The organism is Kitasatospora sp. NPDC051914 (assembly GCF_040680995.1).
In the GTDB taxonomy this organism is placed as follows: Bacteria; Actinomycetota; Actinomycetes; order Streptomycetales; family Streptomycetaceae; genus Kitasatospora.
In genome coordinates, this window is record NZ_JBFAXX010000039.1 from 1 (window position 1) to 81427 (window position 81427).

The 81427-nt window shown below is 74.4% G+C and carries 80 protein-coding genes; 43 read left to right on the forward strand and 37 right to left on the reverse strand.

Annotated elements, in window-relative coordinates; genetic code table 11:
- The 5 genes from AB0M03_RS24585 to AB0M03_RS24605 all read left to right on the forward strand — a co-directional run.
- On the forward strand, window positions 1–1611 hold a 1611-nt coding region (locus AB0M03_RS24585), incomplete at its 5' end, for an amino acid transporter (protein ID WP_363494316.1).
- A gap of 205 nt (window positions 1612–1816) precedes the next feature.
- Window positions 1817–2329: a hypothetical protein gene (locus tag AB0M03_RS24590; protein ID WP_363494318.1), complete on the forward strand. Its 513-nt coding sequence runs from the start codon at window positions 1817–1819 to the stop codon at window positions 2327–2329.
- A gap of 221 nt (window positions 2330–2550) precedes the next feature.
- Window positions 2551–4740 carry a SpoIIE family protein phosphatase gene (locus AB0M03_RS24595; protein WP_363494320.1) on the forward strand — a complete coding sequence of 730 codons (2190 nt, stop codon included), beginning with the start codon at window positions 2551–2553 and terminating at the stop codon, window positions 4738–4740.
- A 31-nt stretch (window positions 4741–4771) separates the two neighbouring features.
- The gene (locus AB0M03_RS24600) at window positions 4772–5290 is read left to right on the forward strand and encodes a hypothetical protein (RefSeq protein ID WP_363494322.1); all 519 of its coding nucleotides are present in this window, start codon (window positions 4772–4774) and stop codon (window positions 5288–5290) included.
- Between the two features lie 59 nt (window positions 5291–5349).
- Window positions 5350–5652: a hypothetical protein gene (locus tag AB0M03_RS24605; RefSeq protein ID WP_363494324.1), complete on the forward strand. Its 303-nt coding sequence runs from the start codon at window positions 5350–5352 to the stop codon at window positions 5650–5652.
- A 70-nt stretch (window positions 5653–5722) separates the two neighbouring features.
- On the opposite strand, the gene AB0M03_RS24610 is transcribed toward AB0M03_RS24605, so the two are convergent.
- Entirely contained in the window at window positions 5723–6043 is a 321-nt protein-coding gene (locus tag AB0M03_RS24610) for a hypothetical protein (protein WP_363494326.1), read from the reverse strand.
- A 196-nt stretch (window positions 6044–6239) separates the two neighbouring features.
- Here AB0M03_RS24610 and AB0M03_RS24615 point away from each other — a divergent pair, with 196 nt between their 5' ends.
- The 4 genes from AB0M03_RS24615 (at window position 6240) to AB0M03_RS24630 (ending at window position 9125) form a co-directional block, all read left to right on the forward strand.
- Window positions 6240–6902 carry a fasciclin domain-containing protein gene (locus tag AB0M03_RS24615; RefSeq protein ID WP_363494328.1) on the forward strand — a complete coding sequence of 221 codons (663 nt, stop codon included), beginning with the start codon at window positions 6240–6242 and terminating at the stop codon, window positions 6900–6902.
- 269 nt (window positions 6903–7171) lie between these two features.
- Window positions 7172–7342 (forward strand): hypothetical protein, encoded by a 171-nt coding sequence (locus tag AB0M03_RS24620; RefSeq protein WP_363494330.1) that lies wholly within the window; start codon window positions 7172–7174, stop codon window positions 7340–7342.
- Window positions 7339–7956, forward strand: coding sequence for an ATP-binding protein (locus tag AB0M03_RS24625; RefSeq protein ID WP_363494332.1), 618 nt, complete (start codon window positions 7339–7341; stop codon window positions 7954–7956). The genes AB0M03_RS24620 and AB0M03_RS24625 overlap by 4 nt, the downstream gene beginning before the upstream one ends.
- Before the next feature lie 401 nt (window positions 7957–8357).
- Window positions 8358–9125: a hypothetical protein gene (locus AB0M03_RS24630; RefSeq protein ID WP_363494334.1), complete on the forward strand. Its 768-nt coding sequence runs from the start codon at window positions 8358–8360 to the stop codon at window positions 9123–9125.
- 85 nt (window positions 9126–9210) lie between these two features.
- Here AB0M03_RS24630 and AB0M03_RS24635 read toward each other — a convergent pair whose 3' ends face one another.
- Complete coding sequence (locus AB0M03_RS24635) at window positions 9211–9660, reverse strand: MarR family transcriptional regulator (protein ID WP_363494336.1); 450 nt, start codon at window positions 9658–9660, stop codon at window positions 9211–9213.
- A 105-nt stretch (window positions 9661–9765) separates the two neighbouring features.
- Between AB0M03_RS24635 and AB0M03_RS24640 the strand changes: the two genes are divergently transcribed.
- The 3 genes from AB0M03_RS24640 to AB0M03_RS24650 all read left to right on the forward strand — a co-directional run bounded on the left by AB0M03_RS24640 (window position 9766) and on the right by AB0M03_RS24650 (window position 11320).
- On the forward strand, window positions 9766–10068 hold the full coding sequence (locus tag AB0M03_RS24640; protein WP_363494338.1) for a hypothetical protein: 303 nt from the start codon (window positions 9766–9768) through the stop codon (window positions 10066–10068).
- Window positions 10065–10538 carry an SgcJ/EcaC family oxidoreductase gene (locus AB0M03_RS24645; protein ID WP_363494340.1) on the forward strand — a complete coding sequence of 158 codons (474 nt, stop codon included), beginning with the start codon at window positions 10065–10067 and terminating at the stop codon, window positions 10536–10538. Before AB0M03_RS24640 ends, AB0M03_RS24645 begins: the two co-directional genes overlap by 4 nt.
- 71 nt (window positions 10539–10609) lie before the next feature.
- Window positions 10610–11320: an SDR family NAD(P)-dependent oxidoreductase gene (locus AB0M03_RS24650; RefSeq protein WP_363494342.1), complete on the forward strand. Its 711-nt coding sequence runs from the start codon at window positions 10610–10612 to the stop codon at window positions 11318–11320.
- A gap of 74 nt (window positions 11321–11394) precedes the next feature.
- Here AB0M03_RS24650 and AB0M03_RS24655 read toward each other — a convergent pair whose 3' ends face one another.
- Complete coding sequence (locus AB0M03_RS24655) at window positions 11395–13875, reverse strand: RICIN domain-containing protein (protein WP_363494344.1); 2481 nt, start codon at window positions 13873–13875, stop codon at window positions 11395–11397.
- Window positions 13876–14169: 294 nt separating this feature from the next.
- Window positions 14170–14934, reverse strand: coding sequence for a maleylpyruvate isomerase family mycothiol-dependent enzyme (locus AB0M03_RS24660; RefSeq protein WP_363494346.1), 765 nt, complete (start codon window positions 14932–14934; stop codon window positions 14170–14172).
- 281 nt (window positions 14935–15215) lie between these two features.
- Here AB0M03_RS24660 and AB0M03_RS24665 point away from each other — a divergent pair, with 281 nt between their 5' ends.
- Window positions 15216–15740 carry an NUDIX domain-containing protein gene (locus AB0M03_RS24665; RefSeq protein WP_363494348.1) on the forward strand — a complete coding sequence of 175 codons (525 nt, stop codon included), beginning with the start codon at window positions 15216–15218 and terminating at the stop codon, window positions 15738–15740.
- A gap of 159 nt (window positions 15741–15899) precedes the next feature.
- Here the strand turns inward: AB0M03_RS24665 and AB0M03_RS24670 are convergent, their stop codons facing one another.
- Window positions 15900–16445, reverse strand: a complete 546-nt coding sequence (locus AB0M03_RS24670) for a hypothetical protein (RefSeq protein ID WP_363494350.1) — start codon at window positions 16443–16445, stop codon at window positions 15900–15902.
- Window positions 16446–16729: 284 nt separating this feature from the next.
- Here AB0M03_RS24670 and AB0M03_RS24675 point away from each other — a divergent pair, with 284 nt between their 5' ends.
- Together AB0M03_RS24675 and AB0M03_RS24680 are read left to right on the forward strand one after the other, a co-directional pair.
- Complete coding sequence (locus AB0M03_RS24675; protein ID WP_363494352.1) at window positions 16730–17050, forward strand: hypothetical protein; 321 nt, start codon at window positions 16730–16732, stop codon at window positions 17048–17050.
- A 387-nt stretch (window positions 17051–17437) separates the two neighbouring features.
- Window positions 17438–18898 (forward strand): alpha-amylase family protein, encoded by a 1461-nt coding sequence (locus AB0M03_RS24680; protein WP_363494354.1) that lies wholly within the window; start codon window positions 17438–17440, stop codon window positions 18896–18898.
- 45 nt (window positions 18899–18943) lie between these two features.
- On the opposite strand, the gene AB0M03_RS24685 is transcribed toward AB0M03_RS24680, so the two are convergent.
- Complete coding sequence (locus AB0M03_RS24685) at window positions 18944–19960, reverse strand: winged helix-turn-helix domain-containing protein (RefSeq protein WP_363494460.1); 1017 nt, start codon at window positions 19958–19960, stop codon at window positions 18944–18946.
- Between the two features lie 69 nt (window positions 19961–20029).
- Here AB0M03_RS24685 and AB0M03_RS24690 point away from each other — a divergent pair, with 69 nt between their 5' ends.
- Together AB0M03_RS24690 and AB0M03_RS24695 are read left to right on the forward strand one after the other, a co-directional pair.
- Complete coding sequence (locus tag AB0M03_RS24690) at window positions 20030–20959, forward strand: aldo/keto reductase (protein ID WP_363494356.1); 930 nt, start codon at window positions 20030–20032, stop codon at window positions 20957–20959.
- Between the two features lie 65 nt (window positions 20960–21024).
- Entirely contained in the window at window positions 21025–21519 is a 495-nt protein-coding gene (locus tag AB0M03_RS24695) for a nucleoside 2-deoxyribosyltransferase domain-containing protein (protein WP_363494358.1), read from the forward strand.
- 72 nt (window positions 21520–21591) lie between these two features.
- On the opposite strand, the gene AB0M03_RS24700 is transcribed toward AB0M03_RS24695, so the two are convergent.
- Complete coding sequence (locus tag AB0M03_RS24700; RefSeq protein ID WP_363494359.1) at window positions 21592–22593, reverse strand: NUDIX domain-containing protein; 1002 nt, start codon at window positions 22591–22593, stop codon at window positions 21592–21594.
- Between the two features lie 367 nt (window positions 22594–22960).
- Between AB0M03_RS24700 and AB0M03_RS24705 the strand changes: the two genes are divergently transcribed.
- Window positions 22961–24376: a glycosyltransferase gene (locus AB0M03_RS24705; RefSeq protein WP_363494361.1), complete on the forward strand. Its 1416-nt coding sequence runs from the start codon at window positions 22961–22963 to the stop codon at window positions 24374–24376.
- A 580-nt stretch (window positions 24377–24956) separates the two neighbouring features.
- On the opposite strand, the gene AB0M03_RS24710 is transcribed toward AB0M03_RS24705, so the two are convergent.
- Window positions 24957–25883 (reverse strand): GNAT family N-acetyltransferase, encoded by a 927-nt coding sequence (locus AB0M03_RS24710; RefSeq protein WP_363494363.1) that lies wholly within the window; start codon window positions 25881–25883, stop codon window positions 24957–24959.
- Window positions 25884–26336: 453 nt separating this feature from the next.
- Here AB0M03_RS24710 and AB0M03_RS24715 point away from each other — a divergent pair, with 453 nt between their 5' ends.
- Window positions 26337–27020 (forward strand): 2-phosphosulfolactate phosphatase, encoded by a 684-nt coding sequence (locus AB0M03_RS24715; RefSeq protein WP_363494365.1) that lies wholly within the window; start codon window positions 26337–26339, stop codon window positions 27018–27020.
- Window positions 27021–27053: 33 nt separating this feature from the next.
- On the opposite strand, the gene AB0M03_RS24720 is transcribed toward AB0M03_RS24715, so the two are convergent.
- Both AB0M03_RS24720 and AB0M03_RS24725 read right to left on the reverse strand, forming a co-directional pair.
- The gene (locus AB0M03_RS24720; protein ID WP_363494367.1) at window positions 27054–27545 is read right to left on the reverse strand and encodes an SRPBCC family protein; all 492 of its coding nucleotides are present in this window, start codon (window positions 27543–27545) and stop codon (window positions 27054–27056) included.
- Window positions 27542–28294 carry an alpha/beta hydrolase gene (locus tag AB0M03_RS24725; RefSeq protein WP_363494369.1) on the reverse strand — a complete coding sequence of 251 codons (753 nt, stop codon included), beginning with the start codon at window positions 28292–28294 and terminating at the stop codon, window positions 27542–27544. Before AB0M03_RS24725 ends, AB0M03_RS24720 begins: the two co-directional genes overlap by 4 nt.
- Before the next feature lie 61 nt (window positions 28295–28355).
- On the opposite strand from AB0M03_RS24725, the gene AB0M03_RS24730 reads away from it, so the two are divergent.
- The gene (locus AB0M03_RS24730; protein ID WP_363494371.1) at window positions 28356–28961 is read left to right on the forward strand and encodes a TetR/AcrR family transcriptional regulator; all 606 of its coding nucleotides are present in this window, start codon (window positions 28356–28358) and stop codon (window positions 28959–28961) included.
- Window positions 28962–29071: 110 nt separating this feature from the next.
- Here the strand turns inward: AB0M03_RS24730 and AB0M03_RS24735 are convergent, their stop codons facing one another.
- Window positions 29072–29362: a YciI family protein gene (locus tag AB0M03_RS24735; protein WP_363494373.1), complete on the reverse strand. Its 291-nt coding sequence runs from the start codon at window positions 29360–29362 to the stop codon at window positions 29072–29074.
- 341 nt (window positions 29363–29703) lie between these two features.
- On the opposite strand from AB0M03_RS24735, the gene AB0M03_RS24740 reads away from it, so the two are divergent.
- Window positions 29704–31095, forward strand: a complete 1392-nt coding sequence (locus AB0M03_RS24740; protein ID WP_363494375.1) for a M1 family metallopeptidase — start codon at window positions 29704–29706, stop codon at window positions 31093–31095.
- An 87-nt stretch (window positions 31096–31182) separates the two neighbouring features.
- Here the strand turns inward: AB0M03_RS24740 and AB0M03_RS24745 are convergent, their stop codons facing one another.
- Window positions 31183–32550, reverse strand: a complete 1368-nt coding sequence (locus tag AB0M03_RS24745; RefSeq protein WP_363494377.1) for an FAD-dependent oxidoreductase — start codon at window positions 32548–32550, stop codon at window positions 31183–31185.
- A gap of 317 nt (window positions 32551–32867) precedes the next feature.
- Here AB0M03_RS24745 and AB0M03_RS24750 point away from each other — a divergent pair, with 317 nt between their 5' ends.
- From AB0M03_RS24750 to AB0M03_RS24765, 4 genes are all read left to right on the forward strand, one after another.
- On the forward strand, window positions 32868–33080 hold the full coding sequence (locus AB0M03_RS24750; protein WP_363494379.1) for a respiratory nitrate reductase subunit gamma: 213 nt from the start codon (window positions 32868–32870) through the stop codon (window positions 33078–33080).
- A 103-nt stretch (window positions 33081–33183) separates the two neighbouring features.
- Complete coding sequence (locus tag AB0M03_RS24755; RefSeq protein WP_363494462.1) at window positions 33184–33381, forward strand: respiratory nitrate reductase subunit gamma; 198 nt, start codon at window positions 33184–33186, stop codon at window positions 33379–33381.
- A 323-nt stretch (window positions 33382–33704) separates the two neighbouring features.
- Window positions 33705–34103 carry a hypothetical protein gene (locus tag AB0M03_RS24760; protein WP_363494381.1) on the forward strand — a complete coding sequence of 133 codons (399 nt, stop codon included), beginning with the start codon at window positions 33705–33707 and terminating at the stop codon, window positions 34101–34103.
- A gap of 91 nt (window positions 34104–34194) precedes the next feature.
- Window positions 34195–34983, forward strand: a complete 789-nt coding sequence (locus tag AB0M03_RS24765) for a polysaccharide deacetylase family protein (RefSeq protein ID WP_363494383.1) — start codon at window positions 34195–34197, stop codon at window positions 34981–34983.
- A gap of 31 nt (window positions 34984–35014) precedes the next feature.
- On the opposite strand, the gene AB0M03_RS24770 is transcribed toward AB0M03_RS24765, so the two are convergent.
- The 3 genes from AB0M03_RS24770 to AB0M03_RS24780 all read right to left on the reverse strand — a co-directional run bounded on the left by AB0M03_RS24770 (window position 35015) and on the right by AB0M03_RS24780 (window position 37234).
- Window positions 35015–36235, reverse strand: a complete 1221-nt coding sequence (locus tag AB0M03_RS24770; RefSeq protein ID WP_363494385.1) for a cytochrome P450 — start codon at window positions 36233–36235, stop codon at window positions 35015–35017.
- A gap of 71 nt (window positions 36236–36306) precedes the next feature.
- Complete coding sequence (locus AB0M03_RS24775; RefSeq protein WP_363494387.1) at window positions 36307–36504, reverse strand: ferredoxin; 198 nt, start codon at window positions 36502–36504, stop codon at window positions 36307–36309.
- A gap of 205 nt (window positions 36505–36709) precedes the next feature.
- Window positions 36710–37234, reverse strand: coding sequence for a DUF3995 domain-containing protein (locus AB0M03_RS24780; protein ID WP_363494389.1), 525 nt, complete (start codon window positions 37232–37234; stop codon window positions 36710–36712).
- Between the two features lie 89 nt (window positions 37235–37323).
- Between AB0M03_RS24780 and AB0M03_RS24785 the strand changes: the two genes are divergently transcribed.
- Window positions 37324–37935, forward strand: coding sequence for a helix-turn-helix domain-containing protein (locus tag AB0M03_RS24785; RefSeq protein WP_363494391.1), 612 nt, complete (start codon window positions 37324–37326; stop codon window positions 37933–37935).
- A gap of 38 nt (window positions 37936–37973) precedes the next feature.
- Here AB0M03_RS24785 and AB0M03_RS24790 read toward each other — a convergent pair whose 3' ends face one another.
- From AB0M03_RS24790 to AB0M03_RS24800, 3 genes are all read right to left on the reverse strand, one after another.
- Entirely contained in the window at window positions 37974–39098 is a 1125-nt protein-coding gene (locus AB0M03_RS24790; RefSeq protein ID WP_363494393.1) for an ABC transporter substrate-binding protein, read from the reverse strand.
- 417 nt (window positions 39099–39515) lie between these two features.
- Window positions 39516–40859, reverse strand: a complete 1344-nt coding sequence (locus AB0M03_RS24795; RefSeq protein ID WP_363494395.1) for a M48 family metallopeptidase — start codon at window positions 40857–40859, stop codon at window positions 39516–39518.
- A 132-nt stretch (window positions 40860–40991) separates the two neighbouring features.
- A complete protein-coding gene (locus AB0M03_RS24800) occupies window positions 40992–42350 on the reverse strand; it encodes a diaminopimelate decarboxylase (protein WP_363494397.1) in 1359 nt (452 codons plus the stop codon).
- Between the two features lie 307 nt (window positions 42351–42657).
- Here AB0M03_RS24800 and AB0M03_RS24805 point away from each other — a divergent pair, with 307 nt between their 5' ends.
- The 5 genes from AB0M03_RS24805 (at window position 42658) to AB0M03_RS24825 (ending at window position 48779) form a co-directional block, all read left to right on the forward strand.
- Window positions 42658–43326: a GAP family protein gene (locus AB0M03_RS24805; RefSeq protein WP_363494399.1), complete on the forward strand. Its 669-nt coding sequence runs from the start codon at window positions 42658–42660 to the stop codon at window positions 43324–43326.
- A 130-nt stretch (window positions 43327–43456) separates the two neighbouring features.
- Complete coding sequence (locus AB0M03_RS24810) at window positions 43457–43813, forward strand: DUF6204 family protein (protein WP_363494401.1); 357 nt, start codon at window positions 43457–43459, stop codon at window positions 43811–43813.
- A 365-nt stretch (window positions 43814–44178) separates the two neighbouring features.
- Window positions 44179–45174 carry an aldo/keto reductase gene (locus AB0M03_RS24815; protein ID WP_363494403.1) on the forward strand — a complete coding sequence of 332 codons (996 nt, stop codon included), beginning with the start codon at window positions 44179–44181 and terminating at the stop codon, window positions 45172–45174.
- 456 nt (window positions 45175–45630) lie between these two features.
- Entirely contained in the window at window positions 45631–48030 is a 2400-nt protein-coding gene (locus tag AB0M03_RS24820) for a glycoside hydrolase family 2 protein (RefSeq protein WP_363494405.1), read from the forward strand.
- Window positions 48031–48191: 161 nt separating this feature from the next.
- Window positions 48192–48779 (forward strand): hypothetical protein, encoded by a 588-nt coding sequence (locus tag AB0M03_RS24825; protein WP_363494407.1) that lies wholly within the window; start codon window positions 48192–48194, stop codon window positions 48777–48779.
- 125 nt (window positions 48780–48904) lie between these two features.
- Here the strand turns inward: AB0M03_RS24825 and AB0M03_RS24830 are convergent, their stop codons facing one another.
- Window positions 48905–49864, reverse strand: a complete 960-nt coding sequence (locus AB0M03_RS24830) for a helix-turn-helix domain-containing protein (RefSeq protein ID WP_363494409.1) — start codon at window positions 49862–49864, stop codon at window positions 48905–48907.
- 125 nt (window positions 49865–49989) lie between these two features.
- Between AB0M03_RS24830 and AB0M03_RS24835 the strand changes: the two genes are divergently transcribed.
- Window positions 49990–51018: a saccharopine dehydrogenase NADP-binding domain-containing protein gene (locus AB0M03_RS24835; RefSeq protein WP_363494411.1), complete on the forward strand. Its 1029-nt coding sequence runs from the start codon at window positions 49990–49992 to the stop codon at window positions 51016–51018.
- 122 nt (window positions 51019–51140) lie between these two features.
- Here the strand turns inward: AB0M03_RS24835 and AB0M03_RS24840 are convergent, their stop codons facing one another.
- A complete protein-coding gene (locus AB0M03_RS24840) occupies window positions 51141–51548 on the reverse strand; it encodes a hypothetical protein (RefSeq protein WP_363494413.1) in 408 nt (135 codons plus the stop codon).
- A gap of 43 nt (window positions 51549–51591) precedes the next feature.
- Between AB0M03_RS24840 and AB0M03_RS24845 the strand changes: the two genes are divergently transcribed.
- Window positions 51592–52248: a glycoside hydrolase domain-containing protein gene (locus AB0M03_RS24845; protein WP_363494464.1), complete on the forward strand. Its 657-nt coding sequence runs from the start codon at window positions 51592–51594 to the stop codon at window positions 52246–52248.
- A gap of 39 nt (window positions 52249–52287) precedes the next feature.
- Here AB0M03_RS24845 and AB0M03_RS24850 read toward each other — a convergent pair whose 3' ends face one another.
- Window positions 52288–52779, reverse strand: a complete 492-nt coding sequence (locus AB0M03_RS24850) for a DUF1269 domain-containing protein (RefSeq protein WP_363494415.1) — start codon at window positions 52777–52779, stop codon at window positions 52288–52290.
- A gap of 368 nt (window positions 52780–53147) precedes the next feature.
- Here AB0M03_RS24850 and AB0M03_RS24855 point away from each other — a divergent pair, with 368 nt between their 5' ends.
- Window positions 53148–54290, forward strand: a complete 1143-nt coding sequence (locus AB0M03_RS24855; protein ID WP_363494417.1) for an MFS transporter — start codon at window positions 53148–53150, stop codon at window positions 54288–54290.
- A gap of 103 nt (window positions 54291–54393) precedes the next feature.
- Here AB0M03_RS24855 and AB0M03_RS24860 read toward each other — a convergent pair whose 3' ends face one another.
- Entirely contained in the window at window positions 54394–55233 is an 840-nt protein-coding gene (locus AB0M03_RS24860) for an SDR family NAD(P)-dependent oxidoreductase (RefSeq protein WP_363494419.1), read from the reverse strand.
- 110 nt (window positions 55234–55343) lie between these two features.
- On the opposite strand from AB0M03_RS24860, the gene AB0M03_RS24865 reads away from it, so the two are divergent.
- Window positions 55344–55805: a MarR family transcriptional regulator gene (locus AB0M03_RS24865; protein WP_363494421.1), complete on the forward strand. Its 462-nt coding sequence runs from the start codon at window positions 55344–55346 to the stop codon at window positions 55803–55805.
- A 68-nt stretch (window positions 55806–55873) separates the two neighbouring features.
- Here AB0M03_RS24865 and paaK read toward each other — a convergent pair whose 3' ends face one another.
- Window positions 55874–57223: a phenylacetate--CoA ligase PaaK gene (paaK, locus tag AB0M03_RS24870; protein WP_363494423.1), complete on the reverse strand. Its 1350-nt coding sequence runs from the start codon at window positions 57221–57223 to the stop codon at window positions 55874–55876.
- Between the two features lie 268 nt (window positions 57224–57491).
- Between paaK and AB0M03_RS24875 the strand changes: the two genes are divergently transcribed.
- Window positions 57492–57959 carry a hypothetical protein gene (locus AB0M03_RS24875; protein ID WP_363494425.1) on the forward strand — a complete coding sequence of 156 codons (468 nt, stop codon included), beginning with the start codon at window positions 57492–57494 and terminating at the stop codon, window positions 57957–57959.
- A 43-nt stretch (window positions 57960–58002) separates the two neighbouring features.
- On the opposite strand, the gene AB0M03_RS24880 is transcribed toward AB0M03_RS24875, so the two are convergent.
- Window positions 58003–58824 carry a Mut7-C RNAse domain-containing protein gene (locus tag AB0M03_RS24880; RefSeq protein WP_363494427.1) on the reverse strand — a complete coding sequence of 274 codons (822 nt, stop codon included), beginning with the start codon at window positions 58822–58824 and terminating at the stop codon, window positions 58003–58005.
- A gap of 235 nt (window positions 58825–59059) precedes the next feature.
- Here AB0M03_RS24880 and AB0M03_RS24885 point away from each other — a divergent pair, with 235 nt between their 5' ends.
- The gene (locus AB0M03_RS24885) at window positions 59060–60568 is read left to right on the forward strand and encodes an alpha/beta hydrolase (protein ID WP_363494428.1); all 1509 of its coding nucleotides are present in this window, start codon (window positions 59060–59062) and stop codon (window positions 60566–60568) included.
- Window positions 60569–60660: 92 nt separating this feature from the next.
- On the opposite strand, the gene AB0M03_RS24890 is transcribed toward AB0M03_RS24885, so the two are convergent.
- The 3 genes from AB0M03_RS24890 to AB0M03_RS24900 all read right to left on the reverse strand — a co-directional run bounded on the left by AB0M03_RS24890 (window position 60661) and on the right by AB0M03_RS24900 (window position 63664).
- Window positions 60661–61626: an MBL fold metallo-hydrolase gene (locus AB0M03_RS24890; protein ID WP_363494430.1), complete on the reverse strand. Its 966-nt coding sequence runs from the start codon at window positions 61624–61626 to the stop codon at window positions 60661–60663.
- 108 nt (window positions 61627–61734) lie between these two features.
- A complete protein-coding gene (locus AB0M03_RS24895) occupies window positions 61735–62814 on the reverse strand; it encodes a protein kinase family protein (protein WP_363494432.1) in 1080 nt (359 codons plus the stop codon).
- A 58-nt stretch (window positions 62815–62872) separates the two neighbouring features.
- A complete protein-coding gene (locus tag AB0M03_RS24900) occupies window positions 62873–63664 on the reverse strand; it encodes a hypothetical protein (protein ID WP_363494434.1) in 792 nt (263 codons plus the stop codon).
- A 368-nt stretch (window positions 63665–64032) separates the two neighbouring features.
- Between AB0M03_RS24900 and AB0M03_RS24905 the strand changes: the two genes are divergently transcribed.
- On the forward strand, window positions 64033–64845 hold the full coding sequence (locus AB0M03_RS24905) for a class I SAM-dependent methyltransferase (RefSeq protein ID WP_363494436.1): 813 nt from the start codon (window positions 64033–64035) through the stop codon (window positions 64843–64845).
- A 440-nt stretch (window positions 64846–65285) separates the two neighbouring features.
- Here AB0M03_RS24905 and AB0M03_RS24910 read toward each other — a convergent pair whose 3' ends face one another.
- Together AB0M03_RS24910 and AB0M03_RS24915 are read right to left on the reverse strand one after the other, a co-directional pair.
- A complete protein-coding gene (locus AB0M03_RS24910; RefSeq protein ID WP_363494438.1) occupies window positions 65286–65702 on the reverse strand; it encodes a hypothetical protein in 417 nt (138 codons plus the stop codon).
- A gap of 619 nt (window positions 65703–66321) precedes the next feature.
- Window positions 66322–67056: a MerR family transcriptional regulator gene (locus AB0M03_RS24915; protein WP_363494466.1), complete on the reverse strand. Its 735-nt coding sequence runs from the start codon at window positions 67054–67056 to the stop codon at window positions 66322–66324.
- A gap of 146 nt (window positions 67057–67202) precedes the next feature.
- On the opposite strand from AB0M03_RS24915, the gene AB0M03_RS24920 reads away from it, so the two are divergent.
- A complete protein-coding gene (locus tag AB0M03_RS24920) occupies window positions 67203–67727 on the forward strand; it encodes a DUF6194 family protein (RefSeq protein WP_363494440.1) in 525 nt (174 codons plus the stop codon).
- Between the two features lie 107 nt (window positions 67728–67834).
- A complete protein-coding gene (locus AB0M03_RS24925) occupies window positions 67835–68077 on the forward strand; it encodes a hypothetical protein (RefSeq protein WP_363494442.1) in 243 nt (80 codons plus the stop codon).
- A 252-nt stretch (window positions 68078–68329) separates the two neighbouring features.
- On the opposite strand, the gene AB0M03_RS24930 is transcribed toward AB0M03_RS24925, so the two are convergent.
- From AB0M03_RS24930 to AB0M03_RS24945, 4 genes are all read right to left on the reverse strand, one after another.
- Window positions 68330–68737: a septum formation family protein gene (locus AB0M03_RS24930; RefSeq protein WP_363494468.1), complete on the reverse strand. Its 408-nt coding sequence runs from the start codon at window positions 68735–68737 to the stop codon at window positions 68330–68332.
- 71 nt (window positions 68738–68808) lie between these two features.
- Window positions 68809–69321 (reverse strand): hypothetical protein, encoded by a 513-nt coding sequence (locus tag AB0M03_RS24935; RefSeq protein ID WP_363494444.1) that lies wholly within the window; start codon window positions 69319–69321, stop codon window positions 68809–68811.
- Window positions 69322–69431: 110 nt separating this feature from the next.
- The gene (locus tag AB0M03_RS24940) at window positions 69432–70811 is read right to left on the reverse strand and encodes a M1 family metallopeptidase (protein WP_363494446.1); all 1380 of its coding nucleotides are present in this window, start codon (window positions 70809–70811) and stop codon (window positions 69432–69434) included.
- The gene (locus AB0M03_RS24945; RefSeq protein WP_363494470.1) at window positions 70808–74647 is read right to left on the reverse strand and encodes a Pls/PosA family non-ribosomal peptide synthetase; all 3840 of its coding nucleotides are present in this window, start codon (window positions 74645–74647) and stop codon (window positions 70808–70810) included. Before AB0M03_RS24945 ends, AB0M03_RS24940 begins: the two co-directional genes overlap by 4 nt.
- Window positions 74648–75052: 405 nt before the next feature.
- Between AB0M03_RS24945 and AB0M03_RS24950 the strand changes: the two genes are divergently transcribed.
- Window positions 75053–75484, forward strand: a complete 432-nt coding sequence (locus AB0M03_RS24950) for a hypothetical protein (RefSeq protein ID WP_363494448.1) — start codon at window positions 75053–75055, stop codon at window positions 75482–75484.
- A 36-nt stretch (window positions 75485–75520) separates the two neighbouring features.
- On the opposite strand, the gene AB0M03_RS24955 is transcribed toward AB0M03_RS24950, so the two are convergent.
- The 3 genes from AB0M03_RS24955 to AB0M03_RS24965 all read right to left on the reverse strand — a co-directional run bounded on the left by AB0M03_RS24955 (window position 75521) and on the right by AB0M03_RS24965 (window position 77922).
- On the reverse strand, window positions 75521–76159 hold the full coding sequence (locus tag AB0M03_RS24955; protein WP_363494450.1) for a TMEM175 family protein: 639 nt from the start codon (window positions 76157–76159) through the stop codon (window positions 75521–75523).
- A 100-nt stretch (window positions 76160–76259) separates the two neighbouring features.
- A complete protein-coding gene (locus AB0M03_RS24960) occupies window positions 76260–76955 on the reverse strand; it encodes an alpha/beta fold hydrolase (protein WP_363494452.1) in 696 nt (231 codons plus the stop codon).
- A gap of 46 nt (window positions 76956–77001) precedes the next feature.
- Window positions 77002–77922 (reverse strand): MerR family transcriptional regulator, encoded by a 921-nt coding sequence (locus AB0M03_RS24965; RefSeq protein WP_363494454.1) that lies wholly within the window; start codon window positions 77920–77922, stop codon window positions 77002–77004.
- Window positions 77923–78018: 96 nt separating this feature from the next.
- Between AB0M03_RS24965 and AB0M03_RS24970 the strand changes: the two genes are divergently transcribed.
- A complete protein-coding gene (locus AB0M03_RS24970) occupies window positions 78019–79533 on the forward strand; it encodes an alpha/beta fold hydrolase (protein WP_363494472.1) in 1515 nt (504 codons plus the stop codon).
- A 203-nt stretch (window positions 79534–79736) separates the two neighbouring features.
- Here the strand turns inward: AB0M03_RS24970 and AB0M03_RS24975 are convergent, their stop codons facing one another.
- Window positions 79737–80597 (reverse strand): LysR family transcriptional regulator, encoded by an 861-nt coding sequence (locus AB0M03_RS24975; RefSeq protein ID WP_363494456.1) that lies wholly within the window; start codon window positions 80595–80597, stop codon window positions 79737–79739.
- Between the two features lie 68 nt (window positions 80598–80665).
- Between AB0M03_RS24975 and AB0M03_RS24980 the strand changes: the two genes are divergently transcribed.
- On the forward strand, window positions 80666–81427 hold a 762-nt coding region (locus AB0M03_RS24980; protein WP_363494458.1), incomplete at its 3' end, for an EamA family transporter.

The window sequence follows — 81427 nt, forward strand, 5'->3', positions numbered from 1 at the left end:
AGCTTCTGGCAGGGCAAGCTCTTCGTCCTCGTCCTGCTGGGCTTCGCGGCGACCGACTTCCTGATCACCATCACGCTGTCGGCGGCCGACGCCACTGCGCACCTGGTGGAGAACCCGCACCTGGCGGAGGCGCTGCACGGCCGGCAGGTGCTGATCACCCTCTTCCTGATCGCGCTGCTCGGCGCGGTCTTCCTGAAGGGCTTCAGCGAGGCGATAGGCCTGGCCGTGGGCCTGGTCGGCGTCTACCTGGCGCTGAACGTCGTGGTGGTCGCGGTCGGCCTCTGGCACGTGCTCACCGCCCCGCACGTCATCACCGACTGGTCCCACGCGCTCACCGCGGACCACGGCAGCATCATCGCCATGATCGGTGTGTCCCTGGTGGTCTTCCCGAAGCTGGCGCTCGGCCTGTCCGGCTTCGAGACCGGCGTCGCCGTCATGCCGCACATCGAGGGCGCGCCCGGGGACACCGAGGAGAGGCCGACCGGCCGCATCCGCGGCACCCACCGGCTGCTGACCACCGCCGCCGTGATCATGAGCGTCTTCCTGATCACCACCAGCTTCATCACCACGCTGCTCATCCCCGCCGACCAGTTCCAGCCCGGCGGCGAGGCCAACGGCCGGGCCCTCGCCTTCCTGGCGCACGAGTACCTGGGCAGTGCCTTCGGCACCGTGTACGACGTCTCCACCATCGCCATCCTGTGGTTCGCCGGTGCCTCCGCCATGGCGGGCATGCTGAACCTGCTGCCCCGCTACCTGCCGCGCTACGGCATGGCACCGCACTGGGCGCGCGCCGTGCGGCCGACCGTCCTGGTGCTCACCGCGGTGGCCTTCCTGGTCACCTGGATCTTCGACGCCGACGTGGACAAGCAGGGCGGCGCCTACGCGACCGGTGTGCTCGTCCTGATCAGCTCGGCCGCCATCGCGGTGACCATCGCCGCCCGCCGGGCCCGCCAGCGCGGCTGGACGGCCGCCTTCGCCGTGATCGCCGCGGTCTTCCTCTACACCACCGGCCTCAACATCGCCGAACGCCCGGACGGCGTGAAGATCGGCGCCTGCTTCATCGCCGGCATCATCCTGATCTCGCTCGCCTCCCGGCTGGCCCGCTCCTTCGAACTGCGGGTCACCGACGTCGTCCTCGACCCGGTGGCGGAGCGGTTCGTCAACGACTGCGCGCACCGCTCGATCCGGCTGGTCGCCAACGAGCCGAGCGGCCGCGACCTCGCGGAGTACCGCGACAAGGTGAACCAGATCCGCGCCGACAACGGCATCCCGCCGGAGGACGACGTGGTCTTCGTGGAGGTCACCGTCCGCGACCCGTCCGACTTCGAGACCGAGCTGAAGGTGCGCGGCGAGGTCCTGCACGACCGCTACCGCATCCTCAGCCTGGAGCACTCCTCCATCCCGAACGCCCTGGCGGCCCTGCTCCTGCACATCCGGGACGCCACCGGCCGGCAGCCCCACATGTACTTCGAGTGGACCGAGGGCAACCCCTTCGCGCAGCTGCTGCGGTTCTTCCTGTTCGGCCAGGGCGAGGTCGCCCCGGTCACCCGCGAGGTGCTGCGCGAGGCCGAACCCGACCGGTCGCGCCGCCCGCGCGTCCACGTCGGCTGACGCAGCCGGCGCACACCGCGACACCGCCCGCACCGCCGCGTCCGGCGGCCCCGCTCCCGGGGCCGCCGGACGCGGTGTTTCCGGCTCCGCGGCCGTCGCCCCGATCCGGGACGGCCGCACCGCCCGGTGCGGCGACCGGCCGGGGCGGCCTCCCTCGCCGACACTGTCGCCATCGGGCACCGCGTACGAGGAGGAGCAGCCGGCCGTGGCAGAGGACGGGGCGACCGCCCCCGGGAACGACCTGGAAACGCGCACCGAACAGCTGAAGGAGCGCATCTACGCCACCATCACGATGGTCGCCGTGGTGGTCGGCCTGTCCGCCGTCGACCACCTGGGGACCTGGAAGGCCGCGGTCGCCGTCCTGGCGACGGCGCTCGGCCTCTGGCTCGCCACGCTCGTCGCGGACCAGCAGGCCTACCGGATCGTGCACCGCCGGGTCGCCTCGGGGCGCGAGCTGAGGAGGATGCTCTTCGTCAGCAGCCCGCTGCTGCTCTCCGCGGTCGGCCCGCTGCTGCTGATCGCCGCCGCGGGGATCGGTCTGATGTCCCTGCACAGCGCACTGCTCGCCGCGGCGGGGCTCAGCGTCGCGGCGCTGTTCGTCTGGGGCTGCGTGAGCGGCCTCCGGATGGGCAGCGGCCTGCCCGCAGCCCTGGTGGCCGGCGCCGTGGACGCCGCCATCGGCCTCGCCGTCGTCGCCGTCAAGCTCGCCGGACACTGACGGCCCGGGCCGGTGGCGCGTCCGGCGGGCCGACCCCGGGACGCGGGCGTACGGTCCGGGTATGGGCGCTGCGCGGTGTGCCTGGTGCGCGGCTCCGCTGCCCGTCGGGCCGGTGGCGGAGGGCCGTCCGTGCGGCGCGTCCGCGGCCGGCACGCCCACCGATCCGGTGCTGCGCCCGTCCGGCGGGCGTGAGCGGCCCGGACGCGTGCAGGGGGCGTCGGATGGCCGAGGCCGGTGAGGTGCCGGGCGTCCCGCCCCCGCCGTTCGCCGGCGGGCCGGGGCCGGACGCGGCGCTCGACGAGGTGCTGGCCGGCACCGTGCGCCGGACCGGGGCCTCGGTGGTCGGGCTGTTCCTGCTCGAGGCGGACGAGCCGCTGGTGCACCTGGTGTCGATGTGGGGCGTGCCGCTCGACTTCGTCGCGCCGTGGCAGCGGCTGCCGCTGAGCGCGCCCACGCCGGTCACCGACGCGGTGCGCGAGGAGCGGCTGGTCCGGATCGGCGACCAGGAGGACATGGCCCGCGCCTATCCGCGGGTGGCCGCCGCCCTGCCGTACCGGTTCGCGCTGGCCGCGACCCCGATCCTCGGCGCCGACCGCTGCTGGGGCGGCCTGCAGCTGATGTGGCCCGCCGGACACCCGCCGTCCGCCTCGCGCCGCGAACGCAGCCGGATCACCGCGAGCGCCCGGCGGATCGCCCGCATCCTCGACCGCGCCGACAGCCCGCCGGACTTCCCCGAACTGCCGCGCGTCCTCCCCGACGAACTGGTGCACCCGCGGCCGGTGCAGCGCGGACAGGCCGCCGCCGACTGGGCCGAGCGCCTGCCCGAAGGTGCGATCGCCCTCGACCTGGACGGGCGGATCACCTTCCTCACCGCGACCGCGGCCCGCCTGCTCGGCCGCACCGAGGAGGAACTGCTGGGAGCCCTGCCCTGGCAGGCGCTGCCCTGGCTGGACGACCCCGTCCTCGAGGCGCCCTACCGCACCGCCGTCATCAGCCGCGAGCCCACCGCCTTCACGGCGCTGCGCCCGCCCGACCACTGGCTGGACTTCCAGCTGTTCCCCGACACGAGCGGGATCAGCGTCCGGATCGCGCCCGGCACCACCGCCCGGCCCGACGGGGCCGCGGCCGACGCCGCGCACCCCGAGGCGCCGGACCGGGAGGCGCACCTGCCGGCGGACGTCTCCACGATCAGCCGCCTGCACCAGCTGATGCACCTGTCGGCGGCGCTGACCGAGGCCGTCGGGGTGCGGGACGTGGTCGGCATGGTGGCGGACCAGGTGATGCCGGCCTTCGGCGCGGACGGGCTCGTCCTGTGTGCCGCGGACGCCGGCCGGCTGAAGATCATCGGCCACCGCGGCTACCCCGCCGAGACGGTCGAGCGCCTGGACGGCCTGCCGCTGGACACCGACCTCACCCCGGCCGGCCGGGCCCTCACCCTCGGCACACCGTCCTTCTTCGCCCACCCGGAGGAGCTCGCCCGGAGCTACCCGGAGGCGCCCCGGATCAGCGGCAGACAGGCCTGGGCGTACCTCCCGCTGATCGTCTCCGGCCGCGCGGTCGGCATCTGCATCCTGTCCCACAGCCGCCCGCACGCCTTCACCGCCGACGAGCGCGCCGTCCTCACCTCCCTCGCCGGACTGATCGCCCAGGCCCTCGACCGCGCCCGCCTGTACGACGCCAAGCACGACCTCGCACACGGCCTGCAGGCCGCCCTGCTGCCGCGCACCCTGCCCCGCATCGACGGGCTCGACTTCGCCGCCCGCTACCTGCCCGCGGGCTTCGGCCAGGACATCGGCGGCGACTTCTACGACCTCATCCGCCTCGACGGCCGGACGGCCGCCGCGGTCATCGGCGACGTCCAGGGCCACAACGTCGCCGCCGCCGCCCTGATGGGCCAGGTCCGCACCGCCGTCCACGCGTACGTCAGCGCCGGCGCCGCCCCCGACCAGGTGCTCGCCCGCACCAACCGGCTGCTGACCGACATGGAGCCGGACCTCCTGGTCTCCTGCCTCTACGTCCACCTGGACCTCGTCCGCCGCCAGGCCACCCTGGCCAGCGCGGGCCACCCGCCCCCGCTGCTGCGCCGCCCGGGCCGCCGCGCCCACGTCCTGGACGTCGAACCGGGGCCGCTGCTGGGCGTCCAGCCCGGGTCCGCCTACCCGCTGACCACCCTGCCCCTGCCGCCGGGCACCGTCCTCGCCCTCTACACGGACGGCCTGGTGGAAGCCCCCGGCACCGACCCGGCCCGGGCCGCCGCCGACCTGGCCGACCACCTCGCGCAGACCGGGGCCGCCTCGCTCGACGGGATCATCGACGGCCTGGTGCACCACCGCTGGCCCACCGGGCAGCACCGGGACGACATCGCCCTCCTGCTGCTGGCCGCCACCGGCGGATCCGGCCCGGGGCCTTGATCCGGGTCGCCTGCAGAGTAATGATGATTACATGATTACGTCAGAGCAGGAGGTCCTCCGCGGGTGGTTCACCGGCCGCCTCCCCGAGGGCCTGTACACCGAACTGGTCGAGATCGCGGTGGACCGCGAGGAGATCACCGTGGTCGGCCGCATCCCCGCGCCCGACCTGGCCGCCGACGTCTCCGACACCGAACGCGAGGCGGCCGTCGAAGGCCGCATCGCCGAATTCCGCGAGCGGACCCGCGACGCCAGGATGGCCGTCGCACGCGAAGCCGAGCGGCGCTACGGCCGCAAGGTGTCCTGGGGCGCCGAGTGCGACGGCGTCCGCGGACTGTTCACCACCGTCTCCGCCCCCGTCATGACCCGCCTGCGCCAGCCCGAACGACAGGTGCTCGACACCCTCGTCGAAGCCGGCGTGGCACGCAGCCGCAGCGACGCGCTGGCCTGGTGCGTCCGCCTGGTGCAGCGCCACTCCGACAGCTGGCTCACCGAACTCCGCGAATCCCTCGAACACGTCCGCCGCCTGCGCGCCCAGGGCCCCGACGCCTGACCCGCCGATCGCCGCCCCCGGACACGGCCGCTGCCGGCCGCACTGCCAGAATGACGCGCGTGACCTGCGCAGCAGCCGTGTGCCGCCTCCCCGTCGTGGCCCTGTCCTCCTGGTGGGGACGCGCCTACGTGGCGCTGTCCGTCGCCGCGATCGCCCTGGCGCCGACCGTGCCCGCAGCCGAACAGGCGGCCCGGGTGCTGTCCGCACCGACCCAGCTGGCCGGCCTGGTGGCATGGCCCCTCCTCCTCGCCGTGCCCGAGGAGTTCGTGCAGCCCGTGGCGGCACTCTGCCGACTGACGGGCGCGGTCCTGTCCGCCGGCCTGCTCACCCTGCTGCTCCGCACACTGCCGCGGCGCCGCTAGGGCAAGATCCGCCGGACGGAACACCTAGGGCCGCCGGCACTCGCCTCCGGCCGGGTCGGCCGACTGCGTGTCAGGGCTGCGTGGCCCGGCGTTGCACGGGTGGGCGGTCGAGGATCTCCACGTACATGATCCGGTCGTCGACGACGTCCAGGACGAGCATGCCCTGCTCGGGGAGCAGCGGGATGCACCGGTGGCCCGGGCCGTAGGGCTGTCCTGCCGGGTGGTCCGCCGTGCGCAGGCTCTGGCAGAAGTCGTCGCCGCACCCGCACTCCGCCACCAGCCGGACGTCCTGCACCGCCACGGCCAGCGCACGTTCCCCCTCCTCCTCCAGGAGGGCGGCGAGTTCGGTGACGAGGTCCGGGAAGACCTCGCGGAGCAGGGGGTGGTCCATGCGGTCAGGGTAGCCGCCGGCCGCGGGTGATCCGCCGGCGGCCGTGTTCGTGGTGCTGCCGACCCATCCGGTCGGCCGCGGACTCCGAATGGGGGACGTGAGCGGCGCTCGCCGCCCTGGCCGGCCCCGACCGTCGGGTCGGCCCGGGGTCGGCCGCGTGCGACCACGTGAACCCCGAGTCCTCGAGGAGCATCTGATGTCCCGTACGACCCGCACCAAGTCGTTCGCCGTCCTGCTCGCCGCCGGAGCCCTCGCCCTCGGGGCGAGCGCGTGCGGCAGCAGCGGCAGTTCGAGCAACGCCGGCAGCGCCTCGGGCGGCGCAGCGATGGCGCCGTCCTCGTCCGCCGCCGCATCGTCGCCGGGTGCGGCCTCGGCGATGCCGGCCGGTGGCCCGTTCGGCGCCGCCTGCTCGGCCGTCCCGGCGGACGGCGCCGGCTCCTTCGCCGGGATGGCCGAGGTCCCGGTGGCCACCGCCGCTTCCAACAACCCGATGCTGTCCACGCTGGTGACGGCGGTGACCAAGGCGGGGCTGGTCGACACGCTCAACTCGGCCCGGAACATCACCGTGTTCGCGCCCACCAACGACGCCTTCGCGAAGATCCCGAAGGCCGACCTGGACGCCGTCCTCGCCGACAAGAACAAGCTGACCGAGATCCTCACCTACCACGTCGTCCCCGAGCGCCTGGCGCCCTCGGCCCTGGCCGGCGAGCACAAGACCCTGGAGGGCGGCACCGTCACGGTCACCGGCGGCGGCGAGGACTTCACGGTCAACGGCACCGCCAAGGTGCTGTGCGGCAACGTGCAGACCGCCAACGCAACCGTCCACATCGTCGACACCGTTCTCATGCCGGCCTCCTGACCACCCGGCACCTCCCGGACCGCCCTGGAGCCGGAGCCGGACGGGCCACCCCTGAGGGGTGGCCCACAGCCGCGTGCGGTGGGCCGGAGGCCCGGAACACAGGCCGTCCGAGTGTCGAAGATTCAAGCGAAATCCGCGGCCGGGCCGACCCGTCCGGCAGGGGTTCGTGTCCGAATCAGGGTCATGGAACACCCGCCGCACCACGAGTCGGACGACCCGACGGGCCGTCGATAAGCGGTGGCGGACGATCAGGAAGGAGGTGCGGAGCGATGACCACGACCCGCACGAAGCGCTCGCCGGCCGCTGCGGCCACCTGTGTGATGCTCGGCGGCGGCGCCGTGGCCACCTCGGCCACGACCGCCTCGGCCACCCCCTCTCCGTACGCCCTCGGCCCTGCGCGCCGCGCCGGGCCCGAGCGATTCAAGGACCACCGGCCATGAACACCGCCCTCCTCCCACCGCCGGCGCCGCCCGCGCCGCACGTCGCGCCCGCGCAGACCCTCGAATGCGTGTCGTTCACCGACACGGTGCAGTGCGTCGCCGAGGTCCGCGCCTGCGCCCGCGCCTTCCTGACCCGCGCCCACCTGCCGCTGCCGCTGCGCGAGGACGCCCTGCTGGTCATCAGCGAACTCGTCACCAACTCCGTCCACCACACCCACGGCCCCGGCAGCCTCCACCTCGCCAACGGCCCCGACGGCCTGGACGTCGACGTCAGCGACACCAGCCGCCTGCTGCCCCAGCCGCGCTTCGCCGAACCGGGCACCGCCCTCGACGGCCGCGGGCCGGCCCTGGTCGCCGCCCTGTGCGACACCGTCTCCGTCACCTACGGATCCGCCGGGCGCAACACGGGGATTTCACGACGCCGTTGCAGGGGGCCACGCACGGCCCGTGCGGATTTCCGCCTGTTGCACCGTCATGAAGTCGTTGACGGTGGGGATGCGGTCCGCCCGGCTCGACCCCGCCCGGCTCGGATTCGGCGGGGCGGGCCGGGCGGGTTCAGACCACGGTCACCGGGTGCGTCACCACGGCACCGAAGAGGTAGCCCTGGCGGTTGAAGACCGCGGTGGCCGGCTGGGTGTCGTAGGCGTGTTCGGCCATGGGATTGCCATCCGTTCCGAGGAGGGCGCACCGGGCCGACCCTGCAGGGCGGATCGGCGTCCGCCCGCAGCCGTGCGGCGGGCGCACCGGCAGGGTCAACAGCAGGACGGGCGACACGGACGGGCACAGCACAGCCAGCGGCGGCCGCGGTGGCCGCTTCTGCGGGCGGACGGTGCCCGATGTCCGGTCATGCCCGCATCCTAGGGCGTGTCCGGAGCCGGATTCAGGTACTCGGCACTTTTCCGACGATCCGTCAGTTGTCGTGTACAGAATGCGTAAGCGCGGCCGGCGTGACTACCGCCGGGGCGGGCGGGGCATGGTGAGACCGGGCGACCGGTGCGCGGAGGGGGATGGATCTGTGGGGAACCGGGTCCGGCTGGTTGTGGTGGCCGTGGCTCCGGCGCTGTTCTCGCTGGCGGCGAATGTGGTGACCGACGGGGTCGGCCTGCCGCCGGCCTGGTGGTACGGGGCGATGGCGGCCTGCGGGGTGCTGGCCACGGTGCTGGTGTTCCAGACGTACCGGGAACTGAGCGGGACACGGCGGCGGAGCCTCCCGGCGTCCGCACCGGCAGGTACGGCGGCCTCGGGGCCGGTGACCGTCCTGGAGGGCGGGCGGACGGGCGATCTGCACGGCAGTGCGCTCTGGGTGCTGGGCGGGGTGTTCGTGCTCGGCATGATGGCGATGCTGGCCTCGCTCCCGGGGATCGCCGACCGGGACGTCCTGCGGGATCCTGCGGAGCCGAGCTACTTCGAGGCGTACCCGGTCGGCATGCCGGTCTGCCTGGCCGGCACCTTCGTGCTCCTCTTCCTGCTGCCGGCGCTGGTCGTCGGGATCGGCCGGCACCGCGGGCGGCTCGAGTTCTCGGCCGGTCAACTCGTTTTCGTGAAAGGCCGGTTGCGGCTCGTCGTACCGTGGTCGGAGGTGGCCGCCGTCGAGGTGCGGTCCGCCTGTTTCGGCGGCACCTGGCTGCTGGCCCACCCGCTGCCCGGCTCTCCGCTGCTGACCGGCGGGCCCGCGGTGTCCGCCTACGATCCCGGGCTCCGGGCGATCCGGGTGTGCGACCTGCGGGCGGCCGGCATCAGCCGCCACGCCGTGGAAGCCGCCCTGACCCGCTGGAACCCCTGACGCGGGTTGCCCCGAGGGGTGCGGGGGAGGCGCCCCCACGCGCCCCTCGGTGGTGCACCCTGTGCCTTCTTGCAGGCCGGCCCGGTCAGTTGTCCGGGGCCTCGGTGCGGAGTTCCTCGGCGGCTTCCTGGTAGGCGCGGGAGGCCCGGGCGAAGTAGTCGAAGAGGACGTCGAGTTGGTCGGGGGAGTAGCCGCCGAGGATGTCGCCGATCCGCTGCCGGGCGGGAGCCATCACCCGGTCGAGGTCGGCGGGGCGGCCGACCGGTTCGACGATGACCTTGCGGCGGTCGTCGGGTGAGGGTGCGCGCCGCACGTACCCGGCCTGCTCCAGGCGGTCGACGAGGCGGGTGGTCGGCCCGGTGGTGAGGCCGGTGCGGGCGGAGAGTTCGCCGGGGGTCATCGCCCCGGACAGGTGAAGGATGTTGAGGGCGTAGAGGTCGGTGGCGCCGAGCTCGCAGGCCCTCGCGCTCGCATGGCCGTGCAGCATCACCGCACTCAGGTAACGGCGGTAGACCTCGCTGGCGTCCGATCGCATCCCCGGCGTTGACACGGGCTCCTCCACTCCATAATCTCTTCCTCAAAGAAGAGAAATCTTCGACGCAGTAACTTCGCCTGTGAAGTTACCATGGGAGGGGACCTCATGAGCACCGAGCAGACCGAACCGTCCGCCCGAAGGGAACCGCGCCGCCGCATCGCCGTCACCACCCCGACTCCCTCGGGCGCGCCCGGCGCCGGTGACCGGCAGGCCGTCTGCGACACGATCCGCTCGCTGACCGACGCCTGGGGCCGCGGCGACGCCGCCAAGGCCCAGTCCTACACGCTCGTCCGCCAGGGCGACCGCAGCTGGCGGATCGCCGCCTTCCACAACACCCAGCGCCGGCGCGTCATGGAGCGCATCTCCTTCGTCTGGGACCCGTCGACCGCGCCGGAGGCCGAGAAGTGACCGCCGACACCACCCACAGCACCGAACCCGGCCGCGAGGCCGACCGCGCCGCCGTGCGGGCCCTCCTGGACAGCAGTTGCCGGGCCTGGGGCCGCGGCGACGGCGCCGGGTACGGCCGGCACTTCACCGAGGACGCCACCGACGTCACCTTCGTGGGCACCGTCTACCGGGGCGGCGACGAGATCGGCCGCGCCCACCAGGCCCTGTTCGACAGCTTCCTCAAGGGCACCTCGCTGACCGTCGAGATCGTCGACCTGCGGTTCCTCGGCGCCGACGCCGCCGTGGCCGTCACCCGCGGCGAGGTGCACAAGGGCCGCCCGAAGCGGCTGGGCAAGCTGGCCACCTACACAATCGCCCGCGGGGCCGACGGTGCCTGGCGGATCGCCGCCGTCCAGAAGACCCGGCACCGGCGCCTGATGGAGGCGTTCTCGTTCCGGTCGCAGCCGGCGACCAGGCCCTCGGCGCCGTGAACCCGCGCCGAACGCCCGCGCCCGGCCCCGGTTCCGAACCCGCCGACAGTCCCGGGCCGCGTACCGCGCTGGTGACCGGGGCGAGCAGCGGCATCGGCCGGGAGTTCGCCCGCCGGCTGGCCGCGGACGGCCACCGGGTGATCGCCGTCGCCCGCCGCGAGGACCGGCTCCGCTCGCTCCTCGCCGAACTCGGGCCCGGCCACAGCCGTCTCGCGGCGGACCTCGCCACCGAGTCGGGCCGGCAGCAGGTCGCAGAGGTGCTGGCCCACCAGCGGGTCCACCTGCTCGTCAACAACGCGGGCACCGCGGTCGAGGGCCGCTTCGCCGAAGTCCCGCTCGCCCGGGCACTGGAGACCGTACGGCTGAACTGCGACGCCCTGCTGGCCCTCGCGCACGCCTTCCTCGCCCGGGCCCGGTCCGGTGACGCCCTGCTGAACGTCGCCTCCACGCTCGCCTTCGCACCCGCCCCCGGGCTCGCCGTCCACAGCGCCACCAAGGCCTTCGTGGCCTCCCTGTCGGAGGCGCTGTGGGCCGAGCACGAGGGCCGCGGCGTCCGTGTGATGGGCCTGTGCCCCGGCCCCACCGCCACCGAGTCGCAGCCGCACCACGACACCCCCGCCGTGCTCGTCAGGACGCCGGAGCAGGTGGTCGCCGCCGCGCTGGACGCGCTGCGGCGGCGCAACCGGCCCACGGTCGTCCCCGGTGCTGCGAACCGGCTCTTCACCGCCGCCGCCCGCACCCTGCCCCGCCGTACCGTCCTGACCGTCCTCGGTGGCACCTGACCGCGCCTGCAGCGGGCAGCGCCGGGCCCCGCGGACGGGTTCCCGCGGGGCCCGGCGCAGGGTGATGCCGGCCGTCAGCCGACCGTCCAGCGCTGGAGGACGGAGCCGGTGTCGGGCTGCTGGGTGACCGGGGCGCCGTTGGCGGTGGAGGCGGTGGTCAGCAGGAGCCCGCTCTTCTGCGAGACCACCCGGTACCCGCCGGTGGTGGCGGTGACCAGCCAGCGCTGGTTGCTGCCGCCGGTGCAGGTCCACTGGATGACCTGGGCGCCGGCCGCCGTGGAACCGCCGCTGACGTCCATGCACAGGCCCGACTCGCCGTTGGCGACCTGGTAGCTGCCGTCGGCCTGCGGGGTGAAGACCCAGCTCTGGTTGGGGCCGCCGTTGGCGGTCCAGGTGATCAGCTGGGTGCCGGGCGACGTGGAGTGGTTCGGATCGTCCAGCGCCTTGCCGGAGGCGGTCAGCGTGTGGGTGCCGGTGAGCGCCGGGTTCACCGCCCAGGTGAAGACGGTGGAGCCGGTGGCGGTGCCGGAGGAGGCGGTGACGGTCACGGTCGACGACCCGGTGGCGGTGGGTGTCCCGGACACCAGGCCCGAGGCGCTGACGGAGAGTCCGGCGGGCAGCCCCGTCGCCGAGTAGGTCAGGGACTTGCCGGCCGAGTCGCTGCCGGAGAGCTGCAGCGAGACAGCGGTGCCCACCTTGGTGGACTGGTCGCCCGGGTTGGTGACCGTGACGGTCTCCGGAGCCGAACCGGTCGCGGTGAGGGTCAGGGTCTGTTCGGCCGCACTGCGCCCGCCGCCGACGGCGGTGCCGGTGGCGTCCGTCCAGCTGCGGGCGGGGGTCGTCTCGGCGAGCCGGCCTGCCGTCGAGGACAGGCCGAGCACCAGGCCGCTGTACCGGTTGACCAGCTTGAACCCGCCGGTGGCGGCCCCGGAGGCGTCGGCACCGGGGACGACGAACCACTGCTGCCCGACGGTCGGGCCGCCCGCCGGTGCGGCGGTCGCGGTGGGCAGGGCGCCCCAGGCACGGCCGGCGGTGGCCGGGGCGACGCCGAGCAGGTGGCCGGTGGAGGAGTTGGCGATCCGGTACGAGCCGTCGCCGTTGGCCGCGAACACCCAGGACTCCAGGGCGGAGCCGCCGGCCGCCGCGAGCGAGGTGGTGGCGGAACCGCCCGCCACCTGGGCGAGCACCCGGCCGTTGCCGTTCGCGATCCGGTGGGCCTTGGTGAGGTCCACCGGGGGAGCGGCCGGCGCGGAGGAGCCGATCGTCACGTCGACGTACTCGCCGGACGCCCCGCCGGAGCAGCCGAAGGAGCAGTACGAGCGGAAGGTCCTCCCGACGATCGCGGAGCCGGTCCGGTTGGCTCCGTCCAGGAACCAGCGGTACCAGGAGGCCGTGCGGTAGCTGCCGGTGTCGCCGATCGGGTACCACTTCTGGGTGGCGAGGTTGTCGGTGGCGTAGAACTGCTGCGGCGCGTTCCCGCTCTGGTCGACGGCCTGCGGCTCGCCGATGTACAGCCCCAGGTGGGCGTTCCAGGTGATGTCCATGACGAACAGCGGCGAGGTCGGGGGCATCTTCCCGGCCGCGATCTGCTGCGCGGCGGTGCCGGTGTTCGCCGGGTCGTACTCGCCGGCCACCGGGGTCCACCCCGTTGTGCTCGAGCCGTCGACCGGCACCGTGTTGCTCTCCCGGCCGCCCACGCCGGGCTGCGTCCAGGCGCCGCCGTACCACTTCTGCCAGGAGCCGGGCGCCATCTTGGCGGAGATCGGCGCGCGGGCCACGTGCTCGTGGAAGGCCTTCCAGCCACCGGACTTGTCGACGACCCGGGAGCCGTAGAACACGTAGAAGTACCCCGAGGCGGTGTCGACGAACAGCCGCTGGTCGCCGTCGCCGTAGTAGTACGTCTGGTTGGGGAAGGCCGCGGTGTCGCCGCGTGCGGTGCTGTACGGCGAGGTGATGACGTGGTCCCTGATGGTCCACGTGCGGCCCTGGTCGGTGGAGACCGCGTAGTCGATCGCGTCGAAGTGCAGCCCGTCGCCGAAGGGTTGCGGGGTGAACTCGTTGTGCACCAGCCCGTACCAGTCACCGGTGTCCGGGTCGACCCACACCCCCGCCAGGTCGCAGTAGTTGCGGTGGGCGTAGCTCGTACTGCCCGCGGCGGCGGTGGCCTCGCGGCCGGTCGGGCTGTTGTTGCACCGCCAGGTGGTGTCGTTGTTCCTGTCGTTCGCGTTGGCCGGGTTCGCGTAGTTGCTGACGGCGGCCGACCGGGTGGCGGTGTCGAAGTCGGTACCGGTGAAGAAGTCCCAGTAGCGGGGGTCGTTCGCGCCGTACAGCGCCGCCGACTGCTGGAACCAGAAGGTTCCGTCCTTGTCGACGTAGGGCGCGGCCGGGGTGTCGGTGGGATGCGTGTACGCCACCGGCCGGCCGACGGTGACCGTGTAGGTCGCACCGGACGGCGGGGTGGCGGCGGCCGGGGGTGCGGCGGCGGCCGCGGTGGCCAGGGCCAGGGCCGCGGCGGCGAGCCCGGCGGCCAGTGAACTGTGCAGGGGGGAGGGCACGGTACTCCTTCGTGGGGTGATGCACCGTTGTGGGGGTCGGCTGCCCGCGGGCGCCCGGGGGAGGGCGCGGCGGCAGCGTGCTCGGAGCGGCGCGCTCCAGAGAGGTGTGCTCGAAACTGCTTGTTAATCGCTTATTTGAAGCAGCTTCGAGCACACCGTGGCAGTGGCCGCGGCGCAGTGTCAAGAGCCGTGCCGGCACCTGCCGCAAACCCCCTCCGACCCGCAACAACAGTCCAAGTCCGCACCCACGTGCGTCCCTTGACAGGCCGCTCCCCGGCGGATCGCGGGCAGGTACTACTGCGTGGCCGTGACGATGCAGCGGTGGAGCTCGGCGACCGCCTCCGGAGCGCCGTCGACCGCCACACCGCTCGGCCCGGCGGGGTCCTCCCGGTTCCACGCCCAACGGAGCAGGGCCGCGGGCGGGCCGCTCACCGTCACATCGGCCGATCCGTCGCCCGCACCGTCCGCCACCGTGAACGTCCCCGGGCCGGATCGCGCCAGCCAGGCCGCACCCTCCGTCCGCAGCAGGTACGTCCGGCCCGGCGAGCCGGCCAGCGCATCGGTGAAGTAGTCGCCCCACTCGGCGACGCTGTACGCCACGAACACCTTGAGCAGTTCGTCGACGCCGTCCACCGCCAGGTCCGCCGGGACGGGCGCCACCGGCTGCCCGGTGCCGAGCTCGGCGTCGATCCGGTGCACGACCGTCTCCTGCGCCATCCGCCGGATCCAGAAGCCGACGGTCTGGTCCGGCGCGTACCAGGTGCCGGCCGGGTCCTCCGGCCGGCGCGCCCCGAACTCGGCCGTCAGGCCGGCGTAGGCGCGGTCGAGCAGCGCCAGGGGCTCCTCCTCCGCAAGCTCCTCCGGCGGCCACTGCTCCGGCTCGACGCCCTCCCGCATCGCCGCCGTCTTGTGCAGGTACACCCCGCCGACATGGCGGACCAGGTCGGCAACCGTCCAGCCCGGACAGCTCGGCACCGCCCCCGAAAGGTCGGCCGCGGCGACGGCCCTGAGCCGCGCGAAATCGGCCGCCAGACAGGCAAGAAATCGTGGATTGTCCATGCTCACCACTTCAGCACGCACGGCCGACATGCCGACGCTCATCGCCGCCGAAATCCCGGCAGAACACCGAGGAGTTCCGCCGCTCCGGCCGCCGGCCGGACTCCGTTGCGCTGCCCGCTGCCGCTGCACCGCACGATGCCCGAGTCGCTCTCACGAGCAGTCAGCTCCCGGAGGGCGGCGCACCCGGTGCGTAGACTGGTGCGTCTGACCGGCCCGGGCCCGCATCCGTGGAGGGTGCAGCCCGGGAAAGCGCCGTCGGAAGGTGAGCGGGTGAGGGCCGGGTGAGCGTACAGCCCGCTGCTGCGGCGAATCCTGCGGTGGTCGTCCGGACCTGTGCCGTCCTCCTGGAGGGCCGGGACGTCTGCCTGATCCACCGCGTCCGCCCCGGTGGCGACCAGTTCTCCCTGCCCGGAGGGCTGCTCGACCCCGCGGAGCACGTCCCCGAGGGGCTCGCCCGTGAACTCCGGGAGGAACTCGGCCTCGACGTCGCCGGGTTGCCGGAACAGCCGCAGCTGCGATGGGTCCAGGACCAGGCCAACACCCGGCCCGGCAGGGAGGGGATCTTCCGGCGCCTCCACCTCGTCCATGTGCTGCGCGTCCCGCCGCACGTCCGGCAGACCGTCGCGGCCACCGAGCAGGACGCCGAGGACCGCAACCGCGTGCTCTGGCTGGACCTCGAGCAGGCGGCCACGCTGCACCTCTACCCGGCGGTCGGCAGCGTCCTCGGCTCGCTCGCCGGCCCCGAGGACGCCCCGGGCCCGGTACTGCTCCCGCCGATCACCGACCGCACCTTCACCTGGCGTTGACGGCGCCGGCCCACCCGGCCGCCGACGGGCGCCCGCGTGCGTCAGACGCCCGCACGTCAGACGCCGGCTGGACCGACCTCCGCTGACGGCGCGCCGACAGCCCGTACCCGCCCTCGTCCGCGTACTCGTTCTCCGCACCTTCCTCGTGCGGGCGTTCGATCAGCCGGACCCCTTCACCGCCGAGGCGGCCGGCCGGGCGAGGGCGTCGTGCGGTTCGGCCGGGAGGCCGGGCGTGGGCGGGATCGCCTGGATCTGCCGGACGGCCCGGACCCCCTCCCGCTCCACGAGCCGACCGACGGCCTCGCCGAGGGCGTCCAGGGTGTGCATCGCCCGGGCGGAGTCCACCGGTTCACCGAGCGGGCCGCCGTCGGGCAGCCCGGCCCCGCCGCGCAGTTGCACGGCCTGGAGCGCCGACACGAGGTGCTGCAGGGCCGCGGCGCCGGCGGACAGCTGCGACAGCAGCGCGGAGGCCACCGCGGCGGCCTGCTTCGGAGTGCAGGGGGCGAAGCCGTGGCCGAGGGCGTCACGCGCGGCCTCGGCCGCCTCCGCGGCGGCGAACGCACGGCCCTGCACGTCCTCCGGGCCTCTCCGCCCGCTCCCGGCCGGGATGCGCAGCAGGTCGGAGAACTCCTGGGCCCGGTCCTCCCCGGCAGTCGCCTGCCACTGTGCACGCCACGGCTGTCCGTCGTTCACGGTCGTCGTCATGGGCACATCCTCGGGACCCGGCCGGGGCCTGTCCGGGCTTCCCGCCGAACACCACCCGTTCGTGGCACCACACGGCGGGCCGACTCCGCATACCGACGGGGCGTACCAGCGGGGTATGCCGACGGGGCATGCCGCCAGGCCGTGGGCAGAACCGCCCGGGTCGAAATGGCGACGGCTCACGAGTGCGCGGGCGAATCCCACGAGTGTTTGAATGAAGGAAAGTTGGCAATTCGAGCTACTACACCAACCTGTTCCCGGACCTGCGCGACGAGTTCACCGCCGCCGTGCGCACCGCGCAGGCGGCAGGCGCGGGCCTCTGGCCCAAGGACCTGACGATGTCGGGTGCCACCGTCACCGGAATGTCGTCGCTGACCGACGACGTGGTGATCGTGCCCAAGCTCTTCCGCCGAGTGGTCGACTACCTGCGCCTGAGCTCCGCCGACCCGAGCCTCGACGGCCTCGAGGGCTACCTCGCCCGTGAGGCGGACGAGTACTTCATCCTGTCCACCGGCCACCCCACCACCGGTCTCGACTTCGTGGTCGATGTCGTCAACGGCACCGTCCGCATGACCTACCCCATCGAGGACCTGGTCTTCGACGAGTAGCGGCAGATCCGGCCCACCGGGCCCGCCCCCGGGCGCAGTTGCCCGTGCGGCGGAGACGCAGACCGTCCCCGCCGCCGGCAGCGCGCACGCGGGTGCGGGCCCGGTTCCGTGCTGCGCAGCGGAGAGCGGCGGGCCGTCGTTCCGACGTGCCGTCTCCGACGCTTCCGCCCAAGGGTGTTCGAGCGGGCTGCGCCGACCCGTCGGACCGAGGCATGTGCGCCGAGTCTTGACGACGCCTCGTCAGGCGCCTAGGTTGCGGGCAGAAAGTTTCCAGCAAGTTTCATTGACTTTGCCGCAAGGTCATGACCGGCCTTGCAGTCATGTCTCTCCGACCAGCCCGAGGCCCACCCCACCGGTCCGACGGCTGCCCCACCCCAAGGAGACAGCATGGACCACACCGCCCGCGCGCCGCGGCGCAGACACCGCCGGTCGCGGCTGGCCGGCGCGGCCACCGCCGCCACCGCGGCCCTCGGCCTCACGGTGACGGCAGGCCTCGCCCTGACCCCCAGCGCCCAGGCCACCCCGCCCGGCACCAGGACGGTGACCGCCACCCTCTTCGAGTGGCGGTACGCCTCGGTCGCCAAGGAGTGCACCGCCACCCTGGGCCCCAAGGGCTACGGCTACGTCGAGGTCTCCCCGCCCCAGGAGCACATCCAGGGCGCCACCTGGTGGACGTCCTACCAGCCCGTCAGCTACAAGATCGCCGGGCGTCTCGGCGACACCGCCGCCTTCAAGAGCATGGTGAGCACCTGCCACGCCGCCGGCGTCAAGGTCGTCGTCGACGCGGTGATCAACCACATGAGCGCCGGGTCGGGCACCGGCACCGGCGGCACGGCGTACACCAAGTACGACTACCCGGGCTACTACCAGACCCAGGACTTCCACTCCTGCCGCTCCCCGATCACCAACTACGGCGACCGGTCCAATGTGCAGAACTGCGAGCTGTCCGGCCTCGCCGATCTGAACACCGGCTCCGACTACGTCCGTTCCACCATCGCGGGGTACCTCAACAACCTCATCTCCATGGGGGTCGACGGCTTCCGGATCGACGCGGCCAAGCACATGGCCGCCGGCGACCTGGCGGCCATCAAGGCCAAGCTCAGCAACCCGGGCATCTACTGGGCGCAGGAGGTCATCTACGGCGCCGGTGAGGCCGTCCAGCCGAACGAGTACACCGGCAGCGGCGACGTCGACGCCTTCATGGGCGCCTACGACCTCAAGCGGATCTTCACCAGCGAGAAGCTCGCCTACCTGAACAACTGGGGCGAGTCCTGGGGCGCCGGCTACCTGCCAAGCGCCAACTCCCGTACCTTCACCGACAACTGGGACACCGAGCGGAACGGCTCCACCCTCAACTACAAGTACGGCTCCACCTACACCCTGGCCAACGTCTACATGCTGGCCTGGCCCTACGGTTCGCCCAACGTCTACTCCGGCTACGAGTTCTCGGACATCGACGCCGGCCCGCCGAACGGCGGCACCGTCAACGCCTGCTTCTCCGACGGCTGGAAGTGCCAGCACAAGTGGCGGCAGATCGCCAACATGGTGGGCTTCCGCAACGCGGTCACCGGGACGTCCGTGACCAACTGGTGGTCCAACGGCAACAACGCCATCGCCTTCGGCCGCGGCAGCAAGGGCTACGTCGCCATCAACCGCGAATCCACGGCGCTCACCCGCACCTTCCAGACCGCGCTGCCCGCCGGCACCTACTGCGACGTCCAGCACGCCGACCCGACCAGCGGCGGCGGGTGCACCGGCACCACCTACACGGTCAACTCGAGCGGCACCTTCACCGCCACCGTCGGAGCGGGCGACGCGATCGCCCTGTACGTCGGCGCCACGGCCTGACCGCCGGCGCGGGGCCCCCGCATCAGGGGCCCCGCGCCGCACCCGTCACGCCTGCGGGCCCGCACACGCTCCGGTCCGCCCGGCGGCGGCCAGCACGGCCTCGGCCACGGCGGTACGGGCGTACAGCACCGAACGGCCGGCCCGGTGCGCCGTGACGAAGCCGGCCCCGCGGAGAGCGGTGAGGTGCTGGGAGACACCGGCCGGGGAGACACCGGTGCGCCGGGCCAGGTCCGTGGTCGAGGCCGGGTGCTCGAGTTCGGCCAGCAGCAGTGCGCGCGACCGGCCGAGCACCGCCGCCAGGGCGGCGCTCCCGGCAGCCGGGCGCCGTTCCCACAGGGTGCCCACGCCGAGGGCCCGGTAGGCGAGTTGCGGCGGGTCCGGCGGTGAGAGGCGGGTGGACAGCCCCGGACCCTTGAACGCGGCGGGGATCAACAACAGCCCTGCGCCGGAGCCGTCCCGGTGCAGGGTCCGCGGCCGGCGCACCACCCGCAGCACCCGGTCGTCCCAACTGACCAGCGGATGCAGCTCGTTGAGCAGGTGCCCGGTGCCGTGCTCGGCGGCCTGCCGGGTGCGGTGGAAGACGTCGGCGTCGAGCACCGCCCGGATGCGTGCCCAGTAGGGCGCCAGCGCGACGTCCCAGTACGCCGCGATCTCCTCCGCCACCCGCGGCAAGTGGGCCTGCGGGTCCTCGTACAGGGCGCGCAGCCGCGGCCCCGGGCCGCCCCGGTGGTGCCGCAGGTGGTCGAGGTCGCGGCGCACCCGCTCGGCGGACGCGGCGGTGATCGCCGCCAGTTCCTCCACGAGAGCGGGAGCCGGGCCGGCGGGCGCCGGGTTGAGGAAGTCCGGGACGTAGCCCGAGGGCGGCACCAGTTCGGCGAGCCAACCGCGGTCCAGCCCGGCCGCGGTCACCCGCGGCGCGACCTGTTCGAGCCAGCGCCGGTGCACCGGATCGGCAGCATTCGAGGCGAGCAGCCGGAAACTCCCGCCCACCTGCCACATCGGCGACACCACGAACCGCAGCCGCGCCAGATCGCCCGCCGAGAACGCCAGCTCCGCCGGCATCACCACCCCCAGGATTCGGCTGAGCCCGAATCAATGGCCTCCAGACTAGCGCCCGGAGATCCTTCCGGCATGACCACAGCGACCACCGGCAGCACCGGAACGACCACCGCAGCCGCCTCGGGCACCTGGACCCTCGGCGACCTCCGCATCAACCGGATCGGCTTCGGCACCATGCGCCTGCCCCAGGAGGGCGCCGCCTTCGACCCCGACGCCGCCCCGCGCGACCCCGACCGGGCGATCGGCGTACTGCGCCGCGCCGTCGAACTCGGCGTGAACCACCTCGACACCGCCGCGTTCTACTTCTCCCGGCTGCGCTCCGCCAACGAGCTGATCAACCGGGCCCTCCGGCCGTACCCCGAGGACCTCGTGATCACCACCAAGGTCGGCCCGGGCCGCGGCCCGTCGGGGGAGTGGCTGCCGCACGCCGCCCCCGAGCAGCTGCGCGGCCAGGTCGAGGAGAACCTGCGCCAACTGGGCCGTGACCACCTCGACGTGGTGAACCTGCGCATCGTCGGCGCCGACCCGATCGCCGAGCGCTTCGCCGCACTGGCCGACCTGCAACGTGCCGGGCTGATCCGCCACCTCGGCCTGTCCAACATTCACCCGCACCACCTCGCCGAGGCCCTGGCCGTCGCCCCCGTCGTCTGCGTGCAGAACATGTACGGCCTCGGCGTGCGGCCCGAGTGCGACACCTTCGTCCGCACCTGCGGCGAACAGGGCATCGCCTTCGTGCCGTTCTACTCGATCGCCGGACCGGGCCGCACCGCGGGCACCGACGGCAGCGCCGCCGCCGAGGAGTTGGCCGCGGTCGCCCGCGCCCACGGGGCGAGCACGGCACAGATCCGGCTCGCGTGGACGCTGCACCGGGGGCCGCACATGCTGGCCATCCCCGGCACCGGCGACCCGGACCACCTGGCCGCCAACGTGGCCGCCGGGGCGCTGCGCCTCAGCGGTGAGGAACTGGCCCTGCTGGACGGCCTCCACCGGCGGGCCGGCTGATCACGCGGCCGCCGTCGGGCCCTCGGCGCCCGCCGGGTACTGTGGTCGATGACGAGAGGAGCACGGTGTCCGAAAACCTCGACCTGGTGTGGGCCCACGAGGAACTCCCCGCCACCGGCGCGCCGAGCGTCTTCCTGGCCGGCCCGACGCCGCGCAGCGAGGACGTCCCGTCCTGGCGGCCCGAGGCCGTCGACCTGCTCGCCGCGCAGTGGGACGGGCCGCAGCCGTTGACCGTCCTCACCCCCGAGACCCGCGGCGGCTTCCGTGCCGTCCACTACGACGACCAGTTCGCCTGGGAGACCGCCGCCCGCGCGGCCGCCACCGCCGTCCTCTTCTGGATCCCGCGTGACCTGCGGACCCTGCCCGGCTTCACCACCAACGTCGAGTTCGGGCACGACGTGACCACCGGCCGCACCGTCCTCGGCTGCCCGCCCGACTGTCCCGACCCGCGGCGCAACCGCTACCTGATCCACCTCGCGCACCACTACGGCGCACCCGTCAGGGAAACCCTCCCCGACACCGTCGGCGCCGCCCTCGCGCTGCTCCGCGCGCCGTCCTGAGGCCTGTCGGCAAAGGCGCCCGGGCGCAGCTCCCCGGCCGGCCGATGTCCGTGCATCGACGGATACCGAAGGTCAGTCGGCCGGGGCCCGCGCCGGGACATCCGCGGAGAGTCCTGCCGGCCGGCCGGCCTCGAGGTGGACGACGGTGCCGGCGGCGAGCGCGCGGAAGGCCGCATCGACGCGCGCCGCCAGGCGCGGCCGCAGCCGCCGCAGGGCCTCCGGACGCTCCAGCCAGTGCGCCGCCCTGATCTCCCCGTCCGCGAACACCAGGCCCTCGGCCTGTTCGGGCGTCAGCGGGGCCGCCCCGAACACCATGCAGGTCAGCGCACGGCCGTGCTTGGCCGCCGACGCCGGGGCCGTGTCCACCACCAGCAGCCGGCCCACCGGCACCGTCAGCGCCAGCTCCTCCGCCAACTCCCGGGCGGCCGCCTCCGACGGGGACTCGTGGGCCTCCACCATCCCGCCCGGCAGCTCCAAGTGCGGCTTGTAGCCGGGCTCCAGGACCAGCACGCGGCCCGCCGTGTCGGTGAGCACCACCGTGGCCGCCATCATCGGTGACGGCAGCTGCGCGTAGTGGTCCCGCGGACCCATCGGCCGCCGTGTGCCGTCGTGCAGGACGGCGGTGTGCGCACCGCGCCCGGCCGCCGCCGCGGCCTCCAACCGCCGCCCGACCGCAGGGGCGAGGAGCCGCAGCGCCTCCGGCTCCGGGAAGAAGCGGGCCGCGAGAGCGCTGCCGGGACCGGACTGCGGTGGGATCCCCGCCGCACCCGCACCGCCCCCGATGTGGGCGGCATGGACGAAGCAGAGCACCGTACGCCCCCACACCTCGGCCGGGAGCGTGTCGACGGCCAGCAGCCGCCCGACCTCGACCGGCAGCCCGAGGACCTCGCCGACCAGACGCACCAGCCCGGCATCGGGCTCCTCGTCCTGCAGCATCCCGCCGGGCAGCGCCCAACTGCCGTCGCCCGCCCGGTCCACCAGCAGAATCCGGCCCTCGCCGTCGCGGATCAGCGCGTCCACGCGGGCCGCGAGGGCGGCCGGGACCGTCGGCGCGTCGTCGCCGGGAGAAGTCACCTGTCAGCCTCCGGAGGTCGCGGCGCCGGGACCTCCGGCGCGGCCGTCCCGCTCGCCGGCGTACGGCTTCCGCAGCCGACGCCACATCAGAAGGCTTACCAGGAAGAGTGGGCGGACGGCCGGGATTCGGCACGATCCGCCGCAGGCGAATCAGGCCGGGACCGGGCCTGCGCGCGGCACAACCGCGAATTCCCCCGTTTTCAACGTACAGCAGGGTGGGGGCCATGCGGCAAGGCTCCGGTCGGGGTCCACAATTCCGGACCGTCGAGGGAAAACGGCGCAGACCGTGGAGGAGAGGAATCCAGGTGCGAGTTCTGCTGACGGCCATCGGATCGCGCGGCGACATCCAGCCGGTGGTGGCGCTGGGGTGCGGCTGAAGGCACTCGGGCAGGACGTCCGGGTGTGCGCACCCCCGGACTTCCGCGAGCAGGTGGAGGGCCTCGGGATGCCCTTCACCCCCGTCGGCCCCGAGCTGCGCCCGACGGGCAGGGCCCGGTCCGCGGCGGCTTCGCCCACGCCCGAGCAGCGGCACCGGATGGTGGAGGCGACGGTCGCCGCCCAGTTCGAGGCGGTCCGGGCGGCGGCCCGCGGCTGCGACGCGATCGTGGCCGGCGGATATCTGGTCGTCGCCGCCCGCACGGTCGCGGAGGAGAGGGGAATCCGCTACGTCATGGCGGGCTATTCCCCCAATTTCCTGCCGTCCCCGCACCATGCGCCGCCGGTGTATCCGATGCGGGGAGAAACACCGGGCGTCGGCGTGGCCGACAATTCCGCGCTCTGGGCGAGGGACGCCGAGCGCTGGAACGAGTCCTGGAGCTCCGTACTGGATGCGCACCGGTCCGCGGCCGGGCTGGACCCGGTCGGCGACGTCCGGTCCCACCTGTTCACCGACACGCCCTGGCTGGCCGCCGATCCCGTCCTGGCGCCCTGGCCCGGGCCGGCGGAGTCGGCGCCCGTGCGGACCGGGGCCTGGATTCTGCCCGACGAGCGCCCGTTCTCCGTGGAGCTGGAGGACTTCCTGCAGGCCGGCGAACCGCCCGTCTGCTTCGGCTTCGGCAGTGTCCGTGCCCCGCAGGACCTCGGCGCGAGCATGATCCGGGCGGCCCGCGCGCACGGCCGCCGCGCGATCGTGGCCCGCGGCTGGGCCGACCTGGCACTGATCGACGACCGGCCCGACTGCCTGTCCATCGGCGAGGTCGACCAGCAGGCACTGTTCCGGCGGGTCGCCGCCGTCGTCCACCACGGCGGCGCCGGCACCACCACGGCCGCCGCCCTGGCCGGGGCACCCCAGGTCGTCGTCCCGCAACACGTCGACCAGCACTACTGGGCGCACCGCATCCACGACCTCGGCACCGCACACGCCCCCGGCACACCCACCGCAAACTCGCTGGCCGAGGCCCTCGCCCGCAGCCTTGCCCCGGACGTGGCAGCTCGCGCCCGCTCCGTCGCCCCCGAGGTGCGCACCGACGCCGCGGACGCCGCGGCGCAGCTGCTGCTGGGCCAGGGCCTGACTTTCGGGCGGACGGGCGTGCCGACAGGGGCGCGCACGCCCCGTCAGAACGGTGCGGAGCCCTCGCCGGTGATCGGCATGCTGCGGTGGTCGGGGCGGTACTCGATGCCGCGGAAACCGCCCGACGCCTCGGAGATGTGGATGGTCGTCGACCCGGCGTGGAAGACCTCCAAGAGGTCGGGCCCGTCCGCCGGCGGTTCGATCACTCCGCTCCAGTCCTCCTCCCCGTCCATGAGGGTCTTCACCAGATCGGCGTGGACCGGCAGTCGGTGATCCTCGTAGTGGACGGCCGCGGGCCCGCAGTACCGGGCGGTGACGGCTTCGGTCGGCACGCGGGTGCGGTGGGCGAAGGTGTGCGGGTCCCGGCAGCCGCGGGCGGCGGGAGCGCCTGCCGGACCGGCCCCGGCCGTGCCGGCCTCGTCCAGGAACTGCTGGTACAGCCGGCGCTGAAGCGCTGCGTAGGCGTGGTAGGGGCGTGCGGCGGCCAGGAGTTCGGCGTCCGCGCCCTCCATCACCCGGTCGATCCTCAGCATCAGGTGGTCGAAGTGCGCCAGCGCGTCGAGTGGCGCCGGCTTGGCGATGCCGCGCTCGACGTACCGTCCGGCCGCCCCCGCGTAGAGGTCGGCGACCGCCAGGTCGCCGTGGAACTCCCTGAGTTCGGGACGGCGGCTCCGCGGCATGGGCATGGCCCGCCACAGCGTGTAGGTGTCCATGAGTTCGATCGCCGCCCACCCCTGGAATTCCTCCGCCGCCCGCGGCGGAGGGCCGTACGAGTCCTGTCGGCCTCCGCGTCGGGGCCGCCGTCCGTGCAGAGAGTACCGGGCGACCTCGTCGTTCGGCCCCGGACGGCCGGTCAGGCGGGCGGATCGGCCTTCAGGTGCTTGCTGAAGACCGTGGAGCTGCGCCGGACGGTCATGCCGACCCTCAGGTAGAGGTCGAGGGCGCCGGTGCTCGAGTGCGTCCAGAGGGTGCAGGCCGGCCGGCCCTCGCGGTGGAAGGCGCGGAAGGTGTGCCGGAGCAGCAGACGGGCGATGCCCCGGTTGCGGTGGTCGCGGTGCACCGCGACCCTCTCGACGTAGCCCTCGCCGGTGTCGGGGAGGTCCAACGCCAGGACGGCGCCGACCGGCCGGCCGTCGGCGAGGGCCAGCATCGACATCGCGGGGGCGAAGCTGGGGCGCTCCACCGTGTGCCGGGCCCACTCCTCGTAGGGCTTGCGGCGCTCCTGCCACTCGTCGAAGGCGTCCTCGGTGAGCTCGTGCAGGGCAGGCCCGTCGCCCGGCCGGAAGGAGCGGACGGTGATGCCCGCCGGGGGCTCGGGCACGTCCGGCTCCTGCGGCATGGCGAAGGCCAGCAGCCAGGCCGTCACCATGGGCTCGTAGCCGCGGGAGTGCAGCAGGCCGACGGCCGCGGTGTCCTCGTCGGGCACGGTCTGCACGATCCGCTCGCCGCCCGCCCGGAGCGCCCGGTCCCCGGCCCAGTCCAGCAGCGCGGCGCCCAGGCCGCGGCCCCGGTGCTCGGGGTGGACGTCCACCTCCGAGCGGCGGTTCACCCACGCCCTGGCGGCCAGGCACCCGTTCGCGTCGTGGACCAGCACGGTGTCCGACGCCGGCTCCAGGCCCGGCCGGGCCAGGTCGGCGGCGATCCCGCCCGGGTCGGTCTCCGCCCGGCCGTACAGCTCCGCCTCGCAGGCCGCGACCAGGCGGTGGATCGCGCCGACGTCCCCGGCCGCGGCCGGTCGCCCCCGGTAGCCCGCGGGCAGCTGCAGCTCGTGAACCGACACGGTGTCACCCCTCCACGACGGCGGATCCGGCGGCAGCATAGCCCGGAGCGGGGCGTTCCGTCCGGGTGCGATCCATTGAAGGCGGGTTCATTGCACGACCTCCTGCCGGGTGCGACCGGCGAACCGGTGAACCGCCGGCGACGGTGAAACGTCTCGCCGCTGGTCGGCTCGGGTGCCTTCCCCACCAGTGAATGCCGCTCCGCCCTGCGGCACAGCCCGGACCGGTCTGCTTGATCGGCCCGCTGGACGGCGTCGGGGCCACTCTCACCGTCCGGAACGACGTCGTCGCCGACAGTGCGCGACAGCCGGCCGGACGCGTTCCGGGCGAGTCCCGCACGGACCGCGACGTCCGGCGCCGGCGCCGGCGGCCGGAGGTCTTGCATTCCGGGACCGCCGGAGTGATGCGCATCACTGTCCGGGTGCATCGGGTCGGGCATGCGCGATCATGATCGGATGGACGCTCGTTTCCTCGGCATCGCCGAGTTGGTCGAAGTCCCGTCCGTGGCGGTCGTGGTCGACGTCATGCGTGCTTTCACGGTGGCCGCCTGGGCCTTCGGCCGGGGTGCGGAAAAGATCGTTCTTGCGGAGTCGCTGGACGAGGCCCTGGCGCTCAAGGCCCGGCACCCGGAGTGGGTGGCGCTCAAGGACGGTCCGCCGGCGCCCGGGTTCGACACCGTCAACTCGCCGGGCCTGCTGCGGTCCGTCGACCTCGGCGGACGGACCGTCGTGCAGAAGACCACGGCAGGGACGGTCGGTGCCCTTGCGGTCAAGGAGGCGTCGCTGGTGCTGTGCGCCGGCTTCGTGGTGGCGGAGGCAACGGCCCGGCTCCTGCGGACGCGTGGGTGCGACAGTGTCACGTTCGTGGTCACCGGCGAAGACGGGCAGGCCGACGAGGATCTGGCGTGCGCCCGGTACATCGCCCGGAGGGCCGCCGGGGCCGGGACGGATGCGGCCGAGTTCCTCCGCCGCGCCGGCGAATCCCGTGCCGCCGCCGAGCTGGCGGAGGGCGTGCGCGAAGGAGCCCATCCCGATGACGTCGCACTCTGTCTCGAGCTCGACCGGTTCCCCTTCGCCATGGTGGCGACCCTGGAGGACTCGCTCATGGTCCTCCGGCCCGAACCGTCCGCGGCAGCCTGAACCGGTGTCGAACACCCCCTGACGGCGCCGGCTTCACCCGCCCGAGGCGGCCGGCCGGCTGCAGGCTTCCCGCAGGCGGTGGAGGGTGGTGCGCATGCTCGCGCGGTTGCGGTCGGCGCGCTGTGCGGCGGGTGTGCCGGTGAAGACCAGTCCGAGGAGTTCGGCGGTGCGGGCGCCCGGGCCGCCGCGGCGGTGGTCGATCCAGTACTCGGTGACCAGGGTGCCGCCGTCCGCGGCGGGCGCGAGGCGGTAGCCCCAACGGGCCACCGGCAGACCGAAGGTGGTGACGTCGAAGGCGAACTCCCGGTCCGGGTCGGCGGTGGTGATGCGGCAGGTGGTGAACCAGATCCAGAACGCCCGCCGGTTGAAGCCGACGAACGTCCGGCCGCGCCGCCAGACGCCGACGACCTCCGGGCTGAACTCCTTCATCCTCCGTACGTCGGCGAGCAGTCGGTACACCGTCCCCGGTGCCACCGCCGGGAACTCCAGGGACTCCTCGACGGTCCATGTCCGTGCGGTGCTCATCGGCAGGCCTCCTGGTCCAGGGTCTTCGTGACGGCGGTGACGACCGCCGCCGCGTCCAGCACGATACGGGCGAGCACCGCCGGTTCGGCGAGGACCCCGATGTGCCCGCGCCGCGGGACGATCTGCAGACGGCCGTCACGGCAGGCGCCGAGGAACAACCGCTCGTCGCGGCGGAAGTGGTCGCGCTCGCCGTTGACCAGCCACACCGGCCCCGGGTACGAGCGCAGCGCGGCCACCGGGTCGGCCGCGGCGACGGACCGTACGACCTCGGGCACGACCTCGCCGGACAGCCCGCCCCGGAGCATCGCCTCCCCGGCCGCGCCGGGCAGCGCGCGGCGGAAGGCCCACCGGCTGAACCGGTCCGCAGCCTCCGGGCGCCGTGCCGCGAGGCGGCCCGCGCCGCGGTAGGCCGCGAGCAGCGGCCCGCGCGGACGGGCGGTGCAGCCCACGGCCACCAGGCCGAGGACGGCCTCCGGCCGGGTGCGGGCGGCCTCCAGGGCCGCGTACCCGCCGAGGGAGTGGCCGACGACCAGCGCCCGCCCGCCGAGCGCGCCGACGGCCTCGAGGACCGCCGCGGCGGCCCCGGCCAGGGTGAACGGCTCGCCGCGCCTGCCGCCGTGGCCGGGCAGGTCGGGTGCGGCTGCGGGGTGGCGGTGCGCGATGCGTTCCATGACGGGTGCCCACATCGTGCCGCTGACGCGCGTTCCGTGCACGAGGACGACGGGCAGCCCCTGCTCGACGGGCTCCATGGGGGCCACGGTACACCGAATGCAACGCAACGTTGCGTTGTATTCGTGCTAACGTCGCGCCATGAAGGAGAACCCGCAGGCCACCGCAGGGGCCACCGGTCGGAGCCAGGGCGCGCGGAAGTCCCGGGAGATCTTCGACGCCACGCTGGACCTGCTCGCCGACCAGGGCTACGACGGGCTCACCGTCGAGGGCGTCGCCCTCCGGGCCGGCGTCAACAAGACCACCCTGTACCGGCACTGGCCCACCAAGGGCGCCCTGGTCCGGGCCGCCCTGATCGGCGCCGGCCGCCTCGAACTCGACGTCCCCGACACCGGCAGCCTCCGCGGCGACCTCGAGGCCCTCGTCCGCCAGGTGGTCTCGCTGCTCACCGCCCCGCCCGCCTCCGACGTGGTCGTCGCCGCCCTCGGTGCGGCCACCCGGGCCCCGGAACTCGCCGACGCCGCAGCGGACTTCTTCGCCGACCGGCTCGTCCGCGAACAGGCCGTCTTCGACCGCGCCGCCGCCCGCGGCGAACTCCCCGCCGACGTCGACCCGGCCCTCGTCATGGACCTGCTGGCGGGTGCCGTCTGGCTCCGCGTCGTCCTCCGCCGCCGCCCGCTCGAACCCGACTACCCGGCCCGCGCCGTCGCCGCCGTCCTCCACGGCACCGCCCCGAACGCCGGGTAGCCCCCGGGTCAGCCCGAGGCGGTGTCGCCGAGCAGCGCGTCCAGGCGCCCGCGCGCAGGTATGCCCGTCAGCCGAGGCTCGTCGGCGGCGGGTTCGCCACGGATCGACGGTCAGGAGGCCTTGAGGCCCTCCAGGCCGGGGGCGACCAGCATCGGGGTGAACTCCACGACGGTGTGGGCGGCCACGCCGTGGGACAGGTAGGGGTCGGCGGCCAGCAGGCGGTCGAGCGCCTCGGCGGGCATGGCGGGGACGAGGTAGACGCCGCCGGTGAGGGAGGGCCGGCGGCCCGCGGCCAGCAGCAGGCCCTCCGCGAGGAGACCGCTCAGCCATTCGCCGTGGGCCGCCCGGTGCGGGTCGACCTCGGCCGGGGACGCCGTGTAGTTCACGGTGACAACGAACATGCGGCCCAACGTACCCGAAAGACCCCGCCGCAGCGGGCGCCATCGCGCGGAAGCCCGGATTTCTGCCGCGGAATCAGACCGTCAGCCGACGTTGGGGACGTCCAGGCCGAGTTCGTTGCAGGTGGAGAGGACGTAGTCGTAGCCGGCCAGCGTCAGGCCGATCACCGCGGCCGTCGTCCCGAGTCTCTTCGCACGTCCCACGGCGCCGATCATGGCAGAGGGCGGGCCGGGCTCCACCGGTGGCCCCGGGTGGAGGGGCGGGGCACCCGTCCGGGCTACGTGTCCGTACCCTCCGGCGCGTCAGGCCGGCCCGGGCACAGCCCTGTCCGACGATGGGGCGAATGATGAGACGAACCCGGGCGACGGCGGCCACGTACGCCGCCTGTGCCCTGCTGCTCCTCGGCGCCGCTCCCGCCCACGCCTTCCGGCCGTCCTCCCCGGTGGTCGTCCCGCCGGACCCGTACTTCCCGCTCAGCGGCAACCAGGGCTACGACGTCCGCCACTACGACCTCGACCTGGACTTCACCCCCGCGAGCCACCTGCTGGACGCCCGTGCGGCGATCAGTGCGATCGCCGACCGGCCGCTGCACCGGTTCGACCTGGACTACTCCGGCCCGGCCGTGCAGCAGGTGCTGGTCGACGGCAGGCCCGCCTCCTACCAGCGCAGCGGCCAGAAGCTCACCGTCGTCCCGGCCCGCCCGATCCGCGCGGGTTCCCCGTTCATCGTCCGCGTCCAGTACCGCGGCACCCCCGAGCGGATCTCCGATCCCACCCTCGGCGACTACGGCTGGATCAACACCCCGGACGGCGCCGTCGCCCTCAACGAGCCCGATGGGGCCCGCACCTGGTACCCCCTCAACGACGACCTGAACGACAAGGCGACGTACACCTTCCGGGTCACCACCCCGGCCGGGGTCACCGCCCTGGCCAACGGCGAGCCGGACGGCGACCCGCAGACCCGCGGCGGCCGCACCACCGCCACCTGGCAGATGCGCAAGCCGATGGCCGGCTACCTGTCCATGGTCGCCGTCGGCGACTTCACCGTCACCCGGACGACCGACGGCGGCATCCCCAACATCACCGCCTACGACCCGGCCGGCGGCGAGACCGACGCCGCACTCCACCGCACCACGGCCGAGGCACTGGCCTGGGAGAAGAAGCGCTTCGGCCGCTACCCGTTCGACTCCACCGGCGGAATCGTCGACCGGATCGGCGTCGGCTACGCCCTGGAGACGCAGAGCCGGCCCGTCTACGACGGCGCCCCCGACGAGCTCACCGTCGTCCACGAGATCGCCCACCAGTGGTACGGGGACAGCGTCACCCCCACCACCTGGCGGGACATCTGGCTGAACGAGGGCTTCGCCACCTACACCGAGTGGCTGTGGCAGGAGGACCACGGCGGCCCCACCGTGCAGCAGACCTTCGACGGCCTCTACGCGACCCCCGCCGGCGACCCGTTCTGGAACCTCAGGACCGCGGACCCGGGCCGCGACGAGATCTTCAACTACGACGTGGTCTACCTCCGCGGTGCCATGACCCTCCACGTGCTGCGCACCACCATCGGCGACCGCGACTTCTTCGCCCTGCTCCGGGAGTGGGCCGACACCCACCGGTACGGCAACGCGAGCACCCGCGACCTCCAGGGGCTCGCCGAGAAGATCTCCCACCGCAGGCTGGGGCCGCTCTTCGACGCATGGCTGTACACCGCTGCCAAGCCGGCCCCGCCGAGCTGACCGCTCCCTCCGGCGCACCGTACGACCGGGCCGGCCGTGCGGTGCGCCGGTGCACTCCTCCGGCACTTCGTCGGCCGGTGCACTCCTTCAGGCGGGCCAGCCGCCGAACTTCACGCGTTCGCCGCGGCCCAGGGCGGCGGCGTTCTTCCGTTCCCGCTCGTCGATGCCCAGCCACTCCGCGTAGGTCACCGGGTGCACGCCCCGGGCGGCGAGCCGTTCGGCCAGCGGCGGGGCGGCCGGGTCGGCCCGGTGCGCCGCGATCGCGCCGGGGGCCTCGTCGGCGAGCAGGGCGCGGACGGTCTCGGCCGCGTCCGCCTTGTTGGTGCCGATCACCCCGGTGGGCCCACGCTTGAGCCAGCCGGCCACGTACTCGCCGGGCAGCGGCCGGCCGTCCGGGCCCAGCACCCGCCCTCCGGCGTTCGGCACCACGGCCCGCACCGGGTCGAACGGCACCCCGGGCAGCGGGACCGACCGGTAGCCGACCGAGCGCAGCACCAGCTGGACGGGCAGCAGCTCGTACACGCCGGTGCCGCCGACCCGGCCGTCCCCGCGGGCCGCCGTCCGCTCCAGGCGCAGGGCCGTCACCCGCTCGCTGCCGAGGATCTCCACCGGCCGGCGCCAGAAGTGCACCGACACCCGCCGCGGGCGGCCCCGCGGTTGCCGTGCGGCCCAGTCGGCGAGCACGGTGAGGTTCCCCTGCACCCGGCGGTCGGGGACGCCGTCGGCGGTGACGGTGCCCGCGAGGTCGGCGGTGACGTCGACGTCCGGGAGGTCGCCGAGCTGCCGCAGCTCCCTGGTGGTGAAGCGGGCCTCGGCCGGGCCGCGGCGACTGACGACGTGCACCTCCTCGACCCGGCTGGCGGCGAGGGCCGCGAGCACCGGCTCCGGCACGTCGGTGGCGATGAGGTCGGCGGCCGGCCGGGCGAGCATCCGGGTCACGTCGAGCGCCACGTTGCCCGCGCCGATCACCGCCACCGACCGTGCGCCGAGGTCGAACAGGCCGGGGTCGGCGTCCGGGTGCCCGCAGTACCAGCGGACGAAGTCCGCCGCCGCGGCGCTCCCCGGCAGCTCCTCGCCCGGTATGCCGAGCCGCCGGTCCTCGGGCGCGCCGGTCGCGTACACCACCGCGTCGTACCCGGCGAGCAGCATCTCCCGGGTGACCTCCCCGCCCAGGCGCAGTCCGCCGAGGAACCGGACCCTCGGGTGTTCCAGGACCCGCCGCAGGTAGTCGGCGATCGACCTGATCGACGGGTGGTCGGGCGCGACGCCGTAGCGCACCAGCCCGTACGGCGTGGGCAGCCGGTCCAGGACGTCCACCGCGACCCCGACACCCGCCCCGCCGGGCGCCTGCCCGGCCTGCTTGACCAGCGCCTCGGCCGTGTACAGCCCGGCCGGCCCCGACCCGACCACCGCCACCCGCAGCCACGGCACCCCCGCACCGCCCCCGCCGCTCACGGCCCGGCCCCCGCCCCGCCACCGACCGGCTCCCGTCCACGGGAGCTGCACGGCACACAGCACAACACGCTCATCGGATCCGCTCCCGCCCCGGGAACGCGCAGCGCACACCCCGGACGGCCGGACACGGCCGGCACGGCCGCCGTCCCCTCCATCGTCCCACCTCAACGCCCCCGACCGGCCCGGAGCACTCCGGAGGCAGGGCCGCAGCCTCCCCGCGCCCGGGCGGTGCCGACGAAACCGTCCGCGGGCCCGGACGACCCGGACGGTGCAGTGTCCGCCCGGGTGCCGCGGCGGGACGACCCGTTTGCCGGACGGTGCGGCACGCCACGCGCGGCGCCTCGCCGGTATCTGCACCCTCGGCCGGGGCCGCCGTCCTCATCGTCCGCCGCCGCATCGTCGGCCCGGTCTTCTCCGCCACCACGCGCAACGACAAGGCCGTGTACGTGCTGCTCATCGGCACCGTCTGCCTCGGCCTGGGCACCACCGTCCTCGGCAACCTCACCGGAGACCCGCACGACTACCGGTAGACCGTCGCCCCCGGTTCCGCTCGATCTTCACCCTCCACCCCGACACCGACCTGATCCTGGCCGCCCCGTCGGCTTCCGCCTGCACGCCCTCGCCGCCTGGGCCCTGTTCGCCTTCTGGCCCTTCAGCCGCCCGGTGCACGTGTTCTCCGCACCCCTCGGCCACCTCACCCGGCCGTACATCGTCTACCGCAGCCGCGACCCCCGTCTCGGTGCCGCCGCCCCGCGGCTGGGAGCGCACCGAGGGCTGACCGCACAGAAGGCCGCCCGTCGGGAAGCGCCCCCGGCAGGCCGCTGCCGGTGACGGACCGTGCCCAGGGGGTCGGCCCACTTTCCTGACGCGTACATGACCCGCTAGCATGGCGGGGCTACTACGGTTCCCCCCGGCCCGTAGTCCGCACGGGTGCGCGTCCTGGCCCCAGGGCGCGCACCCGGCACGTCCTCCCCGTCGGCGCAGTGCGAAGATGCCGCCGGATGCCGTCCGGAGGGGTGAGGGCCGGCGTGTCGGGGCGGCCCGGGCCGCCGGACCGGCCCGTTCGGTGCTGCGATGGGCCGAGGGCAGAACGTCCCGGGCGGCGCCGCCGGGCAGGGCCGGCCGCGACCGCGGGACCGGACCGAGGCGGCACCATGGCGAACGCACTGAACGACCGGGCGGACCGGAACGCACTGGCGAGCGGCGCCGTGGCCGCGGCCGCCGTGATCCTGCTGCTGGCCGGCCTGCTCGACCTGCTCCGCGGCATCATGGCCATCGCCGAGGACGAGGTCTTCACCCGCACCCCGAACTACACCTTCCAGTTCTCCACCACCGCCTGGGGCTGGATCCACCTCGCCCTCGGGGTGCTCGCACTCCTCGCCGGCCTGGCCCTGTTCCGCCTCGCCCTGTGGGCCAGGATCGTCGGCGTGGTCATGGCGTCCCTGCTGATCGTCGCCAACTTCCTGTCCGTCCCGTACTACCCGCTCTGGTCGCTCACCGTCATGGCCGCCTGCGTCTTCGTCATCTGGGGCCTCTGCGCCGTCCGCCGGTAGGGCGGCCCGCGGGCGGCCGGGTGGGGTGACCCCTCACCCGCGGCGCGCGTGTCGGACGGCGGGAGTGATCGAGCCGCCCGATACTGCGGAAGTGACTGATCGTCAGAAATCCTTCAGCCGTCGGTCGTTGCTCGCCGCCGGCGCGGCCTTCGCGCTGCCGCTCGGCAGCCGGACGGAACTCCTGGGGCTGTCCTTTGCCGCACCCCGCCCCAGTGCTCCCGGCGGGGCGAAGCCGGGCCGCAGTCTGCTGCCCCAGCTGTTCGGCGAGGAGATCCGGCGGATTCCCACCGACGAGCGCGTGGTGGCCCTGACCTTCAACGCGGCGTGGAACGAGGACGGCATCGACACCGTCCTCGACGGGCTCCGCGCCCGCGGCGTACCGGCCACCTTCTTCCTGACCGGCCGGTTCGCCGAGTCGCATCCCGAGGCGGCCGAGGCGCTCGCCGCGGAGCACGGCGTCGCCAGCCACTCCTACAGCCACCCCGAGCTCGACGACCTCGACGCGCAGGGGCTGCGGGAGGAGGTGGCCAGGGCGGACGAGGCGATCCGGTGGGCCACCGGCGCCGAACCGCTGCCCTTCTACCGGTTCCCGTACAGCGAGACCAGCCCGGACGCCATCGCCGAGGTCAACGCCCTCGGCTACGCCGACATCGAGTTCACCGACGACACCCTCGGCTACCTCGGCGAGGCCGGCGGCATCGGTGTCGACGACGCCGTCGCGCGGGCCGTCGCGGCGATCGGGCCGGGGACGATCCTGCAGATGCACCTCGGTGCGAGCGACGGCTCCGGGCCGAACGTCGACTCCCGCGCCCTGCCGTACATCGTCGACGCCGTCGAGTCCCGCGGGTACGCCGTCATCGACCTCGGCTCACTGGTCTGACCGACCTCGCCGCCCCGGCGGGCGCGCGGTCCTACCAGGCCACCGGGAGCTCCTGGACCCCGTAGACGATCATGTCGGTGCGGTAGCGGAGCGACTCGTACGGGACGGCGAGGCGCAGGCCGGGCAGGCGGCGGAAGAGGGTCTCCAGGGCGATCTGGAGCTCGGCCCGGGCGAGCGGCTGGCCCAGGCACTGGTGCACGCCGAAGCCGAAGGCGAAGTGGCGGCGGGCGTCGCGGGTGACGTCCAGCCGGTCACCGTCGGGGAACACCCCGGTGTCCCGGTTGGCCGTGGACACCATGCACAGCACGCCCTCGCCGGCGCGGATCCGCGTGCCGTCCAGGTCGACGTCCTCGAGGGCGACCCGGGGGACGCCGAGGTGGACGATGCCGAGCCAGCGCAGCAGTTCCTCCACCGCGCCCTTCACCAGGGCGGGTTCGGCCCGCAGCCGGGCGGCCTGCTCGGGGTGGCGGAGCAGCGCGAGCGTGCCGAGGGCGGTCATGTTGGCGGTGGTCTCGTGGCCGGCCACGAGGAGCAGGACGCCCGTGGCGGCGGCCTCCTCGGGGGAGACGTCGGGTCGGGCGGCGAGGCGGCCGAGCAGGCTGTCGTCCGGTCGGCGCCGCTTGCCGGCGGTCAGGTCGGCGAGATAGGCGTTGAGTTCGCGCTGTGCGGTGCCGACCGTTTCGACGGGCGCGGCGAGGTCGAGCAGGACGGCGCTGCGGCGCTGGAAGAAGCCGTGGTCCTCGTAGGGGACGCCGAGCAGGTGGCAGATCACCAGCGACGGCACGGACAGCGCGAAGTCCCGGACCAGGTCGGCGGGGGCGCCGCCCGCGGTCATCCGGTCGAGCGCCTCGTCGACGGTCTGCTGGATGCGCGGCCGCATGGCCTCGATCCGCTTGACGATGAAGTCGCCGGTGAGCATGCGGCGCCGGCGGGCGTGCTCGGCGCCGTCGAGGCGCAGGAAGGTCGGCGTGGAGCGGTTGAGCAGTTCGCGGCGGCCGGGGGAGAGGAACGGGAAGCCGGGGTGGCGGGCGTCGGCCGAGAACCGGTGGTCGCCGAGGACGGTGCGCACCTGGGCGTGGCCGGTGACCAGCCAGCAGGAGGTGCCGTCCCAGAGGGCGGCCCGGGTGACGGGCGCGGTGCGGTGGGCCTCCTCGTACGCGGGCGGCGGTGCGAAGGGGCAGCTGCCGCGCGGGGCCGGAAGGGCGGGGGCGGCCGGGTCGACGTGGCTGCGGCGGTGGGGTGCGGTGGTCATGCCGGGTCCTTCCACGCGGTGGTGCGGCGCGCCCGGGCGGGGCCGTGGGCTGCCCGGGCGCGGCGCTGCGGTCAGTCGTCGAGCACGGTGATGGCGTTGCCGGGGCAGAGGGCGGCGGCCAGCCGGACGGTCGCCGACAGCGCCCGGTCGGGGCCCGGCAGCAGCAGACGGACGAGGCCGTCCTCCTCGGACTGGTCGAAGACGGCGGGTGCGGTCGAGACGCACTGGCCCGAACCGCAGCAGCGGTCCTGATCGACGGTCACCTGCATCGCGGCTCCTCGGGGGCGGAGGGCTGGGGCAGTAGAACGGTTGCCCGGGTCAACCGATAGCACACCAACGAACCTGCGTGCAGTCGTGTACGGAGAAATTCCGCGGCTTGGCCGAATCCGGGCACCCCGTTCCGGCCGAACCGGGCGCCGCGGACGCAGGGGCGCGTGAGGTGCCCCCCACGCGCCCCCGGACCGACCGCCCGGCTCAGGCCCGGCGCAGGCTGCCGGTGCGGCGGCGCCGGGTACGGGCGGCCGCGAAGCCGGCCAGCCCGCCCAGGACGATGCACAGCGGCGAGTACAGCGCCAGATCCCAGTGGCGGAACGCGGCTGGGGTGTCCCCGAGTTCGAGGCCCGAGACGGCCAGGCCGCCGAGCCCGCGCACCGAGAGCACCCCGGCGACCGTCCACATCCCGGCCCGGACCGGGCGCGAAGCGGCCAGGCCGCTCTCCGGCCGGGCGCCGGTGACGACCAGCCAGGCGGCGGCGCCGAGCAGCCCGGCCACGGCGACGGTCAGCGGCGCCGACGGCAGTTGCGACTCGTCTACCCCGACCACGACCTCGGCGAACTCGGCCCGCGAGGCCAGCGGCCAGGGCGAGAAGGCCCACACCGCGTGCAGCGCCCCTGCCGCGAGCAGCCCCGCCCCCGCGACCGCCGCCGCCGGACGGACCCCCGCCCCGGGCTCCGGTGCACCCTCCCCGGCCGGCCCCAGCAGCCACTCCTTGGCGTTCATCGTGCCACCCCTTCCCGACTCCCCTGTCCTGCCCGGAGGGCAGATCCATACACAACTGTACGGATGTTCCGTACAGTACTGTACGGAACATGGCCAAGGGCAAAGTCAGCAAGGACGACTGGACGATGGGCGCGTTGCGCGCACTGGCGCGCGGCGGGGTCGCCGCGGTGGCAGTGGACGGGCTGGCACGCGAACTCGGCGTCACCCGCGGCAGCTTCTACTGGCACTTCGAGAACCGGGAAGCCCTGCTGGTGGCCGCCCTGGAGACCTGGGAACTGCTCGCCACCACCGAAGTCATCGCGGCCGTCAGGCAGTTGGAGGACCCGATGGTACGAGCCAGGGCGCTGTTCGCCGAGGCACTGGGCAGCGAGAAGATCGCCGGACTCGAGCCGGCCCTTGCGGCCCAGACCTCCCACCCGGCCGTCGCCGAGGTCGTCGACCGCGTGACCCGGGCCCGGCTCGCCTTCCTCGCCGAGATCCTCACCGGCGTCGGCTTCGGCCCGCGGGACGCCCGCCGCCGGGCCCTCGCCGCGTACGCCGCCTACCTCGGCTGGCTGGAACTCCGCCGGACCGCACCCGAACTCGCGCCCGAGGCCCGGCCCGACGACCCGCAGGCCCCGGCCGCCCTCGACCACCTGGTCGACATGATCCTGGCCCCGGCCCTGCGCCCGGACGCTGCGGCGAACCCGGCCGCCGTGTGACACCGGCCCGGGAGCCGGAGCGTGTCCCGGGCGCGCCCCTACTGGGGCGCCCGGCGGCCGGTGAGGATCCAGCGGACGTCGACGAAGCCGCTCTGCTGCTCGGCGAGGCGGCCGTCGGCGACCCGCTGGTAGGTGACCCAGGTGTTGGTGAGGCGGGGGGACTCCGCGCTGGGGAGCATGCCGGCGGTGCCCCAGGCCAGCGGCGGCGTGGCCCCGCCGGTGTCGAGGGAGTCGCCGCTGTCGAGCTGGTTGCGCAGGGTCTTGGCGGTGAGCGGCTGCCCGGCGGAGGCCAGCCGCTCGGCGGCCTGGAAGAACACCTGATAGGCGACCCAGGTGGTCTGTACGCCGAGGTCGGAGGCGTCGACGGTCGAGCGGGGGGCGTGGTCGCGCAGGGTCTGCCGCAGGTCGTCCCAGACCCCCGAGCTCTCCGGCGGGTACCAGCCGGTCACCAGAGCCCCCTCGAGCGGGCCCCGGCGGCCGCCGGTGGCGTCGATCACCGACTGCTGGACACCGCCGAGGACCGCGGCGAGCCTGGTGCGCGCGGGACCGAGCTTCCGGTAGGCGTCCAGCAGGCCGCGGGTCTGTTCGATGCCGAGTGCCGTGGTCACGCAGCCGTCCTTGGCGTCCCGGCCGACGGCGGCGCGGACCGCGGCGGTGAAGTCCGGCCCCTTCTGCGGAACCTTGACGTCGGTCAGTGTGACCGACGCCGGCCGGAGCGCACCGGAGAGGTAGCGGGTGAGGGTGTCCCCGGCCCGGGTGTCCGGGCGCACCAGTGCCACCGTCCGGCATCCCGCGTCGACCAACTGCCGTCCGCTGCCCGCGATCAGTGCGGGTGTGCCGCCGGCCACCGGATAGGACAGCGGGCTGGAGAACTCGGGCCCGGACAGGCCGTAGCCGCCCACGTAGGGGATGCCGGCGGACTCCAGCGCGGGCATGAAGTCGTCGCCGTGCTGGCTGACGGAGCCGATCACGGCGACCGCCCGGGCGTTCACCGCCTCCCGGGCGCATGCGGCGGCGCCCTGCGCGCTGTCCTGCTCGTCGCAGGTGAGCACGTGCAGCCGACGACCGCCGAGACCGCCCCTGGCGGCGACCGACCGGCCGACGGCCTCCGCCAGTGCGATGCTCCCGGACCGGTCGGCGGAGCCGCTTCCGGACGGGGCCATGGTCAGCACGGTCACATCGCCGCCATGGGCCGCTCCGGCGCCCCCGGCGCAGCCCGATGCACCGAGCAGCGCGGACAGCAGGGCCCCGGCCGCTCCCAGGCGCGCGGCACCGCCGCCTCCCGTGCCGCGCGCGCTCCGCCGGTTCCCGCCGCTTGCCATGTCCATGCCCTTCCCTGGTCCGCTCGATGCCGGAGCCAGCCAATCGAGCGCGGCACACGTTCAGGCGGACGGCGGGCGAACACTGCGGGGTGTTCCGGGGAAGAGAAGAATGCTCCGCAAACGTGCCAATGCCCGCCCGGGGCCGATCGGCTGACCTGCCATCAGTGCGTTCGCGCAGCTGACGGCGGGTCTCACGGGACACGGCCCGGCGGGCCCTCCCTCCGGCATGTTCGGCCAAGTCGGCCGCGGCGGACGGTGTCAGGCGACCCGCCGTCCCGTGCCGGTGAACCCTCCGATCTCGAGGTCGACGGCGATCAGCCGGGCGGCGGGCGCGAGTTCGGCGGCGATCGCAGCCTGCTCCGCCGTGTCGGACCGAAGCCTGCCCCGTACGGCGGGCCGCTCGGAGAGCCGGCGCAGCCGCAGGTGGGTCGGCGGGTGCGAGCCGTCGACGGTGCCGAGCTCGCGGGCGGAGACGCGCAGCAGCCGCTCGCGCTCCAACGGCGGCACCCCGGCGATCCGCGCAGCCAGTTCGGCCCACGGCTGCACCGGGGCCCGCGCACCGGAACGGCCGGGTCGGCGGGCCAGGTCCGCGCGCATCCGCAGCAGGCTGGTGCTGACCGTCCGGTGCAGCATCAGTGTGCGCAGCATGCCGGTGGCGGCCTCGGTGCCGGCGAGGGCGGCGGCGAGGGCGTCCGCCCGGTACTCGGCCGCCTGGCCGGACCGCAGGGTCAGCCGGCCGAGCAGCCCCAGCAGGTGCCGGGCCGCGAGGTTGAACGGGCGCACCAGCAACTGGAGCACAGCCGAGGCGAACGCTTCCACGAAGGTGCCGAACGACTGCCGGTACAGGTCCGGCCTGGTCAGCTGCTCCCACTCCTCGAGGGCGTCCATCGCCGAGCCGAGCCAGAGGCCGCGTCGGCTGTCCGCGTTGACCTGGTGCCCGATCTCGTGGCCGAGCACGGCCAGCTGCTCACCCGGAGCCAGGACCGACCACAGCGGCAGGCCGATCTGCAGCACGCGCCGCCGCCGCAGGCCCGCCAGTCCGTAGGCCGCGTTGAAATCGGAGGTGATCACGACGAGGTCGACCGGTCGGCCGCCGAGGGCCCCGGCGACCCGGTCGGTCAGGCCGAACAGGGCGGGGGCCTCGCTGCGCGTCAGCCGTACGCCGTGCCGCGGCACCCGGCCCAGCCGCGGGCGGAGCGCGAAGACCAGCAGCGCGGCGAACAACCCGAGCACCCGCAGCGGCCAGGTCGGTGCCGCGACCAGCAGTGCGACGGCGGCGACCACCAGGACGGCGGTCGCCAGGTGCACCAGGCCGGCCAGGACGGTGGCACCGAGCCACGCGGGGTCGCGGACCGCCGAACGGTCGGCCGAGGCGGCCGCGTACACCCGCTCCACCCTGGCGCGCACGGCCCGGCGGGTGGCCTCGTCCTTCCGGGCCCGGCGCTCGGCCCGGCGCCGCCCACGGGCCGTGCAGTCCGGCGCCGGGGCGGGGGAGGAGGGGGCGAGATTCCACTCGCACGCCGGGCACCAGGAGGTGAACCGCGGGTCGTCGGCCACGGGGCCCGAGCACACCGGGCAGGCGTCGGCGTCGTTCGTACGCACTTCCCTCACACTTCGCGATCGTGCCACCGCCGCGGCCCGAGCGGAAGGCGGGATTCTCCAGGGACCGGGACCGCACAGGGGCCACCCGGGACCGTGCCGATTGCGCAGCGGTCGCCCCCGAGGGGCTGCCCTTCAGAGCCGGCCGCCGAGCGCGGTCAGCGCGTCGGCGTACTCGCCGCCCGCCTCCGCGGTGAGCTCCGCGAGGCTCTGCTCGCGGCGGACGGTGGCGAAGCGCACCGCACCGCCGGCCGTGCTGAAGCCGTGGATCGCCGGCCGGGGGATGCTGTTGTACGCCCACGGTGCGGACGTGTAGTAGCCGCCGGTGTCGTGCAGCACGACGAGGTCGCCCGGCTCGATCCGGGGCAGGGCCCGGCCGTACGCCACCACGTCGCCCGCGAAGCAGCACGGCCCGGCGACGTCCTGGACCTCCGAGGGCCCGTGCCGCCGCGTCCCGTCCGGCCGGTGGACGTCCACCCGCACCGGCCAGGCGTCCGGCATCAGCACCGTACGGGTGGCCAGGTGCGCGCCGGCGTGGGTGATGGCGATGCGGCGGCCGCCGACCTCCTTGGTGTACTCGACCCGGGCCGCGGTGAAGCCGTTCTTGGCGACGACGGACCGCCCGAACTCGGTGACCAGGGCGTACCCGCCGTCGAACAGGCCGGGCACCGCGGCACGCAGGTGCGCCGCGTAGTCGGCGTGCGAGGGGCGCACCGCGTCGTCGTCGAAGTTGACGGTCAGTCCGCCGCCGAGGTCGATGCTGTCGACCCGGCGGCGCCCGGCCCGCCGGTTGACCTCCTCGGCGAGCTCCCAGGCCGCCCTGACACCGGCCGCGATCAGGTCGAGCGAGCACCCCTGCGAGCCGACGTGGACGTGCAGCCGGCTCAGCCACGGATACCGGTCGAAGGCCGCCAGCACCCGCTCGCGGGCGCCCGCGTCGCGCAGCGGCACGCCGAACTTGGAATGCTCGGAGGCCGTGCTCATCGCGCCGATCGAACCGGCCCCCACCTGCGGATTGACCCGCAGACCGAGCACCGGGGCGCCGGCACGCCCGTCCAGCAGACCGGCGATCCGGTCCAGTTCCTGGAAGTTGTCCGCATTGACGGCCACGCCCAGGCCGAGCACCCCGGCGAGTTCGGCGCCGGTCTTGGCGGGGGAGTCCAGCACGATCCGCCCGGCCGGGACACCCGCCGCCAGCGCCAGCGCCAGCTCGCCGGGACTCGCCACCTCGCAGCCCATCCCCGCCTCGGCGACCAGCCGCAGCACGGGAACCAGCGCCGCCGCCTTCACCGCGAAGGTGTGCAGCACGGGCACGCCGGTGCCGAACGCCGCGCGCAGGCCGGCGACGGTCTCCCGCACCCCGTCCACGTCGAGGAATCCCGCCGCGACGTGCCGCTCGCCCACCAGCCCGGCCGCCGCCGCCGCCCCGATCACCCGGTCGCGCCTGCCGGCGTCGATCCGCCGCTGCCCACCGTCCTCGCGTGTGGTGTCCACCGTGTGCCGCTCCTCCTCGTCGCCGCGGGTCCGCCCCCAGGGCCTGTCCGGCGGATCTTGCCGGGCGCGCGACGCCGGACAGGCCCTAGAGGGCACGGCCCGGGCGGCGGCCGGGCGCTCCCTTCACCCTTTCGGCAGCCGCCACCCGTCGCGACCACTGTCCGCCGGAGGGGTGACGGCGCCCCGGCCCGGCGGCAGGTACTCGCCGCCCTTCACCCTCTCGGCGGCGAGTGGTGCACGGCGGCCGCCGCCACCCGGTGCATAAGGTGTGTCGCGGCCCCGACCGGAGCGAGGGAGAGGGACGGCGATGGGCGAGGCGGTCGGCTCCATGCTGGCGTCGGCGGTGGGCATCGCCATCAGCCCGCTGCCGCTGATCGCGGTGATCCTGATGCTGGGCACCCCGCGCGGCCGGACCAACGGGATCGCGTTCACCGCCGGCTGGACGGGCGCACTGGCCGCCCTGGTCGCCGCCGTCGTCGTGGCCGGGAGCGGGCTGAACCCCGACGAGGGCAGACCCACCTGGTCGTACTGGCTCGGGCTCGCCCTGGGCGTGCTGTTCGTCCTGCTGGCGGTCAGGCAGTGGTGGGCCCGGCCGCGCGAGGGGCACGTCAGCCCGCCGCCCGTGTGGATGCAGTCCCTCGACCGGTTCACCCCCGCCAGGTCGGCCGGGCTCGGCGCCGCCCTGGTCGTCGCCAACCCCAAGAACGTCGTCCTCGCCGTCGGCGGCGCCGCCGCCGTGGCGGCAAGCCCGGCCTCCGCCGGCGGCAAGGCCGTCGCCGCCGCCCTCATGGTCCTCGTCGGATCGCTGTGCACCCTGCTGCCGCTCGTGGTGCACCTCGTCGGCGGCGACCGTTCGACGCACGTCCTCGGCGAGGGGAAGGCCTGGGTGGCCGCCCACCACGCCGCCATCGTGACCACCGTGCTGGCCGTCCTCGGCACCGAGTACATCGGCGACGCGATCACCGCCCTGGCATGAGCCGCACCGCCGCCCGGGAGTCGCCCCACCGTGCAGCGGCGGAAGCACCTCGCGTCCCTGACGGGCAGTCGGTTCGGGTACGGCGGAAAACCCGGTGCGCCTGTGCCCGGCGGCTGCCTAGGGTGGGCGGGTGAGCACCCGTGACTTCCGAATCACCGTCCGCGGCGTCTTCGACGGCCTGAGCGACGCGCAGCGCGCCGAACTCCTCGCCCGGGCCGCGGAGCACGACGTCCTGCAGGCGGCCTTCACCACCGAGGGCCACCTCAGCTACGACATCGCCGCCCGCACCGCCTTCGCCTTCCGCTTCGCCGACACCGGCGAGGCCGAGGAGGACATCCTCACCGCCGCGGCCCGCGCCGAGGCCGCCGCCGAGACCTGGCTCACCGAACGCGGCTACGGCTACAAGAACCTCCGCTCCCAGGCCGAGGACCTCTCGCTCGCCGCACTCGGCAAGCGCCGCCGCCGCGAGGCCGCCCGCGGAGCCTGAACCCGGCCGCCGCGCTCAGCGCGCGTCCAGTCGGGTCGCCCGCAGCAGCTGGACGCGCCACCGTGCCGACCCGGCCTCCGGCTGCGCGCGGATCCGGGCCGCCAGGCCGACCCCGAAGCGCGCGGCACCATCGGGTCCCCGATCCGTTCACGCCGGTCAGTCTGATGCCGGGACAGGTCCGGCCCCCGCAGCCACGGCGGCCCGCCCGGTGGAGGTCACCCGGCTGCCGCGCGGCACCCCGGGCAGGCAGTGCCCGGCCGCGTCCGCGGTGGTCGGCGGCCGGCCGGTGCGGGGGCGGCGGATAGGGTTCGGGTGCAGGTGGGGCGCGCCGCCCCCGCCCGCCGGAACCACCGAAGGGACCCGCCATGCCGGCCGCACCCGCCACCGGACCCGCCGACAGCCCGCCGCTCGCGCGGTTCGGCCTGGGCACGGCCGCCGTGGGAAGGCCCGGCTACATCACACTCGGGCGCGACCGCGACCTGCCCGCCGGACGGACGGTCGAGGCGCTGCGGGAGCGGACGCACGCACTGCTGGACGCCGCGTACGCCGCGGGGGTGCGCTACTTCGACACCGCCCGCTCGTACGGCCGCGCCGAGGAGTTCGTCGCCGAGTGGCTGGCGGCGCGCCCGCAGGCCGCGGCCGACGCCGTGGTCGGCAGCAAGTGGGGCTACACCTACACAGCGGGCTGGCAGGCCTCCGGGGTGCCCGTCCACGAGGTCAAGGAGCACTCGGCGGAGGTCTTCGACCGCCAGATCGCCGAGACCAGGGGGCTGCTCGGCCGGCACCTGGACGTGTACCTGGTGCACTCGGTCACCCCGGACAGCCCGGCCCTGACCGACCCCGCCCTGCACGCCCGGCTGGCGGCGCTGGCCTCGGAGGGTGTCCGGGTCGGACTGTCGACCAGCGGCCCGGCGCAGGCGGCGGCCGTCCGCGCGGCGCTCGCGGTGGAGGTCGACGGCCGGCCGCTGTTCGCCGCCGTCCAGTCCACCTGGAACGTGCTGGAGCCGTCCGCCGGAGCGGCGTTGGCCGAGGCCCACGCGGCCGGATGGCTGGTGGTGGTGAAGGAGGGCATGGCCAACGGACGCCTCGCCGACCGCAACGCCACCGGCCCCGACACCGCCGCACTCCGCGACGTCGCCGACCGCACCGGCGCGACCTGCGACGCCCTCGCCCTGGCCGCGGCCGCCGCCCAGCCCTGGGCGGACATCGTGCTCTCCGGCGCCGCCACCGAGGACCAACTGCTCTCCAACCTCGGCGCCGCCGCCCTCGACCTCACCCCCACCGATCTGGCCGCCCTCGCCCCCCTCGCCGAACCCGCCGACCAGTACTGGCGAACCCGCGCCGCCCTCCCCTGGGCCTGACCGCGGGGGCACACCCAGAGGCGTGCGAACACGGGCCACCCGACGGCGTGCGAACACGGGCACCCCAAGGGGCGCTGGGGGTACCTCCCGGCCGAAGGCTGGGGGCGGAACTGCGCGAATCGGAAGGCCGGTCGCCGCAACTTCCGCCCCGCGCAGTTCCCCACGCCCCGGGCGGTCGGGACGCCTTCTCCGTCGACCTCAACAGGAAGTGGTCCGCCGCGCAGCGCACCGCTGCCCGCTGACCCGTCGACCGCACTGAAGCGGTCAAGCAAACTTCTTGCGCATCCAAGGCTGTGGTCAGCAGATGACTGCAATCCACCAGGAAAAATCCAGCTCAGCAGCACGCTCTTGACGGTCGCTGTGTCAACCAAACCGGTTTATGGACAGACCCCCGCCGACGGGCTACGGTTGCACGCGCTGCACGTCACCGCCCGGTCGGACGGACAGGAGCCGAACATGAAGGACGTCACCCGGCTCGACCAGGGCTGGAGCCTGCACCACGACGGAGAGTTCCTCCCCGCCCGGGTCCCGGGCAGCGTCCACACCGACCTGCTGAACGCCGGGCTCATCGACGACCCGTACCTCCACACCAACGAGAACGACGTCGCCTGGATCGGCCACCGTGACTGGACGTACTCCACCCGGATCACCGCCGACGGCACCCACGAGCGCACCGACCTGGTCTTCGACGGCCTCGACACCGCGGCCCGCATCACCCTCGGCGGCACCGAACTCGGCCGCACCCGCAACATGCACCGCACCTACCGGTTCGACGTCACCGGCCTCGCCGGCGACCTGGCCGTCCACTTCACCAGCCCCTACCAGGAGGCCGCCGAAGTCCGGGCGGTCACCGGCGAGCGCCCCAACATCTACCCCGAGCCCTTCCAGTACATCCGCAAGACGGCCAGCAGCTTCGGCTGGGACTGGGGCCCCACCCTCCCCACCTCCGGCATCTGGCGGCCCGCCAGGCTCGAACACTGGTCGACCGCCCGCCTCGCCGAGGTCCGCCCGCTGGTCACCGTCGCCGGCGGCACCGGCCGCGTCGAACTGCACCTCACCGTCGAGCGCACCGCCACCGGCGCCGGCCGGCCGCTCACCGTCCGCGCCGCCGTCGACGGCCGCACCGCCGAGACCGTCCTCGACGGCGACACCGCCGTCCTCACCCTGGACGTCCCCGACGCCGCCCTGTGGTGGCCCCGCGGCCGCGGTGACCAGCCGCTCTACGACCTCGACGTCACCCTCGCCGACCCCACGGGGCCGCTCGACACCCGCCGGCAGCGCATCGGCTTCCGCACCGTCGAACTCGACCGCTCCGCCGACCGGGACGGCACCGGCTTCACCCTCGTCGTCAACGGCGAGCGCCTCTTCGTCCGCGGCGTCAACTGGATCCCCGACGACACCCTCGTCACCCGCGTCACCCCCGAGCGCTACCGCACCCGCCTCACCCAGGCCGCCGACGCCAACATCGACCTCGTCCGCGTCTGGGGCGGCGGCATCTACGAGGACGAGGCCTTCTACGACACCTGCGACGAACTCGGCCTGATGGTCTGGCAGGACTTCCTCTTCGCCTGCGCCGCCTACCCCGAGGAGCAGCCGCTGCGCGGCGAGATCGAGGCCGAGGCCCGCGACAACGTCGCCCGCCTCACCCCGCACCCCTCCCTCGTCCTGTGGAACGGCAACAACGAGAACCTCTGGGGCTTCCGCGACTGGGGCTGGGAGCCCGAACTCGCCGGCGACTCCTGGGGCGAGGGCTACTACCTCGGCCTGCTGCCCCGCATCGTCGCCGAACTCGACCCCACCCGCCCCTACACCGCGGGCAGCCCCTGGTCCGGCTCCTGGGACCACCACCCCAACGATCCCGACCACGGCACCCACCACTCCTGGGAGGTCTGGAACCGCCGCGACTACACCGAGTACCGCGACAGCGTGCCCCGCTTCGTCGCCGAGTTCGGCTGGCAGGCACCCCCCGCCCACGCCACCCTGCAGCGCGCCCTCCCCGGCGAACGGCTCGCCGCCGACTCGCCCGGCATGCTCCACCACCAGAAGGCCGAGGACGGCAACGGCAAGCTCGACCGCGGCATCGAGCGGCACTTCGCGCTCCCCGCCGACTTCGACCGCTGGCACTACCTCGCCCAGGTCGTCCAGGCCCGCGCCGTCGCCACCGGCATCGAGCACTGGCGCTCCCACTGGCCCCGCTGCGCCGGCACCGTCGTCTGGCAGCTCAACGACTGCTGGCCGGTCTCATCCTGGGCCACCGTCGACGGCGACGGCCGGCTCAAGCCGCTCTGGCACGAGCTGCGCCGCCTCTACGCCGACCGCCTCCTCACCGTGCGGCCGACGGCCGACGGCACCCTCGAGGCCGCCCTGGTCAACCAGGCCGCCGAACCCTGGACGACCACCCTGCGACTGCGCCGCCTCGCCGCCGACGGCACCGCCGCCGCGGACACCGCGACCGAGACCACGGTGGCGCCCCGCTCGGTCACGCGCCTGGCCGTACCGGCGGCCCTCACCCCGGCCGACGGCTCCGCCAAGGAGTTCCTGACCGCCGACGCCGACGGGCTGCGCGCCGTGCACTTCCCGGTGACCGACCGGGTGTTCGCCTACCCGCAGCCCGAGTACGAGGTCGACGTCCGGCCGGTGCCCGGCGCCGACGGGATCGTGGACGTCACGGTCACCGCCCGCACCCTCGTGCGCGACCTGCTGCTCCAGGCCGACCGGCTCGCACCGACCGCATCGGCCGACCACGGCCTGCTGACCCTGCTCCCCGGCGAACAGGCCGTCATCCGCCTCACGGGCTGCCCGCCCGTCACGCCCGAGGCCGTCCGCGGCGCCCTGTTCGCCGTGGAACCGTTCTGACGGGCCGGCGGCGGATCGCCGCTTGAAAGACCCCGGGCGGGGCCGTGCCACCGGCGCGGCCCCGCTCCGCTGTCCGTCCGGACAGCCGCCGTGTACTCCGAGTCGGTACCATCCGCACCGAGGCGGGCCCCGGCGGGACCGCACGAGAGGCTGGGGGAGCGGTGTTCTGGATCGGCGTGGCCCTGTGGGGCCTGGTGGGCTGGGAGCTCGGGGCGGTGGCGTCCGGGGCGGCCGAGCTGGGCAGTGGCGCCGGCATCGGCCCGTTCGTGATCGGGGTCAACGCCGTCCCGTGGACGACCCTGCTCGCCGTGGCCCTGCTGCGCTCAGGCCACCGGCGCCGGCTGGGACTGACCACGACGGGCCCGATGTCACCGGCCGTCGCCAGGGTCGAGTCCGCGACCGCCCTCGACGAGGGCCCCGACCACACCGTACGGCTCGACCTCACCGTGGCGCCCGCCGACCGGTCCGCCTACCGCGTCGACACCAAGGCACAGGTCAACGTGATGGACCTGGACCTCTTCCGGGCCGGCCGGACGGTACCCGTCGAGTTCGACCCCGAGCGGCCGTGGCACGTACGCGTCCGCCCGAAGGCCCACCGCGCCTGGACCGGCCTCGCCAAACCCGCCCCGATCGACAGCGCACCACCCGCCACCCGCCGGAGCGAACCGCCGTACTCCTCCCGCCGCCCACTGCTCTTCGCGCTCTTCGCAGTCGTCGACGGGCTCGTGCTCTACTTCCTGCTCGTCTGACCGGGCGTTTCGTTCCTGACCTCCGGGGCCAGGTTCCGTGCCGGGGCGGAGTGGTCTCGCCGGTGAGTACGAAACAGCCGGCACCCTCGCAGCGCTGTGAGCGCGACAGGCGATCTGCCGGCCACTCAACTCGTCGCCCTCGGTTCGGTTCGTGAGCGGAAGGTGCGGCGGTAGGTGTCCGGGGGCACGCCGACCGTGCGGTTGAAGTGCCGCCGCAGGGTCGTGGCGGTGCCCATGCCGGTGGCCTCGGCGACGGCGTCGACGGTCGAGTCCGTGGTCTCCAGCAGTTCCTGGGCGCGGCGGATGCGCTGGGTCAGCAGCCATTGCAGGGGGCTGGTGCCGGTGACCGACCTGAAGTGGCGGCCCAGGTTGCGTGAGCTCATCCGTGCCCGGCGGGCCAGGTCCTCCACGGTCAGCGGACGGTCCAGCCGGGCCATCGCCCAGGGGAACAGGTCGGCGAGCGGGTGGTTGTCCGGGGCCGGCACCGGCGTGGTGACGAACTGGGCCTGGCCGCCGTCCCGGTGGGGCGGCACGACCAGGCGGCGGGCGACCGCGTTGGCGACCGCCGAGCCGTGGTCGAGGCGGACGAGGTGCAGGCACAGGTCCATGGCGGCGGCCTTGCCGGCGGAGGTGAGCACGCTGCCGTTGTCCACGTAGAGGACGTCCGGGTCGACGTCGATCCGGGGATGGCGGGCGGCCAGGGCGTCGGTGTGCGCCCAGTGCGTGGTCGCGCGGCGTCCGTCCAGCAGCCCGGCTGCGGCCAGCACGAACGCCCCCGTGCAGAGCGAGGCCACGCGTGCACCTGCCTCGTGGGCGGCGCGCACCGCGTCGACGAGCTCGGCGGGAGGCTCCTCGTCGATGTCGGCCCAGCCCGGCACGATCACGGTGTCGGCGTCCGGGAGCCGCTCCAGCCCGTGGTCGGGCTCCAGTCGGAACCGTTCGATCCGAACGTCGCCCGGTCCGCACAGTGCGACGTCGTACCAGGGGACCGTCACCGCGGCCGGCGCGGAGCCGAAGACCTCGTACGCCAAAGACAGTTCGAAGTGCAGCATCCCGTCGGTGACGGCCAGTGCGACAGTTCCCATGTCCGGAATTGTACGAGCCATGGCGTTCCGGACACTCACGGCCCGGCAGTCGTCCTCGTCAGGATGTTCACAACGGATGACGGACCGGAGCGGACCGTTCGAGCAGGGAAGCAGGGGGAGTACCCATGGGACCAGGGCCCACGGTGGCGGTGTACGGCGCGTACGGGCACACCGGCCGCTTCGTGGTGGCGGAGCTGCTGGGCCGCGGGTTCGTCCCGCTGCTCGGCGGCCGCGACGCCGAGAAGCTGAAGGCGCTGGCAGCCGGGTCCGGACTGGAAGCCCGTCCGGCAGCGGTCGACGATCCGGCCGCGCTCGACCGTGCCCTCGCCGGGGCGGCGGCCGTGGTCAACTGCGCCGGTCCCTTCGCCACGACGGCCGCGCCGGTGGCCGAGGCGGCACTGCGCGCCGGAATCCCGTACGTGGACGTGGCGGCCGAAATCGAGGCCAACGCCGACACGTTCGCGCACTTCGCGGACCGTGCCCGGGCCCGCGGGGCGGTGGTCGTCCCGGCGATGGCCTTCTTCGGCGGCCTCGGAGACCTACTGGCCACCGCGGCGATGGGCGACTGGACGGCGGCCGACGAGGTGCACGTCGCGTACGGGCTGAGCAGTTGGCACCCCACGGCCGGGACACGTACCGCCGGCGCGGTCTCCCGGCAGCGGCGGGACGGTCGGCGCGTCCGCTTCGCCGACGGGCGGCTGGAGTACCGGGACGACAACCCGCCCACCCTGGAGTGGCCGTTCCCCGAACCGCTCGGGACGCGGTCCGTCATCGGGGAGTTCACCATGGCCGACGTCGTCACCGTCCCCAGCCACCTGTCCGTCCCGGAGGTGCGCTGCTACATGACGGTCGAGGCGGCCAGGGACCTGTCGGCGCCCGACACACCGGCGCCGACCGGGGCCGACGAGCGCGGACGGTCCGCGCAGACCTTCCTCGTCGACGTCGTCGTGCGCTCCGGCGACACCGAGCGGCGCGCCGTGGCCAGGGGCCGGGACATCTACGCCGTCACCGCGCCGCTCGCGGTGGAGGCCGTCGACCGCATCCTCACGGGCCGGACCCGGACGGTCGGCGTCGCCTCCGCCGGCGAGATCTTCGACGCCCCCGACTTCCTCCGTGCCCTGTCCGCGCACCTCACCCTGGAGCTCCACGCGTAGGCGCTGACACCGAATCGCAGAGGCGATCGGCAGGTACCCGAACGCACCTGCCGAATGCTGCGCGGTGCACCGGAACCGTTTCCGTACACCCTGACTGGAGCGGAGCGATCACCAGGTGATATTCATACCGGCAGTCGCTCTCCGCGTCCCAGCGGACACACTCCTGTGAGGAACCCCGTGCCGAACGGCCCCATCCGTCCGCGGCGCAGCGCCGCGCTGTCCGCCGCCTGTCTGATCGCTGCGGGTGCGCTGGCGTTGAGTTCGTGTGCCGAGCCTGCGGACGGCAGGGGCGGGGCGGCCGTCGCGGCCGACGTGGCGGGGGCCGGTGCGTCGGCTGTCCCGGAGGCGTCGGTCTCGGGCTCGCCGTCGGCTTCCGCTTCGGCCTCCGGCTCGGCGTCCGCATCGGCCTCCGCGTCCGCCTCCGGTTCGGCTTCGGCTTCGGCGTCCGGGAGCCCGTCGGCCGGTGCGTCGAAGGCGCCGGGTGCGGCCGGCGGCGCTCCGGCCGGGACGTCGTCGGGCAGCGTGTTCACCGGGCTGGCCTTCGACACCTGCACGGCCCCGCCGCTGACCACCATGAACGCCTGGCGCGGCACCTCCCCGTACGGCGCGATCGCGGTCTACATCGGGGGGAAGAACCGCGGCTGCGCCCAGCCCCAGCTGACCGCCTCCTGGGTGCGCTCGGTCGCCGGCTCGGGCTGGAAGCTGATCCCGCTGTACGTCGGCGCCCAGCCGCCGTGCCAGACCGGCAGCAGCCCGGAGAAGATCACCGCCGACACCGCGGTCTCCCTCGGCGCGGCCGACGGCGCGGACGCCGCCGCCAAGGCCTCCGCGCTCGGCATGCGCGCCGGCAGCACGGTCTACCTCGACGTGGAGGCCTACAACGCCGCCGACACCGCCTGCGGCGACGCCATCCTCGCCTACACCCAGTCCTTCGACCGGGCGCTCAGGGCCCGCTCCTACCGGCCCGGGTTCTACGGCTTCGCCTCCTCCTCCGCGGCCGGCATCGCCAAGGCCGCCTCCCAGGGCAAGCCCGACCTGCCCGAGGCCCTCTGGTACGCCAAGTACGACGGCGCCGCCGACACCACCGGCAGCTTCCCCTACGCCGCGGGCCTGTTCACCGGCCACCGCCGCGGCCACCAGTACCAGGTCAACCAGCGTGAGACCTACGGCGGCGCCACCCTCACCGTCGACCGCAACGCCTGGGACGCCCCCGTCGCCGTCACCGGCTGACCCCGGCGCGAGGACGGCCGCCGGCGGGAGCGCCGGCGGTCAGTCCTCCTCGGTGAACGTCTCGCGCAGCTGCGCCTCCTGCTCGGCGGTGAGGTTCGTCTCGATGAGCTCGGCCTGCAGGCCCTCGAACGCCGGTCGGACCTTGTCGAGGACGGCGTGCGAGCTGAGGACGAACAGGGCCGAGGTACCGGGGGTGACCCGCTCCCGCACCTGTTCGATGAAGTCGTCGTCGATGCCGAAGTGCGCGAAGTGTCCGGCGGTGGCGCCGGCCGCCGCGCCCATGGCCATGCCGAGCACCGGGACGAAGAAGAGCATGCCGATCAGCAGCCCCCAGAAGGTGCCGCCCAGCGCGCCCATGCCGGTCAGGGTGCTCAGCCGCCGGGTCTTGGGCTTCTTGGCGCTCTCGGGCCAGCTCACCACCGCCCCGTCCTGAACGGTGATCAGTTCCTGGCGCTGCAGGTCCTGCAGGGTGTCCAGGGCGGCCTGGGCTCCCTCCGAGGTGGGGAAGCGCCACACGGTCAGGGCTGCCATGACGGTCTCCGATCTCCCCCGGCGATCTCCCCCGACGGCTCCGCGCGCCGACTTCATTGTCGGTTCCGGCCCCCCGGGCCACCACACGTGGCGCGCCCGCCGCCCCGGTCCCTGCGGGAACAGGCGCTTCCCGGAGATCCACCAAAGGCGTGGCGCCCGGAGGACCGGTACGTCTACGATCAGCGCCATGGACATCTCCGGGCCGCACTGACAGGCCGACATCGGCCGTCCGCCCCCGCGCCGCGCGCGGGCCGGGCGGCGCTCTGTCGACCCGTCACGTTCACCCCGAGTACCGGAGAAATCCCGTGTCCCGACCCCCTCGGGGCAGCGCCGGCTATCGCGCTGTCCTCGCACTTCCGCATGTCCGGATGCCCTTCGTCGCTGCGCTGGCCGCGCGGCTGAGCTACGGCGTCCTTCCACTGCCGCTGCTGCTCGCCCTGCGCGACGGCACCGGCTCCTATGCCGCGGCCGGTTCGGCGGTCGGCCTGTTCGGCCTGGTGTCGGCCCTGCTCGGGCCGCTGCGCGCCCGGCTGGTGGCACGTCGCCCGGGCACCCTGACGGTGCTGACGGCCTGCTACGCCCTGTTGCTGGGGGCGCTCGCGGCCGGTGCGGCCGCCGGTCTGCCGGCCTGGGCCGCCGTGCTGCTGGCGGCGGCCGCCGGGGTGTTCCCGCCGCCGGTCGGGCCGCTGATGCGCACCTTGTGGGGCGAACTGACCACCGGCGAGGAGCAGCGCCGGTGTGCGCTGAGCCTGGACACGGTGGCCGAGTCGACGGTGTTCGCCTGCGGTCCGCTGCTGGGCGGGCTGCTGGCGGCCCGGACGTCGCCCGCGTGGGCACTGGTGGCCTGCGCAGCACTGGCCGTGGCCGGCTTCGCCGCCTTCGGCCGGGCGCTGCGGGGCCGGAAGGCGGCCGCGCAGACGGCGGCGGGTGGCGGCGTCGTCCTCGGGCCGCTGCGCTCGCCCGGTTTCGTGCCCCTGCTGGCCGTGGTGCTGGCGGTGTCGGCCGCGATCGCCGTCGACGAGATCGCCGTCGTGGTGGCCTGGGGCGCGGGTGCGGCGGGGCCGCTGCTGGCGCTGTTCTCGGTCGGAGGGGTGGTGGGTGGCCTGGTGTACGGCCGGCTCGCCTGGCGCGCCGCCCCCGGACGACGGCTGCTGGTGCTGGCCGCGGCGGCGACCGCCTGCTGCACGTTGCCGGCGCTGCTGTTCGCCCCGCCGGGGGCCGCGGTGGCGCTGCTCGGCGCGGGTGCGTGCACGGACGCGCTGCTGGTCACCGCCTACCTGCTGGTGGAGGAGCTGGTGCCGGCCGGGTCGCGGACGGAGGCGGGCGCCTGGGTGAACACCGCGTACAACCTCGGCGGCGCACTGGGCTCGGCCGCGGCCGGACTGCTCGCCGACCGGGTCGGCCCGGTGGCGGCGTTCGTCCTCGCGGCCGTGGTCCTCGGCAGTGCGGCCGCGGCGGCCGCGGTGCGGCGGTCGCCGCTGCGCGGCCGTGGGCGGGCGGTGGCGGCGTAGCGTCCGCGCGGGCTGCGACTGCGACGGCCGGCCTGCAGGTGTCCGACGCTTGCAGGCCGGCGCCGCCGTCGCCCCGGGCGCGCCCCGCGTCCGGCACGGATGGTCAGCCCACCCAGCTGCCGGTCATGCCGAGCACGGCGGAGCCGTCGAGGTCGTTCAGCTTGGTGCCGGTGAAGCCGCGCGCCCAGTCGGAGGTCTGGAGCCGGAAGGCCGGACGGTCGGCGGTCAGGGCCTCGAGGACGGTTTCGGCGGCGGCGTCGGGGGTCTGGGCCCCGTTGAGGAACTGGGCGACGGTGCGGTCGAGGTAGGCGGTGAGGGCGGGGGCGTACGGGCCCGCCTCGGCGATCTCGGCCTCCAGGTCGAGCCGGATGTTGTTGACGAACTCGGTGGCGACGGCGCCCGGTTCGACGACGCTGACGGCCACGCCGACGGAGGCGGCCACCGGGGCGAGGCTCTCCATGTATCCCTCGACGGCGAACTTGGCGGCGCAGTAGGCCTCGTTGAAGGGCTGCCCGACGACGCCGCCGACGCTGGTGACGGTGATCAGGCGACCGCCGGTCGCGCGCAGGTGGGGGAGGGCGGCCTTGGAGACGTTGAGGACGCCGAAGAAGTTGACCTCCATGACCGCGCGGACGTCGGCGACGGTCTCGTTCTCGAGGGTGCCGAGGTGCCCGGCGCCCGCGTTGTTGACGACGGCGTCGAGCCGGCCGTGGTCGGCGATCACGCCGTCGATCGCAGCGGCGACGGAGGCCTCGTCGACGACGTCGAGCTGCCGGACGTCGAGCTCGACGCCGGCGTCGGCGGCGGCCTTGCGGAGCGCATCGGCGCGGTCGGGGTCGCGGAGGGTGGCGACGGCGCGCCAGCCGGCCCTGGCTGCGGCGATCGCGGCCGACAGGCCGATGCCGGAGGAGGTGCCGGTGATCAGGACGACCTTGCGGGACATGGTGGGGGTCCTTCCGGGACGGGGGAGGGCGGCACGCACCGCTATTCGATGTGTGCACACACACCTTAAGCATTGTGTGCGCACACACGCAACCCGGTATGATCCCTGCCATGGCGACCAGGAAGCTCACCCCGGCGGAGATGTCCGAGGCGGACCACGCCTTCTACGGCCTGGTCTGGGCCGGAACGGTGCTCACCGAGCGCGTCGACCGCGCCCTGACCGCGGCGCACGGCCTGCCGGTGTCCTGGTTCGAGGTGATGCTCTGGCTCGCCGGCAGCGAGGAGCCGGTCGCCGCCTCCGTGCTCGGCAACAGCACGATGCTCAGCCGCAGCCAGGTCTCCCGCGTGCTGGACGCCCTCCAGGCCCGCGGCCTGGTCTCCCGTACCCCCTCCGCCCGCGACGCCCGCTCCGTCGAGGTCGCGCTGACGGCCGAGGGGCGCCGCGTCTTCGAGGAGGCCGACGCCACCCGGCGCGAGTGCCTGGCGCCCGTCTTCACCGACGTCCTCGACCAGGAGGACCTCCAGGCGCTCGGCAGCGTCTGGCGCAAGCTCAAGGCGAACAAGGACGCCTGACGGGCAGCGGCCGGCCACCGTCGCGCCTCGGGGGCGTGGCAGTGGCCGGCCGCTGCGACCCGTCGCCGTCACTTGTCGCGGGCATCGACCACCCGCCGCAGCTTGCCCACCGAACGCTCCAGGGTGTCGGGCGGCACGATCTCCACGGTGACGCTCACGCCGACGCCGTCCTTGACACCCGCGGCGATGGCCGCGGCGGCCGCCTCGCGCTGCTCGGGGGTGGCGTCCGGGCGGCACTCGACGCGCACCGCCATGTGGTCCATCCGTCCCCGCCGGGTCAGCTCCAGCTGGAAGTGCGGGGCGACGGCCGGGGTCCGCAGCACGATCTCCTCGATCTGGGTGGGGAACACGTTGACCCCGCGCAGGATGATCATGTCATCGGACCGACCGGTGACCTTCTCCATCCGGCGGAACGCCGGCCGGGCGGTGCCGGGCAGCAGCCGGGTGAGGTCGCGGGTGCGGTAGCGGATGATCGGCAGCGCCTCCTTGGTGAGGGAGGTGAAGACGAGTTCGCCGCTCTCGCCGTCGGGCAGCCGCTCGTCGGAGAACGGGTCGACGATCTCCGGGTAGAAGTGGTCCTCCCAGACGTGCAGGCCGTCCTTGGTCTCCACGCACTCGGCCGAGACGCCGGGGCCGATCACCTCGGAGAGGCCGTATATGTCGACGGCGTGCAGGTCGAGGCGCCCCTCGATCTCGCGCCGCATCTCCTCCGTCCACGGCTCGGCGCCGAAGATCCCCACCTGCAGCGACGAGCTGCACGGGTCGATGCCCTGCCGTTCGAACTCGTCGAGGAGGGTGAGCATGTAGGAGGGGGTGACCATGATGATCTCGGGCCGGAAGTCCTGGATGATCTGCACCTGGCGCGCGGTCATGCCCCCGGAGGCCGGGATCACGGTGCAGCCGGCCCGTTCGGCGCCGTAGTGGGCGCCCAGGCCGCCGGTGAACAGCCCGTACCCGTAGGCGATGTGCACCTTGTGGCCGGGGCGGCCGCCGGCCGCGCGGATGCTGCGGGCGACCACGTCCGCCCACATCGACAGGTCGTTCTCGGTGTAGCCGACCACCGTGGGCCGGCCGGTGGTGCCGCTGGAGGCGTGCACCCGCCGGACGTCGGCCATCGGCACGGCGAACATCCCGAACGGGTAGTTGTCCCGCAGATCGGCCTTGGTGGTGAACGGGAACCGCGCGAGGTCGGCGAGGGTGCGGCAGTCCTCGGGGCGGACACCGGCCGCGTCGAAGGAGCGCCGGTAGAACTCGACGTTCTTGTAGGCGTGCTGCAGGGTCTGCTGCAGTCGGCGCAGCTGGAGGTCGGCCAGCTCGCGCGGATCGAGGCGCTCCCCGGCGTCGCGCAGGTCGGCCGGCAGCGGCTCGCCGAGGCGGCCCGCTCCGCGCCGCGGATCCCCAGTGCCGTTGCCGCCCATCGCGCCTCCCGCCAAGCCTGCCGACCGATCGTTCGGTCAGGTTGTTCGGAAATCCAGTAATCCAGGCGTGGACCACCGTGTCAAGGCTCACGTGGCCGGTGGGGTCGGCGCGACCGGTGCGGCGGCCCGACGTCTTCCGGCGCCGCCCGCGGGGCGGGCCCGCGGTCACCCGCCCGCCCGCGGCCACCGGCCTCCCGGCCCGCGAGGTGCGTGCCGAAGCCGCCCCGCGCCGGGCATGCGTTCCCGGGACCGGCTCGTTGTCCCCGTCATGGTGGACGAGACGGGCGGCGAGCCCGAGCCGATGGTGTGGGCACTGGTCGTGCGGGAGCGAGAGGACGGGGAGACGGTCGCGGAGGTGATCGTCGAGGTCACCCGGGAACGGCACGCGGACCTGGTCGGCGACGCCGTGGACAGCGGATTCGTCCTCGCGGCCGGGAACGCCCCCGACACCACGGCGGCGGTGGAACTGCACGAAGGCCTCGTGGAACGGCTGGTCCTGGTCGGCGGACGCCAGGTGTGGGAGCCGCAGCCGCAGCCGGTGGCCTCCGAGACCTGGCGGGCGGCCGCCGAACACCGGGCCGGGGTGCTGGTGGTCATCGTCCCGCCGGGGACGTGGCCGACCGGGACCTCGGGCCTGGCGGCGCAGGAACGGATGGAGGTGTTCGCCGCCGCCCTCGAGGACGCACGGGCACAGGGGGCCGCACTCCACGGCACGGCCGCACTCCGCACCCGCTGATCGCAGCGGTCGCCCCGCCCGGCAGGTGGGCCGCCGGCCCCGGCTACGCCTCCCGCACCTCCGGGGCGAGCTCCCGCCGGCCGCGCCGCTGCGGCGCGATGCTCGTGCTCAGCGGGCCGGGCGGCGAACCCGGCTGCGCCCGGTGGCCGCCGAACTCCGCCAGGGCCTCCGCCACGAGGGAACTCAGCCGGCCGTGGTGCGCACCGCGCCAGTAGACCTGCTCACAGGCGGTGCACTGGGCGAAGACGTCGTACGAGCGCTCGGTGCCGTCCTCCAGGTGCTTGCGGACCGTGGTCTTGGCGGCCTCGCGCAGCGTGCCGTTGCAGGCGGTGCAGCGCGTCCACGGGGCGAGCGGGGGAGCGAACCGGGACAGCACGTCCCGGAGCTGGTCCGCGGGCCGGTGGCTGTAGACGTAGGCGCCGGCCCACAGCTCGCGGCGGTGCAGCAGCCCGCGGTCCCGCGAGAGCAGCACCCGCTGCTCGGCGGCCGAGCGCGCCGCCAGCGCGGGATCGCCGATGTCCACGCTCTCGTACGCGGCATCGACCCCGAGCAGGCGCAGCCTGCGGGCGAGCGTGCCCAGGTGCACGTCCAGGAGGAAACGCGGCGGCCCGGCGAGGTGCTGGGGCCTGGCCACGGCGAGGACGGACACCCGCTCGCCGGACGCCGGGACGCGCGAGGCGTCCGCGTGCACGCCGTCGACCAGCAGGCCGCCGACCTCGGTCAGCGGCACTCCCAGCGACTCCACGACGTGCCCGAGCGTCGAGGTGCCGTCCGTCCGCACCGGCGACCGGCCGGCCCGCCTCTTGGCACCGACGAAGGTGTGCAACGGGGGGTCGAAGTCGATCCAGATCTCCGCGCTCTCCACACGACCAGCATGCCAGCCGGCGGATGCGCCGGTCGCCCCATTTTCGATCACGCCGACCGGACCGCTCCTCATCACGTCGGGGAGGACCGCCGACGCCCACTCCGGTGCGAGTGACACGGCGTCAACCCCGCCTCCTGCGGGGGCATCCACCCGAACGGGGGTGAAGCCAGCACCAGCAAAAACCCGGATGCTGGCGGGATCGTCCCGCAGCGCCGCGCGGCGAAGACTACTCGGCATGCGAATCCTTCACCTCGGCGCCGCCGTCACCACCGTCCTCGCCCTCACCGCGCCCGCCGCCACCGCCGTGCCGGCAGCCGCCGCCCCGTCCGCCGCCGCAGACGCCGCGCCGGCCCCGCTCGTCTGGGCGTCCTGCGCCGACGCCGCCGCGGACGCACGCCAACAGTGCGCCACACTCCCCGTCCCGCTCGATTACCGGGACCCGGCCGGCCCGCGGATCACCCTCACCGTCTCCCGGATACCGGCCGCCCGTCCCGACCAGCGCCGCGGCGCCCTGGTGATGATCCCCGGCGGCCCCGGCAACCCGGGGCTCAACGGCCCGACCAGCGCCGTGAAGCGGCTGCCCCGGTCCGTCCTCGACCGCTACGACCTCATCGGCTTCGACCCGCGCGGCGTCGGCCGCAGCACCCCCGTCGACTGCGGCCTCACCCACGAGGACCTCTCGATGACCACCCTGCTCCCGTGGCCGGCCCCCGACGGCTCGATCACCGGCAACCTCGAAACCGCCCGGCGCATCGCCGACGCCTGCACCCGCAACGGCGGTCCGGTGCTGCGCTCCCTCAGCACCAGGAACGAGGCCCGCGACATCGACCGCATCCGCCAGGCCCTCGGCGAACGCCGGATCTCCGCCTGGGGCGTCTCCTACGGCACCTACGCGGGCGCCGTCCACGCCACGATGTTCCCCCAGCACACCGACCGGATCGTGCTGGACAGCAACGACGACCCCGATCCGACCCGCGTCGAGCGCGGCTGGCTGGCGGCCTACGCCGTCGGCGTGGAGGACCGCTTCCCGGACTTCGCCGCCTGGGCCTCCGACCCGGCCAACAAGGACCACCGGCTGGCCGACACACCCCAGCAGGTCCGCGAGCTGTTCCTCCGCCTCGCCGCGCAGCTGGACGGCGCCCCGCTGCCCTGGCCCGGCGCCAACCCCGCCCGGCTCGACGGCAACACCCTCCGCGCGGCGCTGCTGGACACCCTCTACGCCGACGCCCGGTTCCCGCGCCTCGCCGAGCTGATGCTCGCCGCCCAGGGCAAGCGCAGGCTGCCCACCGCCAGCACCCCGCCGGACAAGGCGATGCAGAACTCCGTGGCGGTGTCCGTCGGCACCCTCTGCAACGACGTCAGCTGGCCCCGCTCCGCCGACAGCTACGCCCGGGAGGTCGCGGCCGACCGGATCAAGTACCCGCTGACCGCCGGGATGCCGGTGAACGCGATGCCCTGCGCCTTCTGGCCCACGGCCCCCGCGGAGGCGCCCGTGGTGGTCTCCGACCGCGGGCCGTCGAACATCCTGATGGTGCAGAACCTGCGGGACCCGGCCACGCCGTACCGCGGCGCGCTCAAACTGCGGGCGGCACTCGGAGACCGGGCCCGCATGGTGAGCGTCGACGCCGGCGGCCACGACGCCTACGCCGCGAACGGCAACGCCTGCGGCGACGCCCTGGTGTCCCGCTTCCTCGCCGACGGCCGGCGCCCCGGGCACGACGTCCTCTGCCCCGCCGAGGGATGACGGAGAGGCAGCCCCACCGCCTGGGCCACCGCGCGATCACCAGGACTCCCGAACCCCTGGCGATTCGCGCGGCGGCCGGCACCCCACGGCCGTTAGAACCGCAGGGGGGCGAGGTGCTCGGGGACGATCACGCGGGTCCGGGGCGAATGGCGGCGGATGCGCGAGACCAGACCGTCCAGGTCGGCCCCGGGGTCGCGGACGGCCGGCTCCGCGAGCGGAACCTCGAAGTTGTCCCAGTGCACGGGCACGACGGTGCGGGGCAGGTCCAACGCGGTCAGCAGACGCTCGGCGTACCTGTGCGTGGAGGAACTGCTCTGCACGGCGACCATCGCGACATCCGGCCGCAGCCCGGTGAGGTTGCGTGCCACGAAGTCGCTGGCACCCATGAGGAACGCCGACGGCCCGTCACCGAAGCGGATCTGGAAGGCCAGGGTGTCGCCCTCGGGCAGGTCCGCGATGGTGGCCGGCGGTGCGGCGGGCGGAGCGGTGAGCGTGCCCGGCGCGAAGTAGCGGTACTCGGCGTTGCGGCTGTGCAGGCCGGCCACCACCTCGACGACGCAGTAGCCGAAGTCGAGGACCTCGCCGCCCTTCACCACCACCAGGCGGGAGGCGGGCACGCCCATGGCCCGCAGCAGATGGCAGGTGGTCGCGGTGCCGACCACCGGGGCGGTGCTGCCGGCGGCCAGATGGGGAACGTCGTTGATGTGGTCCCAGTGGCTGTGGCTGACCAGGATCAGATCGGGCTTGCCGGCATGCCGGTCCACCAGCCCGCCGTCGACCGTCAACGGCGTCGCGCTGTTGAACGGCGGCTTGAACAGGCCCGTGTCGAAGCGGGTGATGTACGGGTCGAACAGGACGTTCTTCCCCGCCCCCTCGATCCGCCAGCCCGCCGTGCCGAGCCACCGGAACACCGGGCCCGTTCCGCCGGGCGAACCGGGCCCGGCAGGACTTGCGGCATCGGCCGCCGCAGCGTCGGCAGCGGCCGCCAGCGGCAGGACGGCGGCCCCCGCAGCCGCCGTCCTGAGCAGACTCCGTCGAGCGATCGGATTCTCAGGCATCCGTACGGATTCCCTTCCTCGATGGCGGGGTACCGGCCGGCACCCCGCAGTCGAGGACGATGATCGATCGATGCCCGGTTGCATGCGAACAGTAGTAGTTGCGCTTCCTCAGCAGTGTGCCGCCGCGGTTTCGGCCGCGGCGCGGTTGAGCTCGGCGACCGGAAAGGGTGTCCGCTTGCTCTCCGTCAGCAGCCGGCGGTGAAAGCCCTCCAGGACGACGGCGGTCCGGGCATGCCGTTCGACGATCGCCGCGACCTCCGGCAGAACACCCTCGGGCCGTCGACCTGCGATCCACTCCTGCAGGAACACGCCTGCTTCCGTACCGCCCCGGAGGCGGTCGACGAGGTGGTGGTGGAGCAGATGGCTCGCGGTGTAGTGGCGGTCGTACGTGAGATGGTCCGAGAGGAACCGCCCTTCGGCCGCCGAGAGTTCGAAACCCGAGCTGAGGGCCAGTCCGAAGTCCGCGAAGTAGATCAGTCGGCCGTCGGTCAGGAGGTTGCGGAAGTGGGCGTCGAAGTGCACCAGCCCGCGAGAACTCATGAACGCGGCACCCCGCGCCACGGAATCCTCCACCCACGAGTAGGCGGAGCCGTCGACGGCCGGTGCCGCAGTCTCCTGCTGCCCGTGCAACCAGGCACCGACCGTCTGCGGCACGTGCTCCAGGAAGAGCACCAGGCTGTGGGAGGCCCGGCCGACGGCCTCCAGCCGCTCGCGCACGGCCCGGGAGTTCTCCCAGTGGGCGACCGCTCCGTCGATGCCCCCGAACTCGTCCACGAAGCCCCCGGGAGGGGAATCGGGCAGGACACGCCAGTGATACATCAGCGGAAAGCCCTCGTACTCCCTCCCCAGGACCCAGTTGGTGGTCATGGTGTGCACGGCCAGCTCCCGCCAGGCGCCGAACCCGGCCGAGCCGACGCCGTACTGGTAGAACATCGGCAGACCGAAGAGGTTCGCCGTGGACCGGACGTTCTCCGGCCGGGTCTCGACGTCCGTCAGCGGCACCCTCTTGACGAAGACCCGCCTCCCGTCGATGTCCAGCTCCGCGGACCTGCCGCCGATGCCGGATCCGACCGAGGAGGCGGATGCCACGACGTCACCGAGTCGCCGGTCGCTCAGCAGGGCCAGGCGGGTGGCCACGGTCCCGTAGGCAGCGAGACGCGCGGCGTACCGGGATTCGCAGCGGCGCATCGACGGCTCCTCGGTGCCCCGGACCAGGGCTTCGGCGATCAGGCAGGCGTTGTCGATTTTATCCGCCGAGCAACGTGGCAGTGCAGTCCGCGAGGATCGCGCGTCGGGTCTCCAGGGCAGCGGCCAACAGGCGTTCGTCGATCTCCGTCTCGGCGTCCCGGGTCGAGTCGTTGACGGGGATCCGGGTACGCCGCTCGATCACCCCGGCCACCGCGGGCAGGGCCGGAAGCGCGTAACGGCCCATGCGCGCCAGGCAGGTCAGGTAGTGCTCGCCGACCGCGTAGTCACCGAGGCGCGGCGTGATCAGGCCCATCAGCCGGGGCAGGGCGGACGGACCCGCGTGCCGCAGCCAGAGCGGTGCGCACAGGGCCTGCATCCGTCCGGGCCATCGGAAGGTGAGGTTGTACAGCTGGGTGGCCTGGCGGAACGTCAGCGGCCCTGCATCCAGCAGAGCACCGAAGACTTCGGGGGCGTCCGAAAGACGGGTGATACCGACAGGCTTGGCCGCGAGGAGTGCGGCGGCGGACGTGCTGCTGTACGTCGGCCGGGCGTGCTGTCGCGGGCAACGGGGTCTCGGATACGGCGTGAGCGCGACGGTGGCCGCCAGGCTGCCGTGCACCTGCATGGCCGACCGCGAGATCGAGGCGGTCCTGAGCGCCTTCGCCATGGCCGGGCCGACCGTTCGCCCGCTGTGGAGGATCAGCAGCGGCAGCAATTGCACCGGAGCCGCGCGCCAGTCGTGACACGCCTCGCGGGCCATCGCGGCGCCGGCCTCCCGGGTCCCGGGCTCGGCCAGGAGCGCGGCCGTGACGGCGTACGCATGGTGCTCACGCCCGAGCGCGAACAGCACCCGACCCCACTCCCGTCCGGCGTTCGGCAGACGGATCGCGGCCTCCCGGACGTCGGCCAGCAGCGCAGCGTCGAGACCTGGCCAGTACAGGGGAGGGGCAGTCCGGAGACGGGCGAGGTTGGCGAGGAAACGGACGGATGCGGAGGGTACCGCGGCGGCTCCCGGTGCCACCGCCCGGTCGGGCCGCTTCACCGTTCGGGGCGGTGGCCGCCCTTCCGCGCAGAGGAGTCGTTCATGCAGCCGATCGTGTCATGCACAACGGCATCCCGGCCACGGAATTGCCGAGTCCGAGGTGTCCGCGACCACCGAACGGTCGGCGAGTCCGGCATCGTAGTGCGCCGGTCCATGTCCGTGTATCGTCCGGGCTCATGGCTGACCTGGCAGGGCGCTGGCGGGACTTGAACAAGGCGTACTGGGACGAGCGGGTGCCCATCCATCTGGACGGAACCTTCTACGACATGGCGGGGTTCCGTGCCCGGCCGGATTCGCTGAAGGACTTCGAGAAGGCCGAGGTGGGCGATGTCGAAGGCAAGCGCCTGATCCACCTGCAGTGCCACTTCGGCCGGGACACGCTGTCCTGGGCGGCACGGGGAGCACAGGTCACCGGGCTGGACTTCTCTCCGCCCGCGATCGAGGCGGCTTCCCGGCTCGCGGCCGAACTCGGCATCGACGCACGCTTCTTGACCGCGGACGTCTACGACGCCGTCTCGGCGGTCGAAGGGGAGACCTTCGACATCGTCTATGCCAGCTTCGGGGCGCTGAACTGGCTCCCCGACATCAGCCGCTGGGCGTCGGTGGCCGCCGAACTGATCGCCCCGGCCGGGTGCCTCTACCTGGCGGAATTCCATCCCTTCAGCTTCGTCCTCGACGACGAGACCGGAAGCACGGTCACCCACGACTACTTCGACGAAGGCCCGGAGGCCTCGGGCGGCCCCGGCAGCTACGCCGACGAGGAGGCGACGACCGAACACGACGCGACCGTCGAGTGGCGACACAGTCTGTCGACCGTCGTCTCGGCGATCGCCGGAGCCGGGCTACGAATCCGGTTCCTCCACGAGCACGACCACACCTTCTATCTCCAACGCCAGTCGCTCGAGTCCCACGACGGCGACATCTACCGGCATCCTGCAGGCACTCCGCGGACGCCCCTCACCTACTCGATCCGCGCCGAGAAGGCCTGAGCCACTTCCAACTGCCGAGGCACCACCGACTCGGGAATCGGCCGAGGTCCCGCCCGAAGAGCGCCGTCGGCGCCGAGCAGTCACCCGATCGGGTGACTGGGGGTTGGGTGGTGACCGTACGCGGGCAGAGCTCGGGCGTGACGAACTCATCGACCGGCCGCCACCGTCGGCGCCGCCACCGGGCAGGCCCGGCCGCCGCGCCCACCCCCTCCGTGATCGTCCGCTCCGCAGCCGGACGGCCCGTGGCCACGGCCGATCCCGCCCGGCACCGCGGCGGCCCGAGCCGCTGCTGCCACACATGGGCGAGCGAACGCCTGCTGCCCTGTGGAACGCCGGTGCGCACCACCTGGCACGAGCCCGCCTGCCAGGCCCGGGACCTGACCGCACCCCGGCCCTGACCTGACGGTGCGCCAAGAGGGCGGACGGTCCGGGTTCTACCATCAGGCACCGCCGCACGCATGGTGCACGGTCAGCTCGCCGTAAGCGGTCAGGGCGGCTGCCGGGTCACCCGGTGTGCCGCGCAGGGTGTGGTCGAGGAAGGCGAGGCGGGCGGCGGCGGTCGGCCCGGGGACGTCCGACCGGTCGGCGGAGCCGACGAGCGAGGGTACGGGCGGAAGGCAGAGCGGCGCGTCCGTGAAGGTGAGGTGGGCTGCGCCGGGCACGGTAAGGCGGTAGGTCGTTGCGGTGCTGAGGGCCAGGACCCGGGTGAGGTGCGGGAGGTAGTCGGGGTCGGTCTGCGGGCCGATGGCCTGGGTGAGCGCCAGCACGGGCTGGTGGAACGGTGCCGGAGCGGGGTCGTGCGGGGCGCCGTCCAAGTCGACGACGGCGGCGAACCCGGCGTCCTGGCGGGCGGCCATGAGGGCGGCGGCCCCATCGAGGGAGTGGCCCGTCCGTCCGCTCGAGGACGGTGGTGCCGACCGCGAACCGGCCGGACGGCTGGGGAAACGCCGGCGCCGGGAACGCCCAGGCCGCCAGTGGGCCGACGGCCATGAGCAGGAGGCAGGCCGCCGAGCCCGGCAGCACGAGCCACCGGCGGACCCTCCGCGGTGGTCGGCCGGCCCGGCCGGGCAGCAGCGGAGCGACTGCAAAGGGGGCGACCACCGCCGCGGCCACCAGCACCGGGGCCAGCTGCCAGCGCAGCGGACCGGCCACCGCCGCCCCCGCGGCGGACAGCACGACCACCGCCACCGCGCCGACGGCCACCGGCCGACGCGCGCGCTCGGGCAGCCATCGCACCAGCACCAGGGCGACCGCCCCCAGCACCACAAGGGTTTCCGGCAGGGACATCTGAAGTCCCGTCATGTTCTCGGACACGCCGCCGTGCTCGGCCGCCACGGCCTGCCACCGCATCGGCCGGGAGCCGAGACCGTGTGCAACCGGAGGCCGATGGACGGGCGGCACGGTCTCCACCTTCGTGCGTACGGCCGTCCACCGACAGGAGCAGGGTCAGCAGCGGTAGCGGGCAGCGGGCAGCGGTCACCGCGCCGCCGTGGGCGACGCCGGCTCCTCGGGCGCGAGCCGCGCGAGACAGCGGTGCAGGTGCCCGGCGGCCTCGAGCAGGGCCGTGGCCTGCCGTACGAGGGTGGCGTTCCGGTCGGCGAGGGCGGCCCGCAGCGCCTCCCTGCCACCGGTCCGCCGCAGGTCGTCGAGGACCGACCGGATCTGCGGCAGCCGGTAGTGGCTCTGCCGCAGTACCGCGATGATGCGGGCGTCGCGGACGTCCGCCGGGCCGAAGCGGCGGTAGCCGGTGCCGGGCGCTCTGCCGGGTGACAGCAGACCGGCCGACTCCCAGGTCCGCAGGGCGGAGGTGCGTACGCCGAGGAGGGCGGCGACCTTGCCGATCGGCAGGCCGGAGGACGCCCGCAACGGCAACGGCAGCGCAGGCTCCGGTTCGGCGACCGCTTCGACGGCTTTCCGGGTGGCCGCCAGGGCGAGGCGCTGCTCGTGCAGGGACGCATGGGCGGCGTCGAGCCCCGCGAGTGCACCGGCGGTGTCGGCGGCGTTGACCGCCAGCATGACCGCTTGCGCGGCCTGCGGTCCGCAGCCCCCGGCCAGTGCGCGGTAGGCGAGCAGGGCGTCCAGGTGGCCCTCGTCGAAGCGCCGGTGGCCGGCGGCCGTCCGCGGGGCGGGCGGCAGGATTCCGGCGTCCGCGTAGTTGCGGATCTGCTGGGTGGAGATCCCCGCCGCGCGCGCCAGATCCACGGGGCGCAGGCCCGCTCCCCGGTGATCCACCACTGACCTCCGCCTCTACCTGGCCTTCATCCCGCATTTGAAGGTTATCGGGCCAGGCTTCCGGCACGGCAAGGCCCACAGGAGCGAGAACCCTCCAGTAGCAGTTGAATGAGAAAATTGAAGGCATGGAATCACCGCGAATCCTGCCCACGAACACGTCCCACGAGGAGAACGGCCCCGCCATGACCGAGGAGGAGATCATCGCGTACGCCGGCGGGCTGCCCGGCGTCGTTGCGGTCACCGCCGGCGAAGGCGACGGATCGCCCGAGGCCGCCTGGGGCGACACGTTCTTCTTCCACGACCCGGACGGCGACTCTCCGCGCCGCATGCCCTTCGCCACCCTCGTCGTCAAGGACTACGACGGCTACGACACCGCCTCGGACCTCGACCGGCCCGGCGTCTTCCGCCTGAGCATCGCCGTCGGCCGGAAGGCCTTCGAACAGCTCGTCGGTCACCCGCCCGCCGCACACGCTGACCGGCACACCGAGTACGACTACACCGCCACGGACCGGCTGCTTCCCCACCCCGCCTACGCCGTCCAGGGCTGGGTCTGCATCCTCAACCCCGGACCGGACACCGCCAGCCTGGCACGTTCCCTGCTCGCCGACGCACACTCCCGTGCGGCGCGCGGCCACCGGCGCGAAGCCTGACACCGTTCCGGGTGCCGCCCGGCCGGACTTCGCTGCGTGGTCGGGCGCCGGTCGGGGCAGGAGTGGAACGAGCACCTGGGACCGCGCCCCCCCGCGAGGAGGTCCGCATGGCAGACGAACGCCCCGCAGGCCACGACCGCTCCGCCAGGCCGCACTACGTGCGCGCCGAGAGCGGCGCGCCTTCCCGGAAGCCGTCCCTGCTGTCTCGGGTCGCCCACCTCGTCAGCGGTTTCACGGCGGACCGCCGGGCCGGGGAGAGTCGACCGGGTACGCCTCCCGGCGACAGCACGGGGACCTATCCGTTCAGGGGCTTCAACGCCAACGGCAGGGAGCACAGCGCGGGCGGCTGAGCCGGGCCGAGCGCCCGGGAAGCCCCGCCCACCGCGTGCTGCCCGCAGCCTCCTGTGGAACCGTGGACCGGGGGACCACGCAGGTGTGGCGAGAGGAGAGGCCATGTCATCGAAGCGGCGCCGCAAGAAGAAGGCACGTGCCAGGCGCGGGGCGAACCACGGCCGCCGCCCTCAGTGCTGAGTACCGGCAGAGCGGTCGTCGGAGGCACCTGAGTGCCGACGACGACCGCTCCTGCTGATGCCCGGCGAGCGCTACCCGGCCGATTCCGCCGCTGCGCCCGTCTCGTGGAGCGAACGCGTCCAGCCGGGCCCGTCGTCCACGACGGCACACACCACCTTGGTCTGCGTCCGGACGACCACCGAGTTGCCCCGGGGCAGCAGGAAGTCGATGCCGGCGGTGACGGGCAGGTCCTGCCCGGCGGCCGGGTAGCCGCGCAGCAGGGCGCTGCAGTCCGCTTCGGCCTTCTTCGCCCGGTCGGCCCGGTTGCCGGCGACCGCGTCGCCGAGGTCTGCGAGGCCGACGACCTCGCCGTGGTGGGCCTGTCCGCACGGAACGGCCAGCACCTCGGGGAGCAGCCGGGCCTCGGACGGCGTGCGCCCGAAGCAGTCGCCCGCCCGGAGGTCGTACCCGCTGACCGTCCGGACGTCCCCGCAGGTGATCCTTCACCCGTCGGTGCCCCGCCCGGCCGGGCCGTAGTCGATCACACCAGGGTGCGGGCCGTCCCGGCGATTCAGGGGCGGCGGCGCCAGGACGGGCGCCGGCCGACGGGCTCCGCCGGACGGCCGGGTCCGTGTTCCCGCTCGACGAGGGCGCGCAGGTGGGCCTCCATCGCCGCGAGTTCGAAGCAGGTGGTCTCCCGTCGGTCCGGATGCGGCCGCCAGCCGGTCCTCAGCCCGTCCGGGATGCCCGGTGCGGCGGCGAGGAGCCGGAAGTCGTGCTGGTACAGGGCGTACTGGACCCCGTCGATCTCCTCGATGGGCAGGTCGCCCCGCCAGGGGTCCTCGTACCACTTGCCGGAGATCCGGCGGAGGAAGACGTACGCGCGGCAGCCGGCGCCGAGCACCCGCTGGCCCCAGTGGCCCGGCTGGCTGACGAAGGTGAACCCGGTGCCCGGCCGGAGATCGAACTCGCGGCGCGAACAGACCTCCTCGACGACGGCCCGCAGGACCTGCCCGCCGGGCGACTCCGTGACCGCGACGCGGACCAGGTCGTGGTCGCGCACCTTCTGCTGAAGAAACGTCATACGGCCGCCCCCGGTACCGAAGATCCGGCCTGCCCGGACCGCGCGAGCCTACCCCGGAGACGCCCCGGGACCGGCGGCCACCGCCCGCCCGCAGCACGCCCCGCCGGCGCTCACAGGTGCTGCGGGGCCTGCTGCAGGGAGGGGACCGGCGGGAGCGGGTGGCGGGCGAGCCAGGTGTCGAAGAGCCTGCCGATCGGGTGGTCGGCGTAGCGGGCGGCGTGGGCGGTGAAGTCGGCGGTGGTCACGACGGAGTGCCGGTGCGCGGTCGTCCAGTCGCGGACCATCCGGAAGAAGGCCCGGTCGCCGAGGGTGGAGCGGAGGGCGTGCACGGTCAGGCCGCCGCGCTCGTACACCCGGTCGTCGAACATCAGCTGCTTGCCGGGGTCACCGATCCGGATGTCCCGGGGCAGCGCGCTGAGCTTGCGGTACGCGGCCTCCGCCTTGCGCTGCGTGCACGGGCCGCCGGAGCGTTCGGACCAGAGCCACTCGGCGTACTTGGCGAAGCCCTCGTTGAGCCAGATGTCGCGCCAGCCGGCGATGGTGACGCTGTTGCCGAACCACTGGTGGGCGAGCTCGTGGGCGACCAGGCGCTCGCTGCCGCGGGTGCCGTCGAGGTGGTTGGTGCCGAAGGTCGCCAGCCCCTGCGCCTCGACGGGGACGTCGAGTTCCTCGTCGGCGACCACCACCGCGTACTCGGCGAACGGGTACGGGCCGAAGAGCTGCTCGAACAGCTCCATCATCTGCGGCTGGCGGGCGAAGTCGTGCTCGAAGTGCCGCTGCAGCCGGGCCGGGACGTGGCCGGTCTGCACCACGGCGCCCGGGCGCGGCATCACCAGCGGGACGGTGCGGTACGCGCCGATGGAGAGCCCGACCAGGTAGCTGGCCGTGGGGGCGGGCTGGTCGAACACCCAGGTGGTCACGGAGGCGCGGGTGGTGCGGGTCAGCAGCCGGCCGCCGGAGACCACGGTGTACGGCGACGGGGTGGTGACGGAGATGTGGTAGCTCGCCTTGTCGGACGGGCGGTCGTTGCACGGGTACCAGGAGGGCGCGCCGACCGGCTGGCTGGCCACCAGGGCGCCGTCGGTGAGCTCCTCCCAGCCGAGGCCGCCCCACGGGCTGCGGACCGGCTTCGGGTTGCCCGACCACTGCACCTCCACGGTGAAGGCGGCACCGGCGGCGGGGGCCTTGGCCGGGGTGATCCGCAGCTTGCCGGCGCGGTGCGTGTACCGCGCCGGGCGCCCGTCCACCAGCACCCGGCCGATCTTGAACGGGGCCAGGTCCAGGTCGAACTCGCGCAGCTGCGCCCGGCCCGCTATGGCGGTGATCCGGGCGGCGCCGGCCAGCCGGTTGGGGCCCGGGCGGTAGTCGAGGGTGAGCTCGTACCGGTGGGCCCGGTACCGGTGGTCGCCGTTGTTCGGGAAGTACGGGTCAGCGGCCGCGGCCTGCTTGGGGCTCACCGGTTCGTTCTCTCCGTGCGCGGTCTCGGTCATCGGGCTCGGTGGTCGGGCTCGTGCCAGGCCTCGATCGGGTTGCCGAGCCAGCGGGTGTCGGCGGGAACGGTCTCCGCACGCATCACGAGGGAGGCCGGGCCGAGGGTGGAACGGGCCCCGACCGTGCTGCCGGGCAGCACGATTCCGCTCGGGCCCAGCGTAGCGCCCTCGCGGAGAACCACAGTGTCCAGCCTCATGATGCGGTCGTGGAAGAGGTGTGTCTGCAGCACGCAGCCCCGGTTGACGCTCACCCCGTCGCCGAGGGTGACGAGGTCGGGCTCCGGCAGCCAGTAGCTCTCGCACCACACGCCGCGGCCGACCCGGGCGCCGATCGCCCGCAGCCACAGGTTGAGCACGGGGGTGCCGAGCACCCGGCCGATCAGCCAGGGCACGGCCAGCACCTCGACGAAGGTGTCGGCGAGCTCGTTGCGCCACACGTAGCCGCTCCACAGCGGGTGTTCGCCCGCGTGGTGGCGCCCGACCAGCAGCCACTTGGCGGCCGCGGCCGTGACGCAGGCCGCCGCACCCGCGGCGAGCAGCACCGGGCCGGCCAGCAGCGGCGAGTCGAGCGCGCAGAGCGCGGCGGCGGTCAGCACGGTCAGCGCGGAGGAGGCGAACACCGGCACCAGGCGGCCGAGCTCGGTCAGGCCGCGCGCCCACAGCAGCCGGCGCGGCGGGTCGTAGGTGCGGCCGGTGTCGGCCGCGTCCGCCGAGCGGGGCAGCTTGACCGGCGGCATGCCGAGGTACGAACTGCCGCGCTTGGCCTTCTTCGGGGTCGCGGACAGCACCCCGACCAGCCCCCGGTCGGGGACCGAGCGGCCCGGCGCGGTCATCCCCGAGTTGCCCAGGAACGCCTTGCGGCCGACCGCGGCCCTGCCCACCCGCACCCAGCCGCCGCCGAGCTCGTACGGGGCGATCAGCGTGTCGTCGGCGAGGAAGGCGCCGTCGCCGACCGTGGTGAGGCTCGGCAGGGCGAGCACGGTGGAGACCTCGGCGCGGCGGCCGACCCGCATGCCGAGCAGCCGCAGCCACAGCGGGGTGATCAGGCCGGCGTACAGCGGGAAGAGGGTCTGCCGGGCGTCGTCCATCAGCTGGCTGACCGTCCAGGCCTGCCAGCCGATCCGCCCGTGCAGCGGGTGGTGGCCGGTGCGCAGGCCGAGGCTGAGCAGCCGGACGGCGGCCAGCACCAGCGCCGCGTACGCCAGACCCCAGGCCAAGGTGGCGGGGACGACTGCGGCCAGTGCACCGAGCAGGGCGGCCGGCAGGTCGTCGCCGGGGTGGACGAAGAGCCCGGCGACGAGCAGCGCGGGCACCGCGCACAGCGCCGGCAGCAGGGCCAGGCCGGAGCCGGTGAGCCCGTAGACGGCCGCCCAGCGGGCGGTGCGCGCGGGCCGGTGCTTGGGCCAGCCGCGCTCCGCCTTGCCGATCTTGACGGCAGGGGCGCCGCCCCAGCGCTGTCCGGTCGGGACGTGCCCGGCGACGCCCGAGCCGGGTGCGACCTCGGCCCGCTTGCCGACCCGCGCGCCGGGGAACAGCGTGGACCGGGTGCCGACGACCGCGCCGGAGCCGACCCGGATCGCGCCGATCTCCAGCCGGTCGCCGTCCAGCCAGTAGCCGGCGAGGTCGACCTCGTTCTCGATGGCGCAGCCCTTGCCGAGCCGTAGCAGCCCGGTCACCGGCGGCAGCGTGTGCAGGTCGACGTCGTCGCCCACCTGCGCGCCGAGCGCCCGCGCGTAGCGGACCAGCCAGGAACCGGACAGCGAGGTGGCACCGGCGGCCTCCGCCCACTGCTCCGCGGCCCACAGCCGCAGGTGGACGCCGCCGCCGCGCGGATGGGTGCCGCCGCGGACGCCGCGCAGCAGCAGCCGGGCCCCGCCGGCGGCCACCGCGAGCCGGCCGGGCGCGGAGAACAGCACCAGCGCCCCGGCCGCCACCGCCCACCAGGAGGCGGTGGGGGCCCAGGCGTAGCCGCCGAGGAGGTGCAGCACATTGCCGAGCGCCAGCAGGGCCACGCTCCAGCGCAGCCCGCCGAGGGCGGCCGGCGGCAGCAGCCCCACCAGCTGGACGAGCCCGGTGCGCAGCGGGGTGGGCCGCACGGTGCGGACCGGGCGGTCGGCCGGGGCGCAGCGCTCCAGCTGCCGGGCCAGCTTGCACAGCGTGGGCTGCTGGTACACGTCCAGCACGGACACCGCCGGGTAGCGGGTGCGCAGCCGGGTGGTGAGCTGCGCGGCCGCCAGCGAACCGCCGCCGATCGCGAAGAAGTCGTCGTCGGCGCAGCGCACCGGAACGCCCAGGACCTCCGTCCACTGCTCGGCCAGCCACGCCTCGGTGCCGTACAGCTCCTCGGCGGGGCCGTCCTGCTCCAGGTCGGGCAGCGGCCAGGGCAGGGCGTCCCGGTCGACCTTGCCGGAGGTGCGGCAGGGCAGCTCGTCGACGGGGGCGAGCAGCGGCACCAGCGCGGCCGGCAGTTCGCCGCGCAGGCGTTCCACCGCGCCGGCCCGGTCGAATCCCTCCCGGACGACCAGGTAGCCGACCAGCAGCGGGTTGCCGCTGCGGGCGGTGCGGACGGCGGCGGCCGCACCGGCCACCTTCGGCAGGGCCTGGAGTGCCGCGTCCACCTCGCCGAGCTCGATCCGGCGGCCGCCGAGCTTGACCTGCTCGTCGCCGCGGCCGAGGAAGACCAGGCCCTCCGGCTCGGCGCGGACCACGTCGCCGCTGCGGTAGGCGCGCCGCCAGCCCAGCGGCTCCAGCGGGGCGTACTTCTCCTCGTCCTTCGCCGGGTCGAGGTAGCGGGCCAGACCGACGCCGCCGATCACCAGCTGCCCGCTGCCGCCCATCGGCACCGGCCGTCCGGCCTCGTCGACCACCGCCAGCTCCCAGCCGTCCAGCGGCAGGCCGATCCGCACCGGGCCCGCACCCGACAGCAGGTACGCGCAGGCGACCACGGTGGCCTCGGTCGGGCCGTACGTGTTCCACACCTCGCGGCCCTCGGTGACCAGCCGCTCGGCCAGCTCGGGCGGGCACGCCTCGCCGCCGAAGATCAGCAGCCGGACCTCGTTCAGCGCCTCCGCGGGCCACAGCGCCGCCAGCGTCGGCACCGTGGAGATCACCGTGATCTCCTGCTCGGCCAGCCACGGGCCGAGGTCGGCGCCGCTGCGCACCTGCGAGCGGGGCACCGGCACCAGGCAGGCGCCGTGCCGCCAGGCCAGCCACATCTCCTCGCAGGAGGCGTCGAAGGCGACGGAGAGCCCGGCCATCACCCGGTCGCCGGGGCCGATCGGCTCGCCCTGCAGGAACAGCCCCGCCTCGGCGTCCACGAAGGCGGCGGCACTGCGGTGGGTGACGGCGACGCCCTTGGGGCGGCCGGTCGAGCCGGAGGTGAAGATGATCCACGCGTCGTGCTCGGGGGAGGGACTCGCCGCCTCGTTCCCGGACGGCTTCACGCCGGTCAGCGCGCCGTCGGCGCCCAGCACCGCGTTGACGTCCGCCTCGCCGAAGACCAGCTCGGCGCGCTCGTCCGGGTCCTCGGCGTCGACCGGCACGTACGCGGCGCCGGCGGCCAGCACGGCGAGGACCGACACGTAGAGGTCGTTGGTGCCGGACGGCACCCGGATGCCGACCCGGTCGCCGAGGCCGATGCCCGCTCTGGCCAGGTGCCGCCGCACCTGTTCGACCTGGGCGAGCAGGGCGGTGTAGCTGAGCACGGTGCGGCCGTCGTCCAGCGCAGGCTCGTGCGGATGGGCCGCAGCAGTCGCACGCAGGATGTCCACCAGCGTGCGCGCGGCGTGGGCCGGTCGGCCCGGGAACAGCGCAAGCGGTGTCTCGGGGTCGGTCATCACAGCCATACGGTCCCCGTCCTGGGCTTCCCTGTCGACTGGGCGAAGGCGTCCAAATAGTGCATAACCAGGACAATCTATCGAGTTCGGCGGCCCGCCCGGAGCCCAGCCCGTTCGTACGGCGCGCCGAAAGACGTGTTGCTGCGCCCGCGGACCGCACGTCCGCGCCGGGCCCGACGACGAATGACAGGCACCCCCTGCGCCACCGAACCCCTGCAGGCGCGTGCCCGCGCCAACGTCAACTCCGCCTTCCGTGAACGGCCTTGGTGCCGCGATGTCATGACGGCCGGACAGAACGGCGGCACCGACGGAGGGGTGGGGAGTCATGGCGGAACCGGGGCGGCCGACGCAGTACGTGATGAGAGCGGCCGGCATCGCCCTCCTGCTCGGGACGGCGGTGGCGACGTGGCTGGTCGGCGGCGCCCGGCTGGCGGCCACCATGGGCTCGGCGGCACGGACGGCATCTTCACCGTCGGCCACTGCTGGGAGGACCAGGACTTCGGATCGGTCTGTCGGGGCACCTACGCCGCACCCGCCGGTGAACGCCGTGCGATGGTCCTCCACGAACCCGCCGAGATCCACCACGAGGGGGTCGGTCGGCCGGTCAGGATCGTGCAGGGCGGCGCGTACGAGACCTCGTCGGGCGGCGCCCCGAGTTTCGGCTTCGTCACCGCCGCCGTGTTCGCCGGCGGTGCCATGCCCGCGCACTGGCTCCTCCGCTCCGCGGCCCGCAGGGAGCTGCAGGACGGCTCCGACTACGTGCTCGCGTGGATCGCCGCGGAGCTCGGCGCCATCGTCCTCGCCGTGCTGGTCGCCCTCTGCACGCAGGTCTTCTGACCGCCGGCCGCCCACCGGCTCCCGCCGGTCGGACCGTCAGCTGCCGGTGGGGTCGGCCCGTACGTTCCGGCGCACCTGCCCGGCGGCCACCGGCAGCGCGATCCACAGCACCCAGGCGAACGGGGTGAGGAAGAACAGGGGAACCGACAGCCCGAAGCCGGCCAGCATGCCGTACAGCACCCGTTGCTCGGCGACGGCGAACGCGGGCGGGACGTCGGGATCGCGCAGGTGATGCAAGGACATCCGGCGGACCATGGCCAGGATCGCCGCGTTCGCCAGGAACTGCAGCAGCGCGTAGAAGCCGAAGCGCAGCGGCATGGTGTCGACGTCGTCGCCCTCGGTGGTGAGGAGCTTGGTCGCGAACGGGTTGAGCACGATCGTCATCAGCCACCAGAGGTTGAGCGTGCGCACCCGGGAGTCGATCCGTTCGGCGTACCGGAAGGCGGTGTTGTGCTGCCGCCAGGCCGCGGCGATCACCACGAAGCTGATCAGGAACGCCAGGTAGTGGTCGAGGTCGTCGGCGACCGACGACCGGAACTCGGCCACGCCCGGCCCCTCGGGCACCGGGAGCTCCAGCGCGAGCAGGGTGATCGCGATCGCCACCACCGCATCGGAGAAGAAGATCAGCCGGTCGGTGGAGCGCGACTCGAATCGCCTGAGCTTCCTCGCCTGCACCCGCGGCCTCCCTCGTAGGTCGGCCCCATCCTCGCTGCGCCGCCCCGCCCGCCGGCCGGTGTGACACGCCGTTCGCCCACCCACTCCACCCGACGGGCGGTCAGTCGACCCCGTCAGCCGGCAGGAAGGCCAGCACCGCCTCGGTGAACGCCCGGGGTTCGGCGGCGTGGACGAGGTGGCCCGCCGGGATGGTGACCAGGCGCGCCGAGGGGATGCGCCGCGCGAGATCGGCCAGACCCTGTTGCGGGACATGGCTCTCCGGGCCCCCGGCGACCACCAGCGTCTCGGCGGTGATCCGCGCCAGGCCCGGCAGCCACGCCGGGTCCGGGGCGTCGATCTGCCTGCGCAGGGCGAGCACCATCTCCCAGTCGAAGTCCAGCGGCCCGTCCGGCCGGGCCGGGGTGGACGGCACGCGCGGGAGGGGCGGCGGCGCGTCCTCCAGCACCATGCGGCGGACCCGCTGCGGTTGCTGCTGCGCCAGCAGGTAGGCGACGACCCCGCCCATCGAGTGCCCGACCAGGTCGACCCGGTCCAACCCGAGGACGTCGAGGAAGGCGAGCACGTCGTCGCGCATCTCCTCCAGCGAGTACGTGCCCGGCCAGGAGCTGCGCCCGTGGCCGCGCAGGTCGAGCGCGTACACCCGCCGGTGCCGGGCGAGCACCGGCGCGACGGTGTCCCAGTCCGCGGCACTCTCGCCCAGCGCGTGCAGCAGCACCAGCGGCGGACCGCCCGGCTCCCCCTGCACACCGTAGGAGAGCCGGATACCGCGGACGGCGACGCTCGAGTGATCGGCCATACCGGCGACCGTACCCCTCCGCGGACGCACGGTCGGGAGAACGCGGTCACCGCCCCCGGAGCCGGAGATGGCCGTCCAGGGCGGTGCGGAGCCAGTCGTGGGCGGCGCCGAGGGTGGGGTGGCCGGGGGCGGCGAGTTCGCCGGCGAGCTGCCAGTAGCGGTCCATCACGGGGTGGGCGGACCGCTCGAGGAGGCTGGCCAGGCTGCGGCGGAAGGCCGGGGTGTCCCGGGTGCCGTGGGCGCCGGCGTAGGCGGAGACGAAACAGTCGAGCGCCTCGCCCGCGTGCGGCTCGCGTCCGGCGCACAGGGCCGGGGCGGTCAGCTCGTACGCCTCGCCGAGACCGTCGTAGAGCACACCGGGACGGTACTCGGCACCGGGCTCGGGAGACGGCGGCCGCCGGTCGGGGACGGGGCAGTCCGTGGTGGCGAGGGCGTGCAGCCGGGCGAAGGCCAGCACCTGGGCCGGCTCCGGGTCCGCGGGCGGCCGGGGCACGGCCGCGTCGGTGATCCACGCGACCTGCCGGGCGGGCAGCCGGACGGGCAGGACGCGTCGCCAGTAGCGGGCCAGCGCGGTGGTGTCCGGCGGGGTGGAGACCGCGCCGATCAGCCGCAGCCGGTCGGCGCGCTCCTCCGCGGTGCAGTCCCGCAGGAGCCGCAGTGCGGCCTCCCGCCAGCGCAGGGCGGCCAGTTGGGAACCGAGCTCCTTCAACTGCCCGGCGACCACGTCCTCCAGCGCGTCCTCGTGGTCGAGGACACGGTCGATGTCGGCGACCGGCAGATCGAGGGTGCGCAGGGAACGGATCGTCCGGAGCCGGTCGAGCGCCCCGGGGCCGTACCGGCGGTGGCCGCCGGCGCTCCGGGCGGCCGCGGGCAGCAGGCCCCGGTCGGAGTAGTAGCGGACGGTCTTCACGGTGACGCCCGCGCGTCCGGCGAGCTCGCCGATGCTCCACAACCCGTCCGGCAGCACGACTTGAACCTCCCCCAGGTGGAGTTCCTACCGTACCGGCGGGCGCGGGCGGCCGACCGGGCCGCCCGCGCGGACCGAGACGGCAAGGAGACCATCATGACGGCGTTCGTCCTGGTGCCGGGGTGCTTCACCGGCGGCTGGATCTGGCAGGAGGCGGCCGACCGGCTGCGCGGCGCGGGGGCCGAGGTGCACCCGGTGACCCTCACCGGCATGGGCGACCGGCCAGAAGGGCCCGGCCCGGGCACGGACCTCGAGACCCACATCGAGGACGTGCTGCGCCTGATCGACACGGTGGAGGCGCCGCAGGTGGTGCTCGTCGGCCACGACTACGGCATCCATCCGGTGCTCGGCGCCGCCGACCGCCGCCCGGAGCGGGTCGCCCGGATCGTGTACCTGGACGCGGGCATGCCGCAGGACGGCGACACGGCCGCCGCACTGGTGCCGGACCAGGCCGTGCGCCGGAGCCTGTTCGACCCGTCGGGACCGGCCGCGGACGGCGGGACGCTCCCGGTGCCCGCACCCGGTGAGTGGCAGCGTTGGGGCAGCACGGCCGGGCTGCCGGACGAGGCGCTCGCCCGGCTGACCAGCCTGGCCCGCCCGCAGCCCGCGGGCACCCTGACCCGGCCGCTCAGGCTTTCGGGTGCGGTCGCCGCACTGCCCACCACCGGCATCCTCTGCACCGGGAGCGGACACGGCATCGCCCTGGTCGAAAGCCTGGTCGCGGGCGGGCTGCCGCAGTTCCAGGCGCTCGCCGACCCCCGGGTGGGGTTCTTCGAACTCGCCACCGGGCACTGGCCGATGCTGTCCTGCCCCGGCGAGCTGGCCGAGGTGCTGCTGGACGCGGCCGCGGGCGGCGGCCACCGGATCACCGCCTCCGGCGAGCAGCCCGGCTACCTGCGGCCCTTCCTGCTGGACGTGCCGGAGCTGCCCCGGGAGCGGGTCGGCCGGGTCGACCTGTACGTCCCCGGCGGCGCCGGTTCCGGCACGCCCCGGCCGGCGGTCCTCTTCGTCCACGGCGGCCCCGTCCCCGCCGACCTGCGGCCCACCCCGCGGGACTGGCCGGGCATCGCCGGCCACGCCCGGTACGCCGCGAGCCTGGGCGTGGTCGGCGCGACCCTGGACCACCGGCTGCACAGCCTGGAGGACTGCGCCCTCGCCGCCGAGGACGTCGCCGAGGCCGTCGAGTTGCTCCGCGCCGACCCGCGGGTGGACGGTGAGCGGATCGCCCTGTGGCACTTCTCGGCCGGCGGACTGCTGCTCGCGGACTGGCTCGCCGCGCCCCCGGCCTGGCTGCGGTGCACGGCGGCGACCTACCCCGTCCTCGCGCCGCTGCCCGGGTGGGGAGCCGTCGAGCCCCGGTTCCGCCCGGCGGCCGCGGTGCGCGGTGCGGGGCGGCTGCCGATCGTGCTGACCCGGGTGGGCCTGGAGAGCGAGGGGATCGCGGCCACGGTCGAGGAGTTCCTGGCGGCGGCCAAGTCCTGCGAGGCCGAGGTGGAGGTGGTCGACGTGCCGGACGGGCGCCACGGGTTCGACACGGCCGGTGACACCGAGCAGGCCCGCCGTGCGGTGGAGCACGCGATGCGCAGCGTCCTCGCCCACCTGCGCGGCTGACCGGACCCGACCACCGCACACCGGGCCGCCTGCGGTCGTTACAGGGGCCCGGCCGTGCGGTGGTCCGCGGTGGCGCGGGCGAGGTCGGTTTCGTTCCCGGTGGGATCACCGACAACGGTGCGGCCTGCTTCCTGGAGACCGGGATCCTCCCACCGCCGCCGGAGGTCGACCGCTGGTACGCCGTCCCGCGGCCCGACGGGTGCTCAGCGCGGCGGCGACGCGTACAGCTCGGCGACGAGGGCCACCGCCTCGGCGGTCGCCGGGTGGGCGTCGCGGCGGGGCCAGACGACGTGGACGGCCACGGGTGGGGCGCCGCGCAGGGGACGGAAGACGATGCCCTCGCGCCGGTACTGGGTGGCGGTGCTCTCGGGGGTGATGCCGATGCTGCGCCCGGTCGTGATGGCGGCGAGCCAGTCGTCGACGTCCGAGGTGTACTCCAGTGACGGGCGGGCGCCGGCGGGCCACAGGTCGGGGGTGGTGGTGCCGGTGCGCCGGTCGATGACGACCGTCCGTTCGCAGGTCTCCGGCAGGCCGATGGAGCGCCGCCCGGCCCACGGGTCGTCCGCGGCGAGGGCGACGGTGCGCCGCTCGAGTCCGACGACGGAACTGGCGAAGCGCCGGGCGTCGAAGGCGCCGCGGACGATCGCGAGGTCGCACGCCCCCTCGGCGAGCCCGCCGGTGGACGTGTTGGTGCGGACGAGCTGCAGTTCGATCTCCGGGTGCGCCTGTGCCCAGCGGCGCTGGAACGCCGCCGTGTGACGGCCCATCGCCGACCAGGCGTGCCCAACCCGGAGGCGGGTGTGCCCGGTGGCGGCCTCGCGGACCAGGTCCTCGACCTCGGCGAGCAGGCGGCGGGCCCGCGCCAGCACCAGGGTGCCGGACGCGGTCGGCGCGATGCTCCGGCTGGTGCGGTGCAGCAGCCGCGTCCCGAGGACGCTCTCCAGCCCGGCCAGGCCGCGCGAGACGGCGGCCTGCGACACGCCCAGCTCGATGGCGGCGTCGGTGAAGCTGCCGGTGTCGACGATCGCCACCAGGCAGCGCAGGTGCCTCAGCTCCAGATCCATACGCCGAGCGTATCGATCGTTGCGTTCATGCATTTCTCGTATCGCGCGGGGAGGCGCATCCTGCGGTCATGACGACCTCCGCGCCCGCTCACCGGGCGACGACCGCCCCGGCGGCCCGTCCCGCCCGGCCCGCCGGCATCATCACGATGACCGGCAGCGCCCTGTCCAACCAACTCGGCGCCGCCACCGGCGCCCTGGCGTTCCCCGTCATCGGCCCGGCCGGCGTCGTCGCGGTACGCCAGTGGGTGGCCGCCGTCGTCCTGGTCGCCGTCGGGCGGCCCCGCCTGCGCAGCTACACCTGGCAACAGTGGTGGCCGGTCCTCTCGCTCGCCCTGGTCTTCGCGACCATGAACCTCACCCTCTACACGGCCGTCAGCAGGATCGGGCTCGGCCTCGCCGTCACGCTGGAGTTCCTCGGCCCGCTCACCGTCGCCCTGGCCGCGTCCCGGCGCGCCCGCGACCTGGTGTGCGCCCTGGTCGCCGGCGCCGCCGTCCTGGTGCTGCTGCGCCCCGAACCCACCACGGACTACCTCGGGCTGGGCCTCGGCCTCGCCGCGGCGGCCTGCTGGGCGGCGTACATCCTGCTCAACCGCCTCATCGGCACGCGCCTGCCCGGCGCGGAGGGCTCGGGCGCGGCGGCCGCCGTCTCCGGTCTGCTGTACGTGCCGGTCGGCGTCCTGGTCTTCGCCGACCACCGGCCGACCCCCCCGGGCCTGGGGTTGGCCGCCGCGGGCCGGGTGGTGTGGTCCGGGGTGCCGGTCCAGGCCCACAAGCTGGGGGGGGGCCCGGTGCCCGCGCCCGTCGTAGGGGGCGTAATGAGGCGGCCGACC

Coding starts and splice junctions, on each gene's coding strand:
- AB0M03_RS24595 (WP_363494320.1), top strand. CDS start 2,551: ATGGCCGAGGCCGGTGAGGTGCCGGGCGTCCCGCCCCCGCCGTTCGCC.
- AB0M03_RS24600 (WP_363494322.1), top strand. CDS start 4,772: ATGATTACGTCAGAGCAGGAGGTCCTCCGCGGGTGGTTCACCGGCCGC.
- AB0M03_RS24610 (WP_363494326.1), bottom strand. CDS start 6,043: ATGGACCACCCCCTGCTCCGCGAGGTCTTCCCGGACCTCGTCACCGAA.
- AB0M03_RS24615 (WP_363494328.1), top strand. CDS start 6,240: ATGTCCCGTACGACCCGCACCAAGTCGTTCGCCGTCCTGCTCGCCGCC.
- AB0M03_RS24620 (WP_363494330.1), top strand. CDS start 7,172: ATGACCACGACCCGCACGAAGCGCTCGCCGGCCGCTGCGGCCACCTGT.
- AB0M03_RS24625 (WP_363494332.1), top strand. CDS start 7,339: ATGAACACCGCCCTCCTCCCACCGCCGGCGCCGCCCGCGCCGCACGTC.
- AB0M03_RS24635 (WP_363494336.1), bottom strand. CDS start 9,660: ATGCGATCGGACGCCAGCGAGGTCTACCGCCGTTACCTGAGTGCGGTG.
- AB0M03_RS24640 (WP_363494338.1), top strand. CDS start 9,766: ATGAGCACCGAGCAGACCGAACCGTCCGCCCGAAGGGAACCGCGCCGC.
- AB0M03_RS24660 (WP_363494346.1), bottom strand. CDS start 14,934: ATGGACAATCCACGATTTCTTGCCTGTCTGGCGGCCGATTTCGCGCGG.
- AB0M03_RS24670 (WP_363494350.1), bottom strand. CDS start 16,445: ATGACGACGACCGTGAACGACGGACAGCCGTGGCGTGCACAGTGGCAG.
- AB0M03_RS24680 (WP_363494354.1), top strand. CDS start 17,438: ATGGACCACACCGCCCGCGCGCCGCGGCGCAGACACCGCCGGTCGCGG.
- AB0M03_RS24685 (WP_363494460.1), bottom strand. CDS start 19,960: ATGCCGGCGGAGCTGGCGTTCTCGGCGGGCGATCTGGCGCGGCTGCGG.
- AB0M03_RS24690 (WP_363494356.1), top strand. CDS start 20,030: ATGACCACAGCGACCACCGGCAGCACCGGAACGACCACCGCAGCCGCC.
- AB0M03_RS24715 (WP_363494365.1), top strand. CDS start 26,337: ATGGACGCTCGTTTCCTCGGCATCGCCGAGTTGGTCGAAGTCCCGTCC.
- AB0M03_RS24720 (WP_363494367.1), bottom strand. CDS start 27,545: ATGAGCACCGCACGGACATGGACCGTCGAGGAGTCCCTGGAGTTCCCG.
- AB0M03_RS24725 (WP_363494369.1), bottom strand. CDS start 28,294: ATGGAGCCCGTCGAGCAGGGGCTGCCCGTCGTCCTCGTGCACGGAACG.
- AB0M03_RS24730 (WP_363494371.1), top strand. CDS start 28,356: ATGAAGGAGAACCCGCAGGCCACCGCAGGGGCCACCGGTCGGAGCCAG.
- AB0M03_RS24735 (WP_363494373.1), bottom strand. CDS start 29,362: ATGTTCGTTGTCACCGTGAACTACACGGCGTCCCCGGCCGAGGTCGAC.
- AB0M03_RS24740 (WP_363494375.1), top strand. CDS start 29,704: ATGATGAGACGAACCCGGGCGACGGCGGCCACGTACGCCGCCTGTGCC.
- AB0M03_RS24760 (WP_363494381.1), top strand. CDS start 33,705: ATGGCGAACGCACTGAACGACCGGGCGGACCGGAACGCACTGGCGAGC.
- AB0M03_RS24770 (WP_363494385.1), bottom strand. CDS start 36,235: ATGACCACCGCACCCCACCGCCGCAGCCACGTCGACCCGGCCGCCCCC.
- AB0M03_RS24775 (WP_363494387.1), bottom strand. CDS start 36,504: ATGCAGGTGACCGTCGATCAGGACCGCTGCTGCGGTTCGGGCCAGTGC.
- AB0M03_RS24780 (WP_363494389.1), bottom strand. CDS start 37,234: ATGAACGCCAAGGAGTGGCTGCTGGGGCCGGCCGGGGAGGGTGCACCG.
- AB0M03_RS24785 (WP_363494391.1), top strand. CDS start 37,324: ATGGCCAAGGGCAAAGTCAGCAAGGACGACTGGACGATGGGCGCGTTG.
- AB0M03_RS24790 (WP_363494393.1), bottom strand. CDS start 39,098: ATGGCCCCGTCCGGAAGCGGCTCCGCCGACCGGTCCGGGAGCATCGCA.
- AB0M03_RS24805 (WP_363494399.1), top strand. CDS start 42,658: ATGGGCGAGGCGGTCGGCTCCATGCTGGCGTCGGCGGTGGGCATCGCC.
- AB0M03_RS24815 (WP_363494403.1), top strand. CDS start 44,179: ATGCCGGCCGCACCCGCCACCGGACCCGCCGACAGCCCGCCGCTCGCG.
- AB0M03_RS24820 (WP_363494405.1), top strand. CDS start 45,631: ATGAAGGACGTCACCCGGCTCGACCAGGGCTGGAGCCTGCACCACGAC.
- AB0M03_RS24830 (WP_363494409.1), bottom strand. CDS start 49,864: ATGGGAACTGTCGCACTGGCCGTCACCGACGGGATGCTGCACTTCGAA.
- AB0M03_RS24835 (WP_363494411.1), top strand. CDS start 49,990: ATGGGACCAGGGCCCACGGTGGCGGTGTACGGCGCGTACGGGCACACC.
- AB0M03_RS24845 (WP_363494464.1), top strand. CDS start 51,592: ATGAACGCCTGGCGCGGCACCTCCCCGTACGGCGCGATCGCGGTCTAC.
- AB0M03_RS24850 (WP_363494415.1), bottom strand. CDS start 52,779: ATGGCAGCCCTGACCGTGTGGCGCTTCCCCACCTCGGAGGGAGCCCAG.
- AB0M03_RS24855 (WP_363494417.1), top strand. CDS start 53,148: ATGCCCTTCGTCGCTGCGCTGGCCGCGCGGCTGAGCTACGGCGTCCTT.
- AB0M03_RS24860 (WP_363494419.1), bottom strand. CDS start 55,233: ATGTCCCGCAAGGTCGTCCTGATCACCGGCACCTCCTCCGGCATCGGC.
- AB0M03_RS24865 (WP_363494421.1), top strand. CDS start 55,344: ATGGCGACCAGGAAGCTCACCCCGGCGGAGATGTCCGAGGCGGACCAC.
- paaK (WP_363494423.1), bottom strand. CDS start 57,223: ATGGGCGGCAACGGCACTGGGGATCCGCGGCGCGGAGCGGGCCGCCTC.
- AB0M03_RS24875 (WP_363494425.1), top strand. CDS start 57,492: ATGGTGGACGAGACGGGCGGCGAGCCCGAGCCGATGGTGTGGGCACTG.
- AB0M03_RS24885 (WP_363494428.1), top strand. CDS start 59,060: ATGCGAATCCTTCACCTCGGCGCCGCCGTCACCACCGTCCTCGCCCTC.
- AB0M03_RS24890 (WP_363494430.1), bottom strand. CDS start 61,626: ATGCCTGAGAATCCGATCGCTCGACGGAGTCTGCTCAGGACGGCGGCT.
- AB0M03_RS24895 (WP_363494432.1), bottom strand. CDS start 62,814: ATGCGCCGCTGCGAATCCCGGTACGCCGCGCGTCTCGCTGCCTACGGG.
- AB0M03_RS24905 (WP_363494436.1), top strand. CDS start 64,033: ATGGCTGACCTGGCAGGGCGCTGGCGGGACTTGAACAAGGCGTACTGG.
- AB0M03_RS24910 (WP_363494438.1), bottom strand. CDS start 65,702: ATGGCCGCCCGCCAGGACGCCGGGTTCGCCGCCGTCGTCGACTTGGAC.
- AB0M03_RS24920 (WP_363494440.1), top strand. CDS start 67,203: ATGGAATCACCGCGAATCCTGCCCACGAACACGTCCCACGAGGAGAAC.
- AB0M03_RS24925 (WP_363494442.1), top strand. CDS start 67,835: ATGGCAGACGAACGCCCCGCAGGCCACGACCGCTCCGCCAGGCCGCAC.
- AB0M03_RS24935 (WP_363494444.1), bottom strand. CDS start 69,321: ATGACGTTTCTTCAGCAGAAGGTGCGCGACCACGACCTGGTCCGCGTC.
- AB0M03_RS24940 (WP_363494446.1), bottom strand. CDS start 70,811: ATGACCGAGACCGCGCACGGAGAGAACGAACCGGTGAGCCCCAAGCAG.
- AB0M03_RS24945 (WP_363494470.1), bottom strand. CDS start 74,647: ATGACCGACCCCGAGACACCGCTTGCGCTGTTCCCGGGCCGACCGGCC.
- AB0M03_RS24960 (WP_363494452.1), bottom strand. CDS start 76,955: ATGGCCGATCACTCGAGCGTCGCCGTCCGCGGTATCCGGCTCTCCTAC.
- AB0M03_RS24970 (WP_363494472.1), top strand. CDS start 78,019: ATGACGGCGTTCGTCCTGGTGCCGGGGTGCTTCACCGGCGGCTGGATC.
- AB0M03_RS24975 (WP_363494456.1), bottom strand. CDS start 80,597: ATGGATCTGGAGCTGAGGCACCTGCGCTGCCTGGTGGCGATCGTCGAC.